Raw genomic sequence first — 105,205 nt, forward strand, 5'->3', positions numbered from 1 at the left:
ACGGGGAGGGACCACAGGTCGGTCTCGAAGCCGTTCGCGAAGCCAGCCTCAGCGAGAAGCTTCTTGGCGGCTTCCGGGTTGTACTCGTCGTCCTTGATGGACTTGTTGTACGACCACTGAGCGGGCGGGATCGGGTTGGTGGCCGGGACGCCCGAGTCGAGATAGATCGCCTGGACGAGGGCCTTCTTATTGATGGCCATGTTGAGCGCCTTGCGGACGCGCACGTCGTCGAAGGGCTTCTTCGTGGTGTTGTAGGCCAGGTAGCCGATGTTCAGGCCGGGCTGGTCCATGAGCGTGACGTTCGAGTCCTTCTTGATGGCCTCGAGGTCAGCCGGATTCGGATATGGCATCACATGGCACTCGCCCTTCTGGAGCTTGGCCCAGCGGACGGAAGCGTCAGGGGTGATGGCGAAAACGAGATCGTCGATCTTCGCCTTGCCGCCCCAATATTCGGGGAAGGCCTTGAAGCGGACGATGGCGTCCTTCTGGTAGTTGACCAGCGTGAAGGGGCCCGAGCCGATCGGATCTTGGTCGATCTTCTCTGGCGTGCCGGCCTTCAGCATGGCGTCGGCATATTCCTTCGACTGAACGCCAGCCCACTGCATGGCGAGGTTCGACAGGAACGGAGCTTCCGGCTGATTGAGCGTGATCTTGACGGTGTAGTCGTCAACCTTCTCGACCGACTTCAGCAGCTTGGGCATGCCCATATCGGTGAAGTAGGAGTGGTTCGGGCTCGTGACCTTGAAGTAAGGATTCTCTTCCTTCCACTGACGCTCGAACATGAACACGATGTCGTCGGCGTTCAGGTTGCGGGTCGGCTTGAAGTTCTTGTTGGAATGGAACTTCGCGTTCTTGCGGAGGTGGAAGGTGTAGACCGTGCCGTCAGCAGAGATGTCCCACTTCTCGGCAAGACCGGGGACAACCTTCGTGCCGCCGCGTTCGAAGTCGACGATGTTGTCGTAGATATGCTCGTTCACGTCGAACGAAGTGCCGGTGGTGTTGATGCCGGGATAGAAGTTCTCGGGGCTGCCTTCAGAGCAGTACACGAGGGTTTTGGCGGCCAGCGGGGCGGCGGCCAGGAAAGCCGGAACGCAGATGGCTGCGAAAAGGGCTGATTTCTTCATTTATCTAGGTCCTCTGAGACGGCCTACATGGCCGTTCTGTGACGAAGTTAAGGTGCGAAGCCCCGATAAAGTCAATCTGTCCCGGCAACCTTGGCTAATTTTTGCAAGAAATTTACCATTTTCTGTCGTTTCTGCGCGGTTTTTCAGAAACGCGGCCGTTTCAAGTTTTCGCGATTTTGCGGGATTCGGATGAGCGATGGCCAGCTTCATCCACAGCGGCGCGAAACGAAGTTTGGCGAATCCCAGCAGCGTCTTAAACTTTAGTCGAAGAATACGCGGGTTGCGTCGGTGCCGTTAGGGTCGGAGCGCTATTGGCGAACCGAGGTGGTGGCCTCGAGCACAGCGTTCAGGCCGACGCTGGCTTCGTCCGAATAGCCGGTGCGCTGAACGGCCCGGAAAACTTTCTCGGCATCATTGTAGCGACCAAGCTTATAATAGGACCAGCCGCGAATGAGCATCAGGTCGTTCTGCTCGGGAACGATCCGCGAGCGCTCGCTCAAGGCAAGCAGCGTCTCGACGTAACGTCCGTCGCGATAAGCGGCGAGGGCGCGCTGCGCGAGAATGGACGCGCCGAGTTCCACGCGGCGCTGACCATTCTGCGGAGTCTGGGCTGCAGCCACGGCCGCTTCCGACGTCATGTTCTTGCGCAGGTAAGCGAGAGACTTGCCGTAGGCCGCCTCTTCCCGCGTGCGTCCGCTGCCGAGGCGGATCGCCTGATCGAAGGCACCGACGGCCTCAAGGGGGCGGTTTGCCTCCATCAGGCACCAGCCGAGATTGAGCGCGGCATCGGGAGCAAGGCCCTCAGCGCTGCGGGTCATGATGCAGCTGCGTCGTCCGCTCGTGCGGGTTTCGACGGTTGTGGTGCGCATGGCAGGCGCTATCTGCATATCGCGCTGCTCGACAACCACGCGAGACGGCTCGTTGGAAACAGGAACCGAGCGCATTGTCTGAGCGGACGTCACACGCTGCTGCGCACCTCGGGTCGGCGTGGTCCCGGCGGCGAGATCGGCGATGCGCTCCGAGCGGTTGCGCCATTGCGTGACGATGGCGTTGAAGCCGGCGCGGTCGTTCAGGCGCTGGGTCGACAGGGCGAGGCCATAGGCGGAAGGCTCGTCATCGGCTTTCCAGGCGAGCGCCTGGCGGAACCAGTCCCGCGACGTGGCGAACTGGCTTGTATTGTACGAGTACCAGCCGAGCGCCTGAGCGCCATCTGCGAAGCGCTGGCTCGTGACTACAGGCACGATACGCGCGACGATGCGGGATTCCAGGCGCGGCGGCGGATCCTGCGACAGCAGGGCGGTCGCTATGTCGAGATAGACCTTCGTGTTTTCCGGCGCTTTGTCGCGCCAGTCATAGGCGAAGGTCTCGGCCTCCTGCAGGCGTTCGAGCGCGCGCAAGGACATGGCATAGCCTTCGGCGGCCTTGTTGCCGCCGTTGCGGTCGAGGGCGGTCTTGAACAATTCGAGAGCGCGCGCGGGATTGCCGTGGTGGAAATTGTACCAGCCGAGAACCAGGACGGGACCGGCATCGTTCGAGTTGCGCATGAGCCGCTCGACCACGGCAAGATCTTCTGCCGATGCAGTCATGGTGCTGTCGTTCGAAGCACGCTCCACGCGGCGGCGCGCAAGCTCTTCGCGGATGGAGTCGAAATTGTCGGGCTCATCACCGGTCTTGCGCTCGAACTGAAGCAGATCGGTCACCTGATTTTCCGGAAGAAGCGAGAGCGCCTTCTGCAAGGTCGCCAGACGCTCGCCCGGATTGGCGCAATTGGTGAGGAGATAAGTGTAGACGTCGCGCGTGCGGTTCGTCTGCTCCGTCTTGGCAAAAGCTTCGGCGACGCGCCAGAGCACGTCCACGTTCACGCAGGTCAGAAGGTTCGGGTTGTCGGTCGCCACCGAGAGAACGGTGCGCCACTGGCCGGAATCGGATGCATTGACGAGGCGGCGGCGCGCCTCCGTGCTCTCGAGAGCCGTTGTCAGTTCCGCTGGCGGCTTCCAGTTCGGATCGGAGGTCTGGCGTTCGGCGATGGCGGCGCGCACCTCCGCGATGCGGTCTTCCTTGTAGAGATTCCACAGGCGGTCGATCAGCGGATCGACGGGAACCGTCGGGCCTGACGAGAGCTGCGAGAGATCGCTTGGCGGCGTCCAATTGGGATAGAGTGCGCGCAGGCGGGCAATCTCTGCATTCACGCGGCGCGTATCGCCCTGGGAAGCGAAATAGCGAAGAGCGGATTCATCGACCTGGGGCTGCTGGCCGTTGGGAGGTGTGGCAGACGAAGGCGCAGCGGGAGGCTGGTTGGCGCCGGGCCCCACCTGCTGTGCGATTGCCGCGAAGCCCAGCACGAGGACCGCAATCGATATGGCGCTGCTAGCTAGACGCATTGCGGATGTTTTTCACCGAGCCAGGACTTCGTCATCAGATACAGGGTCGACGGATAATAGAGCTGCGGTTCGAACGTCTTCAGTGCTTCGGGAACGGGTGTTCCATCCAGCGTGCAGGCCAGGGCCGCAGAGATGATGGCATAGCCCTTGTCGTCCAGGCGCTCCCGGACCTGTCCGGTGACGACATTGACGACGGCAATTCCCTCGTTCTCGGCAGACCAGCGTACTTTAAGCGCGCGCAACCACTCCAAATCGGTCATTCCTGCCCTGAGAAGGTAAAGGGGTATCCTTAACGAGTTGTAACCAAATTCGGGGGGGAAGCCTTCGGCGGGCTTGGTCTGCATGCGGCTCTGGATCGAGATCCAGTCGGCGGGCAGGCGCACGCGGCTGGAGGTGGCCTGCTGGAGAAGGGTCACGCCCTCGCGCCAAACACGGTTCCACTCGTATTCCGGGGCGAGGCTCGCCAGAGCGGGAAAGGCCTCGAACACCCAGTAGGAGAGATTGATCACCGGGCCATCCGCGCGCTCGCCCGCGGCGAAGCCTTGGGCGCCGGGCAGGAGAAAGATCGCGCTTCCCTCGCGTCCGAGCGTGCTCTTGCCGATGGCCTTGGCAAGCTTGCGCGCAGCATCCGTGTAGCGCTGATCCTTCCAGGCCTCTCCCGCCTTCGCCAAGGCATAAGCGATGAGGATGTCGCCGTCCGTCGCGTTGTTGCGATCCGTGACATGGGGCTTGGCGGCCGGATCCCATTTCCACGAGACGAGACCGTCGTCGCGGATCAGGAGTTCCGTGAAGGTGAAGCTCCAGATCTTCTCGAAGGTGACGCGGTCGTCGGCGGCGAGCGACAGGAGAAGGCCGTAGCCCTGCCCCTCGCTGTGGCTGATGTTGCCGTTGGCGTTGTCGACCACGCGCCCGTTATCCTCGACGAAGCGGGAGCGATAGGCCTCCCAATCGGCGGCGGGAAGAGTGCCGATCACGGTCAGAGGCTGCACGGAGAGATTCTGAGCAAGAGACATGGGAGCGGCAGCCACGAGAAGTCCGGCGACAAGCCAGATCGTCGACACAACGCGCTGCATAACCATCCTCATGCAAAAGTCCTTATGCAAGAGTCCTAAGATGGACGGCCCAGGCGCTTCAGCAGCAGATAGGTTCCCGTTCCGAGGAACAGGCAGAACGCCACCAGCAGAAGAGCATATTGGAGGATATTGGCCGACATCCAGTTCGCGGCGACGAGGCGCAGATTGAACAGCGAGAAGGGCTGCGTCTGGACGAAGTCGTAATCCTGGATCGGCTCGACCTGCAGCCTGGACTCGCGCGGGTCGAGGGCAGCGGCGCGGCCCGATACGTTCGACCACAGGAGCGGGTCCGCCATGCGCGCCATTTCCTCGGCAAGGGCTTCTTCCGTGCGGGCCGTCACGAGCGTCCAGACTCCCGCTTCGGGGGTTCTGTTCTGCGCGATGAGAAGCGTGGAGCGTTGCGGAGGCTCGTAGGGAGTGTCGATGCGCTTCTTCAGCGAGAGGGAACCGACCGAGAGGCTGAACGTGTTCTCGACCCAATCCTGCAAGGCACCGAATGTCTGCTGGATCACGCCTTGCCGCCGGAACGATTCCGACCAGCGCCTGCGCACCTCGTCCGTGGAGGCGGTGCCGCTGAGATCCGTCGCATTCTGCTTCACATTCATGGTGAAGTCCGTGCTCGCGACCTGCTGCGACGGATTGGCCGGCTGAAGCGGGGTCGCGGGCCAGACCATGCGCAGATGCTCGGAAACCCTGACGCGATTCAGGAAGCCGGGCGGGATCTGCTCCACGGCGCCGATGAAGAGAACGGATTCATCCTCGGCTGACGCAGCGGTCGAGAAAGCCGCGCGCACGGGTCTTCCGACGCTGCGGGACATGCGGGCGAGGAGCGTGCCTGCTGCGGAGATGTTGAGCGGATCGGGCCGGCCCAGAACCACCGTCGCCGGCACATCGTCATCGTTCGGAAAATGCCCGGCGCTCAGCACACCGAGATCGGGCTCGCGCCCGATGCGCCCGAAATCCGGGAACTCGAGGCTGCTCGTATCGAACATCACGAAACGATTGGCCTCCGACAAGGTCTCGCCCGGCGCGCAGCGGTCATCCGCATCGGTGAGCAAGCCTACTTCGAGCGTGACGGTGTTGAGGCCCGATTTGAAGTTCTTCAGAGGCAGCCTGATCGTGTGGCGCTTCACGATATCGCCCTGCGCGGTGATGACGAGCTGCGTGCTGATCTTGCCGTTGACGAAGATGTCGAAGTGGCTTCCAGGCTTCACGGCGGATGTATAGGCGGCATCGATATAGAGTAGTGCCTCGCCGTATTCCGTGGCGTAGAAATCAGGCGGCAGGTTCAGGAGGAATTGGGTCTTCAGGCGGCGACCGGAAAATTCCTGCGTGGCGATGCCGAGATCCGCGAAGCGGAACGAGCGCTCGCCGAATGCCGTCGTTACTTCGGGCCAATGCCATGACGCCGTATCGACCACGCCGCTCTGCATATTGGCAGTGTTCACGGCCTGCGTGCCGATCAGGGCGATAGCGGCATCCAGATCATTCCAGCTTGGGCCTGTGACGACGAGGGTCGAGCCGACGGAGCCTGCCTCCTGCATCATCATGGTCAGGGGCTGGGACAAGGCGGAATCAGGCACGCCGGGCAACAGGCCGCGCAACTCGCCGGCAAGTCCCATCACCACCTTGATCGTTCCGGCAGAGGAGGGACCCGGATCCGACTCGACCACCTGGATCACAGGCCGCGCATAACGACCGCGCAGGGCAATCAGCTGCACGAGACGCAACAGACGATCGCGAATTTCCGGACGGTAGACCTTGGGCGCGACCACGCGGATCGTCGTTGCGCCTGTCGTATCGACGCCGATGGCGGGAAGGTCTTCGAGGCTGCGCAGGGTCTTGGTCGCGCCTTCGGCGAAAACGAGCTTGGTGGAGGCTGAATCCACATCCGTCCAGAGCTCGTAGGTGGCGTTGATGGTGCAATCCGTCCGGTGGCGCTGGAATGCTTCCATGCGGATGAAGTTCGATCCTGCACGCAATAGACCGGGGCGGATGGAGGCGTTCACACGCTTGATGTCTTCGGGCGACTGAATGGTCGTATCGATGACGGTTTCGCCGTTGATCACGATCCTCAGGCGCGACGCCTCGGGCATCACCACGACGGCGTTCTTGTAGCCGACGGAAATGGAAGCGCCGCTCGATGCTTCATCCTGCGTCAGATGAAACGTCCAGGAGCGTGAATCCGTCTCGCCTTCCAGCCGCACCGTCTCGAACGGCAGGATCGGGCGCTCGATGCGCAGGGCAGCAGGGCGAACCGGAGCGGACGTCACGACAGGTTTGGGCGCAGGGCGCGCCGGAGTACCGCCCGGCGTGCCGGGAGACATCTGGAACGGACTGGCGCTGTTTGTCGAAGGCGCGGCTTCCTGAGCGCTCGGCGCAGGTGCGGGTGTGGGGCGCGTGGCGGGAGATGGGCCGCGCAGATCGAAAGCAGTAGGTGGAGCATCCTGCCGTGCGGGAGGTTGTGCAGGCGTAGCGGCCGGCGGCGCGGACGGGCTGGTGCCCATGTTGAAGGGGGCAGGCTGCGCCGCCGCCATGCGCAGTCCCAGCATTTCGAAGGCGATGAGGAGGGGGAAGAGAACGGTTCTCACGGCGATCCCCTACTTTACGGCCGATGCGACATTGGGAACGGTCGGCTTCGACATGCCGATCCGCTGCAGGCCGAGGAAATAGGAAAGGCCACGTCCTGTTTGATAGAGGGAGACCATGAAGAACCAGAGCGTCCCGCGCAGCACGCCGATATCCTGATGGCGGCGCTTCTGGAATTTCGTCCACTGGTCCGCATCCGCGAAAACGAGATCGGCCACGAGGCTGTGATGTTCAGGGCTGTCGATCAGGAAGCGACAACCCAGCAGCAGGCCCTTGTCGTCCATGCCGACTTTGCGGATCTCCACCGGCATCTTCTGCATGGGCAGATCCGCATGAGGCATGAATTCCAGAATGCCCATCGCGCCTTTCTTAAGTTTGGCTTCGTTGGACGGCGATACGTGCAGGCGTGCGCCGCCGACCGAGATGTCGCGCATGGAGGCTTCGATGATGTCGTCGCCCATCACGAAGCGGCACGGACGGTCCATGCGGACGCGGTGGCTCAGGCGCCGAGAGGCGCGCTCGGATACGACGCCGAGGGCGCAGCCCGCGATAACCAGATTGAGCAGATTCCATGCACCTGTCACAAGGGTCAGGTCGGCCTTGTAGGGTTCGAGCCAGACTCGAATGCCCGTGGCGATGACACCGAGAAGCAGAATGCCGAAGATGATGAAATAGGGCGTGCCGAGTTCCGACACGCGGCTCTCGTGCATGGACCCGCCCTTGGAGGTGACCTTGAAGGTCGGCTTCTTCGGATTAGCGATGACCGACAGAATGGCGGGCAGAAGGTAGATCGTCTGAATGTACTCGTAGAGATCCGATATCCATGGCCAGCGGTAACGGCCATAGAGATAATTCTGCATCATGAAGTTCACCATCATGTAGGTGAACGTATAAGCGAGGAACTCGCCACCCGATGCGGTGAAGATCTAGAGCGAGAAGAAAAGATAGCAGAGCGGCGACAAAAGGAAGGCGAAGCGCGAGAACGGGAACAGCCAGAACAGCGTGCTCGACGTATAGGCAAAGCGTTGTGAGAGCTTGAGCCCGCGCTTGAGGGGCGGGAAGCTGAAGCGCATGATCTGCATCATGCCTTGCGCCCAGCGGGAGCGTTGGCCGATGAAGCTCGCGAATGTGTCCGGCTGCAGGCCTGCGATCAGCGGCCTGTCCACATACACGCTGCTCCAGCCGCGGGAGTGAAGCTCGAGCGCCGTTTCGCAATCCTCCGTGATGCTCAGGCCGCTGAAGCCATTGGTCTCCTGCAGGGCTTCACGGCGAAGAACGGCGGCGGAGCCGCAGAAGAAGGCCGCATCCCATTTGTCGAGACCGCGCTGGATGACGCCGTAGAACATCTCGTTCTCCGACGGCATGGTGTGGAACGTGCCCAGATTCCGCTCCAGCGGATCTGGATTGAGGAAGAAATGCGGCGTCTGGACGAGAAACAGGTTCTTGTCCTTGGTGAAGAAACCGACAGTCTCATCCAGGAAGCTGCGCGCCGGGGCGTGGTCCGCATCGAACACGGCCACGAGATCGCCGGTGGAATGCTCGAGGCCGTTATTGAGGTTGCCGGCCTTGGCATAGAGGTTCTGAGCGCGTGTGAGGTATCTGACACCAAGAGCCGCGCAGAGCTCCTGAAGCTCGGCGCGGCGTGCGCGGGCTGGTTCTGCGATTTGCGGATTGGGAGATCCGCATTTCTCGTCCGTTCCTCCATCGTCGAGCAACCAGACCGTGAACTTATCCTGCGGATAGGTCATCGCCTTCGCGGCGGCAAGCGTCGTGGCCAGAAGGCTTGTCTCCTCGTTGTAGCTCGGAACGAAGACATCGACGGTCGGAAGGTTTTGCGGATCGATCTGCGGCGACTTGCGTGAGGGCAGGGGGCTCGACACCACGAACAAGCTCAAGAACAGCATCATCACGCTGTACATCTCGGCAACGTAGAGCATGATCGCTGGAATAAAGTTTGCGACTTCCGTGATGGGCGGAATGGTGCTGGTGGTGCGCCAGAAGACGTAGCGCAGGACGATCGCCGTGCCGAGCGACAGCGCGATGACCCGCCAAGCCCCTTGGGCGCGGAAGAACTTCAGCACAATCATGCAGGCCACGACCACGAGGCCGGCCACGAGGTGGGTCTGAAGGCTGATGGGAAGGGCGACCAGCAGAACGACGAGCGTCGCTGCGACAGCCCACAAGGCTACGAGTGCACCCCTACGCATCGTCTAGTGTTCTCGGTCAAGTTTGTTATGCGCTAAAACTCACGCATATTCTAAGAACCGCTAAAGGTCTATCAAGTTGCATATAATATTGATGCTGCGACTGAGGGGTTTTTTGTCGCGCTAGTAAATATAATCTGATGTAATGTTATTTAATATCTGGAGAAAATCTTTTGATTTTACTGAGAAGTTGATGGTGGGGGCACCACGGGATACCCGGTTTCCGGCGAAGCGGCAGGTGCCTGCGGGGCGGGCGCAGCCGGTCGGGGCGACGACGGCAGGACGGTATCCTTATCGACCAAGCCGGAGGCCGGCGTGCTTTCCACCCTGATTCGACGCTCGCGCACGACACTCGTGCCGGCAGTGCCGTTCATGCCGAGCGGATAGATGGGGGCGTCGATGGCTCCAAGCTGGGCCGGAACGGGAGGCGGGGAACCATAGGGATTCCAGGATCCCGACATGTAATAGGCCGAGATGGTGAAGCCATACATGCTGCGCAGGAGCTGCTCCTGCGTGGCGGCGGCATCGCATAGGCGCAGGCGGACCGAGATCGTCCCCCCTGGCACGAAGACGGCCGGCTCGTTGGGCTCGATGCGCTGCCAGGCGTAAAGGCATACGTCTCCGCTGGCGGAGCGGCCGGTGGCGAAGCCGAAGGGGCCGTATTTATTCTGCACGTAGACGAGGGACGTCAGCATCTCGATACCGGGCAGACGCTCGTCCATCTCCTTCTGGAGCCGGTCCTGGGCCAGGGGCGGGAGGCTCAGAACGTCGTCGATCTCCGATTGCGGCGTGCTGCCCGTAGCGAGGCTCACATAAAAGGCGTTCTGGCCTGGGGTCAGGGAAGCCGTCGACAGGGCGATCTCCTGGGAGACGCCGTTCTGGAAGTTGCGCTGCAGGACCGCCACGATGGAGGGCCCACCGGGCGGCGGCACGATGATGGCCCGGGTGGCCGGAACCTCGTTCGCGAGCGTGGCGTAGCCCAGTTCGGAGCGGGTCGTGCAGGCGCTGGCCAGCAGGGGGAGGGCCAGAACCGCCGTCCGGGCGGCCTTCGACAGCTTTACCTTCGAAGCACGACGCGCTCCGGGCGCAGGGGCGCCGGAATCCGTGGAGTCGTGGAACAGGGAAAGCATCATGAACAGCGCGAACTCTGGCGGTCTGCAGGGCCGCCGGGATGCACAGGCCTGAGGGACTCATTCCCAAGCGGCTGACACATCCGGTGAATCTTTAACCAGACATGGCCAAACATAGTTAATGAAGCGTAAGCGATGGGCCGATTAGCGGATTATTGTCCCTGAAAGCGTGCGAGTTCTGCTTGACGGGCGACGCGCCGGGCATAAAAGCAAGATTGTGACCTTCGCCGCTGGCCTTCGACCTCCGACCTGAGTCGCCCCTCCAGACGTTTATCGCCCGACATCCTCGCCGGACGTTTTCTCAATCCCGCTGCATGAGAGGCGGGGCCAAGAAAGCCTTTTTCATGAGATCCGTTTTTCTGCGCAACGCGCTCGTCCTCGGCATGCTGTCCGCCATCGGACCTTTTGCCATCGACATGTACCTGCCGGCCTTCCCCGCGATTGCCCGCGAGCTTCAGGTCGATGTCAGCGCGGTGCAGATGAGCCTGATGAGCTTCTTCCTGGCAGTCGCCATCTGTCAGTTGGCTTATGGGCCGCTTGCGGACCGTTTCGGACGCAAGCCGCCGCTTTATTTCGGGCTTGGTCTGTTCACCCTGAGCAGCATCGGCTGCAGCTTCGCGCCCAATGTGGAGACGCTCATCGCGTTACGCTTCCTGCAAGGTGTGGGTTCGTGCGCGGCCATGGTGATTCCCCGGGCGATCATTCGCGACCTGCATACAGGCCATGAGGCCGCGCGCCTGATGGCGACCACCATGCTGGTGTTCAGCGTCTCGCCTATCCTCGCACCGCTTGCGGGCAGCATGCTTACTGCGTTCTACAGCTGGCGCATCATCTTCTGGGCCATCGCAGCCATCGGCCTTGGCGGCATGGCGGTGCTGTTCTTCCTGCTGCCGGAGACGCGGCCGGAGGAGGCTGGCAAGCGCGGCATCGGCCAAGCCTTCGCCACCTACAAGAACCTGCTCAAGGATCGCCGCTTCCTCGGCGTCAGCTTCACCGGCGGCTTCAGCCAGGCGAGCTTCTTCGCGTATCTTGCAGGTTCCTCCGTGATCTTCATCGAGCATTATGGATTGTCGCCGTCGCAATACAGCATGATCTTCGCCTCGAACGCGATTGCCTTCATCGGCAGCGCGCAATTCAACAGCACCCTCATGCGCCGCTTCGGCGCTGAGCGTCTGGTACGCACGGCCATTTCCGGCTTCGTCACGCTCGTGACCCTGCTGTTTGTTCTGACGCTTCTGGGTGTCGATAATGCCTATATTCTCTGGGGGCTTCTGTTCGTCTCGTTCGGATGCCTCGGCTTCGTCATTCCATCGACAGCGGTACTGGCGCTCGAAGAGCACGGGCCGATTGCGGGAACGGCCTCCGCGCTTATGGGCACGCTGCAGCTCAGCACGGGTGCGGTAATGATCGCGCTCACCAGCGCACTCTACAACGGAACGTCGTTGTCGATGGTCGGCTGCATCGCGTTCTGTGGCTGGGTGGCGTTCACCTTGAGCATGCGCGTGCTCAAGACGAAGCACGTTTATCCCTGACGGCTCTCGTCCAGAATCCAATCGCGGAAGGAGCGCACCAGCGGTGCTTCGGCCTTGTGTTCGGGATAGACGAGATAATAGGCGCCGACGCTCAGGACGCTTTGGGGAAAGAGAATTTCCAGGCGTCCCGAGGCAAGCTCGTCCGCGATCAGGAAATGCGGGATGAGGCCGACGCCGAGATCGGCGGCGGCAGCCTGCGCCACCATGGCGAATTGCTCGAAGCGCGGGCCGCGCATGGGGTTGCCGGCATCCACATTTACGATTGAGAACCATTCCGCCCAGGCCGTCGGGCGAGTGCTCTGCTGCAGCAGGGTGGCGCGGGTGAGATCTTCCGGCGCCTTGATCTTTTCACGCTTGTGATAGGCCGGGCTGCACACGGGCACGGCTTCTTCCCGGCGCAGCAGCTCGCAGATCGCGCCGGGCCAATGCGGCTCGCCGAAATGGATCGCCGCATCGAAGGGCTCTGCCGCAAAATCGAACGGCACGAGGCGAACGCCGAAATTCACCGTCGCATCCGGATGCTTGGTCATGAAGTGCGGAATGCGCGGAATGAGCCAGCGGGTGCCGAAGGTCGGCAGCGTCGCGAGGTTCAAGACCCCGCTGGTGCCTGAGAGCGCGATGGCCTGATGGGTGGCATCCGACAGCTCGGAGAGGGTGCCGCGGACCTGCGAGGCATAAAGACGGCCCACATCGGTCAGCACTACGCGCTGGCGGGAGCGGCTGAAGAGGGAGACGCCAAGCGAATCCTCGAGCTGCTGGATCTGCCGGGAGACCGCGCTCTGGGTGAGGTTCAGTTCCTCGGCGGCGCGGGAGACGCTGCCATGCCGGGCCGTGGCCTCGAATGCGAGAAGATTGCCGATATTGGGCAGAAAGCCGCGACGGAGCACCAGTTCATTCCGTTTTCGAATAACCTGCTGCGAAGATGTCGCTTTACTTCCGTGCTGTCCAGCGCGATTTTTCCGGCAAATTTCAAGAGGTTTACCCGGCGCTCCGGAGGGGTCTCCAGCGCCGTATCCAGAAGGAATGCTCATCATGGCCGGCGCAAAGCACGAACTCGCGAAGCTCAAGTGGGAGGACCCGCTCCTCCTCGACGATCTGCTCACCGACGACGAGCGCATGATCCGCGACACGGCCCGCGCCTATGCTCAGGACAAGCTCCTGCCGCGCGTGATCGACGCCTATCGCGAGGAGCGCACGGACCGCGAGATCTTCAACGAGATGGGCGAGCTCGGCCTTCTCGGCGTGACCTTGCCGGAGGATTACGGCTGCGCCGGCGCGTCCTACGTCGCCTATGGCCTTGTCGCCCGTGAGGTAGAGCGCGTCGATTCCGGCTACCGCTCCATGATGAGCGTGCAATCCTCGCTCGTCATGTATCCGATCTACGCCTATGGCTCCGAGGAGCAGCGTAAGAAGTATCTGCCCAAGCTGGCCTCGGGCGAATTCGTGGGTTGCTTCGGCCTCACCGAGCCGGATGCAGGTTCCGATCCCGCTGGCATGAAGACCCGCGCGCAGAAGATCGACGGGGGCTACCGCCTTACCGGTACGAAGATGTGGATTTCGAACTCCCCCATCGCCGATGTGTTCGTGGTGTGGGCGAAGTCGGAAGCGCATGACAACGAGATCCGCGGCTTCGTGCTGGACAAGGGCATGAAGGGCCTCTCCGCGCCGAAGATCGGCGGAAAGCTCTCCCTGCGTGCTTCCATCACCGGCGAGATCGTCATGGACGGCGTCGAGGTCGGTGAGGATGCGCTGCTGCCGAACGTGTCGGGCCTGAAGGGTCCGTTCGGCTGTCTCAACCGCGCGCGCTACGGCATCTCCTGGGGCGCGTTGGGTGCGGCGGAAGATTGCTGGCATCGCGCTCGCCAGTACACGCTCGACCGCAAGCAGTTCGACAGGCCGCTGGCAGCAACCCAGCTCGTGCAGAAGAAGCTTGCTGACATGATGACCGAGATCACGCTGGGCCTCCATGCTTCGCTCCGCGTCGGCCGCCTCTTCGATGAAGGCCGCATGGCGCCGGAGATGATCTCCCTCGTGAAGCGCAACAATTGCGGCAAGGCGCTCGACATCGCCCGCCAGGCTCGTGACATGCATGGCGGCAACGGTATCCAGGAAGAATACCACGTGATGCGCCACGCGCAGAACCTGGAGACGGTGAACACCTATGAGGGCACGCACGACGTGCACGCTCTCATCCTCGGTCGCGCACAGACGGGTCTGCAGGCTTTCTTCTAAGAAAGGACTTAGCGATGCCTCTTCGCATCACGCTCGCAGGAGCAACAGGTTGGGTCGGCAAGGCCCTGGTGGCTGCGATTGCAGCCGCCGACGATCTGGAACTGGCGGGCGCGGTGAGCCGCAGCGCTGCAGGTCAGGATGCAGGAGAGGCCGCAGGCCTCTCCCGTCTTGGCGTGACGATCAGCGCAACCCTTGAAGAGGCATTGAAAGCACCATCCGACGTGGTGATCGACTATACCAAGCCTAATGCGGTCAAGGCGCATGCCCTGACCGCACTCGCGCATGGCCGTCATGTGGTCGTCGGCACATCGGGTCTCTCGGCGGAAGAATACGCAGAGATCGATGCTGTCGCGCAGAAAGCCGGACGCGGTGTGCTCGCAGCCGGAAACTTCTCGATCACCGCGACGCTGCTGCGCCGCTTCGCGCTTGAAGCCGCGCGCTATGTGCCTGACGTGGAAGTGATCGATTACGCTTCCGCGAAGAAGCCCGACACGCCTTCCGGCACGGCGCGTGAACTCGCTGAGCTTCTGAGTGAAGTCCGCCAGCCTGCAACGTCGAAAGCCGTCGATGAGCTCACCGGCGTGCAGGAAACGCGCGGTGGCGCTCTCGGCGCGAAAGAGCCTGTGCAGGTTCATTCACTGCGCATGCCATCCTTCGTCCTCTCGTGTGAGGCCGTGTTCGGCGCGGACAACGAGCGGCTCGTCATCCGTCACGATGCCGGATCGTCCGCCGCGCCTTATGTGACCGGCACGCTGCTCGCCGCACGTCGCGTCTCGTCCTTCACCGGATTGAAGCGCGGCCTCGATGCCGTGATGGATTAAGAATGTGAAGCGAGTCGTAGTGCTTGCATCCTTGTCTCTGACGTTCAGCATCGGAATTGCCAAAGGTGCTGATCTCAAGGATGAAAAGGCTTTATCTGTGGGCCTGATCATTTCCCCGATCGGACCAGCAGGTTGGCAAGATGAGCAGTACCGATATACAGCCGCGATGTATGGTCCGGTCACTCATTCTAAGATCAAGGCCGTCTGTTGGCCCGATATGAGGGTTTGCCAAAGCTCAGCCTATGTTCTTTGCGACCTCGAAGATCCCGCCGTCGCTGAGACATTAAAGGGCTCGCAGGTCGAGACCTTGAAGCTGGATCAAGCCCCGCAATGCATACTGCAAGAAAACCTGTCTCGACTGGAAAAAGGCGAGGATTTCTTGCGAGGCTCAATCACCTATAGAAAAGGTGCGCGCCCTTGAAAGAGCAGCAAAATCGCCCCCTTAAGGGCCTGAAGGTTCTCGAACTCGCCCGCATTCTCGCCGGTCCCTGGGTCGGCCAGTTGCTTGCCGATCTCGGCGCCGATGTGGTGAAGGTGGAGCGTCCCGGTGCGGGTGACGACACGCGCGGCTGGGGTCCTCCCTTTGTGGAGGCAGCGGATGGCGGCGATCTCTCGGCGGCTTACTTTCATTCCTGCAATCGCGGCAAGCGTTCCATCGCGGTCGATTTCGAAAGCGAAGAGGGGCAGGCGCTCGTGCGCAAGCTCGCGTCACATGCGGATGTGGTGATCGAGAACTTCAAAGTCGGTGGCTTGAAGAAATACGGTCTCGATTACGAGAGCCTGAAAGCCGTCAATCCACGCCTCGTCTATTGCTCCATCACGGGCTTCGGTCAGAACGGACCTTATGCGGCGCGTGCAGGCTACGATTTCATGATCCAGGGCCTCGGCGGCATCATGGATCTCACCGGCGATCCTGAGGGTGAGCCGCAGAAGATCGGCGTGGCTTACGTCGATATTTTCACCGGAGTCTATTCGGTGGTCGGCATTCTGGCAGCCTTACGCCAGCGCGACGTGACGGGGGAGGGCACGCATCTCGACATGGCGTTGCTTGACGTGCAGACGAGCGTACTCGCCAACCAGGCGATGAACTATCTCGCCTCCGGCAAATCGCCACGCCGCATGGGCAACGCGCATCCCAACATCGTGCCCTATCAGGTGTTTCCGGTCGCAGACGGTCACGTCATCGTGGCGGTCGGCAATGACGGCCAATTTTCTCGCTTCGTCGCCGTTCTGGGCCAGCCCGAACTGGCGCAGGACGAGCGCTTTGCCACCAATGCGGGTCGTGTGCGCCATCGCACCGAACTCGTGCCGGTTCTGACGAAACTCACCCTGGAGACGACGCGCGAGGCATTGCTGTCGGCGCTCGAAAAGCAGGGTGTGCCGGCGGGCCCGATCAACACGGTCGAGGATGTGTTCGCCGATCCCCAGGTGATCGCGCGCGGCATGAGGCTCGATCTTCCGTCAGCGGTTGCGAAGGGCGGGACTATTCCGTCCGTGCGCTCGCCTATCGTCATGAACGGCGAGCCGATGGCGGCGTCGCGTCCCTCGCCGCGTTTGGGCGAGCATACGGACGAGGTTCTGAGCGATCCGTCCTGGATGGCTTAGAGCCTGGAGCGCAAAAGCGCTTCGATGCTTCAGGATGCGATGCCCTTCGTGAGCAGGCGGTTGATGAGCTGGACGATCCGCTCGCGATCCTGATCGGAGAAGGGGCTGAGGTTATGCATCTCGAGATTGCTGAGGCCTTCGACCGCGAGCCAGCCGAGAAGCGCGGCATCGAGATCATCGGAATTGGCTTTGAGACGATCCAACGTTTCAGCGATCACCGTGCGAACGGGGTCAAGAAGACGGGGATTCTCGGCAGTCGCGACCATCAACCCGGTCGCGACTTCCTGCATTTTTCCGCCGCAGCACATGTTAAGAAGAGTCTTGGTGGCGAGGCGCGCCTCCAGATTGGGGCCAGGCTCCATCTGGGCGCGCAAAGCCTCCCGGGATTCGGTCACCTGGTCGATCATGCGCTGGATCATGGCCTGAAGCAGCGCATCCTTGCTGGGAAAGTTGTAGAGGAGGCCGCCCTTGCTGAGGCCTGCCCTTTCGGCCACGGCATCGAGGGTCAGACGGCCAGCCCCGATTTCCGCAACAAGCTCCGCAGCCGCGTCGAGAATTTTCTCGCGGGAACTCTTGCGGCCTCGGGTGTTTTCCATGTTTGGCAACTCTTGCAACTAAACCGTCCAGTCGGTATATAAATGCTGCCGCGGCATTGGCGTCAAGGGCAAGTTGAGCTATTGCCGCACCCTCATCTTATGTCTGTAGCCCGCCCGGCGGGCCTGTAACTTCTGGAAGAAGCCCATGAAACGGCGCCTCGTAGTCGGTCTCGTCTTTACTCTTTCGATCCTGCTCTGTGCCGGGCTGATTTGGTTCAACTTCTTCCGGGACAAGATGATCAAGGACTTCTTCGCCAACATGCAGCCGCCGGCCCAGACGGTGTCCGCGGCCAAGGTTGAGGCGAAGACCTGGACCCCGAGCATCAGCGCCATCGGTACGGCCAAGGCCGCCAACGGCGTCGAGCTGGCCTTCGAGACTCCTGGCATCGTCAAGGAGATCAAGTTCAAGGCGAACCAGAAGATCCAGAAGGGCGATGTGCTCGTTCAGCTCGACGACACGGTCGAGCGCGCGGACATCCAGGATGTTCAAGCCAACGTCAAGACGGCGGAGAGTGCCTTCGAGCGCGCCAAGGCTTTGTCGAACCGCGGCTATGGCACGGAGGCCAATCTCGATCAGGCGAGTGCCTTGTTTGCCGCAGCACGCTCGCGCCTCGCGCGTCTGGAAGCCACCATTGAGCAGAAGGCTCTGAAGGCGCCGTTCTCCGGCGTGATCGGCATTCCGCGCGTCGATGTGGGCCAGTATCTGCAGCCCGGTTCCGTGATCGCGAGCTTCCAGGATCTCGATTCCATGAAGGTCGACTTCACGGTGCCCGAGCAGATGGCAGAGCAGGTCAAGCTCGATCAGGAAGTGCGCTTAGGCGTGAATGAGACCAATCTGCCCTTCAAGGGCCGCGTGATCGGCAAAGACCCCCGCGTCGATCCCAAGACCCGCCTCGTCTCCGTGCAGGCTCTCATCGAGGACAACAAGGACAGGGCGATCCTGCCGGGTCAGTTCCTCCATGTGGAAGTCGTTCTGCCGGAGCAGCCCAACGTCATCACCGTGCCACAGACGGCTGTCATCACCAGCCTGTACGGGGATTACGTCTACACGGTCGAGCAGGAAGAGCGGGCGGGCAATCAGGTCCAGGTCGCCAAGCAGGTCTTCGTGAAGACCGGCCGCCGCCGTGGTGGCGTGCTCGAAGTTCTCTCGGGCATCCAGCCGGGTCAGCAGGTCGTGGCTTCAGGGCAGAACAAGCTGCAGTCCGGCGCCACCGTCAAGATCGACAATACCATTGATGTGACGAAGCTCGACGCGACCAAGCTCGCGAACGGGCAATAGGCAAAAACGTCATGAGTTTCACAGAGCTTTTCATCCGCCGCCCCGTTCTGTCGATGGTGGTGAGTCTCCTGATCCTGCTGCTCGGTGCGCAGGGTCTGATGAACTTGCAGGTGCGTCAGTACCCGGAAGTCAAGGAGACCACGATCACGGTCACGACGGCTTATGTCGGCGCCAGCGCCGACCTGATCCAGGGCTTCATCAGCACGCCCATCGCCAAATCCGTCTCGAGCGCGGAAGGCGTGGATTACGTGACCACGCAGAGCCGTCAGGGCGTCAGCACGGTCTCCGTGCGCATGCGCCTGAACACCGACCCGAACGCCGCTCTCACCGAGGTGACCGCCAAGGTGCAGCAGATCCGCGCGCAGCTTCCGCAGGAGGCTGAGGATCCGGTGATCATGAAGGGCACGGGCCAGAGCTTCGCCCTCATGTACATCACCTTCGGCTCGACGGAGATGAATTCGGAACAGGTCTCGGAATTCCTGACCCGTGTCGTGCAGCCGCGTTTCGCGACGCTCGAAGGCGTCGGCAACGCCGAAATTCTCGGCGGGCGCGATTTCGCCATGCGCGTGTGGATCGACCCTGTGCGGCTCGCTTCGCGCGGCGTGACGGCGGGCGATGTGGTGCAGGCGATCAACGCCAACAACTTCCTCGCCGCTCCCGGCAAGACGAAGAACGAATACGTCGCCTACACGCTCGACATGCAGACCACGCTGCAGACGCCCGATACCTTCGGCGCGCTGCCGATCCGTTCCAACGGCGACCAGGTCGTGCGCCTGCGCGACGTGGCGGATGTGGAACTTGGCCCTAAGAGCACCGACACCATCGTCAGCTTCAACGGCAGCGAGGGCACCTTCATCGGCATCGTGCCGACGCCTTCCGCCAACCCGCTGACCGTTGCCGATGAAGTGACCCGCGCCATTGACTCGATCCGTCCGACCCTGCCCAAGGGCATGACGGTGGAGATCGTTTACGACGCCTCGAACTTCATCTCGGCATCGATCGAAGAGGTGTTCAAGACCATCGGCGAAGCAGCGCTCATCGTCGTGGTGGTGATCCTTCTGTTCCTCGGCTCCTTCCGTTCGGTGCTGATCCCGGTCGTCACGATTCCTCTCTCGCTGATCGGCGTGTGTTTCTTCCTTTACGCGCTGGGTTACTCGATCAACCTCCTGACCCTGCTCGCCATGGTGCTGGCCATCGGTCTCGTGGTCGACGACGCCATCGTGGTGCTGGAGAACATTCACCGGCATATCGAGGAAGGGCTCAAACCTGTCGAAGCGGCGATCGTGGGCATGAAGGAAATCTTCATCCCCATCGTTTCGATGACGATCACGCTCGCGGCTGTGTATGCGCCTATCGGCTTCACCCAAGGCCTGACGGGCTCGCTCTTCCGAGAGTTCGCCTTCACGCTAGCCGGCGCCGTCATCATCTCGGGCATCGTCGCCGTGACCCTCTCGCCGATGATGTCCTCGAAGCTCCTGAAGTCGCATGGCTCGCAGAGCCGTTTCGCCGCCTTCGTCGATCGCACCTTCACGCGGCTCGAGAACTGGTATGCGCGGCGCCTGAAGGGTTCGCTCGACTATCGCGCCGTCACTCTCGTGATCGTTGCGGTGCTGCTCGGCACCACGGTGTTCCTGTTCACGAAGACCAGCTCCGAGCTGGCGCCGGAAGAGGATCAGGGCGCTTATCTCGGCATCTTGAACGTGCCGAAATACGCAACCGCCGAATACACCCAGGCCTTCTCCAAGCAATTCACGAATGCGGCCGAGAAGATTCCTGAGATCGATGACAGCTTCCTGATCGTCGGCATCGACGGCGGTGGCGCAGGCTTCTTCGGCTTCAAGCTCAAGGAATGGAGCGAGCGCGACAAGAAAGGCGAGGCGACCAAGCAGGAAATTCAGAACTTGCTGAATCAGAACGCCGGCGTTCAGGCCTTCGCCTTCGCGCCTCCGTCCCTGCCCGGCGGCGGCGATGGCCTGCCGATCCAGTTCGTGCTGCGCACCATCGGCGATTCCTCTCAGGCCTATGAGGTCGCGGAACAGATTCGCAAGGAAGCGATGAAGTCCGGCAAGTTCATCGTGGTGCAGAACTCGATCTCCTACGAGACGCCGCGTGCCCGCATCGTGATCGATCGTGATCGTGCGGCGGCGCTGGGCGTTCAGGTCTCCGAGATCGGCAACACCCTGGGTGCCCTCGTCGGCGGTGCGTCGATCTCCAAGTTCGACCGCGACAACCGCAGCTATGACGTGGTGAGCCAAGTGCGCCAGCAGGATCGCCTCAATCCGGAGCGTCTGGCTGAGTATTATGTGCGCGCCTCGGACGGCTCGATGGTGCCGCTCTCCGCCCTCGTCAGCATCAAGACAGATGCGGCGCCGGCAGTGATCGAGCAGTTCAACCAGCTCAACTCGGCAACGGTTGGCGCATTACCTCTGCCTGGCGTCACCACCTCGGAAGGCCTGGCGACCCTGCGCGAGATCGCGCAAAGGGTCATGCCCCAGGGCTTTTATGAGGATTATGCCGGTCAGTCGCGCCTCGAGATCCAGGAGGGAAGCTCGATCTTCCTCGCCTTCGGTCTCGCGATCATCGTGATCTATCTGGTGCTGGCGGCGCAGTTCGAGAGCTTCCGCGATCCGTTCATCATCATGATGTCGGTGCCGCTCTCCATGTTCGGCGCCATGATCTTCCTCAATCTCGGCTTGGCTACGCTGAACATCTATACGCAGGTGGGTCTGATCACCCTGGTGGGTCTGATCACCAAGCACGGCATTCTCATGGTGGAGTTTGCCAACGAACTGAAGGAGAAGAACGGCGTCAGCAAGCGTGAGGCCATCCAGGAAGCCGCGCGCGTGCGTCTGCGTCCGATTCTCATGACCACGGCCGCCATGGTGCTCGGCGTCGCTCCGCTGCTCTATGCCAGCGGCGCGGGTGCGGCGGCTCGTTTCTCCATGGGTCTCGTGATCGCCTCGGGCATGTCCATCGGCACGATCTTCACCCTCTTCGTGGTGCCGATGTTCTACACCTACATCTCCAAGGAGACCGTGCGGGGCACGAAGGCGAGCCATGAGCCCGCCCACCGCCAAGCTCTCGCAGCGGAGTAAAAACGAAAAGGCCGGGTGAGGAACCCGGCCTTTTTCATGATGAAGTCAAAGAGAAAGGCGGAGGCGCTTAACGTCTCCGCCTTTTCTAATTTCCGGTGTCGGCTTTTTAAGCCTGGCGGGTCATCTCGCCTTCGACTTCCATGAAGGGCGAGATCGACCGGAAGCCGGCCTGTTCGGCGGCCTTGCGGACGGCTTCGGCCACTTCCGTGGAATGGACCTCGATGGTCTCGCCTGTCTTGGAATCCACGAACATGATCTTCATGGCGTTCACTTACGGCTGGCCATGGGAGACCACGTAGGAGTTCTGCGTGGCGAGGCGGTGAACGAGGCCTGCATCGCGCAGGAAGTCCAGAGCCCGGTAGATCGTGACCGGGGCGAGGCGCTTCTTGTCGCTGCTGAGACGGTCGACGAGATCATAGGCGCCGACCGGGCCGCCGCTCTGGACGAGCTCGCGGTAAACCCGCTCGCGGATCGGGGTCAGGCGCAGATTGTTCTGACGGCACAGATCATCGGCGCGACGGAGGAGATTCTCTTCTTCTTCTTTTCTGAGGGCTCGGGTATTCATGGTCCACGCTCCTGTTATTTCAGAACCTACATATTCATATAGGGTAAGCGTCTTGCAGACAATGTGTTATCGTTGCAATCAACTATTGCAATTACGCATATTACCCAACGGAAGCTGGCGATTTGGCAGACAGATTCCCTAAGAGTGCAGCTATTGCACCGTAGTAACGTTTCTAAAGTGGGAAGGTTCCAGCAGAAGAAGTCACTTCGAGCAGGCTTCGCAGAGACCCCGGATCTCTACGGTAACCTTCTTGGAGCAGAAGGCATTCTCGTCGCCCCATTGCAGGAGCCGCTCATTGATGCCCGGGTCGCTGAACTCTGTCACCAGGCCACAATTCTCGCAGATGGCGAAGGCCGCCATCTCGTGATGGTGGGGGTGCTTGCAGGCCACATAGGCATTGATGCTCTCGAGCCGGTGGGCCAAGCCTTTCTCGATCAGCTTGTCGAGGGAGCGATAGACCGTCGGGGGCGTCACAGCGCCCTTGGACCGCATCTTGTCGAGCACCTCATAGGCCGAGAGGGGATTCTGAGCAGCGGTCAGGATCCGGTGAACGCGCTTCTGCGTATCGTTCAGTTCCTCGAGGGCATGATGATGATGGTCGTGCGCGGCCATGACGGGGTCGGGTTTCCGGAGAGGGCTTGGTCAGCCCTATACGTCATGATTGCGGAGATGATTTCAAGGCGTGAGGCCAGGATCTGTGCGGATAGAGCATGGGCCGTGACGAAAAATCCGCTGCCTTCGGGCAAAGGCAACGGATCGTCAGCAGAAGGTCACAGGTCGACCCACGCGGCCTTTTCCTGCGAGGAGCGAACGGCGGCCTCGATGAAGCGCACGCCGCGCACCCCGTGCTCGACATTGGGCACCTGCAGGGAGAACGGGTTGGGCTCACGTCCCTCGATGCGGGCTGCAATCTGCTCGGCCACATCGGTATAGAGCTGGGCGAAACCTTCCAGATAGCCTTCCGGATGCCCGCCAGGAATGCGCGAGGCCGCGCGCGACACATCGTTGGCGCCATAGCCGTTGCGGCGGATGATCTGGGGCGGCTCTCCCAGCGGCGAGAAGAACAGCAGGTTCGGATTCTCCTGATGCCATTCGAGGCCAGCCTTCTCGCCATAGACGCGGATCTTGAGGCCGTTCTCGAGGCCCGCCGCCACTTGGCTGCACCAGAGCATGCCCTTCGCGCCGGAGGCAAAGCGCAGCATCATATGCGCATTGTCATCGAGCTTCCGACCCTGCACGAAGGTGTGCAGTTCGGCTGAGAGGGACGCGACCTCGTCTGCGACAATGAACTCGGCAAGGTTGAAGGCATGGGTCCCGATATCGCCGACGGCGCCTGCTGGGCCCGAGCGGGAAGGGTCTGTGCGCCACTCGGCCTGCTTGCTGCCGGTTTCCTCGACACGCGTGGCAAGCCAGTCCTGTGCGTATTCCACCTGCACGACGCGGATCGCGCCGAGATCGCCCGCCTGCACCATGGCGCGGGCCTGTCGCACGAGCGGATAGCCGGTGTAATTGTGGGTGACGGCGAAGATCAGTCCGGATTCGCGCGCAAGCTGCGCCAGCCTGTCGGCCTCCTGCCGCGTGGTGGTGAGCGGCTTGTCGCAGATCACATGGATGCCAGCCTTGAGAAAGGCTTCGGCGGCTGCCGCGTGCGCATGGTTCGGCGTGACAATGGAAACCGCATCGATACCGTCCTCGCGCGCCGCTTCGCGCTGCGCCATTTCCTGGAAGCTGCCGTAATTGCGGTCCTGTGGCAGGAGCAGGTCCTCACCCGACAGGCGCGCCCGCTCAGGGTCCGACGAGAGTGCGCCGGCCACCAACTCCCAACGGTCGTCGATGCGCGCGGCGATGCGATGCACGGCGCCGATGAAGGCGCCGCGTCCGCCGCCGACCATGCCGAGGCGAAGACGGCGGTTGAGCTTCTGGTCCCGTGATCCTGCGATGGTCATGATGCCGTCTCCCTTAAGAGATGCCGAGCAGGCGGCGGTTCGCCGCCTCGTCCGTTCCGCCAGCCGCGAAATCGTCGAAGGCCTTTTCCGTCACGCGGATGATGTGCGCCTTGATGAATTCAGCGCCTTCCCGCGCACCGTCTTCCGGATGCTTCAGGGCGCATTCCCATTCCAGCACGGCCCAGGAATCGTAATCGTACTGCGCGAGCTTGGAGAAGATGGCGTTGAAATCCACCTGTCCGTCGCCGAGGGAACGGAAGCGGCCCGCGCGGTTGATCCAGCTCTCGTAGCCGCCATAGACGCCGACACGACCCGACGGATTGAACTCCGCGTCCTTGGCATGGAACGCCTTGATGCGCTCGTGATAGAGATCGATGAAGGCGATGTAGTCGAGCTGCTGCAGCAGGAAGTGGCTCGGATCGTAATTGATGCAGGCGCGCTTGTGTCCGCCCACCGCATCCACGAAGCGCTCGAAGGTGGCACCGTCATGGATATCCTCGCCGGGATGGATCTCGTAAGCCACGTCGCAATCCGCATCTTCATAGGCATCGAGAATGGGCTTCCAGCGGCGTCCCAATTCCTCGAACGCAGTCTCGACGAGGCCTGCCGGACGCTGCGGCCACGGATACATGAAGGGCCAGGCGAGCGCGCCGGGGAAGGTGACGCTGGCTTTCAGACCCAAACGCTTCGAGGCTTTCGCCGCCATCATCATCTGGTCGACGGCCCAGGCTTGGCGCGCCTTCGGATTGCCGCGGACTTCGGGAGCGGCAAATCCGTCGAAGGCTTCGTCATAGGCAGGGTGTACGGCCACGAGCTGGCCCTGAAGATGCGTGGAGAGTTCGGTGATCTCCATGCCGTGCGAACGGACGATGCCTTGAATCTCATCGCAATAGGCCGCCGATTCCGCTGCCTTCTTCAAATCGATGAGGCGTGCGTCCCAGGTGGGAATCTGAACGCCCTTGTAGCCAAGAGAGGCGGCCCATCGGCAGATCGAATCGAGAGAATTGAACGGCGCTTCATCGCCTGCGAATTGCGCGAGGAAGAGGCCAGGGCCCTTCATGGTCTTCATGGGTGAACTCCCGAATGCGACTGCGAAAAAGAGACTGACAGGCAAGGGAAAGCCGCCCGCTCATGCGCCTGCGGCTTGCCGTTGCCTCGCCCCTCGGTGAGGAGGGGCGAGGGTTCGCGGCCGTTAGAACGGCGATTCAGGGAAGTAATGCTCCTTGGCGTTGTCCTTCGTGATCAGCTGAGCGTTGAGCACGTAGGTGCCGCGCATGGGGGCGTTGGTGTAGAAATGCGCTGCAGTGACGCCCATGGCGGTGGAGATCATCGACGGCGGGTAGGACACGTCGGCGGGGATCATCTTGTCGCCGTCCATGACCTTCTTGATCATGTCCTTCATGCCGGCGCCGCCGAGGACGAACTTGATGTCCTCGCGTTTGGCCTGGCGGATGGCTTCCATGACGCCGAGCGCCATGTCGTCGTCCGAGGCCCACACCGCGTCGATCTTCGGATGCTTAGACAGGAAGTCCTGCATCACCTTGAATGCGTCGTCACGGTTCCAGTTGGCATATTGCTTGTCGATGACCTTCACGCCCGAGCCTTCGAGAGCCTTCTCGAAGTTCGACACGCGCTCCTCGTCGATCACGGTGGGAATGCCGCGGAAGACGACGACATTGCCCTGCTTCAGGTTGTCGACGAAGTATTTGCCTGCGACGCGGCCGAATTCCGGATTGTTGCCGGCGACATAGATGTCCTGGATCGAGGGATCCTTCAGGCCACGGTCGACGACCGTGATGAAGGTACCGCGCTTCTTCACTTCGCGAGCCGGGTTCGTCAGCTCGTCCGAGTTGAAGGGCAGGACGACGAGGGCGTCGACCTTCTGCGCCATGAGATCGTCGAGGGCGTTCGCCTGAGCCGCGCCGTCGGGCGAGGTCTTCACGATCACCTTGAGACCCGGATAGCCCTTCTCGAGCTGCTTGGCGGTTTCCTGAGCGTGATAGACCACGCCGCCGGTCCAGCCGTGAGTGGCGGCAGGAATCGAGACGGCGATCGTCACGTTCTTCTGCTGCGCCACCGCGCTCGTCGCCACGCCTGTCATCAGGCCTGCGGCGAGAGCGAGTTTGAGTGCCGTTGCTTTCATTCGTTCCTCCCTGGAGGGTTTGGTTTCAAGCCCTTCGTCCTTAGTTCCGGAGACTTCGCCCCGGTGTCATCGCCCGCGGTGGACGGACCGCTGCACGAGCATGGCGATAATGATGATGGCACCTTGAACCGCGCCCACGAGGAATTCGGAGACGAAGTTCGACAGCACCATGATGTTGGCGACGAGTTCGAGGATCACCGCGCCGACGACGGTGCCCCAGATGCGGCCGACGCCGCCCCTGAGCGCCGTGCCGCCGATGACGACGGCGGTGATAGCCTGCAATTCCCACAAAAGGCCCGTGGTGGGCGTGGCGGAGCCGAGGCGCGGCACATAGACCAGCACCGCGATGCCGACGCAGATGCCCTGGATGATGTAGGTGAGCGTGCGCACGCGCCAGATCGGCACGCCGGAATAGCGCGCCACGTCCTCGTTGGAGCCGAGCGCCACCACATGACGGCCGAACGAAGTACGGTAGAGGATCAGCGCGCCGATGGCGGCGACCACGAGGAAGGCGATGATCGGCACGGGGATGCCGAAGACGCTGCCGAAATAGACCGGGCGATAGAGTTCGCGCAGCTCGAAATTGCGCATGGTGATGGTGCCGCCGGCAGCAAGCCACACCACGAGCGAGCGGAAGATGCCCATGGTGCCCAGCGTCACGATAAAGGGCTCTATTCGCCCGAAAGTAACGATGAGGCCGTTGCCCAAGCCGCATGCGGCGCTCAGGCCGATGGCCACCAGCATGCCGATGGCGAGCGTGCTCGCATCCGCGCCGCCGAGCGAGTTGAGGGTGAGGATCATCACGCCCGCGGTCAGCGCCGCCATGGATCCGACGGACAAGTCGAGGCCGCCGCCGGCGATCACGAAGGTCGCGCCCACCGCGATGATGGCGATGAAGGCCGAGCGTGTGACGACGTTGAGGATGTTCGAAGCCGTCAGGAAGTCGGGATTGATGAGCGCGCCGGCGATCGCCAGCACGACCAGTGCGATGAAGGGCGAGAGCGCCCGCATGTCGATCTTGAATTTGCGCTTCTCGGCGCCGGTGCGAAGCACGGTTTCGGTCATGCGTGGCCCGCGGCGATTTCCGCCGCCCTTTCTTCATGAACGCCAGTGGCGAGATAAACGATGGAATCCTCGGAGAGATCGGCTTGCCGGACTTCGCCGGCGACGCGCCCATTGCGCATCACCACGACCCGGTGGCACAGGCCGATCAGCTCCTGCATTTCGGACGAGATGACGACGACCGAGAGTCCGTTCTCGGCAAGCCCCGCGATGAAGCGGTAGATCTGTTCCTTGGTGCCGATGTCGACGCCGCGCGTCGGCTCGTCGATGATGATGATGCGCGGATCGAGCAGCATCATCTTGGCAAGCAGGAGTTTCTGCTGGTTGCCGCCGGAGAGTTGGCCCGCCAAAAGATCGCGGCTGCGGGTACGGATGTCGAAATCCTTGATCGCGCCATCGAGCGCTTTCTCCTCTGCGCCTGCGTCGATGAAGGAGGCGCGGGTGAACTTGTCGAGGGCGGCGAGAGAGAGATTGACGCGCAAGTTCTGCTGCAGCAGCAAGCCCTTGCCCTTACGGTCTTCGGAGAGATAGACGATGCCCGCCGCCATGGCCTCGCGCGCATCGCGGAAATGAACGCTCTCGCCCCTGAGGGCGATCTTTCCATGGCTGGGGCGAAGGCCCACAATGCCCTCGAAGAGTTCCGTTCGGCCTGCGCCGATCAAGCCGCCGAAGCCGAGGATCTCGCCACGCTTCAACTCGAACGAGGCGCTCTCCACATAGCCCGGCACCGCCATGTCGCTGACCGAGAGGATCACGTGATCGGATGCGGTGGCCGGTTTGTCGGGATAGAGCTTCGACATGTCGCGACCGACCATGAGGCGCGCCATTTCGAGCGGTTCGAGCCCTTCGATATCGCGAGTCGCGATGTGGCGTCCGTCGCGCAGAACCGTCACGCGGTCGGCGATAGCTTTCACCTCGTTGAGGCGATGGGAGATGTAGAGCACCGCCACGCCGTGCTCGCGCAGCTTGCGGATGATGGTGAAAAGGCTTTCCGCCTCGATGGGGGTCAGCACCGCCGTCGGCTCGTCAAAGGCGACGAGCGTGTGCGGCACAAGAAGGGCGCGGGCGATCTGTACGAGCTGGCGGTCGGCAATCGACAGGCGCCTCACTTCGATGTCCGGATCGATGTTCGTTCCGAGTTCCGCCAGGATGCCACGCGTGCGCTCGCGCATGGTTTTGTCGTCGACGAAGCCGAAACGCCTGATCTCGCGCCCGAGAAACAGGTTCTGCGCGACCGTCAGGTCTTCGGCGAGCAGGATTTCCTGGTGGACCAGAACGATGCCGTGATGCTCCGCATCCACCGGCCCTGAAAAGGTGATCGGCTGCCCTTTGAAGGACAGGCTGCCTTTCGTGGGCTGGAGGTGGCCGGAGAGAATGCGCATGAGGGTGGATTTGCCCGCGCCGTTCTCGCCGATGACCGCATGAACCTCTCCGGGGCGCAGATCGAGTGAAATGCCGCTCAGGACCTCGATGGGTCCGAACGACTTCGAGATGTTCTCTGCGCGAAGAATGGCATCCATGCGCGGCTCCGGGTAAGCATCACCGTTCGCTGTCACGGTTGCGACAGCGTTGATTCGAGCAGTTAAGGAAAAAGGCGATCAGCTGGATGAGGCGCGTGCTGACATTCGTTTCCTCCGGCTTTCATCTCGTCCTCTGGCGGGACGTCTTTCATCGAACTAGGGGCATTCCATTGTTTGGCAATGCCACCATGTAAACGATTACATGAAGACTTTACCGCAACGGCACGTTCTGTCAAACAGAACCAAGGTAGGGGAGGATCATGGACGAGAGCGGGGCCTTGGACAGGCCGGACGAGGATAATGGATCCGGCCATCGCGCGGTGCGCATTCAGGACGTGGCAAAGCTTGCTGATGTCTCCACCGCCACGGTGAGCCGTGCGCTGGCCTCGCCGGAGAAGGTGTCGCCGGAGGCGCGCGCCCGCGTGCTGGAGGCCATCGCCAAAACCGGCTACGTGCCCAATCTTGCCGCACGCTCGCTCCGCTCCCAGAAAACCTCGATGGTGCTGGTCGTCCTGCCGGATCTGTCGAACACCTTCTTCTCCAAAATCCTACGCGGCATCGAGGAGCGGCTCTTCGAGGCGGGCTACGGCATGATCATCAGCGATCTCGACGGCTCTCCCGAGAAGGAGGCGCATTTCGCGGCGTTTACCGCCGCAGGCCGCGTCGATGGGGCAATCCTTCTCAACGGCCACCTCTTCGGCCAGACCCGCGAAGGGGAAGGGACGCCCGCCAAGACCGGAATTCCGCTGGTGGCGCTCTGCGAAGCGATTCCCTCAGCCGATATTCCGCAGATCGAGATCGACAACCGCGCTGCTGCAAGCCGGATGACGCAGCATCTCGCATCCCTTGGCCATCGCAGCATCGCCTATGTGAGCGGGCCTGCGCACAACATTCTCGAGAAGGAACGCTTCATCGGATATCAGGATGGGCTGAAGGCTGCTGGGTTGCCTTTCGATCCAGCGCTGGTGCTGCCCGGTGACTACACCATCGAATCCGGTGTGATGGCGGGGCAAGATCTCGTGGGGCGTACGACGCGCCCGACGGCGGCTTTCTGCACCAGTGACGAGATGGCCATCGGGCTGATGCGCACGCTGCTGTCGGCAGGCTTGAGAGTTCCCGAAGATATTTCAGTGGCCGGTTTCGACGACATCGATTTCGCTGCGGTTGCAGAGCCCGCACTCACCACGATCCATCAGCCGCGTCGCGAACTGGGTCAGGCTGCGGCTTCCGTTCTTATCGATCTCCTGCAGGGGCATCCGTCGCCCAAGCGCATCCGGCTCGAAACGGAGATCATCGTTCGTGCCAGCGTCGCACCGCCTCAGAACATCGAGAAAGCGCCCGCGAAGAGCACGAGAACAAGGGCGATAAAGCCCACATAGGCATAGAGCGCCTTGCGCGAGTTCTGGTGGGCGTAGCTGTCCCTATCGTTACCGTTCTGCCAGCGAGCCACACCTTCTTGGTGCCGCGCGAGATCGACCTGTTCCCCGCTCAGCGAAACGCCGGCGGCTTCGTCATCCGTTCCGAGAGGCGACAGGCCGGGATCGAACACCTCGTTCTTGTCGCCGGTGCGCCCGCTATTGATGTCGCCCTTCAGCTGCGCGGAGGTCGAACCCGCATTCATGGGCGGGGCATCCATCGGCTTGATGGTGTGCGTCGGCGGAATGTCTCTGTGATTGGGGTTGTCTGAGCGGGTCGCCATCGAAACTCTCCCGGGATTCTTCGATTGAGGAAACCGCCGGGAATGCACGAGGTTCCTGGACGAGAGGTTGCCTCAGTTCCAACCCTTTGCGCAGACAAGAAAAAAGGCCGCTGTCACCAGCGGCCCGAAGTTTAGGGAGGAAACGCCCAAGAAGGGCAACAACATGGCGACGCCAATCGCCGTGTTGCACTGCAATAATTAGGAACTGCCCATCCCGTTCGCAAGATTAAAAGGTCAGCAAAGCTGCCCATTTTTTCGCCTCTTAAAAAGGCAGGGCCTGTAAGGAGAAATGGAGAGGCCCTAAGATCAACTGATCAAAATTGATGCAACATTGCTGCAAGGCTCATCATGCCCAAGCTGAACGCCGTCCTCGAAACAGCCCTTTACGTGGATGACCTCACCCGCGCGAGGGCCTTCTATGAGGGCGATCTCGGATTGCCCGTTCTGTTCGAGAACCCACGCATGTGCGCTTTCGATGTGGGAGGCCGGAGCGTGCTGCTGATCTTCCTGCGCGGAGGTTCCGCGCAGGACATGCCGACGCCCGGCGGGACGATTCCGGGCCATGACGGCAAGGGGCCGATCCATATGGGCTTCGCTATCAGACTTGAAGAGCTTGCCGCCTGGGAGGAGAGGCTGCGCGAGCGCAACATCCCCATCACGAGCAAGGTCACCTGGTCGCGCGGCGGCACGAGCCTCTACTTCCATGACCCTGACGGGCATGTTCTGGAGCTGGCAACGCCGGGACTTTGGGCGATCTATTGATCGCCCTCAGGTGATGACGCTGGGCTCATTGCGGCCCGTACGCTTTGCGATCTCCGCGATGGCATTTGCCGCCTCGATCACCGGAGCCAAAGCTTCCGCCGTGGGTAGGTTATGGCGGCTCGCATCCGGCTCGAACCGTTCGAGATAGACGCGCAAGGTCGCGCCTGACGTACCGGTGCCCGAAAGACGGAACACGGCGCGGGCATCTTCCTTGAACAGGATGCGGATGCCTTGCTTCGGCGTCACCGATTGGTCGACCGGATCGGTATAAGCAAAGTCGTCGCATTCCTGCACGGTCAGCCCGCCGAAACGCTGGCCCGGAAGGTTTGCGAGCTTCGCACGAAGGCTGTCCATCAGCTCGTTCGCGGGTGCAGTCTCGAGTTCCTCGTAATCGTGGCGCGTGTAGTAGTCACGCCCATACGTCGCCCAATGCTCGCGCACGATCTGGTCGGCGGGCTTCTTCGCCACGGCGAGAATATTGAGCCAGAGCAGCACCGCCCAGAGACCATCCTTCTCGCGGATGTGATTGGAGCCTGTGCCCGCGCTCTCCTCGCCGCAGATCGTGATGAGACCTGCATCGAGCAGGTTGGCGAAGAACTTCCAGCCTGTGGGCGTCTCGAAGCAATTGATGCCGAGCTTTTTTGCGACACGGTCCGCAGCGCGGCTCGTGGGCATGGAGCGTGCCACGCCCGACAGGCCCTTCGCATAACCGGGAGCGAGATGCGCATGGCTGGTGAGAATCGCAAGGCTGTCACTCGGCGTTACGAAAAGACCACGCGCCACAATCATATTGCGATCGCCGTCGCCGTCGGAGGCTGCGCCGAAATCGGGGGCGTCCGGCCCCATCATCAGCTCCATGAGGTCATGGGCGTGGACAGGATTCGGATCGGGATGATGGCCACCGAAATCGGGCTTCGGTTCAGCATTCACGACGGTACCCGGCGCTGCGCCGAGGCGGCCTTCAAGAATGGTTTTGGCATAAGGCCCGGTGATGGCGCTCAGCGCATCGAAGCGCATGCGAAAGCCCGAGCGGAAGAGTGCCGACACGGCATCGAAATCGATGAGCTGTTCCATCAGCTCCGCGTAATCGGCCACCGGATCGATCACTTCGACGATCGTGTCGCCGATCCTGGTCTCGCCGATGCGCGTGAGATCGATATCGGCACCCTCGACAATCTTGTATTCGGTGATGGCGCTGGCGCGCTTGAACACTGCTTCGGTGAAGGATTCAGGTGATGGGCCGCCATGGGACATGTTGAACTTGATGCCGAAATCGCCATCGGGCCCGCCGGGATTGTGGCTTGCCGAGAGCACGAGGCCGCCGATGGCCTTGTGCTTGCGGATCACGCAGGACGCGGCTGGTGTCGACAGCAGACCTTTCTGTCCCACGAGGATGCGCGAGAAGCCGTTGGCGGCGGCCATCTTCAGCGCGGTCTGCACCACCGCTTCATTGAAGTAGCGGCCGTCGCCGCCGATCACCAGTGTCGAACCCTTCGCGCCTTCCACATTGTCGAAGATCGCCTGGATGAAGTTCTCCACGTAGCGCGGCTGCTGGAAGACCTTCACCTTCTTGCGCAGGCCCGATGTGCCGGGGCGCTGGTCGGAGAACGGGGTTGTCGGAACGCGGGTGATCGCCATCGGTTATTGCCACTTTCTCGTATCGGCTCTGGGCGGCCTGTTCTTGCTCTTGGTGCGACCTGAAAAGGACCAAAGGCCAATTTAGGGCCGCATGGCTCAGATGCCACTGCCGAGATGAAGGTAAGATGAAGATCCTAGGCCTGGTATGAGGTCTTCTGCTCCTCCTGTCGGCATGGTTAAGGGTGGGCCTTCCCTTCGGGAGGCCTGACAATTTGCCCGAGGCAGGACCCTCGTCCCCGAGCGCGACCCGTGCCATAAGGCCGCCGCAACCGCTTTGGGCCTTGAGATTATGATTCGCGTCGAGAACGTCAGTAAACAAAACAGCCACCGCATCCTCTTCATCGAGGCCTCCGCGACCCTTCAGAGGGGCGAAAAGGTCGGCCTCGTGGGGCCGAACGGCGCCGGCAAGACGACGCTCTTCCGCATGATCACCAAGGAGGAGCAGCCGGACGAAGGCCAGATCTCCGTCGATCGCGGCGTGACCATCGGCTATTTCAGCCAGGATGTCGGCGAGATGGAAGGCCACAGCGCCGTGGCCGAGGTGATGAATGGCGCAGGCCCCGTGAGCGAGGTCGCTGCCGAGCTTAAAACACTCGAAGCGGCCATGGCGGATCCGGACCAGGCCGCGAATTTCGACGAGATCATCGCCCGTTACGGCGAGGTGCAGGCGCGCTACGAGGAACTCGACGGCTATTCCCTCGAGGGCCGCGCCCGCGAGGTGCTGGACGGCCTCGGCTTCAGCCAGGAGATGATGGACGGCGACGTGGGCGGCCTCTCGGGCGGCTGGAAGATGCGCGTGGCGCTCGGCCGCATCCTGCTCATGCGTCCCGATGCCATGCTGCTCGACGAGCCGAGCAACCATCTCGATCTCGAAAGCCTGATCTGGCTGGAGGAGTTCCTGAAAGGCTACGAGGGCGCGCTGCTCATGACCTCGCACGACCGCGCCTTCATGAACCGCATCGTCAACAAGATCATCGAGATCGATGGCGGCTCGCTCACCACCTACTCCGGCGATTACGAGTTCTACGAGCAGCAGCGCGCGCTCAACGAGAAGCAGCAGCAGGCACAGTTCGAGCGTCAGCAGGCGATGCTCGCCAAGGAAATCAAGTTCATCGAGCGTTTCAAGGCCCGTGCCTCGCACGCAGCCCAGGTGCAGAGCCGCGTGAAGAAGCTGGAGAAGATCGAGCGGGTGGAGCCGCCAAAGCGCCGCCAATCCGTGACTTTCGAGTTCCTGCCCGCGCCGCGCTCCGGCGATGACGTGATCAGCTTGAAGAACGTGCATAAGAGCTACGGCACCCGCACCATTTATGAAGGGCTCGACTTCGCCGTCAGCCGCAAGGAGCGCTGGTGCGTGATGGGCGTGAACGGCGCGGGCAAGTCCACGCTCCTGAAGCTCGTTGCAGGCACCACGGAGCCCAATCAGGGCACGGTGACCATCGGCGCTGGCGTGAAGATGGGCTATTTCGCCCAGCATGCCATGGAGGTGCTCGAAGGCGACCGCACGGTGTTCGAGTTCCTTGAGGATTCATTTCCGCAGGCCGGACAAGGCTCGCTGCGCACGCTCGCCGGTTGCTTCGGGTTTTCGGGCGACGACGCGGAAAAGAAGTGCCGTGTGCTCTCCGGCGGCGAGAAGGCGCGTCTGGTGATGGCGAAGATGCTCTACGATCCGCCGAACCTGCTGGTGCTCGACGAGCCGACGAACCATCTCGACATGGCCACAAAGGAAATGCTGATCGAGGCCTTGTCGAAATACGAAGGCACCATGCTCTTCGTCTCGCACGATCGTCACTTCCTGGCAGCGTTGTCCAACCGTGTTCTGGAACTGACGCCGGACGGTATCCATCAATATGGCGGCGGTTATACCGAATACGTGGCCCGCACCGGGCAGGAAGCGCCGGGTCTGCGACACTGATCTGAAAGGGCGCTGTGAGCGCCCTTTTTCTTGATCTCTGCTACGATCAAAAGGCTGTTCTCGTCAGGATCAGGATACTGCCGACAAGGATCAGTGCAAAGGCGGGCCAGTGCGTCCTTGGACTGAAGGCTCTGGTGCTTTGCCGCGGTTCAAGGCTCGCATCCGTATGAGATGAGCGATCCAGCCGCGCATCGCTCAATCGCCCTCCCCAGATCGCCAGCGCCGCGCCATAGATCACGCCGCAGATGATGAGCAGAGCGCCGATCCAGATCAGGAGAATGCTCGCATCCATGGCGCTCTCCATGCGCGAAAGTCAAAGGCCGGGGACGAAATAGGCGATGCGCGAGAAAAGCGTGTGGTCCGCCTCGAAGACCATGATCGCCACGAAAACGAGAACGGCGGCCATCGGAACGAGAATGGCATAGACGAGTGACAATCGCTCCCAGGCCATGTGCATGAAGATGGCGACGATCAGCCCCGCCTTCAGCATCATGAACAACAGGATCAGGGAATATCGCAGCGCGCCCTGAAGCTGGAAGTAATCGACCGCATAGGAGCAGGCGCTCAAGATGAAGAGCCAGGCCCAGACCACGAGATAGAGTTTGATGGGATGCTGCTGTCCCTCGGCGTGGGTGGATGAAGGTGCAGTTGTCTGCGCCATGAGAAGCCTCTTACCAGAGATAGAAGAATGCGAAGATGAAGACCCACACCAGATCGACGAAGTGCCAGTAGAGACCCATGATCTCCACGGCTTCGTAGCGCCCCTTCCGGCTAGTGAAAAAACCCTTCCGTTCATTGTCAAAATCGCCGCGCCAGACTTTTCTTGCCGTGATGATGAGAAAGATCACGCCGAAGGTCACGTGGGTGCCGTGAAAGCCGGTGATCATGAAGAAGGTCGAGCCGAATTGCGCTGCTCCCCAAGGATTGCTCCATGGTCGCACACCTTCATGGATCAACTTGGTCCACTCAAAAGCCTGCATGCCCACGAAGGTCGCGCCGAGCAAGGCGGTGAGAAGCATCAGGGCTGCGGTCTTCCTGCGGTCGCGGCGATAGGCGAAGTTCACGGCCATCGCCATGGTTCCGCTGCTGCTGATGAGCACGAAGGTCATGATGGCGATGAGGATCAGCGGGAGCGTCACGCCGCCGATGGTCAATGCGAAGACCTCGCTGGCATTGGGCCACGGCACTGTGGTCGACATTCGCGCCGTCATGTAGGCGATGAGGAAACTGCTGAACACGAAAGTGTCGCTGAGCAGGAAGATCCACATCATTGCCTTGCCCCAGGACACGTTCTTGAACGCACTCCGGTCGGAAGAGAAGTCGGCGGCGATGCTGCGCAGACCCGTATGATCTGAGGCGGTGGTCTCGATGCGTGAGAATGTTTGCTCCGTCATGCAAGTATTCCCTTCAACTCAGAATTTGCCGGCAGATGTCGATGACATTGCCGGCCCATCCGGCGAGGACACTCAGGAGAACAAGCCATACGAGCAGCATGAAGTGCCAATAGGTGGCGCAAAGCCCCACGCTGATCTGCAGGCGCTCCGGCGTCGTGCCGCGCCAGGCCCGCAGAATGGTTCTGCCCAGAGCGATCAGGCCACCGAGCAGATGCAAGCCATGAATGCCGGTCAGCACATAGAAGAAGGCGTTGGCGGAGTTCGAGGCGAGGAGATAGCCCTCCGCATTCAACTGCCGCCATGCGAGGAGTTGTCCCGACAGAAAGGCCAGGGCCGTCACGCCTGCCGCGAGAAGGCCGAGCTTCAGCGCGTCCTCTTCTCCTTCGCGCGCGGCCTTGCGCGCGCCTTGGAGCGCGACGCTGCTCAGGATCAGCATGCCCGTGTTGAGCCAGAGGATCGCCGGAAGCGGAACATCCCGCCAATCCGGTAACTGCATCCTCAATGCATAGGCGCTCAGAAAGAGCGCGAAGAGAGAGCCGACCACGGCAAGGAAGACGGCAAGGCCTGTTCTCGCGGCCGATGACGAGAGGTCGCTCTTCTCCGTGAAATCGACGGCGACGCCTTGCTCGAGCCATGGCTTCGACAACACGCCTTGCCGCGACAACCACCAGATCGCGACGATGAGAAGGCCGGTCAGGAAAACGAGGATGCTACCCATGGGACATTCCCGCTGAAGATTGTGTGCCCGGCTGGTTCTGTGGAATGTAATCTTCGGCGGCGCCAGGCACGCTGTAATCATAAGCCCAGCGATAGACGGTAGGGACTTCCTTGCCCCAATTGCCGTGCGGCGGCGGCGTCTCGGGCGTCTGCCATTCGAGCGTGGTCGCCCGCCACGGATTGCCTCCGGATGCCCTGCCGTGGCGCAGGCTCCAGAACAGGTTGAACACGAAGAGCAGTTGCACGGCACCGACGATCAGCGCCACGATGGTGATGAAGGCGTTTAGCGTATGGGCCGAGAGAGGAACGAAAGACATTTCTCCGATCTCATAATAGCGGCGCGGCACGCCCATGAGGCCGAGATAGTGCATGGGAAAGAAAATGAGATAAGCGCCGAGGAATGTGACCCAGAAATGGATTTTGCCGAGCGTGTCGTCCAGCATGCGTCCGGTGACTTTCGGATACCAGTGATAGATCGCGCCGAAGATCACGAGGATGGGCGCGACGCCCATCACCATGTGGAAATGGGCGACGACGAACATCGTGTCAGATAAAGGAACGTCGACAACCACATTGCCGAGGAAGAGGCCCGTGAGGCCGCCATTCAGGAAGGTGACGATGAAGGCGAGCGCGAACAGCATCGGCACGTTGAGATGGATGTCGCCGCGCCAGAGCGTCAGGACCCAGTTATAGACCTTGATCGCCGTGGGAATGGCGATGATGAGCGTGGTCGTGGCGAAGAAGAAGCCGAAATACGGGTTCATTCCGCTTACATACATATGGTGCGCCCAGACCACGAAGCTGAGCGCGCCGATGGCGAGAAGCGCCCAGACCATCATGCGATAGCCGAAGATGTTGCGCCGCGCATGGGTGCTGATGAGGTCGGAAACGATGCCGAAGGCGGGCAGGGCGACGATGTAAACCTCCGGATGGCCGAAGAACCAGAACAGGTGCTGGAAGAGCAGGGGACTGCCGCCGTTGCGGTCGAGAGTTTGACCCATCTCGACGATCGCCGGCATAAAGAAGCTGGTGCCCAGCGCCCTGTCGAACAGCATCATCACCGCGCCGACGAATAACGCCGGGAAAGCAAGAAGCGCCATGAAGCTCGCCGTGAAGATGCCCCAAACGGTGAGCGGCATGCGCATCAGCGTCATGCCGCGGGCGCGGCCCTGCAGCACCGTCACTACGTAGTTCAGGCCGCCCATGGTGAACCCGATGATGAAGACCATCAGCGAGACGAGCATCAGGATAATGCCCCAATCCTGCCCTCCCGGCGTGCCGGACAGGATGGCCTGCGGCGGATAGAGCGTCCATCCGGCGCCAGTGGGCCCGCCTGGTGCGAAGAAGCTCGCAACGAGGATCAGCACAGCCAGAAAATAGATCCAGAAGCTCAGCATGTTGACATAGGGAAACACCATGTCGCGCGCACCGACCATCAGCGGAATGAGATAATTGCCGAAGCCGCCGAGAAAGAGCGCGGTGAGCACGTAAACCACCATCATCATCCCGTGCATGGTGATGAACTGGTAATAGGCATTCGCATCGATGAAAGTGAAGACGCCCGGAAAGCCGAGCTGCAGGCGCATCAGCCACGACAGCACGAGGGCAATGAGGCCGACGGAGAGAGCAGTCAGGGAATATTGAATGGCAATGACCTTCGCATCCTGGCTGAAGACGTATTTCGTGATCCAGCTATGCGGATGATAGAGTTCGACATCCTCGACATCGGCTGCGGGTGCCGGTCCGACATGGCCGAGTGGGACATCAGTCATTGGGATCACTCCCTCACCGTTTCCTCTGCCCCGTGATGTGCCGTCTTTGACGGCTTGTTATTGAGCCGCAGGCGCGAGGCGCGCGAAGCTCCGCGACGCCTGACCTTCGAGCCATGCTTGATATTCGCTCTGTTCCTGCACGACGACACTTCCGCGCATCTGCGGATGGCCGACGCCGCAGAGTTCAGCGCACAGAATCTCGAAGGTGCCGGTTCTCGTGGGCGTGAACCAGATGTAGGAAACCTGGCCCGGCACGAGATCCATCTTGGCCCGCATCTCCGGCACGTAGAAATTATGGATGACGTCGACCGAGCGAAGCAGCGCTTTCACGGGCTTGTCCACGGGTAAGCGTAATTCGCCACCTTCGACGATCACGTCGTCCTGACCGTTCGGGTCTTCCTTGCTGATGCCGAGTGGATTGTCGGGGCTGACGAGGCGTGTGTCCGTAATGCCGAGCTTGCCGTCGGGGCCAGGCAGTCTGAAGCTCCATTGCCATTGCTGGCCGAGGATTTCGATGTCGGTAGCGTCCTGCGGAACAGTGATGAACTGCCGCCAGACGAACAATCCCGGCGCGAGCATGGCCGCCACACCGACGCCGGTCACGACAGTCAGCCACAATTCCAGGCGCTTGCTCTCAGGTTCGTAATGAGCCTGCCGCCCCGGCTGATGGCGAAAGCGATAGATGCAATAGGCCATGAAGAGAATGATTGCGACGAAGACCGCGCCAGTGATCCAGAAGGTGATGACGATCGTGGTGTCGATATAGCTCCAATTCGAGGCAATGGGCGTCCACCACCAGGGACTCAAAAGGTGGAAGACCACCGAGCCAAGGGCGATCACAACCAATATCAGCGCTACGGCCATCCCCGTTCACCCTTGTCCCGAGAGACTGCTGGCATGAAACAGAAGGCAACAAACTTCGCGGCTGAAGCAGGCTTCAGTCGACACGGCGCAAGGCCGCGATAAACAGCGCGTTTTTCAGGATGATCTTCACGACGATGAGGAAATGAAGCTCATCCGCGAACTTGTATCAAAATTATACCGAACAGCCGAGTTGGTCAATGATTCCGGAGAGTGCTTGAGGGCAAGCTGATCGTGGTTTCGGAACGTTCAAGCAAATTTGAGATCGCCTCTGCTTTTCGCTCGACGAATTGGGGGTATTTCTAATCCAACAGACCGCGCCTTGAAGTGCCTATCGGGAGGTGAAAATGGTGAAAGGTGCAATCGTATTGACGCTCTCCATGATCGTGACGGGCGCCCAGGCCCAAACGCGCCCTTCGACCCTGAGCATGCCCTGCCAGGCAAGCCGCCAGCTCGTACTGTCCAGAGGCGCCATCGTCTTGGGAACCGGTGGTTTTACCTATGACCGGTTCGTGCGCGACCAGTCGTTCTGCGACACGACGGAATTCGCTCAAGCGGCTTATGTGCCGAGCCCCGATGCTCCCCAGTGCTTCGTCGGCTATCGCTGCAAGCAGGGGCCGCGGGAGTGGTGGGACTAGCTCTCCCCATATTCATGGGCATGCCTGAGAGCGGCCGGTTGCGTGAAGCGTTCTCCACGAGCTATGTGGGCTCATGTTTACCCTGGAGCGCGCCGCATCCATCGAGAGTGTGGTCAAGAAGAGCCGCTTTGTCGCCATTGCCGGTCCGATCACGGGCGAGCTGGAGGCGAAGGCTTTCGTCGCCGAGCATTCGGATGCCACGGCCAACCACAATTGCTGGGCCTGGCGCATCGGCCAGAGCTATCGGTTCAATGACGATGGGGAGCCGAGCGGCACGGCGGGAAAGCCGATCCTCCAGGCCATCGACCGCTTGCAGCTCGACAATGTCGCGGTTCTCGTGACCCGCTGGTTCGGAGGCATTCTTCTCGGCAGCGGCGGTCTGGTCCGGGCCTATGGTGGAGCAGCTGCGGAGTGCCTGCGCGCGGCGCCTCTGGTGGAGATCATCGCCGTTCAGGAGGCGGTGATCACGGCGCTTTTTTCCGACCTTGCACTGGTTAAGGCGCGCTTGGCCGGGGCCGTGGGTGTTCGAATCGAAAGCGAGAGCTTTACCGAAACGGGGGCAGTCATCAAAGCGGCTCTTCCCGAGAAAGGGGCTTCGCAGATCCTTCGCATGATCACCGACGTCACGAGCGGCCGCGCAGATATTCGCCTTGTCGAGCAGAAGTGATGCAATAACGGTTCGATGTGATTGTGCCTCACTATCCTTCATGCCGTTTCTGCGGCATGAATGCTCGCTCATGCGCAGCCGCAGCAAATGGATAGGGTGCTAATGCTTCTCCCGTGGGTGAAATTGGCTATGGATGTGAACGGCCTGGCCATTGAATCCCAGATCGTCATCTGGACGCGGCTGACGCAGATTGCGCTTGGCCGGGGAACGGCTGCCGAGGCCGTGCTGATGGTCACGGAGAAGGTCGCCGCCTTGACAGAGGCCTCCCTCACGGTCGCAAGTGGAGGATCGGCCCACAAGGTCGTCAAAGGCTACCGCAAGCGTGTGCGGGCGAATGTGAAGCGCCTGAGACGCTAAGTACGCTCGGCTCAGATAGCCGGTCACAGAGCTCCCTATATTAGAGGAGGAATGCCTCCGACGCCTTGTTCAGGCGGTCTGCGCACCTATAAAACTAAGCTCAATCTCTGTCCGGGTCGATCGGCTTGATGGATCGGCTGGCCGGCTGAAACGGCAAGCCGGACGCTTTTCAAAAATTTCGAGGGGTATCAATGGCATTGGTCAAGACGTCCGAGCTTCCGGGCAAGGTCATGTCCCGTCCGGCGGGCGATGAGCCGGCCGCTGCCAATGAAATCCAAACTCAAGCCAGAGGGGTAGCCTCCCAAAGGCGGACGCGTGAGCGTGTCCGCGCACGGCAGCACAAGGCGGCTGAGCGGATCGGCGCTGCGACCGAAGAGCTGGCGAGCGGTGTGACCGAAGCCTCCACGGCCGCCGAGGAACTGCGGCGCTCCATGGAGCAGATCGCCAGCGGTGCCGAAGAGGCGGCGGGTGCCTCCCAGCAATCGCTCACGGCCATCGTAAGCCTGGGCGCTTCGTTCTCAGAGGCCCGAACCCATGCCGAGGCTGCGCGCGCCAAGACCGCCGACCTTCAGACTCTCCTCATCGAGACGGCAGCTCAGATCGATGCATCCGTTGCAGCAGTCGACGCCAATGCGGCACGCCAACGAACATTGGTCGATATCGTCTCGCTCCTGGAAAAACGCGCGGCCGAGATCGGCGAGATCATTCGCATGGTCGGCGATATTTCCGATCAGACCAATCTCCTCGCGCTGAATGCGGCCATCGAGGCGGCGCGCGCGGGAGAGAACGGGCGCGGCTTTGCGGTCGTTGCCGACGAAGTGCGCGCGCTTGCAGGCGCTTCCGAGAAAAGTGCGCAGGACATTCAGGAACTCGCCGAGAATATTGGAAACGAAGTGCGCTCGGTTGCGCAGCGGATCAAGCATATTGCCGAAACCGCATCGGGAGAGGCAGCCAACGGCCGGAGCGTGGTGACGGCACTGGACAAGATCAGAGCCGATATCGCCCGCCTGGCCGAGGGCAGCCAATCCATTCTCGTGGCTGCTGTCGAAGCCGAATCCGCCATCCGCGAGGCTCAACGCGGGGCGGAGCAGATCGCCAGCGCTGCCGAGGAGCAGGCCGCCGCTGCTGCGGAAGCACAGCGCGCTGTGCAGCAGCAGAGTGTGGCGCTCGATCAGAGCCAGCAGACGGCGCAGATGTTGGCAGCGCTCGCAGACGATTTGCAGTCCAGCACGGCAAGCATGTCCAATGCGGAGCAGGTGAGTTCGGGCGCGGAGCAATTATCCGCAGCCATTCAGGAACTCTCAGGCGCGGCAGGCGAGATCATGACCGCTGTCGATCAAATCGGCCGGGGCGCGCAGATGCAGGCGGCTGCTACCCAGCAGGCTAATGCGGCCATGCAGCAGATCGAGCAGGCAACGAGCATCTCTCGGGATGTCGCCAGCGCTGCGGTCGAGCGAATTGAATCGCTCGCGTCCGATCTGCGGGACAATCGCAGCGCCACCAGACGGCTGGCTGTCGGTGTCGAGGAAGGTCTGCGTGAAACCCGAGCGGTCGTAGAGCTCATGGGTGGGCTGGACGAGTCGAGCCGTCGCATCGAAAAGATCGTCGACGGTATCGCGCTCGTGGCGATTCAGACCAACATGCTCGCCGTCAGCGGCTCGATCGAAGCGGCGCGGACAGGAGATGCAGGGCGCGGTTTTGCGATCGTGTCCGGCGATATCCGCAGCCTCGCGCGCGATGCGTCCGAGAATGCCGATCGCATCAAGGATGTGGTGCGCCAGATCCGTGATCAGATCACCATCGTAAGGCGTGATCTGGAGCATAGCGCCGCCATTGCTGGGACTGAGATCGCGAAAAATACTCTGATGGCCGAGCGGCTCGGACTCGTGGAGGCCGATGTCGATGCCATTCGTCAAGGCAGTGCCTCCATCCTGTCGGGATCAGAGGCGATTGTTGAGTCCGTTCGCGAAGTCAGGCTCGGAACCCAGCAGATCGCCGTCGTAGCCGAACAAGCACAGCATGCTGCCGCGCAAGCCGCGACCGCTGCGCGCCAGCAGGCGCGAGGTGCCGAGGATCTGGCGGCGGCCATCGAGGAGATTGCTTCCCTGGCGGACGAATTGCAGATCGGGGAGTCGTAGGATCGTGACCGAAGCGGCCGTTTCGGACGTCGCGGAATCGTTTCTGACTATCGAGGTCGGAGGCGAGCGTTTCGCCTTGCCCGCATCACAGGTCGCCGAGGTCATCCGTCCCCCCGCCGTGACACGCGTGCCGCTCGGCCCGGCAAGCCTGCTCGGTGTAGCCAATCTGCGTGGGGCGGTGATGCCTGTGGTGTCATTGCAAAACCTGCTGGGGCGCCAGCAAACCCCATCCGCGACCTCGCGCGTCGTCGTGATAGACCGCGGCGCGCCCGTTGGTCTTGTCATCGACAGGGTCACATCACTCGGGACCTCGGTGAGCGATACGCAGAGTGACAGCGGGCAGATGCGTGCTCTCGATCTCGATGCGTTATTGGCGAAGGCTTTCGGAAGCCTCACGCGCCGGGCGCAGGGACGGCAGGTTGCCGCTCCCCGCATCGCTCGCGAGGAGGTGACGGAGCAGGACAAGGTCGCACTCGTCTGCTTCGAAGTGGCCAGCCAGGATTTCGCGCTGCCGCTGGCCTCGGTTCACGAGGTGGTGGCTCTTTCCGAAAATTTCATGATCGTGCCGCAGACGGAAAACGTCATGCTGGGCGTGATGTCGCTTCGCAGTGTGATGCTGCCGCTGATCTCCCTTCGCGCTCTGCTCGGCTTGCGTGCCGCAAGCCGCGATGGTGGCCGGGCGCGGGTCGTGGTGGCGCGGATCGGCGAGCAGCTTGTCGGTCTTGCGGTCGATGCCATGAAGGAGATTCTGCGCATTCCTTCCACCATGATCGGTCCCGTACCGGCGATCCTCACCCGGGGAAATGCGGAGACGCAGATCCAGGGGATCTGCCAGCTCGAAGGCGGGCAGCGCTTGGTCTCAGTTTTGTCAACGGACCATCTGTTTCGCGATCAGGCTCTCATCGAGCAGATTTCATCCCGAACCGAGACGAGCGAAGACATGGGCGCAACTGACCTATCCTCCCATGGTGATGAGCAATTCATCGTTTTTCAGTTGGGCGGCGAGGAATACGGTCTGCCCATCGAAGCCGTCGATGAGGTCATACGCGTGCCGGATACGCTGACGCGGGTTCCCAAGGCTCCCGTCTTCATCGAGGGCGTCATGAATCTGCGCGGCCGCGTCGTTCCGGTCATCGATCAGCGACAGCGGTTCAAGGTCGAAGGACAGGGGGAGAGGCGGCGGGAGCGCATCGTGGTGGTCAGGATCGATCATCTGCAAGCAGGCTTCATCGTCGATGCCGTGTCGGAAGTCCTCAAGATCCCTCAGGATCAACTTCGCCCCACACCGGATCTGGCTGCGGAAGGAAGCCAGGTCATCGACCGGATCGCGAATATCGAGGTCGAAGGAAGAATGATCCTCCTCATCAATCCGCGCGACTTGCTGGACCGGGCGGAGAAGGATCTGCTCGCTGCGATGAGCGAGAACCAGCCGGAGCGACCCTCTTCGTGATCCGGCTGCTGATCGTCGACGATTCCCCTTTGATGCGACGCCTTCTCGGCGCTGTCTTCACGGCGGAAGGAGATTTCGAGATCGCTTTCGCGCGCAACGGCGTGGAAGCGCTGGAGCAACTGCGCACTTTCAAGCCGGATGTGATCACGCTTGATGTAAACATGCCGGAAATGGACGGCCTGGCCTGTCTCGACCGCATCATGTTGGAAAATCCGTGTCCCGTGGTGATGGTGTCGTCCCTCACTGAGGCGGGCGCGGGTGTTACGCTTGAGGCCATCGAGCTTGGGGCTGTCGATTTCATCACGAAGCCAGACCGTGCGGTTTCCCTTGAAATGGAAACGCTTGCTCCGCAGCTTATCGAGAAAGTCCGCGCCGCATCGCAAGCGCGCCTACCCAGCAGCCTCAGGCTCGCCGAACGAGTGCGGTTGCGCAGCGGTCTGGAACAGCGTGCGCCAGTCATGACGACGCGACGACGCATGCCGATATCAACCGGACGCCGTCAGATCAAAGCAGCTTCCGCGAATGGTCTCGTCCTGATCGGCGCATCGACGGGAGGCCCGCCTGCTCTGGATGCCCTGCTGTCCCGGTTGCCATCCGATTTTCCATGGCCGGTTCTGGTGGCGCAGCACATGCCGGGTTCGTTCACTGGCCCACTGGCGCGCCGACTCGACAAATTGTGCGCTCTCACGGTCACAGAAACGACCTTTCCGATGCCGCTTTCTCCCGGCTACGTCTATATCGGCAAGGGCGATGCGGACATCATCGTCAGCATGCGTCCTGACGGGCCTGTGGTCATGGCTGCGCCGTCACTGCCGGAGCATCGCTGGCATCCGAGCGTCGACCGCATGGTCGACAGCGCCATGCAGCATTTTGCGCCTGCGCGGCTTGTCGGCGTGCTGATGACGGGAATGGGCAGCGATGGCGCGGAGGCGATGACGCGTCTGAAGGAGCAGGGCGGACGCACGATTGCCGAGTCTGAGGAAAGCGCCGTCGTGTGGGGCATGCCCGGCGAACTCGTCCGCCGCAGCGGCGCCGAGATGGTTGCGCCGCTGGAGCAGATCGCGGATCGCATCATGGATATGGTGGAGCGGTCATGAGCAAGGCCCATGTGCTCAGCGCCGACGACATCCGCCGTCTTTGTGCATTTCTCTACACGCGCACTGGCATGATCTTCGGCGAAAGCAAGCGGTACTATATCGAGCGGCGCATCGCCGACCGCATGTTCGCGACCGGGACCCGCACCTTTCCGGCCTATTTCGCGCATATCGAAGCCGACGCGAGCGAAGTCGAGCACCTGATCAACATCTTCACGGTCAATGAAACCTATTTCTACCGCGAAGAGCATCAGCTGCACTGTCTCAGCCGCTCCCTTCTGCCGAACATTGTTAAGGACAGACGGCCTGGAGATCTCGTCCGCATCTGGTCGGTGCCGTGCTCGACGGGAGAAGAGCCTTATTCCATCGCCATCTGGCTCCTGGAAAACTGGCCGCTGGTGGATGCCTATCACATCGAAATCGTGGGCTCCGATATCGATACTCAGGTTCTCATGGCAGCTCAGGCCGGAGACTACGATGAGCGCGCCGTGTCACGCCTGCCGCGCGATGTCGTGGAGCGATACTTCGATCCGCTTCGCGATGGGCACCGCACGTTGATCCAGGACCTGCGGGAGTCGGTGCGCTTCACCGCAGCCAATATCGTCGATGCGGAATCCGTTGCGGCGCAGGGCGGTTTCGACATCATTTTCTGCCGCAACGTCCTGATCTATTTCGACGACGCGTCGCGCCTTCTCGCCGCGAACAATCTCTACGATGCTTTGCATCCAGGGGGGTACATCTGCCTCGGTCATACCGAGTCGATGGCGCGCATCTCGAAGCGTTTCGAGCTGTGCCGCTTCGAGGACGCAATCGTCTATCGGCGTCCGGAGGATGAGCGTCGTGGATGATCTTCTCCAACATTTCATCGTCGAAGCACGCGAGCTGACACAGCAGGCCACGGATGACCTCCTGGCGCTGGAGCGCGATCCCGATCAGGCCGCGTCGATGGACAGCGCCTTTCGGGCCGTTCACACCCTCAAGGGATCTGTGGGCCTGTTCGACTTCGCGCCCATGGGGCTCGCTCTCCATGCTGCCGAGGATCTTCTTGGGGCTCTCAAGGAAAGACGGGTCAGAACTGACAACATCGTCATCGATACCCTCCTCGAATGCATCGGCCAGACGGAACGCTGGGTCGGCGCCATCGAAAGGATGGGACAACTTCCGCCGGATGCTGCGGAGGAGGGCTACCGTCTGGCGCGTGTTCTGCGCGAGCAAGCTGACGACGGATCATCCGCGACAAGCCAGACAGACCCACAGGTCGATCTGTCCTGGGCTGAGGAATTGGTCCAGAGTATCGATCCGGCAGTTGTGAAGGGCTCTGCGAAACATCTTGTGGCTATTCGATATACGCCGCGCGCCGATTGCTTTTTTGCTGGCGACGATCCGGTCGCGCTGCTCCGCGCGGTTCCGGATCTTATGGCTGTCCACCTCTTTAATCGCGATCCATGGCCGCCTGCGACAGAGATCGATCCGTTCGCCTGCAATCTCAAGATCGAGGCGATCTCGGGTGCCGGCCTCGATGCGGTGAAAGCGGTCTTCCGCTTCGTGCCGGATCAGGTGGCGATTCATGAAATTGCGCAAAGTTCAGGACGTTCCGCTCATGTGGCAGCGGCTAATCATGGCGAGCACCGTGGAGGCGATGCTGTCGGCGGACCACGGATGCTGCGCGTTGATGCCACGCGGATCGATCGTATGGCCGATCTCGTAGGCGAGATGGTTGTGGCCAAGAATGCTTTGGCGCATTTGGCAGGCCAAGCCAAGGATGGGATGGACGCGAAATCCCTGTCACAGGGTCTGCTCGCGAGCCAGGCTGCCATTGATCGTCTCGTGGTGGAGATGCACAGGGCCGTGATGGATGTTCGCATGATGCCCATGCGGGATCTCTTCCGACGCTTTCCGCGCGCGGTGCGCGATATCGCCGGTCAGTTGGGAAAGAGTGTCGACCTTTCCATCGAGGGGGAGGAGGTCGAAGCGGATAAGGCAGTCGTGGAGGGGCTGTTCGAGCCCCTGCTGCATGTGCTGCGCAATGCCATCGATCATGGCGCCGAACCGGAGCAGGCACGGCTGAATTCCGGCAAGCCGTCACGGACCCGGATTTTGCTTCGAGCGCAGCGAGAGGGCGAGCGCGTGGTGGTCGACGTGCAGGATGATGGACGCGGAATCGATGCGACTGCTGTCAGACGCGTAGCACGCGAGCGTGCACTCATGCCGGAGGATGAGCTCGCGCGAATGAGCGATGCCGATGCCGTCGAGCTCATCTTCGCTCCAGGCTTCTCCACAGCCTCCGCGGTCACCGATCTGTCGGGCCGAGGCGTCGGCATGGATGCGGTCCGCAGCGCAGTCGAGAAATTGGGCGGGCAGGCCAGTGTACACACTCTCACGGGTCAGGGTACGACCATCCGTCTGTCCCTGCCGCTCACTCTTGTCATGGCGCGGGTAATGGCCGTCAGAATCGGCGGCGAGCTTTACGGCATTCCCCTCGATGGAGTGGTGGAAACGGCTTTCATTCCTGCCGCGCGAGTCATTCCCGTCCGGGATGCGGAAGCCTTCGTCCTGCGCGATCGGACGTTACCGCTGGTAAGACTCGCCGATTTGCTGGAGATCCCACGGCCGCTGGAATTGTCTCAACAAGGACTGAAGGTCGTCATCATGGCAGTGGGCGACGATCTCGTCGGAATCGCGGTCGATGGCTTTGCCGAGAGGATGGATGTTCTGATGCGGCCCATGTCCGGAATCCTGGCCGGGATGCCCGGCGTCATGGGCACCACATTGCTCGGCGATGGCAGCGTCCTCATGATTCTCGATATTCCGGAGCTGATCGGATGAGCGTGCGCCTGGAAGGTCCTATCATCATTTTGGAGGGGGTATGCCGGGTCGAAGACGCGGAGCCCCTGCTGCGTTGGCTCCAGGCGGATCCGGGCCGCACCGTCGACCTGTCGGGCGCCGACCATCTTCATGCTTCCGTTCTGCAGGTTTTGATGGCCTTGCGGCCCGCCTTGAAGGGGAGCCCCAGGGACCCGTTCATCCGTGACTGGGTCGTCTCGGCCCTGGCCGATCCCCGCTTGATCGGCATGGCTCCCCAGAGGGCCTGATGGTTGTCATTCTTCCAACTTACTCTAGAAGAAAAAGTATCGCTTTTCCCCACCATATCGTTCCGGTCGTTCCGGGCAGCCTGGATTCTGACGGAGTACCTAAGTGACGATAACCGTTCTGATCGTCGATGACAGCAAGCTGGCTCGTATTGTCGCGGCTAAGGCCCTCGCGGCGCTCCAGCCGGAATGGGAGAAGGTGGAAGCCGGCAATGCGGAGGAGGCGCTCAGCAACCTGACCGCGCGCAAGATCGACGTCGCCATGATCGACTTCAACATGCCCGACAAGGATGGCCTTCAGCTTGCCGCCGAGATCCGGGAGAGCCATCCGACGATGCCGATTGCCGTGATCACGGCCAATATCCAGGACGAGGTGATCGCACGCGCCCGCGAGGTCAACGCCACCTTCGTCAGCAAGCCCCTGACGGAGGAGGGACTGCGAGGTTTCATCTCGGGAGCTGCCCTGCGCCTGAGGACAGGTGGCGCGTGACGATCATGGCTGGAGATATCGCCCTTTCCGAACTCGAACGGGACGCTCTAACGGAGCTCGTGAATATCGGCGTCAGCCGGGCTGCATCGAGCTTGCGCAAGATGATCGGTGAGGAAGTTCTTCTCTCCGTTCCGTCCATCGAGATCATGGCCCCGCACAACGCCGCCCGCTTGATCGGCGAACGTGAGACCGATGAACTCGTCGCCATCCAGCAGCAATTCGAAGGCGCGTTTTCCGGACGCGCTCTGCTCATTTTTCCCCGCGTCACCAGCATCGACCTCGTTCGCGCCATTATGGGCGCGGATGTTCCCCCCGATCAGATCGAGGAGATGGAGCAGGAGGCTTTGGCTGAGACGGGCAACGTGATCCTGAACGGCTGCCTCGCGACCATGGCGAACATGCTGAAGCGTTCGCTTAACATCTCCCTGCCGGAGGTGGTCAGGGGCGATGGGGGCCGTTTATTCACGCTCACGCCGACGCCTACGGATGACGGCCTTGTGCTCTTTTTGTACATCAATTTCTCGGTGCGCAACAAAGACATCCGAGGCTACATCGCCATGCTCATGGATCTGCCTTCGCTTGCCGCTTTAAGAGAGCTCATTGCAGGTTTTATCGACAGGGTGATCGGAGACGAGGCTTAGAGATGGCTTCCGAAACCGTCGTCACAAAGGTGGTTCTGCTGGTATGATGGCCGGTGCTCTTCCCCATGAGACGGTCGACATGACGATCCAGGCCGCGCTGGAGGAACTGCGACGCATCGCAGGCCCCATCTTTTCGGCTCTGGAGCGCTCGGGCCTGTCGATGCTGGCAACGAATCCGCGGCTGCCCGACAATCCGATCGTCTTCGTGAACGAAGCGTTCTGCCGCACGACGGGTTATTCAGCCGAGGAAGCCGTCGGCCGCAATTGCCGTTTCCTGCAAGCGCCCGAGGTCGCCGAAGAATCGCTTCGGCAGATCCGCGAGGCTGTGAGGGATGGGCGTGCGGTATCAGCAGAGCTTTTGAACAGGCGAAAGGATGGAAGCCGCTTTTGGAACCATATCTTCATCACGCCCGTCAGCAGTGCGACTGGTGAACTGCTCTTCTTCCTTGCGACCCAGGTCGACGCCACGCAGACGCACCATGCCGAGCAGGTGCAGGAGGCACTCAAGGAAAGCCAGAGGGAGCTCGATCAGACCAACGAGCGCCTGCGGCAGACTCTGACTGTTGCCGGAACCGGCGGAGCCTGGGATTGGGACATTCCTCTCCAGCGGTTCACGGCGGATGCTCGCTTTGCCGCGCTCCATGGCCTCAACTCGATGGAAGTCGCGAAAGGCTTGCCGGCCGAGGCCTTCTTCAAGGCCATCCACCCGGAGGATCGCGCAAAGGTTCGCCTTGCTGTCGCAGGTATCCTCAATGGAGCGGAAATCTTCTCGAAAGAGTATCGGCTTCTGTCTTCCGATGGCACCGTACGCTGGGTCCACGCCCGTGGACGGGGTCATTTCGCTGTCGACGACAAACCAATCCGTTTTACCGGCGTGGTTCTCGATATCACGGAGCAGAAGCATATCGAGGAGCGTCTGCGGATCGCCCAGAGCGCGGGTGGCGTCGGAACGTTCGAATATATCGATGGCTTCGCAACGTTGAGCGTTTCGGAAGAATTCTGTCGCCTGCTCGGACTTCATCCGACCAATGCTTTGCCAATCCGCACCATCAACGCGCTGACTCTCGCAGGCGATCCCCCTCTCGTCGAGGAGAGCGCGGCTTCGGAAGGTGCGTCCTATGCCGAATGCCGGATTCATCGGGCGGACAATAAGGAGCTGCGCTGGCTCGCACGCAGAGGCGAGTACGTCCGCGATACGGAAACGGCGGGCCTGCGCTTCATCGGCGTCATTTATGACATCACGGCTGCGAAACAGTCCGAGGAAAGACTGCGCGAGCTCAATGAACGGCTCGAGAGCCGCGTCGTCGAGCGGACCGCCGAACTTGCGGAAAGCGAGCGGCGTTTCCGGGCAATCTTCAACACCACGTTCCAGCTTGTGGCGCTTGGCACGCTGGACGGCACGATTTTGGTCGTCAACAACGCTGCTGTGAAGGCCGCGGGAGGCGCGCTGGATCACGTTGCCGGCATGAAGATGTGGGATGCTCCGTGGTGGCGGCATTCTCTCTTCGAAATTCAAAGAGTGCAGGAAGGAGTCGCGCGCGTCGCTGCCGGCGAATCCGTCCGCTATGAATCGGAGCTCGTGCTGCCGGGCGGAAACCGCACCTTCGATTTCTCCATGAAGCCCGTTCTGGACGAGGCGGGAAAACCTATCTTCCTCGTGGCGGAAGGGCATGACATCACCGATCTCAAGCAGGCCGAGGCCGCCCTGCGGCAGGCGCAGAAGATGGAGGCCGTGGGCCAGCTCACGGGTGGCATCGCGCATGACTTCAACAATCTTCTGACCGGCATCGTCGGCTCGCTCGATCTTCTGAAGACGCGCATGGCGCAAGGCCGCGTCGAGCATCTCGAACGTTATCTGAACGCGGCGACATCATCGGCGAACCGGGCTGCCGCCCTTACGCACCGGCTGCTGGCTTTTGCGCGGCGCCAGCCGCTCGATCCGAGACCCGTCGATACCAATCAACTGATCACGTCGATGGAGGATCTCCTCCGGCGTACGCTCTCCGAGGCCATCGAGCTGGAGATCACCACATCGGACGATCTGCCATTGACCTTGTGCGATCCCAACCAGCTCGAGAGCGCCATCCTCAATCTGGCGATCAATGCCCGCGACGCCATGCCTGAAGGTGGCAAGCTCGTGATCGAGACAGGGATCTCGCATCTCGACAGCGCCTACGCAGCGGGGCAGCGGGATCTCATGCCCGGCCATTACGTGACGATCAGCGTCTCCGACACCGGAACCGGCATGCCGGCGGATGTTCTGGCGCAGGTTTTCAATCCCTTCTTCACGACCAAGCCCATCGGCGAGGGAACGGGCCTCGGCCTTTCCATGGTCTATGGTTTCACCAAGCAGTCGGAAGGGCATGTCCGCATCGACAGTCAGGTCGGCAAGGGAACGACGGTCAGGCTGTATCTGCCGGCTTATGAGGGCGAGCTAACGGAAGCCATTGCCGTGGAGGGCCTCAGCGAAGCGCATCGGGCGGGGGAGGGTGAAACCGTTCTCGTGGTGGAGGACGAACCCGTCGTCCGCTCGCTGATCTTGGAAGTTCTCGCCGATCTAGGCTACCAGGCTCTCGCCGCCGTGGACGGCCCGTCCGGCCTCAAGGTTCTCGAGTCGAAACAGCGCGTCGACCTGCTCGTGACGGATGTCGGGCTGCCGGGATTGAACGGCCGCCAGCTCGCCGATCATGCGCGGCTGATCAGACCCGATCTCAAGGTGCTCTTCATCACCGGCTATGCCGAACAGGCAGCCATGGCCACCGGCTTCCTGGCGCCTGGCATGCAGATGATCACGAAGCCCTTCGCCATTGATGATCTGGCTGTTCGGATCCGCGAGATCATCGAGCGGGATTGACCGGGTTCTTGATGCGATAAACCACATGGCGAACCAGGGGATGGTTCTGCGGAAACAGGAAGTGATCGAAGTCGTCTGCGGGGTCTCGAATCATGCCGATCTTGTCCATCACGCGCCGTGAGGCCTCGTTGGCGACGGTCGTGTATGCGACGACCTCCGGGACGTTCAGGCGCTCGAACGCATCGTCGATCGCCGCTCGTGCCGCTTCCGGTGCATAGCCTCGCCCCCAGAATTTCTTGTCGATGCGCCATCCGATCTCGATGGCCGGTGCAAAGTGCAATTGCGGCCGCGTCGGCCAGCATCCCACGAAACCGATGAACGCCGCCTCGTCCGGCACCTCGATTGCCCAGGGGCCGATGCCCGCGCTCTTCGTGAAATCCGTCAGGCGGTGAACAAGATCGTCGCTCTCCTCCGGTGTCGGGCATTTCGGAAAATAGCGCGCGACTTCCGGGTCCGTGTTGATCGCACGAAAGGCTTCCATGTCACCGTCGCGCCAGCGGCGCAGAATGAGGCGCTTGGTTCGAAGACTGTCGGGCTGCGGCGTCATGGTGGTCCTTCATTCGATCTTGGTTGAAGAAAATCCCGGCGCTTATGAGGCTCAGGCGGCCGTTGTCTCTTGTCCTTCGTGCGGATCGACGAAGGGATTTTCAACGAAAGGCCAGAGTGGGCGCGTGATATTCTTGTAAGGCAGCTTTCGCACGTCCCGCACCAATGCCCCCTCCGCGTCGAGGTAAAGCACCTCCTTCGCGATGGGTGCATAAGCTGCATAGAAATGCTGCGTCGATTTCAGCAGGATGATTTTCTTGGCGAGAACGTCGATGCCGAGCTGAGTGAAGACATCCGGGCCATAAACTTGCGTCCGAACGGTGTTGAGCACGATGTCGATCCCGCCCTCGGCCTCGACGCGTACGGCTTGGCCCACATGCGCCCGCAGGCCGTCCAGGCCCGTCTGCCAGAGATCGGATTGGCAGTCGCGGACGGTGACGCGCAGATCGATGGGATCGCCGGACATGGGGCCGCATTTGCCGCCAAAGCGGAGATCGAGCACGCTTCCAGGGCCGGCCTCCATGCAGATTCTGACGGCTCCGATATCCCAATAGCATCCGGCCGCCACATCGGTGATCCCGCGTTCCAGAATCCGTCGCAGCGCGAAGGTGCTGTCGCTGGGCGCGCCGCCACCTGCATTGTCGGCGGTATCGGCGAGCACATAGGGGCCACCTTCACCGGCCAGCACTCGGTCGAGGGCGCCATCGACGCTGCAATACTCTTCTCCAATGCGGTTGCGCATATCCCAGACCGCTCGGCCCAGTTCCTGCGCAATGTTTCGGGCAAGCGCAGGGTCGCCATCCGTGACCGCGAGCGTCTTCGCGCCGATCCGGGCCGTGTCGCCGTAAGGAAATCCATGCGCGAAGGAGGCGGAGAGCACACCGGGACGCTGCTCCATTTCGAGCATTTTCCGCACGAGCTGCCGAACAGGCGGCTGGCTCGTGCGCCAGAAACCCAACATCCGGCAATCGTGGAGCGCCATGGTGGGCCGGAGAAGACCGCGCTTGGTGTCGCGGCAGATGCCGTAAAGCTCCTCGGCCCGCTCGGCGACGTCCGTGTGCGGATACTCCTTGAATAAAACGATTGCGTCGGCAAACGCGAGCAGGTGTTCCGACAGATGGCAATGAAGGTCGATCTCGGCACCGATCACCGCCTCGGGGCCGGCCACTTCCCTGACACGTTTCAGAATATCGCTTTCGCAATCGTCATAGCCGTCCGCCATCATGGCCCCGTGGAGGAACAGCAAAACGAGGTCTACCGGACCGGCTTTCTTCAAATCGCGAAGAATCTCGTCGCGCAGATCCTCATAGACCTTTCGAACCGTGGGGCCGCCCGGCTGTGCGAAGGCGATGAGGCTTTGGACCACCTCGTGGCCATCGGCCTCTCCAAGGGACTGCCATGTCTTGTTGGCGATATTGATGAAGGTCTCTGGCTCATTCCGCAGGTCGCCGCGAAAGAGGGCCGTTTCCTCGAACGCTCGCAACCCGGTGGGCAGCGGGGAGAAGGAGTTGGTTTCCGTTCCCAGGGTCGCAACGAAGATCTTCATGCCAAGCTGTCCTTGCCACCGGTATTCCCAATCTGACACTAATTTTCCGATTGGCAACTTTTTTCTTGTTAGAGAAGAAAATTGGTGCCAGCATGAATGTGAAAGGAATTTCGCGTGTCAGAGCAGAAGCCCAAGCTTAGTGAAATCCTGCGCTCCCTGCGCCGCCAAAGAGGCTGGACGCTGCAACAGGTGAGCGAGCGGTGCGGACTGCCTGTCTCCACTCTCTCCAAGGTCGAGAACGATCAGCTCACCTTGAGCTACGACAAGCTCATGACATTGGCCGATGGTCTCGAGGTGGACGTCGCCGAGCTGTTCTCACAGCCGGCGCGCGACTCGGCACAGCTCACGGCCGGTCGTCCCACCGGCCGGCGGAGCCTGACGATGCCGGGGGAGGGCAGGGCCTTCGAGAGCGACAATTACGTCGATCACTATCTTTGCGCCGATCTGCGCTCGAAGCTGATGACGCCTGCGATCTCACGCATCAAGGCGCGCAGCATCGAGGAGTTCGGTCCTCTGGTCCGTCACCAGAGCGAAGAATTCGTCTATGTGATCTCGGGCACCGTGGAGGTTCATACGGAATTCTATGAGCCTTTCGTGATGCCTGAAGGAGCCTCCGTTTATCTCGATAGCACGATGGGTCACGCCTACGTCTCGGTGGGAGATGAGGACGCGTGGGTTCTGGTCGTGGTCTGCAACACGCATCCGGGTGCGCCTGAGGGACGCCCTGAACCCGCAGCGCCTGCTCTTGAGGAGATATCTTCGTGACCTCTCTATCTTCCGTATCAGACACCGAGGCGCCGCTGAGCGAAGCCGAGGAGTGGGAGATCCGCTGCGATCTTGCGGCGACCTTCCGCATCTTCGCGCGCAACGCCTGGAATGAGCAGATCGGCAATCATCATAGTATGATGCTGCCCGGAACGACGCAGTTCCTCATCAATCCGCGCGGTATGCTTTATCGGGAGATTCGCGCGAGCGACCTGATTGTTTGCGATCTGGCGGGCAACAAGGTGCGTGGCAAGGGAGAAGTGCGGCGCATTGCGTTCAATATTCACGCGGAGATCCACAAGCTGCATCCGCAGGCGGCCTGCGTGCTTCATGTCCATCCGCCCTATCTCACGGCCTTCTCCCTGATAAAGGGCGGGCGCTTCGCGCTGGCGCATCAGAACAATCTCTTCCTGAATCCCCGCACCGCCTATGACGACGGCCACCACGGCATCCAGTTCGGTCCCAGTGAGGGGCAGCGCATTGCCGAAGCGCTCGGCGACAAGAGCATTCTCATCATGGCGGGCCACGGCGTCACGATCGTCGGACCGCGCATCAGCGACGCTTTCGACGAGCTCTACATGGCCGAGCGCACCTGCATGTATCAGATGCTCGCCATGCAGACGGGCCAACCGCTGCTCCAGCAGGACAGCAGCATGCAGCTGAACTGGCCCGGCGCTTTCGGTGACTACCTCGACTCGCGGATGCATCTCGACGCCTGGCGCCGTGTTCTCGACCGCGAGGAACCAGACTACGCGACCTAAAAAGGCCGTAGGGGCAAGAAGGGCCGCAGGGGCAAACCTGGGCTCATTACAAAAAACGAGAGAGCTCCAACCCGACCGCCAAGAGTCGGGCTTCCAACAAAAGGCGAGCCAGAAACAACAATGTCAGAGGGACGACATGAGCAAGCGATTGGATTTCGGCTTTTCTCGGCGGGCAATCGCCGCCGCAACGATAGGGATAGGGCTCGGCATTGCAGGACCAGGCCTGGCCGCAGATGAGACCACACTCAAGGCGGTGATGTTCACCGACCTTGCGATCACGGATCCTACCTTCACGGCATCGACCATCACGAGCAATTTCGGCTTCATGGTCTATGACACGCTCTTCGCCCTCGACAGCAAGGGCGAGCCGAAGCCGCAGATGGTCGACAAGTTCGAGAAGAGCGCCGACGGCCTCACATGGACCTTCACCTTGCGCGACGGTCTCAAATGGCATGATGGAACGCCTGTCACCGCCGATGATGCCGTCGCTTCGATCAAGCGCTGGGCCAAGGTCGACTCGCTAGGCAAGGCCCTCATGGGTGCCACGACCAGCTTCGAGCCGGTCGATCAGAAGACGTTCAAGCTCGTCTTGAGCAAGCCGTTCCCGCTCGTTCTCGAAGCCTTCGCCAAGACCTCGGCTTATACGCCCTTCATCTATCAGAAATCTTTCGCCGAGACCGCGCCTTCGCAGGCGAAGACCAAGGTCGTCGGATCAGGCCCCTTCATCTTCCTCGATGAGGAATGGCGACCGGGCAACAAGGTCGTGTTCCGCAAGAACCCGAATTACGTGCCGCGTTCCGATCCGCAGGACGGTCTCGCGGGCGCCAAGGTTCCGAAGGTCGACAAGGTCGAGTGGATCACGATCTCCGATCCGAACACGGCCATCGCGGCCCTTCAGAACGGGGAGATTCATTATCTCGACAACCCGCTGATGGATCTCGTGCCGATGCTCGAGAAGGATCCCGATCTGAAGGTGCTGCGCATCGATCCGATGGGCCAGAGCGGCATGATCCGCCCCAACCACATGCAGAAGCCCTTCAGCGATCCGAAGGCTCGCCTCGGCCTTGCGAAGCTCGTCGATCAGGCGATGCTCGGCGCGGCAGGCGGCGTTCCGCAGAACTACTTCACCGCGTGCTATTCGTTCCTCGGTTGCGGCACCCCGCTCTCGACGGAACGCGGTGCGGACGGCTTCAAGAAGCAGAACGTGGCCGAGGCCAAGGAGCTTTTTGCGAGCGCCGGATACAAGGGCGAGAAGATCGTCGTACTGCAGCCCACCGACGTTCCGGTTCTGAGCAATCCGACCGAGGCCTTGGTTCAGGCCATGCGTTCAGCCGGGCTCAATGTCGAAGCGCAGGCCATGGATTGGGGCACTCTGACGTCCCGCCGCACCAACAAGGGGCCGGTTGGGGAGGGTGGCTGGAGCCTGTTCCTCACCACGGGCTTCACGAGCGGTTTCGGCTCGCCGCTGACCCATACCTATCTGCAATCTTCCTGCGAGGTGGGAACGGCAGCAGGTTGGCCGTGCGACAAGGAGCTGCAGGGCATCATCGATCAGTTCCAGACGGCAGCCACGCGCGATGAGCAGAAGCAGCTGGCCGACAAGCTGAACGAGGTCGCCTACAAGGTCCTGCCTTACGTACCCTATGGCCAGATGCCTGTGCTTGCTGCCTATCGCAATGAGCTCAAGGGTGTTCAGGCATCCGGGATCGGCGTCTTCTACGGCATTTCCATCGCCAAAGAGTAAGTCGTCTCACGTGACAGGGAGGGTTTTTGCTCTCCCTGTCACCTAAAGGGTCAGGATGCTTCCATGTTCGGCTATGTCGTCACACGCATTCTGTCGGCCGTACCCGTCATGGCCGTCGTGGCAACGATCGTCTTCCTCCTGCTCCATCTGACGCCGGGAGATCCCGCGACGATTATTGCAGGCGAGCAGGCGACGGCCGCCGAGATCGAACGGATCCGCACCTCTCTCGGTCTCGACCGGCCATTGCTGCAGCAATTCGTGGGCTGGCTTCTTCGAATTCTCAGCGGCGATCTCGGCACTTCGATTTATTCAGGCAAGCCCGTCACGGAGCTGATCCTGCAGCGCCTGGAGCCGACCGTGTCGCTCGCGCTCCTGACATTGTCGATCGCCATCGTCATTGCCGTGCCGACAGGCGTGATCGCGGCGTGGAAGGAAGGAACCTGGGTCGATTGGACCCTGATGTTCCTCGCCATCGTGTTCTTCTCGATGCCGATCTTCATCACCGGCTACATCCTTATCTACAATTTCTCCGTCCAATGGCGGATGCTGCCGGTTCAGGGCTATCGCAGTCTCTCGGACGGAATCGGGCCTTTTCTCTCCCACATGATCCTGCCGGCGATCAGCCTCGGTCTGGTCTATGCTTCTCTCCTTGCGCGCATGAGCCGGTCCGCCATGCTGGAAGTCCTGCATCAGGACTACATCCGCACGGCGCGCGCCAAAGGGCTCGGCACGAGCAAGGTGCTTTTTCTCCATGCCTTGAAGAATGCAGCCGTGCCGATCATCACGACCATCGGCATCGGCCTGATCTTGCTCATCAGCGGCGTGGTGGTGGTCGAGAGCGTCTTTGCCATTCCCGGCATCGGGCGTTTGACCGTCGACGCCATCCTGCGGCGTGACTATCCCATCATTCAAGGCGTCATTCTGTTCTTCTCGTTCGTCTACGTGATCATCAATCTTCTCATCGATCTCACGTATCGCCTTGTCGACCCGCGGATCAAATATTGATCCCGGCCAATGCATCTTCATGAGGTCCGGACGGAGGCGATAGGATGAGCAGCACAAGGATCATGATCTCGAGCGATCCGGTTCCGGCGCAGGCATCGGCCGCCGCATCACGGGGCAGGAAGATCGCGCGCTGGATGCTGCGCAATCCCCGCATCGCCTTCGGTGCGGCGCTGTTCGGAATCATCCTCCTGCTGACGCTCCTGGCTCCTCTTCTATCGCCCTATGACCCGTTGCAGATGAATCCCATGAACCGGCTGAAGCCGCCCTCAAGCGAGCATCTTCTCGGAACAGACGCCCTCGGCCGCGACGTGTTCACGAGAACCCTCTATGGCGGAAGGGCATCGCTGATGGTTGGCTTCAGCGTGGCGATTGCAGCCACGTTCATCGGTCTTTGTATTGGCCTAGTGAGTGGCTATTTCCGTGCGGTGGACAATGTCCTCATGCTTGTCATGAGCGGATTGATGTCGATTCCCGGAATCCTTCTTGCCATTGCCATGACGACGCTCTCGAAAGCGAGCGTCACGACGGTCATTCTCGCCATCGTGGTCCCTGAGGTGCCACGCACGGCCCGCCTCGTCAGGTCGATCGTTCTCACGATCCGGGAGCAACCCTATGTGGATGCCGCCATCGTCACCGGATCGTCGGTTCCGCGCATCCTGTTTCGCCACATCCTGCCGAACACGGCTGCGCCGCTCACGGTGCAGGCAACCTTCATCTGCGCCTCGGCTATCATCGTTGAGGCCTATTTGAGCTTCCTGGGCGCAGGCACGCCGCCGGAAGTGCCGAGTTGGGGCAACCTCATCGCGGAAGCGCGCAATTTCATTCGCCTGGCCTTCTGGATCCTGCTCTATCCCGGTCTTCTGCTCGGTCTCACCGTGCTTTCGGTCAATCTTCTCGGAGACGGTCTGCGGGATCTCCTCGATCCGCGCCTCGCCCGCCAGATGAAAGCGCGCTCATGATTCCGTCATCTCCAACATTACCGTTGTCGGAGCCGGATACCGTTCTCGAGGTGCGGGACCTTCAAGTCCAGTTCGAAACCATCGATGGCGTTGCGCCGGTGCTCGAAGGTTTGTCCTACAAGCTCCATGCAGGAGAAACGCTCGCCATCGTCGGCGAGAGCGGGTGCGGAAAGACGATTGGCGCTCTATCGCTTCTCCGTCTCGCGCCAAGTCCGCCGGCGCGGATCACCGGCGGCGCGATCCTCTTAAATGGACGCGATATCCTGACGCTGCCTGAAGAGGACATGCGGGGCATCCGCGGCAATGACATCGCGATGATTTTCCAGGAGCCGATGACGGCCCTGAATCCTGTTCTGACCATCGGCCATCAGATTGTCGAACCGCTCATGCTGCACAAGCGTCTCAGCCGCGCCGCCGCGTGGGAGCGCGCGGTCGAGATGCTGCGGTTGGTAGAAATCCCGGAGCCCGAGCGGCGCGTAAAGGAATATCCGCACCAGCTCTCCGGCGGTATGCGGCAGCGGGCGATGATCGCCATGGCTCTGGCCTGCGGGCCGAAGGTTCTTGTGGCGGACGAGCCGACGACGGCGCTCGACGTAACCATCCAAGCGCAGATTCTGGCGCTGATGGCCGATCTCAAGCGCCGCATCGGAACCGCCATCCTCTTGATCACGCATGATCTCGCCGTTGTCGCTCAAACTGCCGACCGCGTCGTTGTCATGTATGCCGGTCGTGTGGTGGAGGACGCCTCCGTCTTCGAGCTTTTCGAAAACCCGCGTCATCCCTATACGCGGGGCCTGCTGGCTTCCATCCCGAAGCTTTCCGATGGGAATGAGCGTCAGAAGCTGGAAGGCATTCCAGGATCCGTTCCGCCCGTAGGGGCCCGGCCGCCGGGATGCACGTTCGCACCCCGATGCACACTGGCAATCGATGCATGCCGTCAATCGGTTCCTGCGCTCGATTCTGTCAGCCCGACCCACAAGGTCGCGTGCTGGGCGGTCATGGATAAGACATCCAAGAAAGAATTGGAGCGGGCCATTGTCTGAACTCTCATCGTCGCCGCCACTCCTTCAGGTCGATGACCTGATCGTGCGATACCCTGTGAAGAAGGGGCTTCTTCAACCGCGCAAGCATGTACATGCGGTCAACGGCGTATCCTTCACGGTTCGACGCGGGGAGACGCTTGCGCTCGTCGGCGAAAGTGGATGCGGGAAGACCACGGTCGGTCGTTCCATCATGCGCCTCGTGCGCCCCAGCTCCGGCGCGATCCGTGTCGATGGCATCGATGTCGCTTCTCTCTCGCGAAGGCAGCTCAAGCCGTATCGCCGCAAGATCCAGATGGTCTTTCAGGACCCCTATGCCTCATTGAATCCGCGTATGACGGCAGGTGAGATCATCGGTGAACCTCTCGGCAATTTCGGCATCGCCCATGGTGCAGACCGCGAGAGTCGGATCATGAGCCTTCTCGAACGTGTGGGGCTGGGCCGGTCCCATTTTCATCGCTATCCGCATGAGTTCTCAGGCGGGCAGCGGCAGCGTCTCGGCATCGCGCGTGCCCTGGCTGTCGAGCCGTCTCTCATCGTCGGCGACGAGCCGCTTTCCGCACTCGATGTGTCCGTGCAGGCTCAGATCGTCAATCTTCTGGACCACCTGCAGCAGGAATTCGGGCTCTCTTACCTGTTCATTGCTCACGATCTCGCGGTCGTGCAGCAGATCAGCCACCGCGTCGCCGTGATGTATCTCGGGCGCATCGTTGAGATCGGCGAGACGGCGGATATTTTCCGCGCTCCAATCCATCCTTATACGCAGGCGCTTCTCGCTGCCGTCCCACTGCCCGATCCGAGGAAGAGACGGACCATTGAGCCTCTACGCGGCGAGGTTCCAAGCCCGATTTCGCCTCCCTCGGGATGCGCCTTCCATCCCAGGTGCCCTCTTGCCGAAGATCGATGCCGGCGCGAGGTTCCGCGCGCTCAGGAGTTCCAAGCCGGACATTTCGCAGCATGCCACGTAATGGCGCGTAATAACCAATATGCAGCTTTGCAGCCCGTCACAGCATAGTGAGGGGCTACCCGCCTTTTCGATCCTATAAGAAGTATACAATATTCTCGGTGACTGATTGTGAATATTCTCGATGACAACGCACGTGCGCTAAAACCTGCTGGCGGTGTTCTGGATCAGGTGCGTGCCGGTGAGCCGACGGTTTGGTTCAATCCCTCTCTGCCCCAGGCATCAAGCGCTTTTGCGAAGATCGATCTTCCCGTGATGGGCGTCGAAGAGGCTGTCAGTCGCTGGCGTCGTTTCGCTCCGCTATTGGCATGCCTCTTTCCGGATGCTCACGGAACAGAGGGGCGCATCGACTCGCCGCTGTTGCCTCTGTCGCCCGACCTAGCCATACGCATCACGGATGGCCTGTCGAAGACCGCTTTCGTCAAGGCGGATCACGCTCTGCCGCTGACCGGCACCATCAAGGCGCGCGGCGGTGTCTATGAGGTTCTCGTCTATGCGGAAGAATTGGCGCTGCGAACGGGCCTGATCGGCAACAAAGCAAGTTACGACATTCTGGCAACCGAGACGGCAAGGTCTCTATTCGCGCAACATACGATCCTGGTCGGCAGTACGGGCAATCTCGGTTTCAGCGTCGGCGTGATCGGACGGGCTCTCGGCTTCAATGTCGAGGTTCACATGTCGAGCGATGCAAAAGAATGGAAGAAAGCGCGCCTGCGCAATCTCGGCGTCCGCGTGGTCGAGCACGAGGCCGACTATTCCGTTGCTGTCGCCGGAGCCCGCGACTCGGCCTCGAAGCGAGGCTCCTGTCATTTCGTCGACGACGAGAATTCACGTCTGCTGTTCTTCGGCTATTCGGCGGCAGCGCTGGATCTCGCAGCGCAGATCAAGACATCGGGCACCGAGGTCTCTGAACAGAATCCGATCGCCGTTTTCCTTCCATGCGGGGTAGGGGGCGCTCCCGGTGGAGTAGCGTTTGGGTTGAAATCGATCTTCGGCGACGCCGTTCAATGCGTTTTCGTCGAGCCTGTCGCTTCCCCCTGCATGCTGGTGCAGCTCGCTGCAGGAACCGGCCGTCCTGTCAGCGTCTACGATTTCGGCCTCGACAACAAAACAGCAGCCGATGGACTTGCCGTGCCCCAAGCTTCCATGCTGGTCGCTGAAGCCATGCAGCATCTGGTGAATGCTGTGGTGACAGTCTCCGACGACAGCCTGTTCTCCTGGGTTGGGACCTTGTTCGACGAGGCGGGTATGAAGCTGGAGCCTTCCGCCGCCTCGGGATTTGCGGCCCTCGCCCGCTATCTCAAAGGGTTGCGAATGCAGGGAGGCCGGCTTCCTTCTGCGTGCATCGTTTGGACGACAGGCGGCTCTCAACTTCCTGCGGAAGAGTTCGAGAAGGTATTGGCGCAGGCCAGGGTCCTTTAAGTCGAGACGCAATTCTCGTGCTCAGGAGAAGCAGTCTACAGGCGAAAGGTACGAATTTTCAGGAGGTTGGATAATGGCGGAGAGGGGGAGATTCGAACTCCCGATACGGTTGCCCGTATGCCGCATTTCGAGTGCGGTGCATTCAACCACTCTGCCACCTCTCCGGGTCGCGAAGGCCCTCAGGCCCGCTGGTTGAGGCGGGGTGGATATCACGGGCTTGGCGGGTCTTCAAGCACCTCCGGCATGTTTTTGCGGGGTTTTTGCAGGGTTCTTGATTGACAAAACACCGGGGAGCCCGTAGGTAAGCCTCCTCTATGAGCGGGCACGAGTGTCTGCTCGTATTCATGCGGCTGCGCCAAGCGGCCGTGAAACGAAGCCGGAAACTGCCAAAAAGCCAAGCCTGCGGGTCTTTTCCCGTTGAGATTTGGGTTTGAACACGAGGATCAAGATGTTCGCAGTGATCAAGACCGGCGGCAAGCAGTATCGCGTTGCCGCCAACGACGTCATCACCGTCGCCACGCTCGCAGGCGAGCCGGGCACCGCCGTTACCTTCGACCAGGTTCTCATGGTCACCAACGACGGCACGACCCAGGTTGGCGCCCCCCTCATCGAGGGCGTGACTGTGGCAGGCGAAGTGGTGGAACACACCCGCGGCGAGAAGGTCATCTCCTTCAAGAAGCGCCGTCGCCAGAATTCGCGCCGCAAGCGCGGGCATCGCCAGGACTATACCGTTGTGCGGATCACCGAGATCCTCGCCGGTGGCGCGAAGCCCAAGAAGGCTGCGGCCAAGAAGACCACCAAGGCTGCGGCTGACGAAGCTGCGCCGGCCAGCGCTGAATAAGCGTCGGCACCTGAAACAGAACACGGGAGTACACACCCATGGCTCATAAAAAAGCAGGCGGTTCGTCTCGCAACGGTCGCGACTCCGAAGGCCGTCGCCTCGGCGTCAAGAAGTTCGGTGACCAGCAGGTTGTCGCCGGCAACATCATTATTCGTCAGCGCGGCACGAAATGGCATGCCGGCGCCAATGTCGGCATGGGCAAAGACCACACCCTCTTTGCCACGGCCAATGGCCGAGTCCGATTCCTGACGCGTCAAGGCCGAGCATTCGTATCGGTCGTACCGGCCCAAGAGGCAGCAGAATAAACGGCGAGAGCAAAACGAAGGAGCTCCCGCCGGCATCACACCGACCCGGCGGATCAAAAGCTCCAAGTTAGGCCCCAAAGGCCAAGCTCAGATCCAAGAACCGACAGGGGAGGTGGGATGTCCACCTCCCCTTCGTGTTTTCCGGGCCAACGAAGCCCAATTCGGATCGGAGCAAGACCATGTTTCCCGACCTCACCCGTGACGATGTGTTCCGTCTCGAGACCCGCCGCCTGTGGCTGCGTTGGCCTCGCCTTGCGGATGCTCAAGCCGTCGTACGCCTTGCCGGTGAGAAAGCTGTCGCGGACATGACGGCTCGAATTCCGCATCCATACTCTCCAGATCAAGCGGAGCGGTTCATCTTCCAGGCGAGACGCTCCAACGCGGATGGCGAGAGCCTGCAGCTGGCGATTACGCCGAAGGGCAAGCCCAACAGCCTCATCGGCATGGTGGGCATCGGCCCGGACCCTGACACGGGCAAGCCCAATCTCGGCTATTGGCTCGGCACGCCCCATTGGGGCCAGGGCTATGGCACGGAAGCGGCCCGCGCCTTGATCGATGCCTTCTTCGCCTATGGCGAGGGGGACGAGATCACCGCCTGCGCCCGGGTGATCAACCCGAGTTCCCGGCGCGTGCTGGAGAAGTGCGGCTTCGCCTATCAGGGCGCCGGACTCTCGGAGCTGCCCGCCCGGTGCGGTCTTTATCCCGTCGACCATTTCCGCCTCGACCGGCGGACTTGGGAGAGCCTGAAGACCTGGAGCCATACGGGCTTCATCCCCGAGCCTGCCTCCGTCGAGGTCGAGATGGATCGCTCTCTCTCGCTCGCGAGCTAGAGCAAAGATCGTTAATCCTGAGGCGCTCCCGTAAAACCATTCGGGGGCGCTTCTCTTTTGTACGCGTTGCCGACAACCATGTTGTCCCGTAAAGGATACGGGTTATGAAATTTCTCGACCAAGCCAAGATCTATATTCGTTCCGGCAACGGAGGCGGTGGCGCCATCTCGTTCCGCCGTGAAAAGTTCATCGAGTTCGGCGGGCCGGACGGCGGCGATGGCGGCCGTGGCGGCGACGTGTGGGCCGAATGCGTGGAGGGGCTGAACACCCTCATCGACTACCGCTACCAGCAGCATTTCAAGGCCAAGACCGGCGGTCACGGCATGGGCAAGAACCGCGCGGGCGCCAAGGGCGCCGACATGGTGCTCAAAGTCCCGGCCGGCACCGAGATTCTGGAGGAGGACGGCGAGACCGTCATCGCCGACATGACCCATGTGGGCCAGCGGGTGCTGCTTGCCAAGGGCGGCAATGGCGGCTTCGGCAATGCCTATTTCACCACCTCCACCAACCGCGCTCCGCGCCGGGCCAATCCCGGCCAGGAGGGCGTGGAGATGACGATCATCCTGCGCCTGAAGCTGATCGCGGATGCGGGCCTCGTCGGGTTGCCCAATGCGGGCAAGTCCACGTTCCTCGCCACCGTCACCTCGGCGAAGCCCAAGATTGCGGATTATCCCTTCACCACGCTGCATCCCGGCCTCGGCGTTGTCCGCGCCTATAGCCGCGAGTTCGTGCTGGCCGACATTCCCGGTCTCATCGAAGGTGCATCGGAAGGCGTCGGCCTCGGCGATAAATTCCTGAGCCACGTGGAGCGCTGCCGCGTGCTGCTCCATCTTGTCGAAGGCACGAGCGAGGATGCGGGCGAGGCCTATAAGACCGTGCGTCACGAGATCGAGGCCTATGGCCACGGCCTTGCCGACAAGCCCGAGATTGTTGCCCTCTCGAAGGCGGATGCGCTCGATGAGGAAACGCTCAAGGAGCAGCTGAAGAAGCTGAAGAAGGCCTGCAAGCGCACGCCTCTCGTCATCTCCTCCGCATCGGGCCAGGGCGTGCAGGAGGTTCTGCAATCCCTGCTCACCGTGATCGACGAAGCCAAGGCCGAGGAAACGGAAAGTGCCGCGCCCCAGGAAGAGTGGCATCCGTGAGCCCGCAGGTCAGCCAGTTCCGCCGCGTCGTTCTGAAAGTCGGCTCCGCGCTGCTCGTTGACCGCGCGCGCGGGCGGCTGAACCATGCATGGCTTGCGGCACTTGCTGAGGACATTGCCGATCTTCACGCCAAAGGCGCGGATGTTCTCGTGGTGTCGTCCGGCGCGATTGCCATGGGCCGCACGGTGCTCGGGCTTCCCTCCGGTCCTTTGAAGCTGGAAGAGAGTCAGGCCGCAGCAGCCGTCGGCCAGATCGCGCTTGCGCGCACCTGGTCGGAGGTTCTGGCGCATCACGGCATCACGGCGGGTCAAATTCTCGTGACGCTCTCCGACACGGAAGAGCGCCGCCGCTATCTCAATGCGCGTGCGACTACGTTGAAGCTTCTCGAGATGCGCGCCGTGCCCGTCATCAACGAGAACGACACGGTCGCGACATCCGAAATCCGCTACGGCGACAATGACAGGCTGGCCGCGCGCGTCGCCACCATGATCGGCGCGGATCTTCTGGTGCTGTTCTCCGATATCGATGGGCTCTACACCGCGCCGCCGGCCTCCGATCCGAGTGCCGAGCATATTCCGGTGGTCGAGCGCATTACGCCCGCCATCGAGGCGATGGCGGGAGGTGCGGCCTCCGAACTCTCGCGCGGTGGCATGCGCACGAAGATCGAAGCCGGCAAGATCGCAACCGCCGGCGGTACGCATATGATCATCGCCGATGGACGGACGAAGAACCCATTGAAGCGCGTCGCCGATGGGGGGCGCTGCACCTGGTTCCTCACGCCCTCCAATCCCGCGACCGCGCGCAAAACGTGGATCGCTGGTGCGCTTGAGCCGCGCGGCACGCTCGTCGTCGATGAAGGCGCGGCGCGCGCGCTTCAAGGTGGCGCGAGCCTGCTGCCGGTCGGCGTGCGGCGCATCGAAGGCACGTTCCATCGCGGCGATGCGGTAACGATCCGCGACGAGAGCCGCGTTCTCGGGCGCGGCCTCGTGGCCTATGATGCGGAGGAAGCCACCCGCATCATCGGTCGCCCAAGCCGCGAGATCGAAACCATCCTCGGCTATCCTGGGCGAACCGAAATGGTTCACCGGGACGACATGGCGTTGGATACCGGAACGGCGAATTCCTGAGAGAAGAGCATGGACACTCTCAAGCTGATCGACAGCGGCGACACGACGGAATTGATGCAGCGCATGGGGCGTGATGCGCGTCAGGCCGCGCGCAGGATCGCGCTGGCTTCCACCGAGCAGAAGGATGCAGCCTTGCGTGCCATGGCGGCGAGCATTCGCGCAAAGGCGTCCGCCATTCTCGCTGCCAATGCCGAGGATGTCGCCGAGGCCAAGTCTAATGGACAGACCTCAGCCTTCATCGATCGCCTCCTGCTCAATCCGCAGCGTCTCGAAGCCATCGCTGCGGCGGTGGAGAGCGTGGCCGAATTGCCTGACCCTGTCGGGCGCGTGCTGGCGCGATTCGAACGTCCCAATGGCTTGAAGATCGAGCGTGTGGCGACGCCGCTCGGCGTGATTGGCGTGATTTTTGAGAGCCGTCCGAATGTCACGGCGGATGCAGGCGCGCTCTGCCTCAAGGCCGGCAATGCCGCCATCCTGCGCACGGGCTCCGACAGTTTCCGCACCTCGATGGTGATCGCGGAGGCGATGGGCGAGGGGTTGGAGAAGGCGGACTTGCCCGCCTATGCCATCCGTCTCGTGCCGACACGCGACCGCGCGGCGGTGGGCGCGATGCTCTCAGGTCTCAACGGCAATATCGACGTCATCGTGCCGCGCGGTGGCAAAAGCCTCGTGGCGCGCGTGCAGGACGAGGCGCGCGTGCCCGTCTTCGCGCATCTTGAAGGCCTCAATCATGTCTACGTGCATGAGAAGGCCGATCTGGAGATGGCGAAAAACATCGTGCTGAACGCCAAGATGCGCCGCACCGGCGTCTGCGGCTCGGCGGAGACGCTGCTCGTGGATCGCGCCTGCGCCGCCACGCATCTGAAGCCGCTGGTCGCGATGCTGCTCGATGCGGGATGTGCTGTGCGCGGCGATGCCGCGACGCAAGCTGCCGATCCACGCGTGACGCCTGCGACGGAAGAGGATTGGCGCACGGAATATCTCGACGCCATCATCGCCGTGCGCATCGTCGATGGTCTCGGTGAGGCTATCACGCATATCGAGACTTACGGCTCTCATCACACCGATTCCATCGTGACGAACGACGATGCTGCGGCGCAGCGCTTCCTCGCCGAAGTCGATTCCGCCATCGTGCTGCACAATGCCTCGACGCAATTCGCCGATGGCGGTGAGTTCGGCTTCGGCGCGGAGATCGGCATCGCGACAGGCCGCATGCATGCGCGCGGCCCCGTGGGCGTCGAGCAGCTGACCTCGTTCAAGTACCGCATCCACGGTTCGGGCCAGACGCGTCCGTGAATTCTCCTCCCTCCCGCTTCCGCATCATGCCCTCACGCCTCGTGCGCCTGCCGATGGCCCAACCCGGCATGCGCATCGGGCTCTACGGCGGCTCGTTCAATCCGGCCCATGCGGGGCATCGGCATGCGAGCCTCATGGCGATGAAGCGCTTGGGCCTCGACCGGATCTGGTGGATCGTCACCCCCGGCAATCCGCTCAAGGATACGGGCGAACTCGCCTCGACCGAGATGCGCGTCGCGCAGGCGAAGGAAATCGCGGACGATCCGCGCATCGACGTGACCGCTTTTGAGGGCGAGATCGGCGCGCGCTACACCATCGATACGCTCGCCTATCTCAAGCGGCGTTTTCCGGGCGTGCGCTTCGTCTGGGTGATGGGGGCGGACAATCTGGCGGGCTTCCATCGCTGGCGCGGCTGGCGGCGCATCGCGCGGATGATGCCGATGGCCGTGATCGACCGTCCGGGCTGGACCCTGAAGGCCATGAGTGCCCGCGGTGCCGTGGCGCTCTCCCGCTGGCGCATCGACGAGGGCAGGGCGCCGGCGCTGGCCGGGCTCAAGGCCCCCGCCTGGGTATTCCTGCACGGACCGCGCTCACATCTTTCCTCCACCTTATTGCGGCAGCTTGGCAGAACTTCTCCTTCCGGAGGACGTTGAAAAAGTGGGGCGTTCGATCTTATGTTAAGGATCGGCGCCTACCCTTAGGCGCTGCTTAGAAAGGGCTTGAACCTGAACCGACTGAACTCTGTCGAAGCGGATACGAACACGCTTCCCCCTCTCTCCGGAGCGACTGCTCCGCAGGATGAGGATATCCGGGCCGTCGCCCTGGCATCTCTCGAGGATATGAAGGCCGAAAACACGGTCGAGATCGACCTGACCGGCAAGACCTCGCTTGCAGACACCATGATCGTCACATCGGGCCGCTCCAACCGTCACGTGGGCGCGCTTGCCGACCGCCTTGTCAAAGACTTGAAGGACAAGGGCTTCGGCACGCCGCGCGTGGAGGGTCTGCCTGCCTGCGATTGGGTGCTGATCGATGCCGGCGACATTCTCGTCCACATTTTCCGTCCTGAGGTGCGTGGCTTCTACAACCTCGAGAAGATGTGGGGCGCCGATCGTCCTCAGGATCGCGCTGCGAGCTGAATAAAGGCCTGAAACGTTGCGACTGAGCTTACTGGCCGTGGGCCGTCTGAAGAGCGGCCCCGAACGGGAGCTGGTCGAGCGATACAGGCAAAGGGTCGAAGGCATGGGCCGGGCCTTGGGTCTGGCAGGCCTCGATATTGCCGAGCTGCCGGAGAGCCGTGCGCGCCGGGATGACGACCGCCGCGCGGAAGAGGCGACTGCGCTTCTCGAGAAGGCCGGGCCCTCGGTGTTGATCGTCTTCGATGAGCGCGGCAAGAGCCCCTCCAGCGAGGCCTTTGCCGAGCGAATCAGGCAATGGCGCGACGAGGGCCGCTCCGGCGTGGCCTGCGTCATCGGCGGGCCCGATGGGCTCGATCCCAAGATTCGCCAGCGCGCTGAGCTGGTGGTTTCCTTCGGTGCGCTCACAATGCCGCACCAGATCGTCCGGGCGCTCGTGGCCGAGCAGCTGTATAGAGCGCTGACAATCATTGCCGGGCACCCTTATCATCGCGCCGGTCACGATGATTCCTGACGAATGATCCATTTTCGCTTTCTCCCCTGCAGGACCTTGGGTCTTGCCGCATGGCTGGCTGTCTCTGCCCTGGGCCCCGTCTGGGCCCAGCAGGCGCCCGCGCCTGCGGGCGGCGCTGCTCAGGCCGCTCCGGAAACAGCGGATGAGAAGCAGAAGCGCCAGAACGACCTCAAGGTTCTGGAAGACGCGATGAACGCCAATGCCGAGGCCCAGAAGCGCCTCCAGGCGGAAATCGATGAGATCAAGAACGACCGGGTGAAGCTCAATGCCAACCTGATCGACACCGCTGGCCGGGTGCGCAGCACGGAAGACCGGATTCGCGGTCTGGAGCAGCGCCTTCAGACCCTGAGCGCCTCGGAAACGGCGATCCGCCGCTCTCTGGACAGCCGCCGGGATGTGATCGTCGAGGTGTTCGCCTCCCTCCAGCGCATGGGCCGCCGCCCGCCGCCCGCCGTTCTGGTGCGGCCGGAGGATATGCTGGAGGCGGTGCGGGCGTCCATCATTCTGGGAGCGGTTTTGCCTGAACTCCGGACCGAGGCGGAAATTCTGGCCTCCGACCTTGCCGAGCTGGTGCGCCTCAAGGAGGCCATCGCCACTGACCGGTCCACCCTCAATGCCGAACTCGGAGCCCTGAACACCGAGCAGCAGAGGCTCTCCGCCCTCATGGCGGCCCGCCAGAGCCGCATGACCGAGGTGGAGCGCAATATCGGGGCCGAGCGGGACAAGGCCGCCGAGCTGGCTCGCCAAGCCGGGACTCTCAAAGAGTTGATAGACCGCATGGAGGCGGAAATCTCGGGCGCCCAGAAGGCTGCCGACGAGGCCCGCAAGGCGGCAGAGGCCCAGGAAAAGGAAGCGAAGGAGCGCTTTGCCCAGGCCGCCTTCCGAGATCCGGCTCGTCTGGCGCCGAAAATTCCTTTCTCGGAGGCCAAGGGCCTGCTGCCCAGGCCCGTCAGCGGCGATGTGGCCCTGGATTTCGGGGCCGCCGACGGCTATGGCGGAACGACGCGCGGCATTTCGATCACGACCCGTCCCAAGGCGGCTGTTGTATCACCGGCGGACGGCTGGGTGGCCTTCGCGGGGCCCTTCCGATCTTATGGTCGACTCTTGATCATCAATGCCGGCGGTGGATATTATGTCCTTCTGGCCGGCATGGACCAAATCAACGTCGACGTCGGGCAATTCGTGCTCGCTGGCGAACCGGTTGCGACCATGGGAGAAGCTCCTCTCATGAGTTTGACCGGATCTGCCATAGAAAAGAACAACCCCGTCCTCTATGTTGAATTCAGGAAAGACGGCGGTTCGATCGACCCAGGTCCCTGGTGGGCGAAATCGCAAAGCGAAAAGGTTCGCGGATAATGCGCAAACTCTCCCTATTGATTCTCGGTGTGGCTATCGGCGCAGGCAGCGCGACCATGGTGTCGCAGACGAGCCTGCTGTCCGCTGGCGCTGTTGCAGCGTCCGCCGATACGTACCGGCAGCTGAGCCTTTTCGGAGACGTCTTCGAGAAGGTCCGCACGGATTATGTTGAAAAGCCGGAAGAATCGAAGCTGATCGAATCGGCGATCAACGGCATGTTGACCTCGCTCGATCCGCATTCGAGCTACATGGATCCCAAGAGCTTCCGCGACATGCAGGTGCAGACCCGCGGCGAGTTCGGCGGCCTCGGCATCGAGGTCACCATGGAAGACGGCCTCGTGAAGGTGGTCACCCCCATCGACGAGACGCCGGCCTCCCGTGCCGGCATCATGGCCAATGACGTCATCACGGCGATCGACAACGAGCCTGTTCAGGGCCTCAACCTGAACCAGGCCGTCGAAAAGATGCGCGGTCCGGTCAATTCCTCCGTGACGCTGAAGATCCAGCGCAAGGAAGCGAAAGACCCGATCGAGGTGAAGCTCACCCGCGAAACCATCAAGGTCCGCCCGGTGCGTGCCCGCGTCGAAGGCGATATCGGCGTGCTGCGCGTGACCCAGTTCAACGAGCAGACCTACGAGAACCTGCGCTCCGGCATCGACAAGGTCACCCAGGAGATCGGCGCGGACAAGGTGGCGGGCTTCGTCATCGACCTGCGCAACAATCCTGGCGGCCTGCTCGATCAGGCGATCATGGTTTCCGACGCCTTCCTCGACCGTGGCGAGATCGTCTCGACCCGCAGCCGCAATGCCGAGGACACCCAGCGCTTCACCGCCAAGGCGGGCGATCTGACGAAGGGCAAGCCCCTCGTGGTGCTCGTGAACGGCGGTTCGGCTTCGGCGTCCGAAATCGTGGCCGGCGCCCTGCAGGACCACAAGCGCGCGACGGTGCTCGGCACCCGCTCGTTCGGCAAGGGCTCCGTGCAGACCATCATTCCGCTCGGCGGCAACGGCGCGGTGCGCCTCACCACGGCGCGCTACTACACGCCGTCCGGCCGTTCGATCCAGGCCAAGGGCATCGATCCGGATGTCGAGGTGCTGCAGGACATTCCGGAGGAGCTGAAAGGTCGCGATGAGACCAAGGGCGAAGCCGGCCTGCGTGGTCACCTGCAGAACGGCGGTGAGAAGGAAGAGCGCGGCGGTTCTTCTGCCTATGTTCCGCCGGATGCGTCCAAGGACAAGCAGCTCATCGCCGCCTATGATCTGCTCCACGGTGTGCGCAAGGGCGCTGCCAACACCACAGCACCTGCGACTCCGAACTAAGACTCGGGCGCCACTCAAAAAATGCAAAGCCTGGCGGCTGCAACCGCCAGGCTTTTTTCATTCAGGCTTTGACAACCGCACCGAATGGCTTGTGCTGGCCTGCTTGAGGCGGCACTCTTGCAAACGACCTCTGGAACAATCGGCACGAGCCGGCGATGACTGAATGACCGGCAACTGAGGGGCAAGGCAAGGGAGTGACGGCCTGATGAGAAACGCCAAGAGCCCGCAGAACAGGAAGGACTTGCCTTATCGTTCCTGCGTCGGTGTGATGCTGCTCAACCGAGAAGGCCAGGTGTTCATCGGGCGTCGCCATTCCGAGGCCGATCACGTTGCCGATGGTTATGCCTGGCAAATGCCTCAAGGTGGGATCGACCCGGGAGAGGATCCTTATCAGGCGGCCTTGCGTGAGTTGTACGAGGAAACCAGCGTGCGCTCCGTAAGCCTGCTTGCGGAAGCACCCGATTGGTATTCCTACGATCTCCCGTCCATGGTCGCCGGTCGCGCCTGGCGCGGGCGCTATCGCGGGCAGACGCAGAAGTGGTTCGCTTTCCGCTTCGAGGGTGATGAGAGCGAGATCAACATCACGCGGCCGGGAGGCGGGCATCACAAGCCCGAATTCGACGAGTGGCGTTGGGAGAACATGCAGCGCTTGCCGGAGCTGATCATTCCCTTCAAGCGTGGCGTCTACGAGAACGTCGTTGCAGCCTTCGGTCATCTTTCGCCGCAGGAAACGAAAGCCTGACGGCATCAGCATCATTGTGAGTGCGTTTATCGAGCGTGGGTGATCCCGCACCCTGCTCATTTTGGATCATGCTTCATGCGGAGCATGCAGCGCATCGGAACACTCCCCGACAGGACCCGTTGACAGGGTCATCGAGGGGCAAAGGTCCGCCCTTCGACAATTGGAGGGTTCTTTATGCGTGTAGCTTTGTTGACGACCGTTGCCGTGGCAGCCTTGTCCTTGAGCGTAGCAGCAATCGCCCAGACCAGTGGCGGATCCGGTGGTAGTTCAGGTGGAACGTCGGGCAGCAGCTCGGGCAGCGTTTCCGGTGGCGCCTCGGGCGGTACGTCTGGAGGGACCTCCGGTACATCCTCGGGAACGTCGGGCAGCACATCGGGCACAGGCTCGGGCGGCACGTCCGGTGGAACCTCTTCCGGCACGTCAGGTGGAACGTCGGGTAGCGCTTCAGGTAGCACTTCAGGCGGTGCTTCCGGCGGAACGTCCGGCTCGACATCGGGCGGCGCCGCTTCCGGTGGTTCAGCTTCCGGCACGACGAGCGGATCGTCGAATACGACAGGTGGGGCTGCGAGCACGACGGGCAGTACGTCGAGTTCTACCAACATCAGTGTCACCAGTGAGCAGCGCACCGAAATCACACGCGCTTTCAGCAGCGTGAATGTGCAGCCGATGAATGACGTGACTTTCTCGGTGAGCGTCGGCACGGTGGTGCCGGAAACGGTGATCACGCGGCTGAATGCATGTCCGAGCGAGGTGGTGCGAATTCTCCATGGCCTGCCGGAATGCCGCTATGTGATCGTTCGCGATCAGGTGGTGATCGTGGAGCCGAAGACGCGCAAGATCGTGACGGTCATCGAACGTCGCGGTTGATATCCTGAAACAGCAAAGCGCCCGTGGCGAGAAAGGTCACGGGCGCTTTCATTGTGATTTGAACTCAAGCCGCGTGCGGGAAATCGGTCTTCTGCTTTTTGCCGTCCTGGCGCGGCAGCATGGCGATGGCGGCGCGTGCATAGCGGCGGAACTCTTCCTTCAGGATTTCCGGCTCCGCTTCCCACAGCATTGCGTCATCCTCGGCTTCGTAGAGCGCACGAGCGACGAATTCGACTTCCTGATCCATGATAATGCCCCTTATGAGGTGTTTGGTCTTTACGGTTTGAAAGCTAGGCAGTGCCGTTTGACGAACGCACTTTGCGTAAAAAGTTCCCGATTTGGCAAAGGTTCAAAAGGGGTAGCTCAACTGTCCTAGACCGTTCGAGCAAAGCTTATTCTGCCCCGAAAAGCGGATTTTGATGCAACTTTCAACCAGAAGATCTCCGCGTAACGCATGCTGATATTCGTATTCGCAACCGATAGGTTGTAAAATCTTGAAAACACCATCCAACGGGATGTAAGCCCAAAGACTATTTCGATCCTTTGCCGGTCAATCGAAGTCCCGCTACCCTGAAAGGACGGCGAATTTCGAAAGCAAGGCGACGAGCGGAATGAGCACGAGCCTGTTCAACCACTTCCAATCGAGAGGGCTTGAGAAGCGCTCGAGAATGGTCAGGGATGCGCTTGCAGAACTTTTCGAAGTCTATCTGACCAACAAGCTGGAGAGGACGCTTGTCATATCGGCATTCGTCCTGGTTGGTTTTTTTATTGCGTTGCATGGCGTCGCTATTTCTCTGCAGTTTTTTGGAAACGAGCAGGACTTTTTGAATTTGCGGCAGTTTCGCCTCGACGAGGATTGGGGCTATGCCGAGATCTACAATTACTTGCTGACAAGCGCGTGCGTCACACTTCTCCTGCGCGCCTTCCTTGTGAGCGGCCAGCGTGTTTACCTGGGATGGGCTATCGTGTTCGCGTTTGTCGTTCTCGATGATGCGTTGATGATCCATGAGTGGGTTGGAGATCATCTCGCTTCAGTCGCTCCGACCCTGCCTGGACTACGTGCCGAAGATACCGGGGAGTTGATCGGCTGGGGCGCCGCCAGCGAGGTGCTTCTGCTTCCTCTGGTCTGGGGGCCGAGAGGAAGCACGCAGGACGCCATTGGGTTCGGCACTGTGTTCGCCATCATTTTCGTATTGCTTTGTTTTTGTGCGATGGGCGTCGACATGCTCCATGTCGTCGTCGGCGCCAAATCCCGCTTTGCGAGCGCTTTGCTTGGGATTGTCGAGGATGGTGGCGAAATGCTGACGCTGGCTCTGGCGTTCGCGTGCTCTCTGCTGCTTCACCGCCGCTCGATATTCATGGGGCGGCAAAGCCATGGCATATCGGCTCACGGGCCTTCATGAGCGCCACGCAGAGCGGCCCAAGAATAGTGGAAGTAATAGCAAAGCTAGGCTGAGTTTGGTGCTCTTTGCCGGATCGCACCAACACTCCTTGGAGGCTCGATTTTGCCTTGAGCACCTCCGCATCCCCGCCGTAGGGACAAGAACACCGGCAGTGTCCAATGACATGGGGTTTTATGCAGTACCGCTCTGCGGCAATTGTGCAAAACAACCTGTAAATTCGAATTACGCACTCCTACTTGCAACGGTGTCCAGTGTCTCCTAAAAGTAGCCCAAAATAAACAAAACCGAGCAGCTGCAACTAACCTTGGGCGAATGATGCATTTTCGGGGCGATATTCAGGCACTGCGCGGCTGGGCAGTCGCGCTTGTTGTGGTTGAGCATGCAAAGATCGGCTTACTCCCTCAAGGATATCTTGGCGTCGATGTCTTCTTCGTCATCTCCGGATTCCTGATCACGGGAATTTTGGCCCGTTCGATCGAGGCCGGTACTTTCAACTTCAAGGATTTCTATTTCAGGCGCGCCCGCCGGATCTTGCCGGCAGCTTATGTCACCATTGTTCTCACAGCGCTTGCCGCAATCTGGTTCCTCACGTCGGTTGAGATCAATGACTTCAAGGCTCAAGTTCTCGGAGCCGTCACTTTCTCGATCAACTTCGTTCTGTGGAGCCAGACAGATTACTTTGCAGTTGAGGCCGATCTGAAGCCCCTGCTTCACATGTGGTCCCTTGCCATCGAGGAGCAGTATTACATTCTTCTCCCGGCTTTGATGATGCTGACCCCCGTTCGCTACTGGCGGGCGATGATGGGGAGCCTGTTCGTCGTGAGCTTGGCACTATGCATCGTATGGGCACGATATGACGCCACCGGTGCGTTCTACATGCTGCCTACCCGGGCGTGGGAACTCGCAATAGGCTCCTTGGGAGCCATCTATGTGAAGCAGGCTCAGAAATACGCTCCTGTCTGGCGCGTGCTTTATTGGCCTGCGCTGGCGACATTGATTGTGCTCCCGGCGATTTCCGTTGATCTGCCCCATCCCGGTGTGCCCGCAATTGCAGTCTGTCTCGCGACTCTTGTGATCCTTCTGGCAAGGAACGAGAGCCTAGCGGCCACGCTTCCGGGGAGGGCATTGGCGAAGGTGGGAGACATTTCTTACTCTCTCTACCTCGTTCACTGGCCGATTATGGTTTTTACATTCGCGGCCTATCTGGGCGAGCCACCCTTGAGTGTTCGTGTGGCGGTGATTGCCCTTTCCGGCTTGTGCGCCGTCCTCATGTATCTTCTGATCGAAACACCAGCTCGCACGGCCTTTCAAAAACCGTCATGGCCATTCGCCACGGCGACATTGACGGCATCGGTTTTCACGGTGCTCGTTTCGGTCGGAGCGTCGGCTTACGCCCGATCAGAGATCGATTTCAGCAAGGTGCGTGCGGCCAATCACGGGTTGAACAAGGCTTGTGATTATTCAGGAAAACCGTTCAAACCCAAAGAAGAGTGTCAAACATCCCGCGAACCTAAAATTCTTGTGTGGGGTGACTCCTTCGCGATGCATCTCGTCCCAGGGATTGTCTCGGAAACCAAGCAGGGTTTGGTACAGGCATCATTCAGCACTTGTGCGGCGCTTCTGGGCCTCTCAAGGAAGCGGAACGATATTGCAAATCCAGAGCGGTGGGCTCGCAGCTGCATATCATTCAACCAGGAGGTGCTGAAATATCTTGAAGCAACACCATCGATCGAAACGGTTGTGCTCGGCAATCAGTGGCGCCCGATTGTGAACGATTCAATGCAGATCTTGAGTATGGGGGAAAAGAGCAAGTTGGTTGCCCACAAGGCGGGGATTGATCTCGCGGTTGAGAGCTTTGGGAAGACAGTCGCTGCCATCAAGCAACTGGGAAAAAAGGTCGTCGTCTTCGGCCCGCCACCGAGCTATGGCGTCGATTTCAGCGTGTGCGTGGAGAGAATGATGACGAACAAGGTCATTCTCGGATCAAGCGACTGTCGCCTAGATCGCCGTAAGGCGTTTGAAGTCGATGCGAATGTCAACACGTTCTTGGATCGGATTGCCAGGGGCCATTCCGTCATTGTCGTGCGGATGGCGGATGTCCTGTGCACGGAGGACAAATGCGAAACCATCTTGGACGGAATTTCGGTCTATAGTGACTCAGTTCACCTATCCCATGCAGGTTCGATTGCCGTGATGAAGCGCCTGCATATCAACAGCAGTCTCTAGCGTGGCAAAAGCTGGATAAGGCGCTTTGCGCAAGCCATCAGGAGGCTGCGGCTTTAGCGATATTGGTGCCCCTGGCCGGGATCGAACCAGCACTCCTTGCGGAACTCGATTTTGAGTCGAGCGCGTCTACCAATTCCGCCACAGGGGCAAGGACCTGCGCAGTACCATGAGGGGGGAAGCCGGGTCAATCAGTCAGATGTGAAGCTGGACCTTAAGGCTGCCTCTCGCCATTCGGGCCTTCTTGTGCTCAAAGAGCGCCCATAGCCCTGTTTCTAGCGGCGGGATCTCATGCTCAGACGCCTTTACGACTGGACCCTTTCCCTGGCGGCCAGGCCTTCGGCTCCTTATGCCCTGGCGGCCGTATCCTTCGCGGAGAGCTCGTTTTTCCCCGTGCCGCCGGATGTGATGCTGGTTCCGATGATGCTGGCGCGGCCTGATCGGGCTTGGTCCTATGCGCTGATCTGCACGGTCTCTTCCGTACTGGGCGGCATCCTGGGCTATGTGATCGGCCTGGCGCTCTACGATTCCATCGGCGCCTGGCTCTTCCAGCTCTACGGTCTCACGGAGGGCGCGGAATCCTTCCGGCACGCTTATGCCGATTACGGCCATTGGGTGATCCTGCTGAAGGGCCTGACCCCCATTCCCTACAAGCTCGTGACGATCACCTCCGGCTTTGCGGGCTATCATCTGGGCTGGTTCATCCTGCTCTCGATCCTGACGCGCGGCGCCCGCTTCTATGTCATCGCGCTGCTGATGAGCCGGTTCGGACCGAAGATCAAATCGATCATCGACAACAATTTCAACGTGGTGGCGGCGGTGTGTATCGCAGCCTTCGTCGGCGGCTTCGTGGCCTTCCGCTATCTCTTCTGACGGGAGCCGATCATGAGCATTCGTCTCACCATGCGCCAAGCCGCTCTCGCCGTCGTGCTGGGAGCTGCCGCCACGATCGGCGGCGCGCTCGTCTTCGAGCATGTGCTCGGCTACGTTCCGTGCAAGCTGTGCCTGATCCAGCGCAATCCCTATTACATCGCCATGCCCCTGGGCCTCGTGGCGGCTTTCCTGCCGCCGCATTGGACGCGGGCGGGCTTGTGGCTGCTGGCCCTTGTCTTCCTCGTCAGTGCGGGGCTCGGCGCCTATCATTCCGGTGTCGAATGGGGGTTCTTTGCGGGGCCGAGCGATTGCGGCGGCGGCTCGGGCGCAGGCGCGGGCAATGTGGGCGATTTCCTCAACCAGCTCCAGAATACGCGCGTGGTGAGCTGCAGCGAGGCCGCGTGGCGTTTCCTGGGATTGTCGCTTGCCGGCTGGAACGTGCTGATCTCGCTCGGCTTGGCGGCTTTCGCGGCCATGAGTGCGGCGGGCAAAGGCTTTGGAAAGTGATGCTGAGGTGCGGCCGTATGAACGGCTCGCAGAGAGTCCGTCTCGGAGTGTTCATCGCCGCGCTGCTTGGCATGGGCACGAACGCTCTCGCACAACATAACGGTGATGCGAGTCGGAGAACGGCCCATCAATCGATCTACGGACCTGACGGCATCTATGCCAAAATCCCTGCGCGGGATGATCACGGGCGCGATCAACTCGCGATGTTCCGGGCCTGGAACCCCGACCCGGTGGGAAACCACGAGGCCAATCTCCGGGCCCTCCACCCGTTGCTGGCCCGCGTGGTGCAAAAGGCGCAGGCCGATAATCCAGGTCTGCTCTTCGTGATCGGCTCAGGGTTGCGCGATGGTGGCCTGCAGCGCAAGGCGGTCGCCTGGGGATGGTCGAGAAACAATGCGGGCCCCCACACGCTCGGTCTCGCCGTCGACTTATGGCCGCTCGATGCGCAGGGCCATGTTGTCTTTGATCCGTCAGCGCAGACCCGGATTGCCGACGCAGTGAAGCGTGCCGCCAGGGAGCTTGGTGTGCCGATCCTCTGGGGTGGCCATTTCAAAGGTTTCAAGGATACGGATCGCTCGCATTTCGAGCTCAGGCGCCCATAGCGGAGGGCCAGCCTCACCGCCCGCATTTGCGAGCGGATTGCGTGTCAGGAAAAGCCTTAAGGCTCCAGCTCGCTGTCCCAGTAGAGATAATCCATCCAGCTTTCGTGCAGGTAATTCGGCGGGAAAAGCCGTCCGTTCGAATGCAGGTCGTGGACGGTGGGGGCGAAGGGATGCTGGCGAGGGAACATCTCGACCTCGCGGGGCATCTTGTCGCCTTTTCTGAGATTGCAGGGGGCGCAGGCGGCGACGACGTTTTCCCAGGTGGTCTGTCCGCCCTTGGAGCGGGGAATGACGTGGTCGAAGGTAAGGTCCTCGCGGGTGCCGCAATATTGGCAGCTGAAACGGTCGCGCAGGAAGACGTTGAAGCGGGTGAAGGCTGGGTGCCGCGAGGGCTGAACGTAGGTCTTGAGGGAGATGACCGAGGGGAGGCGGACTTCGAAGCTCGGACTTCGCACGACCTTGTCGTATTCGGAGACGATGTTGACCCGGTCCAGGAACACCGCCTTGATCGCATCCTGCCAACACCAGATGGACAAAGGGTAGTAACTCAACGGCCGGTAATCGGCATTGAGGACTAAGGCCGGGCAGGCCTCGGGCCGCACAACAGGTTGGACGTGTATCGTCACACCACCTCCTCTTACAGAAGAGTAATCCCGTCTGATTAGACTATAGGCATCGTGACGCTGTTGTGAAGCTCACGCACGGGACGTTTGTGACGCACCTCTCCTGTTTCCGGTGCAAAACCGGCGGAGATCAGGCGTTTTTAGCGGGTCGGAACCGGATGCTCGCCGCGATAATCGTAGAAGCCGCGCTTGGTCTTGCGGCCGAGCCAGCCGGCCTCGACGTATTTCACGAGGAGCGGGCAGGGGCGGTATTTCGAATCGGCCAAGCCTTCATAGAGCACCTGCATGATCGACAGGCAGGTATCGAGGCCGATGAAATCGGCGAGCTGCAGCGGGCCCATCGGGTGGTTCGCGCCAAGGCGCATGGCCGTGTCGATGGCCTCCACGGAGCCCACGCCCTCGTAGAGGGTGTAGATCGCCTCGTTGATCATCGGCAGCAGGATGCGGTTGACAATGAAGGCCGGGAAGTCCTCCGACACGGTGGAGGTCTTGCCGAGCTTGGCGATGAATTCCTTGGAGGATTCGTAAGTCGGGTCGTCGGTGGCGATGCCGCGGATCAGCTCCACGAGCTGCATCACCGGCACCGGGTTCATGAAGTGGATGCCGATGAACTTTTCCGGACGGTCGGTGGCGGCGGCGAGGCGCGTGATGGAGATCGAGGATGTGTTCGTCGCGATCATCGTCTCGGGACGCAGCGAGGCGCAAAGATTGGTGAAGATCTTGCGCTTCACCTCCTCGTTCTCGGTCGCGGCCTCGATCACGATGTCGCAGACCGAGAGATCGTCGTAGCCCCGGGCGGGCTTGATGCGCTCGAGAGCCGCCTGCCGGTCGGAATCCGTAACCGCGCCCTTGGAGACCTGGCGGGCCATGTTGCCGTTGATGGTGGCGAGCCCCGCATTGATGCGGTCATCCGAGAGATCGTGGAGCCGGACGTTGAAGCCTGCGAGCGAACAGACATGAGCGATGCCGCTGCCCATCTGTCCCGCGCCGATCACGCCAACCGTTTTGATCTCAATGCCCATCTGACTTCGCCTGCATCCATGCTTTGAGCATCCGGGCGAGCGTTCCCGCCCGGATGCGATGTTCGAACCCTATTCCTGGACCGATTAGCCGGCCTTGGTCAACTCATCCTTCAGTTCAGGCAGGATTGTGAAGAGGTCGCCGACGAGACCGTAATCGGCCACCTGGAAGATCGGGGCCTCCTCGTCCTTGTTGATCGCCACGATCACCTTGGAATCCTTCATGCCGGCGAGGTGCTGGATCGCGCCGGAGATGCCCACCGCGATGTAGAGATCGGGGGCCACCACCTTGCCGGTCTGGCCGACCTGCCAGTCGTTCGGCGCATAGCCGGCATCCACCGCCGCGCGCGAGGCGCCCATGGCCGCGCCGAGCTTGTCGGCGATCGGCTCGATATACTGCTTGAAGTTGTCTGCCGACCCGAGCGAACGCCCGCCCGAGATGATGATCTTGGCCGAGGTCAGCTCCGGACGATCACTTTTCGCGATCTCCTCGCCCTTGAAGCTCGACACGCCAGGGTCGGCGGCGGCGTTCACGCTCTCGATGGCGGCCGAACCACCTTCATCGGCTGCCGGGAAGGCGGCGGTGCGCACCGTGATCACCTTCTTGGCATCGGTCGCCTGCACGGTCTGGATGGCGTTGCCGGCATAGATCGGACGCTCGAACGTGTCGGGCGAGACGACCTTGGTGATGTCGGAGACCTGCATCACGTCGAGCAGGGCCGCGACACGCGGCATGATGTTCTTGCCGTTCGAGGTCGAGGGCGCGATGAGCGCGTCGTACGAACCTGCCAGCGACACGATGAGGGCGGCAGTGGGCTCGGCCAGCATATGCTCGTAAGCGGCGCCATCGGCCAGCAGCACCTTCTCCACGCCCTCCAACTTGGCGGCGGCATCCGCCGCGCCCTTGGCGTTGGAGCCTGCCACCAGCACGTGCACGGGCGCGCCGAGCGCTTGTGCCGCGGAGAGGGCCTTGTGGGTGGCGTCCTTCAGGTGAGCGTTGTCGTGCTCGGCAATCAGCAATGTGGTCATTGTCTTATTCTCCTTAGAGCACGCCGGCTTCAACTTTAAGCTTCTGGACCAGTTCGGCCACGGAGCCGACCTTCACGCCCGCCTTGCGGCCGCCGGGCTCTGCGGTCTTCAGCACCTTCAGGCGCGGAGCCACATCGACGCCGAGGGTCTCAGGCGAGGTCTCATCGAGAGGCTTCTTCTTGGCCTTCATGATGTTCGGGAGCGACGCATAGCGCGGCTCGTTGAGGCGCAGGTCCGTGGTGACGATGGCGGGCAGCTTGAGGCCCACTGTCTGCAGGCCGCCATCGACCTCGCGGGTCACGTCGACCGAGCCCTCGCCCACATTGACCTTGAAGGCGAAGGTGCCCTGCGGCCAGCCCAGCAGGGCTGCGAGCATCTGGCCGGTCTGGTTGGAATCGTCGTCGATGGCCTGCTTGCCCATGATCACGAGATCGGGCTTCTCCTGCTCGATCACGCCCTTCAGGATCTTGGCGACGGCGAGCGGCTCCACGGTGGCGTCGGTCTTGACCAGGATGCCGCGGTCGGCGCCCATGGCGAGCGCGGTGCGGATGGTCTCACCCGCCTGCTGCGGGCCGATGGAGACGGCGACGATCTCGGTGGCCTTGCCCTGTTCTTTCAGGCGCACGGCCTCCTCGACGGCGATTTCGTCGAAGGGGTTCATCGACATCTTCACGTTGGCGAGCTCGACGCCCGATCCGTCACCTTTGACGCGGATCTTGACGTTGTAGTCAACAACCCGCTTCACGCACACCAGAAGCTTCATTCGTCTGTCCTCAATTGAAGGTCAGGTCCGGATATGGCCCATGCGGGGCTCTCCGGACAGATAGGAAAAAGGCTGAGCGGGACCGTAGCTTTAAGCCCTCGAAAGTCAACGCGACGACTGCAGTTCCTGCGTCGCTGCGGCGCGGGCGAGAACCGGATCGTAGCGATGCCTCATGATGGGGATGAGAATAGCGCCGGCGATGAACCCGCCAAGATGGGCGAACCAGCCCACCCCCTCGTCCGAGCCGAAGAAGGCTGAGATGAACTGCACGGCGAACCAGAAGCCGATGGCCCAATAGGCGGGCAGGCGCAGCGGGATTCCGCCGAGGAACAGGGCCCAGATCCGCACGCGCGGATAGAGGATAACATAAGCCGCCACCACGCCCGACACGCCGCCGGAAGCGCCGATGAGCGGGCGCTGCGGAGCAGGCAGGATGAAGCTCTCCGGCATGCTCACCCCCACCATCGAGAAGGAGGCGACCGCATGAACGAAGCTGGCGACGATGCCGCAGATCAGGAAGAAGGCGAGGAAACGCAGGTGCCCCATGGCGTCTTCCACGTTGTCGCCGAAGACCCACAGGAACAGCATGTTGCCGATCAGGTGAAACCAGGACCCGTGCAGGAAGATGTTGGTCGCAAGAGTCATCCACACCGGCACGAAGGGATAGCCTGGAGGCAGAGTCTCGAAGCCGAAGAGAACCGCGGGAATAAGCCCGAGGCCTCCCACCATCTCGTCAGCGGAAAACGGCCCATAGAGGAAGACGAGATGGATGACGACGCAGGCCACGATCAGGGACCGCGCCACGACCGGCGTCTTCATGTGCTGGAGGGGAACGCCGTCATGAAGCGGTAGAAACATGGCCCGCTCCTTCAGGGCGATTTTCGGAGGGACGGATCCGTCTTTAGCGGTTCTGGCCAGGAACCCAGAGAACGTCCAAAGCGCCCTTGTCGTTGATGTAGCGCGAGGCGACGAAAAGGAAATCGGACAGCCGGTTGAGGTATTTCACGACCGCGTCGGACACTGTCTCGTCCGGGTTCTGGATCAGTTCGACCACGTTACGCTCGGCCCGGCGGCATACGGTGCGGGCCAGATGCAGGGCGGCTGCGGCGGGCGTGCCACCCGGCAGGACGAAGGAGCGCAAAGGCGCGAGATCGGCATTCAGCTCGTCGATTTCCCGTTCGAGGCGGTCAACCTGACCTTGCGAGATGCGCAGCGGCTCATAGGGCAGCGGCTTGTCCGTCTCGACGGTGGCGAGATCGGCGCCGAGGTCGAAGAGATCGTTCTGGATGCGGCCGAGCATCGCGTCGATGGGCAGATCCGCCGTATGCAGGCGAACCAAGCCGATGCAGGCATTGGTCTCGTCGACCGTACCGAAGGCTTCGATGCGCAGGTCGTGCTTCGGGCGACGTCCGCCGGCGGCCAGCGCGGTGGTGCCATTGTCGCCGGTGCGGGTGTAGATGCGATTGAGAACGACCATAAAAAGGCTCGGGGTCTGGAGTATTCGTTAGAACGAATACCCAACCCGTGCGCCGACATTCGTCAAGCCCCGATTCTCGGAGCAGGCATCGCCATTGGAGAGATGCTCGACAGTGGCCATCACGCTCCAATTGGCGGAGAGGCGCACGCCCACGGAGCCGGATTCACGAAACAGCGGCGAGCAGCCCAGCGACTGGCGATCCGAGAAGGCATCGGTGACCTTGTCCTTGCCGTTGTGGAACGCGCCGCCGATGCTGCCTTCCACGAACACGTTGGGCGTGACGTCGAAGGTCCAGGTCAGGCCGGTATAGGCGAAGCTGGTCCGGTCATCGAAGTTCAGGCTGCCGCCGAGATGGGGGCGGGGGATGAAGTAGCTCGTGAACAGGTCGGACGCGGTGAAGGGCTTCGCGAGAAGGATTTCGCCGGTGAGATTGGCCGATCCGCCATTGCCTTCGGGACCCCAGGGATCCTGAGCGGAGAAACCCATGCGGAATTCGGAGAGAAGGCTGGTCGAGGATTGCTTTCGGGCGTCGGCAGCAAAGAGGCCCGTCGATCCCATAACAAGGATCATGAGGCTCAAGCCAAAGGCTTTGCTGACGCGCATTCGAGGGAATCCATCGTTAAAGATTTAGTGCCAACAGGCTAAGCCCGTTATGGCTAATGATCTCTTAATACAGACCGTGGCGAAAAAGTGTCAATACCGGGAAAGCTAGACCGCTTTCCACCAGATCACGGCCATGATGATGACAATGGCCACAAACTGAAGCAGGACACGCAATCTCATGAGTTGCTGCGACCGGTTGGCGCTGCCGCCGCGCAGCATGTTGAAAAGGCCGAGAAGCAGGACGAGAGCCACGGCCAAAACCGCAACCGGCACAATGATATCGGCAAAGCTGGTCATCGTGATTCCATGGGCGGAGCCGGGGGTTCGGGGGATCGAACCCGGCAGGGGAGAGAGGCGGCTCGCCGGTGAAGCGCCTCCCTCTTAACCATAAACCTAGTTTCTGCGAAGCAGGCGCTCGAAATAATCGAGTTCTTCCTGTGGCCGCGTCGGATCGCCGAGCTTGCGCCTCAGCTCCTCCAGGATGCGCTGAGCCCGCTGGGACGGGGATTCATTGACGCTGGGGATGCCGTCGCGGGAATTGTCCGTGTAGCCCCGGTTGCGGTCCGGGCGGCCCAACGGATCGTTGTTGTTCTGGCCCGCACGTCCTTGTCCCTGCGGCTCGCCCTGGCCGGGCTGATCGCCGGCCTGCTGGTTGCCGTCCTGGCCCTGCTGCATCTGTTGCATCTGCTGCGCCATGCCCTGCATGCCACGGCGTAAGTTTTCGAGGGCGCGTCCCTGCGCATCCACGGCCGGGCCATCCTGGCCTTGCCCGAGAGCGCCTTCGGCGTCGCGCATGGCCTGCTCGGCCTCGCCGAAGCCCTGCTCGCCCTGCATGCCCATGCCTTCCATGCGCCGCTGCAGTTCCTGAAGCCGCTCGCGCAGGGCCTGCTGCCTTTGCCGGAGGCCCAAGGGGTCCATCTGATCGGAGGTGCCGTTCTGGCCTTCTTCTGTACCGTCGCCCTGCTCGCCTTGTTGACCCTGCTGGCTCTGCTGACCTTGTTGTCCTTGCTGCCGCTGGCCCTGCCTTTGTCCCTGGCGCTGTCCGTTATTGCGGTCGCCCTGCTGCATGCGCCGGTTCTGGCCATCCCGGAACGTTTGATCACGCAGGTCCTGCTGCTCGCGCGTCATGTCCTCGAGGTCGCGCATGGCCTGGTTCATTTCGCGTCCGAGAGGATCGCTCATGCGGCTGTTGGGCTGCGCGGTCTGCAGGTTCTCGAGAATGTTGCGCAGCTGTTCTAGAAGGCGCTGGGCCTCGGCCATGTCGCCGCGGCGCATGGCGTCTTCCATCTGCTGCAGCATGCGGTTGAGATCGTCCTGCGTGATCGTCCGGTCGGGCGAGCGCTGGTTCTGGTTCTCGGCCTGCTGGCGGTTCTGCTGCATCCGCTGCGCGAATTCGCGCAGGAACTTGTCCATCGCCTGCCGCAATTCCTCTGTGAGGCGGCGGATCTCGTCGTCGGGCGCGCCCCGCTCCATGGCCTCCTTCAGGCGCTCCTGCGCGGCGCGCAATTGCTGCTCGGCATCGGAGAGGTTGCCGTCCTCGATCTGCAGCGCCATGGACCACAGCCAATCGGCCACATCGGTGAGAGCCTCGTCATTCTTCGCAATGCGCAGGCGCTCGGCGGCCGCGCGCAGGCCCATGAATACGCCCCATTGCGGAGTGAATTCCTCCGGCTCGATCAGCAGGGCGTCGAGAGCTGTCTGCACGCGCTTCTTATCGTCGGGCGCGAGCACGAGATTGCGTCGCTGCTCCACGAGGGCCTTCGCCAGCGGATTGACGAAGGGGCGCTGCGGCAGGGTGAAGGTAATCGTTTCGCTCGTGGCTTCCTGGCCGGCCTCGTCCTTCGCCTTGAGCTTGATCGTTACTGGCGCGCCGGCCCAGGGATGGTTCGTCAGGTCGACAGGAGAGCGAGTGTCCGGCGCGTTCTCCTCATGGCTCGGAAGCGTGAGCGTGAGCGAGGGAGCGGGCACCAGGGAACGCCCCTTGCTGCCGTCCGCCTTCTCGACCTGACCTTCGAGCGCGGTGATGCCGTAATCGTCCTTGCCCTTGTAGACGAGGCTGAAGGTGCCGCGTGCATTGATCTCCGGCGGTCCGGTGAAGGCGATCTCGGGCATCCGGTCGGGAATGGCCTCGATGGAGAGCGTGACGCTGTGGGCGAAGCCCGTGCTGATGGTGAGCTCGGTGCTGCCATCCAGGGTATAGCGCTCCTCCCGCAGGTCGGCGCGCTGGTTGCCTTTCGGCGGCAGGGCGATGAGGCCCTTGCCGGCCGTGATCTCGGCCTTGCCATCGCCGGCCACGCGAATGACGAGGGTCGAGCGGATCGGCGCGCGCAGGGATTGGCCCTTGGCGAGATCGATCATCAGCGGCGGCATGCGGGTGTAAAGCGGCGGATCGATCCAGCCGTCGATGCGGAACGAGGGCGCCGAGGCGGATGCCTCCCGCCATTCGAAAGCCGCCTTGAGGCGCGAGCCGATTTCAGGCCCTGCCACGAAGGCGCTGGTGACGAGGGCGAGGATGCCTGCCGCACGCAAGGCATAGCGGTCGCGCCGGGGCATGTCGGGCTGGGGCAGAGCGACCCGCATTCTGCCGATGGCCTCCTCCGCGCGTTTGCGGTGCAGGGTCCAGAGGGCGCGCGTACCCGGATCAGCCGATCCGAGCGCCAGGGTATCGTCGAGCACCCGGGCGGGGCCATGATTCAGGCCGGTGTCGCGGTCGAGCCTGTCGAGAGCGCGTGTGCGGCTCGGCATGCGCAGCCGTATCAGGGGCCAGAGGGAGAGAAGAAGGGTTGCCGTGAACAGGCCGAGCCCGATCATGCGCCACATGCGCGAGACATCGAGCCAGAGGCCGAACCAGGAGAACGTCAGGAAGGCGAGGATGATGGCGAGCGGCAGCCACAGGCGGGGCCAGGCGTCCTCCCACCAGAGCGACCAGCGCGCATGCGAGATCAGGCGCCCGAACCTCTTGCTCAGGTTGCTCTGCGCAGGCGACGGGTTCGGGCCTTCGCTCATGCAATCGGTCTCCGCGGCACGGATATGTGCTCAAACCCCCTTCGAGAAGCTAGCACGGTGACCCGAGATGACCAGCCGCGAAATCGGCACAAAGCGCCGCAAGGAGGCTTTCCGGCCTCACATCCTCGTCAGTGCAGAGACAACCGCCGAGCGCGGTCCCGGTTCGCGGGATCGCGTCAGGCGAGCCAGCCGGGAATTTTATCCAGGCCAATCAGGTCCTCGTAAGAGGGGCGCGGACGCACCACGGCGCTGTCCGCGCCGCGCACCAGAACTTCCGGCACGAGCAGGCGCGTGTTGTAGGTGTTGGCCTGAACCGCGCCATAGGCGCCCGCCGTCATGATGGCGATGAGGTCGCCCGGCTTCACGGCGGGCATGTCGCGCGAGAGCGCGAGATAATCGCCCGTCTCGCAGACGGGGCCGACCACATCGGCGATGATGTGCGGCGTATTCGGTGAAGGTTCGACAACGGGCTTGATGTTGTGGAAGGCTTCGTAGAGCGTCGGACGAATGAGATCGTTCATCGCCGCATCGACGATCACGAAGGTGCGGCCTGCGCCTTCCTTCACATAGATGACCTTGGCGATCAGAACGCCCGCATTGCCGGCGATCAGGCGTCCCATCTCGAACACGAGCTTGAGGCCGAGCGGTTTCGTGTGACGCTTGATGATCTGCGCATAGGCCTGCGGATCGGGCGGCGGCGCGTTGTCGTCGCGATAGGGCACGCCGAGCCCGCCGCCGAGATCGATGTGATGGAGCTTATGTCCGTCCGCCATCAGGTCGCGCGCGAGTTCGGCAAGCAGCGCGGTGGCGTTGTCGAAAGGCGCGAGATCCGTGATCTGGCTGCCGATATGCATGTCGACGCCGGTGATCTCGATGCCTTTGAGTGCAGTAGCGCGCGCATAAACCTCGCGGGCGCGGGAAATCGGAATGCCGAACTTGTTCTCGGACTTGCCGGTCGAAATCTTCTGGTGCGTCTTGGCGTCCACATCGGGATTGATGCGGATCGAGATCGGCGCGCGACGGCCCTTGGAAAGCGCGACTTCGGAAAGCGCTTCTAGCTCGGGCTCGGATTCCACGTTGAAGCAGAGAATGCCGCTGTCGAGGGCGAAGGCCATTTCGGCCTTCGTCTTGCCGACGCCGGAGAACACCACGCGCTCGCCGGGCGTGCCCGCCGCCAATGCGCGGCGCAGCTCGCCCTCCGAGACGATGTCCATGCCCGCACCCAGGCGCGCCAACGTCGTGAGCACGGCCTGGTTCGAATTCGCCTTCATGGCGTAACAGACGAGAGCATCGGTATCCGCGAAGGCTTCGGAGAAGACGCGGTAATGCCGCTCGAGGGTTGCCGAGGAATAGCAATAGAACGGGGTTCCGACCTCATCGGCGAGGCGGCGCAGGCTGACATCCTCCGCATGGAGGACGCCGTCACGATAGGCGAAATGGTGCATCGGGCAGCCTTACAGCAGCGGGTCGAGGATGAAGGGATCCTTCGGGATCGTATAACCGCGTTTGGGGCCTGAGCGGGGCGTGCCGACGGGCGAGGGCAGGGTGGCCTGATCGGCCGCATCCTGCTGCTGCACCTGCCGAGGGGCGGACGCATCCGGCGGCGCCTCAGGCGCGCCACGACGGCCGCAGGCCGAAAGGCCGAGGACAATGAGGCCGGCCACGAGGGCCGCGCGGGAAAGAGAAACGCAGGTCGACATCAACAAGCTCCGAAACGTGGCCGCACCATAACGGGAAGCGTTTGGCAATGCGAGAGGCAAGGTGAGGGGCAAGGTGAGGGGGATGGCGTCTATCCCAAGCCTTCCTCGACGCCACGGCATCGTGATGGAGGATTCCCCTCGCAAGGACTTGAGGCTTGGCCGGAAAAGAGCCACATCGAGGCCATGTCGAATGGATCAGACGTCCCGAAAACCCGCAGCCGCCTCTGGATAGCCGGCCTTGCAGCCCTCGGTATCCTGGGCGCAGGGGCCGCCTGGTACGGCCTTTCGCAGGAAGGCACGAATGTCGCCCAGGCCGGCGAATGCCGCGCCTCGACGGCTGTCACCGAACGACTCAAGCCGCTTGCGAAGGGCGAGTTGGCAGCGGTCGGCGTCAGCAGCGCGCCCAAGACGCCCCCGGCGATCGCCTTTGCGGATGCAGGCGGGCAGACGAAGAGCCTTGCCGATTTCAAGGGCAAGACGATCCTCGTCAATCTCTGGGCCACCTGGTGCGTGCCCTGCCGCCAGGAGATGCCGGCCCTCGATAAGCTCCAGACGGAGTTTGGTGGCAGCGATTTCGAGGTGGTTGCCATCAACGTGGATACCCGCAATCCCGACAAGCCGAAGGCCTGGTTGCAGGAGAACGGCATCAGGAATCTGGCCTATTACGCCGATCCTGCGGGCAAGCTGCTCCAGGTGCTGCAGAAGTCAGGCCATGTGGTCGGCCTGCCGACGACCTTCGTCGTCGATGCGTCAGGCTGCGAGATCGCACTTCTGAAAGGCCCAGCGGAATGGGCCTCGCCCGATGCGCTCGCCTTCATGCGGACGGCCCTGGGGCGCTCTTAAGACTGGAACGCGCCGTCCCCGTCGGCTTGAGCGAACTCGCCCGAGAAAGCCGGCTTCGAGAGCCGCCACGGGCGGTCCATGGCCTCGCGCGCCTCGCCTTTCTGGAGCAGGCGCGGCGTGCCGTCGGCCAGGATCTCCTCAATCACCAGAAAGCCGAAGGCCTGGAGGATGAGGCTCGCCGTCTTGGTGGGCGTGTCCTCCGCCCGCACGGCGATGGAGCCTGCCGCATAGACGCGCTCCAGGATGGTCTTGGGATTATGCGCCGCAGCCGCACGCGGCTTGAAGGCGACGACATTCGTCTCCGTCTCGAACATGATTAGCCCCCGTCTCGAGCCGCCGCATTCTGTTGTTGTCACGGCAGCTCTTGGAAAGAACGAGGGCTATTGTGCCGGAAACGGGGCCATTGAAGGAATGCGACATAAGACGGCTATCCATTCGGGCAGGGCTTGGCCGTTTCACGCAACAAAAAAGCGGGGCAAAAGCCCCGCCTTGATGTGGTTGCCTGCAAAGCCTGCTTTAAGCGCTCTGCTGAACCTGGATGCCCTTGTCGGTGAAGAGCTGCTGCAGCTCGCCGGCCTGGAACATCTCGCGGGTGATGTCGCAGCCGCCGATGAACTCGCCCTTCACGTAGAGCTGGGGAATGGTCGGCCAGTTGGAATAATCCTTGATGCCCTGGCGGATGGTCTCGTCCTCGAGGACGTTCACGCCCTTATAGGCAACGCCGAGATAGTTGAGGATCTGGACCACCTGGCCCGAAAACCCGCACATGGGGAATTGCGGCGTGCCCTTCATGAACAGCACGACGTCGTTGGACTTCACTTCGTTGTCGATGATCTGGTTGGCGTCAGCCATGGATGTCTCCTGTTCCGCGGCGGTCAAGGCGCCGGGTTCATCTCTCAATTGTCGGGTGCAACCGTCGTCAATGCAAGGGCGTGGAGCACGCCGCCCATGCGGCCCTGGAGCGCTGCATAGACCATCTGGTGTTGCTGGACCCGTGACTTGCCCTTGAAGGCCGAGGACGTGACGGTGGCGGCGTAATGGTCGCCGTCGCCCGCCAGATCCTTGATTTCCACGACCGCGTCGGGGAGGGCAGCCTTGATCATGCTCTCGATATCGCGTGCATCCATTGGCATGGATCAAACTCCTTACGACTTGCCGGTCATGTATTCGGGCAGCCATGCCTCGTGAGCGCTCTTCAGCTGCTTCACGGATATGGCCTGCTTGCCCGGCAGGATCAATGAATCGCCGCCTGTGACGCCCAGCGTCACCGCCGGGATGCCTTGAGCGCCTGCCGCGTACAAAATGTCGGCGGCCGCATCCTCATCGGCGGCGATGACATAGCGCGCCTGATCTTCGCCGAAGAGGAAGGCGTGGAGCGGCATGTTTTCCGGCACGGCGGTGATCTCGGCGCCGATGCCGCCGGCCATGGCCATCTCGGCGAGCGAGAGCGCGATGCCGCCGTCGGAGCAATCGTGAACCGTCTTCACCTGGCCGGAGCGGATGAGCTGGCGGATGAAATCGCCGTTACGCTTCTCGGTCACGAGATCGACCGGCGGCGGAGCGCCTTCCTCACGGCCGCAGACGTCGCGCAGATAGATCGACTGGCCGAGCCAGCCCGCCGTCGCGCCGATGAGGATGATCGCCTGACCCTCGGCCTTGAAGGCGACGGAAGCATTCACCGTCACGTCGTCGAGCACGCCCACGCCGCCGATGGCGGGAGTAGGCAGAATGCCCTGGCCGTTGGTCTCGTTGTAGAGCGAGACGTTGCCGGACACGACGGGGAAGTCGAGCACCTTGCAGGCCTCGCCGATGCCTTTCAGGCAGCCGACGAACTGGCCCATGGATTCAGGGCGCTCGGGGCTTGCGAAGTTGAGGTTGTCGGTGATCGCGAGCGGCAAACCACCGACGGCGGTGATGTTGCGCCAGGCTTCCGCCACCGCCTGCTTGCCGCCCTCGAAGGGATCGGCCTCGCAATAGCGCGGCGTCACGTCGGTGGTGAGCGCAAGACCCTTCGGTCCGTCCTCGACGCGCACGATGGCAGCATCGCCGCCGGGCGTCTGCACGGTGTTGCCGAGGATCAGGTGATCGTACTGCTCCCACACCCAGCGCTTCGAGCACTGGTCCGGCGAGCCGACGAGCTTGAGAAGCGCCTCAGCTTCCGACATCGGAGCCTTCACGCTCTCGGGCGTGATGACAGGACGCTTCGGGCTTTCCACCCACGGACGATCATAGAGCGGAGCCTCGTCGCCGAGTTCCTTGATCGGAAGATCGGCCTTCACCTCGCCCTCGTGCTTGATGACGAAGCGCAGGGTGTCGGTGGTCTTGCCGATCACCGCGAAGTCGAGGCCCCATTTGTGGAAGATGGCCTCGGCCTCTTTCTCCATGCCGGGCTTGAGCACCATGAGCATGCGCTCCTGGCTTTCCGACAGCATCATCTCGTAGGCGGTCATGCCTTCTTCGCGGCAAGGCACCTTGTCGAGATCGAGTTCGACACCGAGATTGCCCTTCGCGCCCATCTCCACGGCGGAGCTGGTGAGGCCGGCGGCGCCCATGTCCTGAATCGCGATCACCGCGCCGGACTTCATGAGTTCGAGGCAGGCTTCCAGCAGCAGCTTCTCGGCGAAGGGATCGCCGACCTGCACGGTGGGACGCTTCTCTTCTGAGGCATCGTCGAATTCGGCGGAAGCCATGGTCGCGCCGTGAATGCCGTCGCGTCCGGTTTTGGAGCCGAGATAGACGATCGGATTGCCGACGCCGGTCGCCTTCGCGTACCAAATCTCATCCGTGCGCGCGAGGCCGACAGCCATCGCGTTGACGAGGATGTTGCCGTTGTAGCGCTTGTCGAATCCGACAGAGCCGCCGACGGTGGGAACGCCGAACGAATTGCCGTAGCCGCCAATGCCCGCGACAACGCCCGACACGAGGTGCGGAGTCTTGGGATGATCTGGCTCGCCGAAGCGCAGGAAGTTGAGCGCCGCAATCGGACGCGCGCCCATGGTGAATACGTCGCGCAGAATTCCGCCGACACCCGTCGCCGCACCCTGATAGGGCTCGATGAAGGACGGATGGTTGTGGCTTTCCATCTTGAAGATGCAGGCGAGTCCATCGCCGATATCGATCACGCCCGCGTTCTCGCCGGGACCCTGGATGACCCACGGCGCCTTCGTCGGCAGACCGCGCAGATGAATGCGCGAGGATTTGTACGAGCAATGCTCGTTCCACATGGCGGAGACGATGCCGAGCTCGGTGATCGTCGGCTCGCGGCCGATCAGCTTCACGAAGCGCTCGTATTCATCGGGTTTAAGCCCGTGCTCCTTGACCAGCTCCGGGGTGATGGCGACGTCGTTGCGGATCATCAGGGTCTCGCTTCTTTCACCCTCTTCAGAAACCGAAGAGGAACAGAACAATCGGATGTCCTCATCCTGAGGAGCCGCGGAGCGGCGTCTCGAAGGAGGGTCCAGTGCGCGCTGGAAACGCCCTCGTCCTTCGAGACGCTGCGCTCCTCAGGATGAGGGCTGCGGGGCGTCTCGTCCCCGCGAAAGTCAGGCCGCTTTACCGAAACTAGACACGAGGCTCTCGAACAGGCCGCGCCCATCGGTGCCGCCTACGAGGTCTTCGATCAGGTTTTCCGGATGAGGCATCATGCCGAGCACGTTGAGCTTGTCGGAATAGATGCCGGCAATCGAGTTCATGGAGCCGTTGCGATTGGCGTCAGCCGTCACGTTGCCATGTGCATCGGAATAGCGGAAAGCGACGAGGCCGTCGCCTTCGAGACGCTTCAGCGTCTCCGCATCCGCCGTGTAGTTGCCCTCGCCATGCGCGACGCAAACATCGATGGCCTGGCCCTTGGCGTAGTTCTTCGTGAAGGCGGTGTCGTTGCGCTCCACTTTCAGGAACTGGCGATGGCAGATGAACTTGAGGTTCGCGTTGCGCATCAGGATGCCGGGCAGAAGGCCAGCCTCGCAGAGAATCTGGAAGCCGTTGCAGACGCCGAGAACGAGACCGCCGCGTGCCGCATGAGCGCGGACCGCATCCATCACGGTGGCGCGTCCGGCAATCGCGCCGCAGCGCAGATAATCGCCGTAGGAGAAGCCGCCGGGAAGCACCACGAGGTCGGTGCCCTTCGGTAGCTCGGTCTCAGCGTGCCAGACCTTCTGCGCGTCTGAGCCTGCGAGTTTGAGAGCCCGCACCATATCGCCTTCGCGATTGGAGCCGGGGAAGACGATGACGGCGGATTTCATGGGTTCAAGCCTCAGACGATCTCGACGCGGTAATTCTCGATGACGGTGTTTGCGAGGAGCTTCTCGCAGGCCGCCTTGAGCTGGGCTTCAGCTTGCGTCTTGTCGGCGGTGCCGAGCTCGATATCGAAGACCTTGCCCTGGCGGACGCCATCAATGCCCTCGACGCCGAGGGATTTCAGGGCCCCTTCGATGGCCTTGCCTTGGGGGTCGAGAACGCCGTTCTTCAGGGTGACGGTGACGCGAGCTTTCATGGGAGGCCTCGAGGTTTCAAGATTTGCCCCACGCCATAAAGGGAAAGCCCTCAAGAGACAACGGCTTCAGGAGCCTAATTCACGGGCAGCAGCCTCGCGGACGCTTCGCTGCACCACCTCGGGGGAGAGGCCGACGGCCAGAACTACCTCCAGATCTTCGCCCGACCGCCTGCCGATGGCAGCGCCGTAAGCCGGGGGCTTCTCGCTGTCCATGGGGCTCAGGGTGATCAGGAAGCCCGGATAGGGAGCATCCTTCAGGCGCTCGACAGCCACATGGGTCCGCACCGGCTTCTTGCGGTCGACCGGGGAGCGCAGGCCGCGGGCGAGGCGCTCCGGATCCTTGAGCAGGCTTTCCGTGATCTGTGCGTCCTTCCCCTTCAGGCGGATGACGCTGACGGCAAGGCCGGGATTGCAGGAGGGCGGAGCGCAGAAGGAGAGGGCGATGGGCTCGGCCCGATCCTCGGCAAGCCATTTCCGGAGAGGCAGCGCATCCCAGGAGGCATCGGTCTGCAGGCCCGCGACCGTGCGGGGAATGTAGTCGCAACCCGTCAGGCTGAGGGCTAGAAGCAGGAGAACGGAGCGGGAGAGCAGGCGAAGCGGCATGGCTTTCTTTTAGCGTCAAATCTGGGGCGAGGTCGATGGGATTGCTGTTGCCTCCGAGAACACAATCGCCGCTGTGGGTCGTCCGGCTCAAAAACCAATGATGACGCAGGACAAATGGCGTCCTCCCGGGGCTGCGGAGCAGAACCCGGGATCGCATGCAGGATGTGGCGCTGGTTTCCCCTCTCCCGAGTGGGAGAGGGGCAGGGGTGAGGGAATGCCATATCCGGAAAGGGCATGCCCTCACCCGCCGCGCTGACGCGCGTCGACCTCTCCCGCCCGGGAGAGGTATTCCAGCGCCATATCCTGCTCACGATCCCGGCTTGGCTCACGCCGTCCCGGATGACGCCGTGTGTGATATGTTCATCTTTTGTTCTTGACTTTGGTCCTAACCTTGGCTATATGTGGTGTGTCCTGGCTCGATGAGGGGCGCGCTCGCGAGGCGTCGTGATCGATGGAGCCGGGAACGGTCCTGGGTCGGTCTCGCAAGCCGGGCCGGGAGGCCCATCGTTGCAAGACACGATGTCCGCCTAAAAGAACCGTGCGCGAGGGGCCGTCAGGTTCTTCTCCCTCTCACAAGCGAACCGGACGGCCTCTCGCGTCTCCCTCACCCCAGACCCTCGGGCGACCCACGCCGCGAGGTCACTCCCCCATGCTCTTTGACATCTCACGGCCCTGCCGCTCTTCCAGGGACGGCTGCCGCCGAAACAAAAAGCCCGGCGCTGAGGCCGGGCTTTCGCAAGAGATGCTGCTGTTCTTACTGAACGAGGCGCGGGCCGCCGGTAATGACGTTCTCATTCTCGGACAGGATGCCGAGGCGGCGGGCGACCTCCGTATAGGCCTCCAGCAGCCCGCCCATATCCTGGCGGAACCGGTCCTTGTCGAGCTTGTCCTTGGACTTGATGTCCCACAGGCGGCACGAGTCGGGCGAAATCTCGTCGGCCACGACGATACGCATCATCTCGCCTTCCCAGAGGCGGCCCGTCTCCAGCTTGAAGTCCACGAGGCGGATGCCGACGCCGAGGAAGAGGCCGGACAGGAAGTCGTTGACGCGGATGGCCAGCGCCATGATGTCGTCGATCTCCTGGGGCGAGGCCCAGCCGAAGGCGGTGATGTGCTCTTCCGAGACGATCGGATCGCCCAGTTCGTTGTTCTTGTAATAGAATTCGATGATCGAGCGGGGCAGGGGCGTGCCCTCTTCCAACCCAAGCCGCTTGGCGAGGGAGCCCGCTGCGACATTGCGCACCTTCACCACCAGCGGAACGATCTCCACCTCGCGAATCAGCTGCTCGCGCATGTTCAGGCGGCGGATGAAGTGGGTGGGGATGCCGATATCGTTCAGATTCTGGAAGAGGTACTCGGAAATCCGGTTGTTCAGTACGCCCTTGCCGTCGATCACTTCATGCTTCTTGGCATTGAAGGCGGTCGCATCATCCTTGAAGTGCTGGATGAGCGTTCCGGGTTCGGGGCCCTCATAGAGGACCTTCGCCTTGCCCTCATAGACGCGACGGCGACGATTCATAGGCGTGTACCGTGGTTTGAGAAAATCCATAATATGCCGTGGGCTCCTGGCTAGACATGTGCAGATCCGCGGCTGCGTGGCGCGGCTTTAAACCGGCGCTCCGCCTGAGGGCAACCTATCCGATCAAGGGGAGGAGCACAACGCGGGGGAATGGGCTGCGACCCTGCAAAGGGGTGGAGCGAGCTTTCCTAGAAATGGGGAGCGTCTGGCGCTGGCGCGAGTGCGCCCTTATATCGCATGAGAGTCCAAGCTTAAGGAGAATGACATAATGACCGGATTCGATGACCGTAGGGACGTTTTCGAGAAGCAGTTCGCCCATGACCAGGACCTGCGCTTCAAGGCCACGGCACGTCGCAACAAGCTGTTCGGCCTCTGGGTTGCCAGCCGCCTGGGCAAGACCGGCGATGAGGCCGAAGCCTATGCCAAGAGCGTCGTTCTCGCGGATTTCGAGGAAGCCGGCGATGCGGATATCCTGCGCAAGGTCGTCAAAGATCTCGATGATGCTGGCCAGTCGGCCGGAGAAGCCGAGCTTCGGGCCAAGCTCGCCGATCTGACCGAGCGCGCGATCCAGGAGGTTAAGGAGGGCCGGTAACGGCCCTTTTTCTTGGCCGTTGATACAAGCCTTCAAGGAAAGAGTTCCATGCTGACCAATCCCTCCTTCCCCGAACTCCTCAAGGCCGGCACGCCCCTGCTTACGGCCTGGTGCGGCATCCCGGATCCCTCGGTTCCGGCCCTGCTCGCCCGGGAGGAGTTCGATGCGGTGGCGATGGACATGCAGCATGGATCCATCGATTTCGCCGCCGCTCTCCAGGCGGTGCCGCTGATCGCGGCGGCGGGAAAGCCTGCCCTGGTGCGGATTCCGGTGGGCGAGTTCTCCACCGCCTCGCGGTTTCTCGATGCCGGCATTTCCGGCGTGATCGCGCCCATGATCAACACTATCGAGGATGCGCGTCTTTTTGCTTCCTTCATGAAGTTCCCGCCCGTGGGCCAGCGCAGCTGGGGCGCCTATGGGGCCATTTCCCTGTCCGGACTGGAGCCGTCGGAATACCTGCGCCGAGCCAATGACCTGACGGTTTCCTTCGCCATGGTGGAGACCCGGGAGGCGCTCGCCATCATCGACGACATTCTGGAGGTCCCCGGCATCGACGGCGTCTTCGTCGGCCCGGCCGATCTCTCCATCGCCCTCTCGGACGGCAGGGGCGTCGACCCGATGAGCGCCGAGGTCGAGAAGGCGCTCGACCACGTGCTCGCCCGGGTGCGGGCGGCCGACAAGATCGCTGCCATCTTCGCTCCGTCGGGCGCGCGGGCAGGGGAACTCGCCCGCAAGGGCTTCAACATGGTCTCCATCGGCAGCGACAGCAGCATGCTGCGGGCCGGAGCCCAGGCCTCCCTAGCCGCTGCCCAACAGGGTTGACCTCTCATCAGGTAACGGGGCTGCCCTCCCGCGCCTTGGCCACCCGGTAATAGGCCCAGAGCACCTTGGCGGCCACGCCCCGCCAGGGCCGCCACTGCTCCGCAAGAGCGGTCAGAGCTTTCGCATCCGGGCGTTTGTCCAGGTCGTAGGCGATCCGGGCAGCCTCCTGCACCGCGAGATCCCCGCCCGGAAAGGCGTCGGGATGGCCCAGGCAGAAGAGCAAATAGATATCCGCCGTCCAGGGGCCGATGCCCTTCACCCGCGTCAGAAGATTATGCGCCTCGTCGGCGGGAAGCTCGTGCAATTGGTCGAGCGGAAGTCGCCCTTCCACGATCTCGGTGGCGGTCACACGGATCGTCCTGACCTTCATGGCCGAGAGGCCCGCCGCCCGCAGCTCCTCATCGGAGAGGCTCAGGAAACGTTCAGCCGTCGGCGGTTCGAGGATCGCTCTGACCCGTCCCCAGATCGCTGCGGCGCTCGCCGTCGACACCTGTTGGCCGGTGATGATCCAGGCCAGACCCTCGAAGCCCGGCGGGCGCTTGCGCAATTGCGGCACGACACCCTCGGCGGCCAGCCGCGCCATCACAGGGTCGGCCTTGGCGAGCGCCTTCAGGCCCCTCTTGAGAACCGCGTCCGTTTCGAGGAGGGTGGCCATCGATTCCGTTCCTGTTTCTAAAAGGCCGTCCGTGACGAAGCCCGTATTCCGATTTGCTCCCAGCCCCAACGGACGGCTTCATCTGGGCCATGCCTATTCGGCCCTGCTCAACGATGCGCTCGCCCGCCGGTACGATGGCCGCTTCCTGCTGCGCATCGAGGACATCGATATCACACGCTGCCGCCCGGAATACGAGAGGGCGATTGTCGAGGATCTCGAATGGCTCGGCTTGGATTGGGAAAAGCCAGTGCGCCGGCAGTCGGAGCATTTCGCGGATTATCACGCAGCCTTTCAGAATCTGAAGGGCAGGGGTCTCGTCTATCCGTGTTTCTGCTCTCGCAAGGAGATTGCCGACAATGTTCGTTTTCTCGAAACACATTACATGGAGAGCAATGAATCCTGGCGCATCGATCCCGATGGCGCTCATCTCTATCCAGGCACATGCAAAAGCCTTTTGCCGAGGGACGCCGAATTAAGAATCGAAGCGGGTGAGCCGCATACATGGCGCATCGACATGCAAGCAGTGCAAAAGCTGCTTCCCGGACCGCATCGTTTCACACGGTTCACTCTCGACGGTGAAGAACAGATCGTTGAGGCCGATCCCTGGCGCTGGGGCGATGCGGTGATCCTGCGCAAGGACGTGCCGACGAGCTATCATCTCTCCGTCGTGGTGGACGATGCGTTGCAGGGCGTCACGCATGTGGTGCGCGGGCAGGATCTTGAGGCCGCCACCGATCTGCACGTGCTCTTGCAGAAGCTCCTCGGTCTTCCGACGCCGCTTTATCATCACCACGGCCTGATCCTCGATCCGGGCGGCGACAAGCTCGCGAAAAGCCGGAAATCCGAAGCGCTGCATGAATTGCGTGAGCGCGGCATCACGGCTGCCGAGGTCAGGCAGCGTCTCGGCTTTCAGCCCACGCCCAGCACATAAAGCCAGAGCACCGTAGTGCCGAGCGCGAGCGCCGTCGAGAGCGTCACCGCGCTTGATGCCAGGGCGACGCCCTCGTTGTAGCGCTCGGCGAAGAGATAGGCGTTGATGCCGGAGGGGCACGAGGCGAAGAGCACCGCAACGCCCGCCCAGACCGGCGGCATTTCGAACACGTAGGTCGCCAGCAGCAGCACAACAAGCGGATGCACCACGAGCTTGAGAGCAGAAATCACCGTCGGCAGTTTCCAACCCATCTTCATGCCGTAGCGACGCAGCGCGATGCCCATGGAGATCAGTGCGCAGGGAACCGCTGCGCTCGCGATCAGGTCCACGATCTGCCACAGCGGCTCGGGAATGACGGGAGCGACGGGGCGCAAGGCAGAGCCCGCGAGAATGCCGATGACGATCGGGTGCGTCGCCAACCGGCGGAGGATCACGAGCGGCGATGCCTGCCGGCCTTCCGCCAGAACCGTGGCGAGCGTCATGGTGACGGGCAGGTGCACCGCGAGCAGCAGAAACAGCGGCGCCGCGCCCTCGTCGCCATAGGCCTTGAGGATCATGGGCACGCCCACGAAGACGGTGTTGGCCTGTCCTGCCGAGAAACCGGCCACGACGCTCGACACGCCTTTGATGCCGAAGAATCGTTTGCCGATCGTGGTGGCGAGCACCCACACCACGGCCACGCCCACGAAATAGGAAATCCAGTAGCCCCAGGGCTGCACCTCCGGGATCTCGGCTTTCACGAGAGTGCGGAAAATCAGGCAGGGTACGGAGAGGGTGAAGACGAATTCCGACAGGCCTTCGCCCATGCGCTCCGAGACGAAGCCCGTACGGCGCGCGAGATAACCAATCCCGATCAGGCCGAAGACCGGGAAGACGATCAGAACCAAGTCAAGCATGAGTATCAGCGCAGATCGGCGCGTTGCGAAAGGCTGGCCGTCGAGCCGGCCTGATTCAGCAGGGTGTCGACCTGCTCACGCTGGCGCTTGAATTCCGCGAGGCTGCGGCCGTCGAGCTCGCGGCCCTGCGGCAGGCGGATCTTCAGCGGGTCGACAAAGCTGCCGTTGATCAGCACTTCATAGTGAAGGTGAGGGCCGGTCGAGAGACCCGTGCTGCCGAGATAGCCAATCACCTGACCCTGACGCACCCGGAGGCCGGGCGCCATGTTCTTGGCGAAGCCCGACATGTGGGAATAGGTCGTGACGTAGCCGTTGGCGTGCTGGATTTCGATGTGGCGTCCGTAGCCCGACTTCCAGTCCGCGATGCGAATGGTGCCGTTGCCTGCCGCCAGGATCGGCGTGCCGACCCGGTTCGACCAGTCGATGCCCGTATGCGGACGCGTATAGCCGAGGATGGGGTGGAAGCGCGAGCCGAAGCCGGAGCGCAGGATGCCGTCCGAGATGGGCTTGCGGAGGAGGAATTTCTTGAGGGAGCGGCCGGTTTCATCGAAATAATCGATGCTGCCGTCCTCGCCCTGGAAGCGATAGACTCGACGCGCCTCACCGCCCACGGTCAGGGAGGCGTAGAGCACTTCCGGGGTGTCGTCATCGTCGTCCGAGCCGAAGAAAACCTCGAAATTGTCGCCCTGCGCCACGCGGCGCTGGAAATCCACGTCATAGCCGAAGATGCGGACCAGTTCTTCCACCGTTTCCGGCGGCAGATCGTTCTTGAGGGCCGTCTCGTAGAGGCTCTCATAGAGGCGCACGCCGTTGCCGCCTTCCTCTTCTTCCTCCGGCGAATCGGCGGTCTGCTGGGCGTCGGAAGAATCCTGAGGCGGCGTCACGGAGACGAAGACGCCCCGATCGTTCGTGGCGGCGATGCCTTCGACGCCCCTTTCGCCGAAAGCGATCACGCGCACGATCTGGCGGGGGTCGCCCAGGCGGGGACCGGGTGCGATGAGGAGGCGCAGGCGCTGGCCTTCACCCATGGCGGCCACTTTGATCCGTGCGGCCAAGGCGGAGGAAATGGCAGCAATCTGCTCCGGGGTCGCCCCGTAGCTGCGCAAGGCCGTCTCGAGGGTTTCACCCTTTCTGAGCACCACGTCCCGCTCTTCCATGAGAGGTGCGGCCGTCTTCTCGATCTTCGGCAGTTCGGTGACATTCTCCGGCATCACCCGCACCTCGATGGTGCTGAAGGCCGTATCGACGACGCGAGCATAGCCGAGCGCATCGCCCAGGCCATCGGGCTGGCGCAGGGTGCGCGACAGCATCTGCTGTGCCGGGATCGGCACGGAAGCGCGCCGTCCGGTTTCTCCGGCGACGCGGCGCTCCTCTTCCAGCATCGCCATCACGTCGTTGTCCGTCAGGGACGGGGCGCTGGCTTCGATGACCATGGAGGCGAGATCACGACGCATGACAGAAACGTCCGCATCGGCGATTTCGGGCGGCTGATCGATCTTCTCCTGCGTGGCATCCTCGGCAAAGAGGCGCATGGGATTGAACGCGGGAATATCGGTGGCGTAGGTGCCGGTGGTCATGGACAGATTGGTGGCGACCCGCACGAACTGGCGGACCTTGATCGCCTCGCGGTCCCCGTTGCGGATCGTCATCGCGGCCTTGAAGCTTTGCTTTGCGGAGGCCGTCATCTCCGTCTTGTTCAGGCGGTCGGCCTTTCTGGCGACGTTCGTGGTCTTATCGTCATCCTGGCTCGCTCGGGGAGAGGTGCTCAAGGCTGCCCATTCAGGAGGCTGAACGGAGGTGGTGGCTCCTTCGATCGCAACATGGATCGAAGCGCCGACCAGAACCGCGCCAGTCAGGCCCGTGAGGATGCTGGCGCCGAGCCAGCGCAGATTGATCTCTCGCTTGTCCACCTCAGGCGCCGCCGCGCCGTTGGCGCTCAGGGCAGGCTCATGGCTGAGTTCGACACCAGACGGCAGGCGCAGGACTTCCCGGCGGGAAGCCTTGGTCAGGCCGTGGTCTGGAGGAACGTGGCTCATGGCAGGTGATACGGCAATCGTGAGAACAAGGTGACAGGATTAAGTGCTGAAGTCGCTCTAGCACAAGAGCCAGCCTGGGCACAGGCTTAACAAGAGGGCCTTGCCGAAAGGCCGCATTCCCAATGCGGAAGCGCCGTCGGGAACGCTGCTTCAACCGTCACTGTGTCTGGAGTGAGGCAGGCGAGCCTAAAAGCTGTGTCCAGAACAGGCCGTCAAAAAACTTTCACAACCGTGTTGACAGTCTCAAGAGGCCGGGCTTATAAACCGCCCATCGACGCCGCCGCTGATTGTGGGCGGCGCCAAAACCTCCTCAGTAACGGGCGCGCTGCCCGACGCAAGTCGGGATGCGAGGCATGTTCTGGTGAGGGTTGATCCGGTTCTGGAAAGAACGGGGTTGACAAAGAAAGCGAGTGACCTTAAATCAGGTTCATCGCGGCGCTGCCAGAAATTGGTGGCTCCGATGTTTCCCTGACAGGCTGGCGGCTCAAGCCGGGTAAAACCGGAGTGAGGCGCTGTTGTCTTCGGAAACTGCATCTTCGGATGTTTGCTCTTTGACAAGTGAAGAAAGAAAGAGAAGCGTAGGCGGCGGTGTCCTTGCGGATCATCCTGTTGGATGGTCGAGAAGACATTGACCGGATCTATGCTTTGGTGAGTACACCGCTTCGATCGCAAGATTGGAGTGAGATGGACT

The 105,205-nt window shown here is 61.8% G+C and carries 101 protein-coding genes, 2 tRNA genes and 2 pseudogenes (1 of these 105 running past the window's edge); 52 read left to right on the plus strand and 53 right to left on the minus strand.

Annotated elements, in window-relative coordinates:
* The 6 genes and pseudogenes from MJ639_RS06730 to bcsN all read right to left on the minus strand — a co-directional run.
* A protein-coding gene (locus MJ639_RS06730; RefSeq protein ID WP_243369533.1) for an ABC transporter substrate-binding protein crosses the window boundary here: on the minus strand, positions 1 to 1,124 show its 5' portion. Its footprint begins 478 nt before the window's first position; the window shows 1,124 of its 1,602 coding nt (coding positions 1–1,124); it begins with the start codon at positions 1,122 to 1,124; the stop codon falls past the left edge of the window.
* A gap of 308 nt (positions 1,125 to 1,432) precedes the next feature.
* A complete protein-coding gene (locus tag MJ639_RS06735) occupies positions 1,433 to 3,505 on the minus strand; it encodes a tetratricopeptide repeat protein (RefSeq protein ID WP_243369535.1) in 2,073 nt (690 codons plus the stop codon).
* A complete protein-coding gene (locus MJ639_RS06740) occupies positions 3,496 to 4,578 on the minus strand; it encodes a family 8 glycosyl hydrolase (RefSeq protein WP_243369537.1) in 1,083 nt (360 codons plus the stop codon). Before MJ639_RS06740 ends, MJ639_RS06735 begins: the two co-directional genes overlap by 10 nt.
* 35 nt (positions 4,579 to 4,613) lie before the next feature.
* Positions 4,614 to 7,169 (minus strand): cellulose biosynthesis cyclic di-GMP-binding regulatory protein BcsB, encoded by a 2,556-nt coding sequence (locus MJ639_RS06745; RefSeq protein WP_243369539.1) that lies wholly within the window; start codon positions 7,167 to 7,169, stop codon positions 4,614 to 4,616.
* A gap of 9 nt (positions 7,170 to 7,178) precedes the next feature.
* Positions 7,179 to 9,374: pseudogene (gene bcsA, locus MJ639_RS06750) on the minus strand (UDP-forming cellulose synthase catalytic subunit).
* 176 nt (positions 9,375 to 9,550) lie between these two features.
* Positions 9,551 to 10,504, minus strand: a complete 954-nt coding sequence (gene bcsN, locus MJ639_RS06755) for a cellulose biosynthesis protein BcsN (protein ID WP_243369541.1) — start codon at positions 10,502 to 10,504, stop codon at positions 9,551 to 9,553.
* 341 nt (positions 10,505 to 10,845) lie between these two features.
* Between bcsN and MJ639_RS06760 the strand changes: the two genes are divergently transcribed.
* Positions 10,846 to 12,033: a multidrug effflux MFS transporter gene (locus MJ639_RS06760; protein WP_243369543.1), complete on the plus strand. Its 1,188-nt coding sequence runs from the start codon at positions 10,846 to 10,848 to the stop codon at positions 12,031 to 12,033.
* Here MJ639_RS06760 and MJ639_RS06765 read toward each other — a convergent pair.
* The gene (locus tag MJ639_RS06765; protein WP_243369545.1) at positions 12,024 to 12,920 is read right to left on the minus strand and encodes a LysR family transcriptional regulator; all 897 of its coding nucleotides are present in this window, start codon (positions 12,918 to 12,920) and stop codon (positions 12,024 to 12,026) included. The genes MJ639_RS06760 and MJ639_RS06765 overlap by 10 nt on opposite strands.
* 145 nt (positions 12,921 to 13,065) lie before the next feature.
* Here MJ639_RS06765 and MJ639_RS06770 point away from each other — a divergent pair, with 145 nt between their 5' ends.
* Genes MJ639_RS06770 through MJ639_RS06785 form a run of 4 tightly spaced genes read left to right on the plus strand, consistent with a single transcriptional unit; the run spans position 13,066 to position 16,691 of the window.
* Positions 13,066 to 14,265 (plus strand): acyl-CoA dehydrogenase, encoded by a 1,200-nt coding sequence (locus MJ639_RS06770; RefSeq protein WP_243369547.1) that lies wholly within the window; start codon positions 13,066 to 13,068, stop codon positions 14,263 to 14,265.
* 14 nt (positions 14,266 to 14,279) lie between these two features.
* Entirely contained in the window at positions 14,280 to 15,086 is an 807-nt protein-coding gene (dapB, locus tag MJ639_RS06775; RefSeq protein WP_243369549.1) for a 4-hydroxy-tetrahydrodipicolinate reductase, read from the plus strand.
* Between the two features lie 4 nt (positions 15,087 to 15,090).
* Positions 15,091 to 15,507: a hypothetical protein gene (locus tag MJ639_RS06780; protein ID WP_243369551.1), complete on the plus strand. Its 417-nt coding sequence runs from the start codon at positions 15,091 to 15,093 to the stop codon at positions 15,505 to 15,507.
* On the plus strand, positions 15,504 to 16,691 hold the full coding sequence (locus MJ639_RS06785) for a CaiB/BaiF CoA transferase family protein (protein ID WP_243369553.1): 1,188 nt from the start codon (positions 15,504 to 15,506) through the stop codon (positions 16,689 to 16,691). The genes MJ639_RS06780 and MJ639_RS06785 overlap by 4 nt, the downstream gene beginning before the upstream one ends.
* 29 nt (positions 16,692 to 16,720) lie before the next feature.
* On the opposite strand, the gene MJ639_RS06790 is transcribed toward MJ639_RS06785, so the two are convergent.
* Positions 16,721 to 17,287, minus strand: a complete 567-nt coding sequence (locus MJ639_RS06790) for a TetR/AcrR family transcriptional regulator (RefSeq protein ID WP_243369555.1) — start codon at positions 17,285 to 17,287, stop codon at positions 16,721 to 16,723.
* 145 nt (positions 17,288 to 17,432) lie between these two features.
* Between MJ639_RS06790 and MJ639_RS06795 the strand changes: the two genes are divergently transcribed.
* Together MJ639_RS06795 and MJ639_RS06800 are read left to right on the plus strand one after the other, a co-directional pair.
* Positions 17,433 to 18,566, plus strand: coding sequence for an efflux RND transporter periplasmic adaptor subunit (locus MJ639_RS06795; protein ID WP_243369558.1), 1,134 nt, complete (start codon positions 17,433 to 17,435; stop codon positions 18,564 to 18,566).
* Between the two features lie 11 nt (positions 18,567 to 18,577).
* The gene (locus tag MJ639_RS06800; protein WP_243369560.1) at positions 18,578 to 21,661 is read left to right on the plus strand and encodes an efflux RND transporter permease subunit; all 3,084 of its coding nucleotides are present in this window, start codon (positions 18,578 to 18,580) and stop codon (positions 21,659 to 21,661) included.
* A 106-nt stretch (positions 21,662 to 21,767) separates the two neighbouring features.
* On the opposite strand, the gene MJ639_RS06805 is transcribed toward MJ639_RS06800, so the two are convergent.
* From MJ639_RS06805 to MJ639_RS17905, 9 genes and pseudogenes are all read right to left on the minus strand, one after another.
* A complete protein-coding gene (locus tag MJ639_RS06805; protein ID WP_243369562.1) occupies positions 21,768 to 21,923 on the minus strand; it encodes a hypothetical protein in 156 nt (51 codons plus the stop codon).
* A gap of 9 nt (positions 21,924 to 21,932) precedes the next feature.
* Positions 21,933 to 22,226, minus strand: a complete 294-nt coding sequence (locus MJ639_RS06810) for a transcriptional repressor (RefSeq protein ID WP_243369564.1) — start codon at positions 22,224 to 22,226, stop codon at positions 21,933 to 21,935.
* A 201-nt stretch (positions 22,227 to 22,427) separates the two neighbouring features.
* A complete protein-coding gene (locus tag MJ639_RS06815) occupies positions 22,428 to 22,838 on the minus strand; it encodes a Fur family transcriptional regulator (RefSeq protein ID WP_243369566.1) in 411 nt (136 codons plus the stop codon).
* Positions 22,839 to 22,996: 158 nt separating this feature from the next.
* Positions 22,997 to 24,172: a Gfo/Idh/MocA family protein gene (locus MJ639_RS06820; RefSeq protein ID WP_243369568.1), complete on the minus strand. Its 1,176-nt coding sequence runs from the start codon at positions 24,170 to 24,172 to the stop codon at positions 22,997 to 22,999.
* Positions 24,173 to 24,185: 13 nt separating this feature from the next.
* On the minus strand, positions 24,186 to 25,241 hold the full coding sequence (locus tag MJ639_RS06825) for a sugar phosphate isomerase/epimerase family protein (RefSeq protein ID WP_243369570.1): 1,056 nt from the start codon (positions 25,239 to 25,241) through the stop codon (positions 24,186 to 24,188).
* A 123-nt stretch (positions 25,242 to 25,364) separates the two neighbouring features.
* Positions 25,365 to 26,315 carry an ABC transporter substrate-binding protein gene (locus MJ639_RS06830; RefSeq protein WP_243369572.1) on the minus strand — a complete coding sequence of 317 codons (951 nt, stop codon included), beginning with the start codon at positions 26,313 to 26,315 and terminating at the stop codon, positions 25,365 to 25,367.
* A 66-nt stretch (positions 26,316 to 26,381) separates the two neighbouring features.
* Positions 26,382 to 27,380 carry an ABC transporter permease gene (locus MJ639_RS06835; protein ID WP_243369574.1) on the minus strand — a complete coding sequence of 333 codons (999 nt, stop codon included), beginning with the start codon at positions 27,378 to 27,380 and terminating at the stop codon, positions 26,382 to 26,384.
* Positions 27,377 to 28,204 (minus strand): ATP-binding cassette domain-containing protein, encoded by an 828-nt coding sequence (locus MJ639_RS17900; RefSeq protein ID WP_423790762.1) that lies wholly within the window; start codon positions 28,202 to 28,204, stop codon positions 27,377 to 27,379. The genes MJ639_RS06835 and MJ639_RS17900 overlap by 4 nt, the downstream gene beginning before the upstream one ends.
* A 198-nt stretch (positions 28,205 to 28,402) precedes the next feature.
* Positions 28,403 to 28,828, minus strand: a pseudogene (locus MJ639_RS17905) (ATP-binding cassette domain-containing protein); the annotation flags it as partial.
* 329 nt (positions 28,829 to 29,157) lie between these two features.
* On the opposite strand from MJ639_RS17905, the gene MJ639_RS06845 reads away from it, so the two are divergent.
* Entirely contained in the window at positions 29,158 to 30,276 is a 1,119-nt protein-coding gene (locus tag MJ639_RS06845) for a LacI family DNA-binding transcriptional regulator (RefSeq protein ID WP_243369578.1), read from the plus strand.
* Here MJ639_RS06845 and MJ639_RS06850 read toward each other — a convergent pair.
* Complete coding sequence (locus tag MJ639_RS06850) at positions 30,216 to 30,596, minus strand: hypothetical protein (protein ID WP_243369580.1); 381 nt, start codon at positions 30,594 to 30,596, stop codon at positions 30,216 to 30,218. The genes MJ639_RS06845 and MJ639_RS06850 overlap by 61 nt on opposite strands.
* A 348-nt stretch (positions 30,597 to 30,944) precedes the next feature.
* On the opposite strand from MJ639_RS06850, the gene MJ639_RS06855 reads away from it, so the two are divergent.
* The gene (locus MJ639_RS06855; RefSeq protein ID WP_243369582.1) at positions 30,945 to 31,358 is read left to right on the plus strand and encodes a VOC family protein; all 414 of its coding nucleotides are present in this window, start codon (positions 30,945 to 30,947) and stop codon (positions 31,356 to 31,358) included.
* Between the two features lie 6 nt (positions 31,359 to 31,364).
* On the opposite strand, the gene MJ639_RS06860 is transcribed toward MJ639_RS06855, so the two are convergent.
* Entirely contained in the window at positions 31,365 to 32,996 is a 1,632-nt protein-coding gene (locus tag MJ639_RS06860; protein WP_243369584.1) for an alpha-D-glucose phosphate-specific phosphoglucomutase, read from the minus strand.
* Positions 32,997 to 33,285: 289 nt separating this feature from the next.
* Here MJ639_RS06860 and MJ639_RS06865 point away from each other — a divergent pair, with 289 nt between their 5' ends.
* A complete protein-coding gene (locus MJ639_RS06865) occupies positions 33,286 to 34,908 on the plus strand; it encodes an ABC-F family ATP-binding cassette domain-containing protein (protein WP_243369586.1) in 1,623 nt (540 codons plus the stop codon).
* 46 nt (positions 34,909 to 34,954) lie between these two features.
* Here MJ639_RS06865 and MJ639_RS06870 read toward each other — a convergent pair whose 3' ends face one another.
* Genes MJ639_RS06870 through MJ639_RS06895 form a run of 6 tightly spaced genes read right to left on the minus strand, consistent with a single transcriptional unit; the run spans position 34,955 to position 39,655 of the window.
* Positions 34,955 to 35,200 (minus strand): hypothetical protein, encoded by a 246-nt coding sequence (locus MJ639_RS06870; RefSeq protein WP_243369588.1) that lies wholly within the window; start codon positions 35,198 to 35,200, stop codon positions 34,955 to 34,957.
* A 21-nt stretch (positions 35,201 to 35,221) separates the two neighbouring features.
* Positions 35,222 to 35,569 (minus strand): cytochrome C oxidase subunit IV family protein, encoded by a 348-nt coding sequence (locus tag MJ639_RS06875; protein ID WP_243369590.1) that lies wholly within the window; start codon positions 35,567 to 35,569, stop codon positions 35,222 to 35,224.
* A 10-nt stretch (positions 35,570 to 35,579) separates the two neighbouring features.
* Positions 35,580 to 36,302: a heme-copper oxidase subunit III family protein gene (locus tag MJ639_RS06880; protein ID WP_243369592.1), complete on the minus strand. Its 723-nt coding sequence runs from the start codon at positions 36,300 to 36,302 to the stop codon at positions 35,580 to 35,582.
* Between the two features lie 13 nt (positions 36,303 to 36,315).
* Positions 36,316 to 37,020 (minus strand): cytochrome c oxidase subunit 3, encoded by a 705-nt coding sequence (locus MJ639_RS06885; protein WP_243369594.1) that lies wholly within the window; start codon positions 37,018 to 37,020, stop codon positions 36,316 to 36,318.
* Positions 37,013 to 38,791 carry a cytochrome c oxidase subunit I gene (ctaD, locus tag MJ639_RS06890; protein WP_243369596.1) on the minus strand — a complete coding sequence of 593 codons (1,779 nt, stop codon included), beginning with the start codon at positions 38,789 to 38,791 and terminating at the stop codon, positions 37,013 to 37,015. The genes MJ639_RS06885 and ctaD overlap by 8 nt, the downstream gene beginning before the upstream one ends.
* A 57-nt stretch (positions 38,792 to 38,848) precedes the next feature.
* Positions 38,849 to 39,655 (minus strand): cytochrome c oxidase subunit II, encoded by an 807-nt coding sequence (locus tag MJ639_RS06895; protein WP_243369598.1) that lies wholly within the window; start codon positions 39,653 to 39,655, stop codon positions 38,849 to 38,851.
* A 344-nt stretch (positions 39,656 to 39,999) separates the two neighbouring features.
* Here MJ639_RS06895 and MJ639_RS06900 point away from each other — a divergent pair, with 344 nt between their 5' ends.
* From MJ639_RS06900 to MJ639_RS06955, 12 genes are all read left to right on the plus strand, one after another.
* Positions 40,000 to 40,290 (plus strand): hypothetical protein, encoded by a 291-nt coding sequence (locus tag MJ639_RS06900; protein WP_243369600.1) that lies wholly within the window; start codon positions 40,000 to 40,002, stop codon positions 40,288 to 40,290.
* 73 nt (positions 40,291 to 40,363) lie between these two features.
* Positions 40,364 to 40,957 (plus strand): IMPACT family protein, encoded by a 594-nt coding sequence (locus tag MJ639_RS06905; RefSeq protein WP_243369602.1) that lies wholly within the window; start codon positions 40,364 to 40,366, stop codon positions 40,955 to 40,957.
* 129 nt (positions 40,958 to 41,086) lie between these two features.
* Positions 41,087 to 41,314: a hypothetical protein gene (locus MJ639_RS06910; RefSeq protein ID WP_243369603.1), complete on the plus strand. Its 228-nt coding sequence runs from the start codon at positions 41,087 to 41,089 to the stop codon at positions 41,312 to 41,314.
* 191 nt (positions 41,315 to 41,505) lie between these two features.
* Positions 41,506 to 43,452 (plus strand): methyl-accepting chemotaxis protein, encoded by a 1,947-nt coding sequence (locus tag MJ639_RS06915; protein WP_243369605.1) that lies wholly within the window; start codon positions 41,506 to 41,508, stop codon positions 43,450 to 43,452.
* Positions 43,453 to 43,456: 4 nt separating this feature from the next.
* Positions 43,457 to 44,902 carry a chemotaxis protein CheW gene (locus MJ639_RS06920; RefSeq protein ID WP_243369607.1) on the plus strand — a complete coding sequence of 482 codons (1,446 nt, stop codon included), beginning with the start codon at positions 43,457 to 43,459 and terminating at the stop codon, positions 44,900 to 44,902.
* Entirely contained in the window at positions 44,899 to 45,999 is a 1,101-nt protein-coding gene (cheB, locus tag MJ639_RS06925) for a chemotaxis-specific protein-glutamate methyltransferase CheB (protein WP_243369609.1), read from the plus strand. Before MJ639_RS06920 ends, cheB begins: the two co-directional genes overlap by 4 nt.
* The gene (locus MJ639_RS06930) at positions 45,996 to 46,844 is read left to right on the plus strand and encodes a CheR family methyltransferase (protein ID WP_243369611.1); all 849 of its coding nucleotides are present in this window, start codon (positions 45,996 to 45,998) and stop codon (positions 46,842 to 46,844) included. The genes cheB and MJ639_RS06930 overlap by 4 nt, the downstream gene beginning before the upstream one ends.
* Complete coding sequence (locus tag MJ639_RS06935) at positions 46,837 to 48,822, plus strand: chemotaxis protein CheA (RefSeq protein WP_243369613.1); 1,986 nt, start codon at positions 46,837 to 46,839, stop codon at positions 48,820 to 48,822. Before MJ639_RS06930 ends, MJ639_RS06935 begins: the two co-directional genes overlap by 8 nt.
* Complete coding sequence (locus MJ639_RS06940) at positions 48,819 to 49,088, plus strand: hypothetical protein (protein ID WP_243369615.1); 270 nt, start codon at positions 48,819 to 48,821, stop codon at positions 49,086 to 49,088. The genes MJ639_RS06935 and MJ639_RS06940 overlap by 4 nt, the downstream gene beginning before the upstream one ends.
* 103 nt (positions 49,089 to 49,191) lie before the next feature.
* A complete protein-coding gene (locus tag MJ639_RS06945) occupies positions 49,192 to 49,575 on the plus strand; it encodes a response regulator transcription factor (protein WP_243369617.1) in 384 nt (127 codons plus the stop codon).
* A gap of 5 nt (positions 49,576 to 49,580) precedes the next feature.
* Positions 49,581 to 50,216 carry a chemotaxis protein CheX gene (locus tag MJ639_RS06950; protein ID WP_243369751.1) on the plus strand — a complete coding sequence of 212 codons (636 nt, stop codon included), beginning with the start codon at positions 49,581 to 49,583 and terminating at the stop codon, positions 50,214 to 50,216.
* Positions 50,217 to 50,259: 43 nt separating this feature from the next.
* Positions 50,260 to 53,070, plus strand: a complete 2,811-nt coding sequence (locus MJ639_RS06955) for a PAS domain S-box protein (protein WP_243369619.1) — start codon at positions 50,260 to 50,262, stop codon at positions 53,068 to 53,070.
* Here the strand turns inward: MJ639_RS06955 and MJ639_RS06960 are convergent.
* Complete coding sequence (locus MJ639_RS06960; protein ID WP_243369621.1) at positions 53,054 to 53,617, minus strand: GNAT family N-acetyltransferase; 564 nt, start codon at positions 53,615 to 53,617, stop codon at positions 53,054 to 53,056. The two genes, MJ639_RS06955 and MJ639_RS06960, sit on opposite strands and share 17 nt — an antisense overlap.
* A 51-nt stretch (positions 53,618 to 53,668) precedes the next feature.
* Positions 53,669 to 55,162, minus strand: coding sequence for a M81 family metallopeptidase (locus MJ639_RS06965; protein ID WP_243369623.1), 1,494 nt, complete (start codon positions 55,160 to 55,162; stop codon positions 53,669 to 53,671).
* Positions 55,163 to 55,276: 114 nt separating this feature from the next.
* On the opposite strand from MJ639_RS06965, the gene MJ639_RS06970 reads away from it, so the two are divergent.
* The 8 genes from MJ639_RS06970 to MJ639_RS07005 all read left to right on the plus strand — a co-directional run bounded on the left by MJ639_RS06970 (position 55,277) and on the right by MJ639_RS07005 (position 63,822).
* Entirely contained in the window at positions 55,277 to 55,927 is a 651-nt protein-coding gene (locus MJ639_RS06970) for a helix-turn-helix domain-containing protein (protein WP_243369625.1), read from the plus strand.
* Positions 55,924 to 56,688, plus strand: coding sequence for a class II aldolase/adducin family protein (locus MJ639_RS06975; protein WP_243369627.1), 765 nt, complete (start codon positions 55,924 to 55,926; stop codon positions 56,686 to 56,688). Before MJ639_RS06970 ends, MJ639_RS06975 begins: the two co-directional genes overlap by 4 nt.
* A 136-nt stretch (positions 56,689 to 56,824) precedes the next feature.
* Positions 56,825 to 58,432 (plus strand): ABC transporter substrate-binding protein, encoded by a 1,608-nt coding sequence (locus tag MJ639_RS06980; protein WP_243369629.1) that lies wholly within the window; start codon positions 56,825 to 56,827, stop codon positions 58,430 to 58,432.
* 63 nt (positions 58,433 to 58,495) lie between these two features.
* Positions 58,496 to 59,437: an ABC transporter permease gene (locus MJ639_RS06985; protein WP_243369631.1), complete on the plus strand. Its 942-nt coding sequence runs from the start codon at positions 58,496 to 58,498 to the stop codon at positions 59,435 to 59,437.
* A gap of 44 nt (positions 59,438 to 59,481) precedes the next feature.
* A complete protein-coding gene (locus MJ639_RS06990; protein WP_243369633.1) occupies positions 59,482 to 60,396 on the plus strand; it encodes an ABC transporter permease in 915 nt (304 codons plus the stop codon).
* A complete protein-coding gene (locus tag MJ639_RS06995) occupies positions 60,393 to 61,439 on the plus strand; it encodes an ABC transporter ATP-binding protein (protein WP_243369635.1) in 1,047 nt (348 codons plus the stop codon). Before MJ639_RS06990 ends, MJ639_RS06995 begins: the two co-directional genes overlap by 4 nt.
* Positions 61,432 to 62,451, plus strand: coding sequence for an ABC transporter ATP-binding protein (locus tag MJ639_RS07000; RefSeq protein WP_243369637.1), 1,020 nt, complete (start codon positions 61,432 to 61,434; stop codon positions 62,449 to 62,451). Before MJ639_RS06995 ends, MJ639_RS07000 begins: the two co-directional genes overlap by 8 nt.
* A gap of 60 nt (positions 62,452 to 62,511) precedes the next feature.
* Positions 62,512 to 63,822, plus strand: coding sequence for a D-serine ammonia-lyase (locus MJ639_RS07005; protein WP_243369639.1), 1,311 nt, complete (start codon positions 62,512 to 62,514; stop codon positions 63,820 to 63,822).
* A 74-nt stretch (positions 63,823 to 63,896) separates the two neighbouring features.
* Here the strand turns inward: MJ639_RS07005 and MJ639_RS07010 are convergent.
* Positions 63,897 to 63,986: transfer RNA gene (locus MJ639_RS07010), tRNA-Ser, on the minus strand.
* A gap of 284 nt (positions 63,987 to 64,270) precedes the next feature.
* Here MJ639_RS07010 and rplU point away from each other — a divergent pair.
* From rplU to MJ639_RS07075, 13 genes are all read left to right on the plus strand, one after another.
* On the plus strand, positions 64,271 to 64,663 hold the full coding sequence (rplU, locus tag MJ639_RS07015; protein WP_239351406.1) for a 50S ribosomal protein L21: 393 nt from the start codon (positions 64,271 to 64,273) through the stop codon (positions 64,661 to 64,663).
* A 38-nt stretch (positions 64,664 to 64,701) separates the two neighbouring features.
* Positions 64,702 to 64,968: a 50S ribosomal protein L27 gene (gene rpmA, locus MJ639_RS07020; RefSeq protein ID WP_009763277.1), complete on the plus strand. Its 267-nt coding sequence runs from the start codon at positions 64,702 to 64,704 to the stop codon at positions 64,966 to 64,968.
* Between the two features lie 179 nt (positions 64,969 to 65,147).
* Positions 65,148 to 65,798, plus strand: coding sequence for a GNAT family N-acetyltransferase (locus tag MJ639_RS07025; RefSeq protein WP_243369641.1), 651 nt, complete (start codon positions 65,148 to 65,150; stop codon positions 65,796 to 65,798).
* A 104-nt stretch (positions 65,799 to 65,902) separates the two neighbouring features.
* The gene (gene obgE / locus MJ639_RS07030) at positions 65,903 to 66,940 is read left to right on the plus strand and encodes a GTPase ObgE (protein WP_243369643.1); all 1,038 of its coding nucleotides are present in this window, start codon (positions 65,903 to 65,905) and stop codon (positions 66,938 to 66,940) included.
* A complete protein-coding gene (gene proB, locus MJ639_RS07035; protein ID WP_243369646.1) occupies positions 66,937 to 68,067 on the plus strand; it encodes a glutamate 5-kinase in 1,131 nt (376 codons plus the stop codon). The genes obgE and proB overlap by 4 nt, the downstream gene beginning before the upstream one ends.
* Positions 68,068 to 68,076: 9 nt before the next feature.
* Positions 68,077 to 69,363, plus strand: coding sequence for a glutamate-5-semialdehyde dehydrogenase (locus MJ639_RS07040; RefSeq protein ID WP_243369648.1), 1,287 nt, complete (start codon positions 68,077 to 68,079; stop codon positions 69,361 to 69,363).
* 26 nt (positions 69,364 to 69,389) lie between these two features.
* On the plus strand, positions 69,390 to 70,016 hold the full coding sequence (locus tag MJ639_RS07045) for a nicotinate-nucleotide adenylyltransferase (protein WP_279306559.1): 627 nt from the start codon (positions 69,390 to 69,392) through the stop codon (positions 70,014 to 70,016).
* Between the two features lie 153 nt (positions 70,017 to 70,169).
* Positions 70,170 to 70,502 (plus strand): ribosome silencing factor, encoded by a 333-nt coding sequence (gene rsfS, locus MJ639_RS07050; RefSeq protein WP_243369754.1) that lies wholly within the window; start codon positions 70,170 to 70,172, stop codon positions 70,500 to 70,502.
* Positions 70,503 to 70,518: 16 nt separating this feature from the next.
* Positions 70,519 to 71,013, plus strand: coding sequence for a 23S rRNA (pseudouridine(1915)-N(3))-methyltransferase RlmH (rlmH, locus tag MJ639_RS07055; protein WP_243369650.1), 495 nt, complete (start codon positions 70,519 to 70,521; stop codon positions 71,011 to 71,013).
* A gap of 3 nt (positions 71,014 to 71,016) precedes the next feature.
* Positions 71,017 to 72,369, plus strand: a complete 1,353-nt coding sequence (locus MJ639_RS07060; protein WP_243369653.1) for a murein hydrolase activator EnvC family protein — start codon at positions 71,017 to 71,019, stop codon at positions 72,367 to 72,369.
* The gene (locus MJ639_RS07065) at positions 72,369 to 73,688 is read left to right on the plus strand and encodes a S41 family peptidase (RefSeq protein WP_243369655.1); all 1,320 of its coding nucleotides are present in this window, start codon (positions 72,369 to 72,371) and stop codon (positions 73,686 to 73,688) included. Before MJ639_RS07060 ends, MJ639_RS07065 begins: the two co-directional genes overlap by 1 nt.
* A 205-nt stretch (positions 73,689 to 73,893) precedes the next feature.
* Positions 73,894 to 74,430 (plus strand): RNA pyrophosphohydrolase, encoded by a 537-nt coding sequence (locus tag MJ639_RS07070; protein WP_243369657.1) that lies wholly within the window; start codon positions 73,894 to 73,896, stop codon positions 74,428 to 74,430.
* A 174-nt stretch (positions 74,431 to 74,604) separates the two neighbouring features.
* A complete protein-coding gene (locus MJ639_RS07075; RefSeq protein WP_243369659.1) occupies positions 74,605 to 75,297 on the plus strand; it encodes a DUF1236 domain-containing protein in 693 nt (230 codons plus the stop codon).
* 64 nt (positions 75,298 to 75,361) lie between these two features.
* On the opposite strand, the gene MJ639_RS07080 is transcribed toward MJ639_RS07075, so the two are convergent.
* Positions 75,362 to 75,544, minus strand: a complete 183-nt coding sequence (locus MJ639_RS07080; RefSeq protein WP_243369660.1) for a hypothetical protein — start codon at positions 75,542 to 75,544, stop codon at positions 75,362 to 75,364.
* A gap of 364 nt (positions 75,545 to 75,908) precedes the next feature.
* On the opposite strand from MJ639_RS07080, the gene MJ639_RS07085 reads away from it, so the two are divergent.
* Together MJ639_RS07085 and MJ639_RS07090 are read left to right on the plus strand one after the other, a co-directional pair.
* Positions 75,909 to 76,700 carry a hypothetical protein gene (locus tag MJ639_RS07085; protein ID WP_243369662.1) on the plus strand — a complete coding sequence of 264 codons (792 nt, stop codon included), beginning with the start codon at positions 75,909 to 75,911 and terminating at the stop codon, positions 76,698 to 76,700.
* Positions 76,701 to 77,012: 312 nt separating this feature from the next.
* The gene (locus MJ639_RS07090) at positions 77,013 to 78,926 is read left to right on the plus strand and encodes an acyltransferase family protein (protein ID WP_243369664.1); all 1,914 of its coding nucleotides are present in this window, start codon (positions 77,013 to 77,015) and stop codon (positions 78,924 to 78,926) included.
* A gap of 63 nt (positions 78,927 to 78,989) precedes the next feature.
* Here the strand turns inward: MJ639_RS07090 and MJ639_RS07095 are convergent.
* Positions 78,990 to 79,074: transfer RNA gene (locus MJ639_RS07095), tRNA-Leu, on the minus strand.
* A gap of 140 nt (positions 79,075 to 79,214) precedes the next feature.
* Between MJ639_RS07095 and MJ639_RS07100 the strand changes: the two genes are divergently transcribed.
* From MJ639_RS07100 to MJ639_RS07110, 3 genes are read left to right on the plus strand one after another with little or no spacing between them, the layout of a single operon-like run.
* Positions 79,215 to 79,796, plus strand: coding sequence for a YqaA family protein (locus tag MJ639_RS07100; RefSeq protein ID WP_243369666.1), 582 nt, complete (start codon positions 79,215 to 79,217; stop codon positions 79,794 to 79,796).
* Positions 79,797 to 79,808: 12 nt separating this feature from the next.
* The gene (locus tag MJ639_RS07105; protein ID WP_243369668.1) at positions 79,809 to 80,303 is read left to right on the plus strand and encodes a disulfide bond formation protein B; all 495 of its coding nucleotides are present in this window, start codon (positions 79,809 to 79,811) and stop codon (positions 80,301 to 80,303) included.
* Positions 80,304 to 80,320: 17 nt separating this feature from the next.
* Complete coding sequence (locus MJ639_RS07110) at positions 80,321 to 80,905, plus strand: M15 family metallopeptidase (RefSeq protein ID WP_243369670.1); 585 nt, start codon at positions 80,321 to 80,323, stop codon at positions 80,903 to 80,905.
* 56 nt (positions 80,906 to 80,961) lie between these two features.
* Here MJ639_RS07110 and MJ639_RS07115 read toward each other — a convergent pair whose 3' ends face one another.
* The 11 genes from MJ639_RS07115 to MJ639_RS07165 all read right to left on the minus strand — a co-directional run bounded on the left by MJ639_RS07115 (position 80,962) and on the right by MJ639_RS07165 (position 91,125).
* Positions 80,962 to 81,531, minus strand: coding sequence for an HNH endonuclease (locus tag MJ639_RS07115; protein ID WP_243369672.1), 570 nt, complete (start codon positions 81,529 to 81,531; stop codon positions 80,962 to 80,964).
* A gap of 137 nt (positions 81,532 to 81,668) precedes the next feature.
* Positions 81,669 to 82,550 (minus strand): 3-hydroxybutyryl-CoA dehydrogenase, encoded by an 882-nt coding sequence (locus tag MJ639_RS07120; RefSeq protein ID WP_243369674.1) that lies wholly within the window; start codon positions 82,548 to 82,550, stop codon positions 81,669 to 81,671.
* 84 nt (positions 82,551 to 82,634) lie between these two features.
* Entirely contained in the window at positions 82,635 to 83,576 is a 942-nt protein-coding gene (locus MJ639_RS07125) for an electron transfer flavoprotein subunit alpha/FixB family protein (RefSeq protein WP_243369676.1), read from the minus strand.
* Positions 83,577 to 83,589: 13 nt separating this feature from the next.
* Positions 83,590 to 84,339, minus strand: a complete 750-nt coding sequence (locus MJ639_RS07130) for an electron transfer flavoprotein subunit beta/FixA family protein (RefSeq protein WP_243369678.1) — start codon at positions 84,337 to 84,339, stop codon at positions 83,590 to 83,592.
* Positions 84,340 to 84,444: 105 nt separating this feature from the next.
* Positions 84,445 to 85,197 (minus strand): rhomboid family intramembrane serine protease, encoded by a 753-nt coding sequence (locus tag MJ639_RS07135; protein ID WP_243369680.1) that lies wholly within the window; start codon positions 85,195 to 85,197, stop codon positions 84,445 to 84,447.
* Positions 85,198 to 85,240: 43 nt separating this feature from the next.
* Positions 85,241 to 85,816, minus strand: coding sequence for a cob(I)yrinic acid a,c-diamide adenosyltransferase (locus MJ639_RS07140; protein WP_243369682.1), 576 nt, complete (start codon positions 85,814 to 85,816; stop codon positions 85,241 to 85,243).
* A gap of 27 nt (positions 85,817 to 85,843) precedes the next feature.
* Complete coding sequence (locus tag MJ639_RS07145; protein ID WP_243369684.1) at positions 85,844 to 86,419, minus strand: acyloxyacyl hydrolase; 576 nt, start codon at positions 86,417 to 86,419, stop codon at positions 85,844 to 85,846.
* 105 nt (positions 86,420 to 86,524) lie between these two features.
* Positions 86,525 to 86,716 (minus strand): twin transmembrane helix small protein, encoded by a 192-nt coding sequence (locus MJ639_RS07150; RefSeq protein WP_243369686.1) that lies wholly within the window; start codon positions 86,714 to 86,716, stop codon positions 86,525 to 86,527.
* A 96-nt stretch (positions 86,717 to 86,812) separates the two neighbouring features.
* A complete protein-coding gene (locus MJ639_RS07155) occupies positions 86,813 to 89,425 on the minus strand; it encodes a TIGR02302 family protein (RefSeq protein ID WP_243369688.1) in 2,613 nt (870 codons plus the stop codon).
* Positions 89,426 to 89,601: 176 nt separating this feature from the next.
* A complete protein-coding gene (gene lysA, locus MJ639_RS07160) occupies positions 89,602 to 90,870 on the minus strand; it encodes a diaminopimelate decarboxylase (protein ID WP_243369690.1) in 1,269 nt (422 codons plus the stop codon).
* 9 nt (positions 90,871 to 90,879) lie between these two features.
* Entirely contained in the window at positions 90,880 to 91,125 is a 246-nt protein-coding gene (locus tag MJ639_RS07165; protein WP_243369692.1) for a lipoprotein, read from the minus strand.
* A 183-nt stretch (positions 91,126 to 91,308) separates the two neighbouring features.
* Between MJ639_RS07165 and tlpA the strand changes: the two genes are divergently transcribed.
* Entirely contained in the window at positions 91,309 to 91,968 is a 660-nt protein-coding gene (gene tlpA / locus MJ639_RS07170) for a thiol:disulfide interchange protein TlpA (protein ID WP_243369694.1), read from the plus strand.
* Here tlpA and MJ639_RS07175 read toward each other — a convergent pair.
* The 8 genes from MJ639_RS07175 to purC form a co-directional block, all read right to left on the minus strand.
* Positions 91,965 to 92,282, minus strand: a complete 318-nt coding sequence (locus tag MJ639_RS07175; RefSeq protein ID WP_243369696.1) for a hypothetical protein — start codon at positions 92,280 to 92,282, stop codon at positions 91,965 to 91,967. The two genes, tlpA and MJ639_RS07175, sit on opposite strands and share 4 nt — an antisense overlap.
* 202 nt (positions 92,283 to 92,484) lie before the next feature.
* Positions 92,485 to 92,820: a Grx4 family monothiol glutaredoxin gene (gene grxD, locus MJ639_RS07180; RefSeq protein WP_243369697.1), complete on the minus strand. Its 336-nt coding sequence runs from the start codon at positions 92,818 to 92,820 to the stop codon at positions 92,485 to 92,487.
* 44 nt (positions 92,821 to 92,864) lie between these two features.
* Positions 92,865 to 93,101, minus strand: a complete 237-nt coding sequence (locus MJ639_RS07185; RefSeq protein ID WP_091133430.1) for a BolA family protein — start codon at positions 93,099 to 93,101, stop codon at positions 92,865 to 92,867.
* Positions 93,102 to 93,113: 12 nt separating this feature from the next.
* Positions 93,114 to 95,324 carry a phosphoribosylformylglycinamidine synthase subunit PurL gene (gene purL, locus MJ639_RS07190; protein ID WP_243369699.1) on the minus strand — a complete coding sequence of 737 codons (2,211 nt, stop codon included), beginning with the start codon at positions 95,322 to 95,324 and terminating at the stop codon, positions 93,114 to 93,116.
* Between the two features lie 186 nt (positions 95,325 to 95,510).
* Entirely contained in the window at positions 95,511 to 96,209 is a 699-nt protein-coding gene (gene purQ, locus MJ639_RS07195; RefSeq protein WP_243369700.1) for a phosphoribosylformylglycinamidine synthase subunit PurQ, read from the minus strand.
* Between the two features lie 11 nt (positions 96,210 to 96,220).
* On the minus strand, positions 96,221 to 96,460 hold the full coding sequence (gene purS, locus MJ639_RS07200; protein ID WP_243369701.1) for a phosphoribosylformylglycinamidine synthase subunit PurS: 240 nt from the start codon (positions 96,458 to 96,460) through the stop codon (positions 96,221 to 96,223).
* A gap of 66 nt (positions 96,461 to 96,526) precedes the next feature.
* Positions 96,527 to 97,063, minus strand: coding sequence for a hypothetical protein (locus MJ639_RS07205; RefSeq protein ID WP_243369703.1), 537 nt, complete (start codon positions 97,061 to 97,063; stop codon positions 96,527 to 96,529).
* A 754-nt stretch (positions 97,064 to 97,817) separates the two neighbouring features.
* Entirely contained in the window at positions 97,818 to 98,612 is a 795-nt protein-coding gene (purC, locus tag MJ639_RS07210; protein WP_243369705.1) for a phosphoribosylaminoimidazolesuccinocarboxamide synthase, read from the minus strand.
* Positions 98,613 to 98,850: 238 nt separating this feature from the next.
* On the opposite strand from purC, the gene MJ639_RS07215 reads away from it, so the two are divergent.
* Together MJ639_RS07215 and MJ639_RS07220 are read left to right on the plus strand one after the other, a co-directional pair.
* Positions 98,851 to 99,174 (plus strand): DUF1476 domain-containing protein, encoded by a 324-nt coding sequence (locus MJ639_RS07215; protein WP_243369707.1) that lies wholly within the window; start codon positions 98,851 to 98,853, stop codon positions 99,172 to 99,174.
* A gap of 48 nt (positions 99,175 to 99,222) precedes the next feature.
* On the plus strand, positions 99,223 to 99,996 hold the full coding sequence (locus MJ639_RS07220; RefSeq protein WP_243369709.1) for an HpcH/HpaI aldolase family protein: 774 nt from the start codon (positions 99,223 to 99,225) through the stop codon (positions 99,994 to 99,996).
* 7 nt (positions 99,997 to 100,003) lie between these two features.
* Here MJ639_RS07220 and MJ639_RS07225 read toward each other — a convergent pair whose 3' ends face one another.
* A complete protein-coding gene (locus tag MJ639_RS07225; protein ID WP_243369710.1) occupies positions 100,004 to 100,651 on the minus strand; it encodes a DNA-3-methyladenine glycosylase family protein in 648 nt (215 codons plus the stop codon).
* Between the two features lie 31 nt (positions 100,652 to 100,682).
* Here MJ639_RS07225 and gluQRS point away from each other — a divergent pair, with 31 nt between their 5' ends.
* Positions 100,683 to 101,582, plus strand: a complete 900-nt coding sequence (gluQRS, locus tag MJ639_RS07230) for a tRNA glutamyl-Q(34) synthetase GluQRS (protein WP_243369711.1) — start codon at positions 100,683 to 100,685, stop codon at positions 101,580 to 101,582.
* Here gluQRS and MJ639_RS07235 read toward each other — a convergent pair.
* From MJ639_RS07235 to MJ639_RS07245, 3 genes are all read right to left on the minus strand, one after another.
* Positions 101,561 to 102,478, minus strand: a complete 918-nt coding sequence (locus MJ639_RS07235) for an AEC family transporter (RefSeq protein ID WP_243369712.1) — start codon at positions 102,476 to 102,478, stop codon at positions 101,561 to 101,563. The two genes, gluQRS and MJ639_RS07235, sit on opposite strands and share 22 nt — an antisense overlap.
* 5 nt (positions 102,479 to 102,483) lie before the next feature.
* Positions 102,484 to 104,514 carry a M23 family metallopeptidase gene (locus MJ639_RS07240; protein WP_243369714.1) on the minus strand — a complete coding sequence of 677 codons (2,031 nt, stop codon included), beginning with the start codon at positions 104,512 to 104,514 and terminating at the stop codon, positions 102,484 to 102,486.
* Positions 104,515 to 104,757: 243 nt separating this feature from the next.
* On the minus strand, positions 104,758 to 105,205 hold a 448-nt coding region (locus MJ639_RS07245), incomplete at its 5' end, for a hypothetical protein (protein ID WP_243369715.1).

This window comes from Microvirga solisilvae (assembly GCF_022808595.1).
GTDB classification, from domain to species: domain Bacteria; phylum Pseudomonadota; class Alphaproteobacteria; order Rhizobiales; family Beijerinckiaceae; genus Microvirga; species Microvirga solisilvae.

Bases quoted from the DNA above. Each gene is read 5' to 3' on its own strand.
- MJ639_RS06735 (WP_243369535.1), bottom strand. From the start codon at position 3,505: ATGCGTCTAGCTAGCAGCGCCATATCGATTGCGGTCCTCGTGCTGGGC.
- MJ639_RS06740 (WP_243369537.1), bottom strand. From the start codon at position 4,578: ATGCAGCGCGTTGTGTCGACGATCTGGCTTGTCGCCGGACTTCTCGTG.
- bcsN (WP_243369541.1), bottom strand. From the start codon at position 10,504: ATGATGCTTTCCCTGTTCCACGACTCCACGGATTCCGGCGCCCCTGCG.
- MJ639_RS06760 (WP_243369543.1), top strand. From the start codon at position 10,846: ATGAGATCCGTTTTTCTGCGCAACGCGCTCGTCCTCGGCATGCTGTCC.
- MJ639_RS06770 (WP_243369547.1), top strand. From the start codon at position 13,066: ATGGCCGGCGCAAAGCACGAACTCGCGAAGCTCAAGTGGGAGGACCCG.
- dapB (WP_243369549.1), top strand. From the start codon at position 14,280: ATGCCTCTTCGCATCACGCTCGCAGGAGCAACAGGTTGGGTCGGCAAG.
- MJ639_RS06790 (WP_243369555.1), bottom strand. From the start codon at position 17,287: ATGGAAAACACCCGAGGCCGCAAGAGTTCCCGCGAGAAAATTCTCGAC.
- MJ639_RS06795 (WP_243369558.1), top strand. From the start codon at position 17,433: ATGAAACGGCGCCTCGTAGTCGGTCTCGTCTTTACTCTTTCGATCCTG.
- MJ639_RS06800 (WP_243369560.1), top strand. From the start codon at position 18,578: ATGAGTTTCACAGAGCTTTTCATCCGCCGCCCCGTTCTGTCGATGGTG.
- MJ639_RS06805 (WP_243369562.1), bottom strand. From the start codon at position 21,923: ATGAAGATCATGTTCGTGGATTCCAAGACAGGCGAGACCATCGAGGTC.
- MJ639_RS06810 (WP_243369564.1), bottom strand. From the start codon at position 22,226: ATGAATACCCGAGCCCTCAGAAAAGAAGAAGAAGAGAATCTCCTCCGT.
- MJ639_RS06815 (WP_243369566.1), bottom strand. From the start codon at position 22,838: ATGGCCGCGCACGACCATCATCATCATGCCCTCGAGGAACTGAACGAT.
- MJ639_RS06820 (WP_243369568.1), bottom strand. From the start codon at position 24,172: ATGACCATCGCAGGATCACGGGACCAGAAGCTCAACCGCCGTCTTCGC.
- MJ639_RS06825 (WP_243369570.1), bottom strand. From the start codon at position 25,241: ATGAAGACCATGAAGGGCCCTGGCCTCTTCCTCGCGCAATTCGCAGGC.
- MJ639_RS06830 (WP_243369572.1), bottom strand. From the start codon at position 26,315: ATGAAAGCAACGGCACTCAAACTCGCTCTCGCCGCAGGCCTGATGACA.
- MJ639_RS06835 (WP_243369574.1), bottom strand. From the start codon at position 27,380: ATGACCGAAACCGTGCTTCGCACCGGCGCCGAGAAGCGCAAATTCAAG.
- MJ639_RS17900 (WP_423790762.1), bottom strand. From the start codon at position 28,204: ATGGCGCGCCTCATGGTCGGTCGCGACATGTCGAAGCTCTATCCCGAC.
- MJ639_RS06845 (WP_243369578.1), top strand. From the start codon at position 29,158: ATGGACGAGAGCGGGGCCTTGGACAGGCCGGACGAGGATAATGGATCC.
- MJ639_RS06850 (WP_243369580.1), bottom strand. From the start codon at position 30,596: ATGGCGACCCGCTCAGACAACCCCAATCACAGAGACATTCCGCCGACG.
- MJ639_RS06855 (WP_243369582.1), top strand. From the start codon at position 30,945: ATGCCCAAGCTGAACGCCGTCCTCGAAACAGCCCTTTACGTGGATGAC.
- MJ639_RS06860 (WP_243369584.1), bottom strand. From the start codon at position 32,996: ATGGCGATCACCCGCGTTCCGACAACCCCGTTCTCCGACCAGCGCCCC.
- MJ639_RS06865 (WP_243369586.1), top strand. From the start codon at position 33,286: ATGATTCGCGTCGAGAACGTCAGTAAACAAAACAGCCACCGCATCCTC.
- MJ639_RS06870 (WP_243369588.1), bottom strand. From the start codon at position 35,200: ATGGATGCGAGCATTCTCCTGATCTGGATCGGCGCTCTGCTCATCATC.
- MJ639_RS06875 (WP_243369590.1), bottom strand. From the start codon at position 35,569: ATGGCGCAGACAACTGCACCTTCATCCACCCACGCCGAGGGACAGCAG.
- MJ639_RS06880 (WP_243369592.1), bottom strand. From the start codon at position 36,302: ATGACGGAGCAAACATTCTCACGCATCGAGACCACCGCCTCAGATCAT.
- MJ639_RS06885 (WP_243369594.1), bottom strand. From the start codon at position 37,020: ATGGGTAGCATCCTCGTTTTCCTGACCGGCCTTCTCATCGTCGCGATC.
- ctaD (WP_243369596.1), bottom strand. From the start codon at position 38,791: ATGACTGATGTCCCACTCGGCCATGTCGGACCGGCACCCGCAGCCGAT.
- MJ639_RS06895 (WP_243369598.1), bottom strand. From the start codon at position 39,655: ATGGCCGTAGCGCTGATATTGGTTGTGATCGCCCTTGGCTCGGTGGTC.
- MJ639_RS06900 (WP_243369600.1), top strand. From the start codon at position 40,000: ATGGTGAAAGGTGCAATCGTATTGACGCTCTCCATGATCGTGACGGGC.
- MJ639_RS06905 (WP_243369602.1), top strand. From the start codon at position 40,364: ATGTTTACCCTGGAGCGCGCCGCATCCATCGAGAGTGTGGTCAAGAAG.
- MJ639_RS06910 (WP_243369603.1), top strand. From the start codon at position 41,087: ATGGATGTGAACGGCCTGGCCATTGAATCCCAGATCGTCATCTGGACG.
- MJ639_RS06915 (WP_243369605.1), top strand. From the start codon at position 41,506: ATGGCATTGGTCAAGACGTCCGAGCTTCCGGGCAAGGTCATGTCCCGT.
- MJ639_RS06930 (WP_243369611.1), top strand. From the start codon at position 45,996: ATGAGCAAGGCCCATGTGCTCAGCGCCGACGACATCCGCCGTCTTTGT.
- MJ639_RS06940 (WP_243369615.1), top strand. From the start codon at position 48,819: ATGAGCGTGCGCCTGGAAGGTCCTATCATCATTTTGGAGGGGGTATGC.
- MJ639_RS06950 (WP_243369751.1), top strand. From the start codon at position 49,581: ATGGCTGGAGATATCGCCCTTTCCGAACTCGAACGGGACGCTCTAACG.
- MJ639_RS06955 (WP_243369619.1), top strand. From the start codon at position 50,260: ATGATGGCCGGTGCTCTTCCCCATGAGACGGTCGACATGACGATCCAG.
- MJ639_RS06960 (WP_243369621.1), bottom strand. From the start codon at position 53,617: ATGACGCCGCAGCCCGACAGTCTTCGAACCAAGCGCCTCATTCTGCGC.
- MJ639_RS06965 (WP_243369623.1), bottom strand. From the start codon at position 55,162: ATGAAGATCTTCGTTGCGACCCTGGGAACGGAAACCAACTCCTTCTCC.
- MJ639_RS06980 (WP_243369629.1), top strand. From the start codon at position 56,825: ATGAGCAAGCGATTGGATTTCGGCTTTTCTCGGCGGGCAATCGCCGCC.
- MJ639_RS06985 (WP_243369631.1), top strand. From the start codon at position 58,496: ATGTTCGGCTATGTCGTCACACGCATTCTGTCGGCCGTACCCGTCATG.
- MJ639_RS06990 (WP_243369633.1), top strand. From the start codon at position 59,482: ATGAGCAGCACAAGGATCATGATCTCGAGCGATCCGGTTCCGGCGCAG.
- MJ639_RS06995 (WP_243369635.1), top strand. From the start codon at position 60,393: ATGATTCCGTCATCTCCAACATTACCGTTGTCGGAGCCGGATACCGTT.
- rplU (WP_239351406.1), top strand. From the start codon at position 64,271: ATGTTCGCAGTGATCAAGACCGGCGGCAAGCAGTATCGCGTTGCCGCC.
- rpmA (WP_009763277.1), top strand. From the start codon at position 64,702: ATGGCTCATAAAAAAGCAGGCGGTTCGTCTCGCAACGGTCGCGACTCC.
- MJ639_RS07025 (WP_243369641.1), top strand. From the start codon at position 65,148: ATGTTTCCCGACCTCACCCGTGACGATGTGTTCCGTCTCGAGACCCGC.
- obgE (WP_243369643.1), top strand. From the start codon at position 65,903: ATGAAATTTCTCGACCAAGCCAAGATCTATATTCGTTCCGGCAACGGA.
- MJ639_RS07040 (WP_243369648.1), top strand. From the start codon at position 68,077: ATGGACACTCTCAAGCTGATCGACAGCGGCGACACGACGGAATTGATG.
- MJ639_RS07045 (WP_279306559.1), top strand. From the start codon at position 69,390: ATGCCCTCACGCCTCGTGCGCCTGCCGATGGCCCAACCCGGCATGCGC.
- MJ639_RS07060 (WP_243369653.1), top strand. From the start codon at position 71,017: ATGATCCATTTTCGCTTTCTCCCCTGCAGGACCTTGGGTCTTGCCGCA.
- MJ639_RS07065 (WP_243369655.1), top strand. From the start codon at position 72,369: ATGCGCAAACTCTCCCTATTGATTCTCGGTGTGGCTATCGGCGCAGGC.
- MJ639_RS07070 (WP_243369657.1), top strand. From the start codon at position 73,894: ATGAGAAACGCCAAGAGCCCGCAGAACAGGAAGGACTTGCCTTATCGT.
- MJ639_RS07075 (WP_243369659.1), top strand. From the start codon at position 74,605: ATGCGTGTAGCTTTGTTGACGACCGTTGCCGTGGCAGCCTTGTCCTTG.
- MJ639_RS07080 (WP_243369660.1), bottom strand. From the start codon at position 75,544: ATGGATCAGGAAGTCGAATTCGTCGCTCGTGCGCTCTACGAAGCCGAG.
- MJ639_RS07085 (WP_243369662.1), top strand. From the start codon at position 75,909: ATGAGCACGAGCCTGTTCAACCACTTCCAATCGAGAGGGCTTGAGAAG.
- MJ639_RS07090 (WP_243369664.1), top strand. From the start codon at position 77,013: ATGATGCATTTTCGGGGCGATATTCAGGCACTGCGCGGCTGGGCAGTC.
- MJ639_RS07100 (WP_243369666.1), top strand. From the start codon at position 79,215: ATGCTCAGACGCCTTTACGACTGGACCCTTTCCCTGGCGGCCAGGCCT.
- MJ639_RS07105 (WP_243369668.1), top strand. From the start codon at position 79,809: ATGAGCATTCGTCTCACCATGCGCCAAGCCGCTCTCGCCGTCGTGCTG.
- MJ639_RS07110 (WP_243369670.1), top strand. From the start codon at position 80,321: ATGAACGGCTCGCAGAGAGTCCGTCTCGGAGTGTTCATCGCCGCGCTG.
- MJ639_RS07120 (WP_243369674.1), bottom strand. From the start codon at position 82,550: ATGGGCATTGAGATCAAAACGGTTGGCGTGATCGGCGCGGGACAGATG.
- MJ639_RS07125 (WP_243369676.1), bottom strand. From the start codon at position 83,576: ATGACCACATTGCTGATTGCCGAGCACGACAACGCTCACCTGAAGGAC.
- MJ639_RS07130 (WP_243369678.1), bottom strand. From the start codon at position 84,339: ATGAAGCTTCTGGTGTGCGTGAAGCGGGTTGTTGACTACAACGTCAAG.
- MJ639_RS07135 (WP_243369680.1), bottom strand. From the start codon at position 85,197: ATGTTTCTACCGCTTCATGACGGCGTTCCCCTCCAGCACATGAAGACG.
- MJ639_RS07140 (WP_243369682.1), bottom strand. From the start codon at position 85,816: ATGGTCGTTCTCAATCGCATCTACACCCGCACCGGCGACAATGGCACC.
- MJ639_RS07145 (WP_243369684.1), bottom strand. From the start codon at position 86,419: ATGCGCGTCAGCAAAGCCTTTGGCTTGAGCCTCATGATCCTTGTTATG.
- MJ639_RS07150 (WP_243369686.1), bottom strand. From the start codon at position 86,716: ATGACCAGCTTTGCCGATATCATTGTGCCGGTTGCGGTTTTGGCCGTG.
- MJ639_RS07155 (WP_243369688.1), bottom strand. From the start codon at position 89,425: ATGAGCGAAGGCCCGAACCCGTCGCCTGCGCAGAGCAACCTGAGCAAG.
- lysA (WP_243369690.1), bottom strand. From the start codon at position 90,870: ATGCACCATTTCGCCTATCGTGACGGCGTCCTCCATGCGGAGGATGTC.
- MJ639_RS07165 (WP_243369692.1), bottom strand. From the start codon at position 91,125: ATGTCGACCTGCGTTTCTCTTTCCCGCGCGGCCCTCGTGGCCGGCCTC.
- tlpA (WP_243369694.1), top strand. From the start codon at position 91,309: ATGTCGAATGGATCAGACGTCCCGAAAACCCGCAGCCGCCTCTGGATA.
- MJ639_RS07175 (WP_243369696.1), bottom strand. From the start codon at position 92,282: ATGTTCGAGACGGAGACGAATGTCGTCGCCTTCAAGCCGCGTGCGGCT.
- grxD (WP_243369697.1), bottom strand. From the start codon at position 92,820: ATGGCTGACGCCAACCAGATCATCGACAACGAAGTGAAGTCCAACGAC.
- MJ639_RS07185 (WP_091133430.1), bottom strand. From the start codon at position 93,101: ATGCCAATGGATGCACGCGATATCGAGAGCATGATCAAGGCTGCCCTC.
- purL (WP_243369699.1), bottom strand. From the start codon at position 95,324: ATGATCCGCAACGACGTCGCCATCACCCCGGAGCTGGTCAAGGAGCAC.
- purQ (WP_243369700.1), bottom strand. From the start codon at position 96,209: ATGAAATCCGCCGTCATCGTCTTCCCCGGCTCCAATCGCGAAGGCGAT.
- purS (WP_243369701.1), bottom strand. From the start codon at position 96,460: ATGAAAGCTCGCGTCACCGTCACCCTGAAGAACGGCGTTCTCGACCCC.
- MJ639_RS07205 (WP_243369703.1), bottom strand. From the start codon at position 97,063: ATGCCGCTTCGCCTGCTCTCCCGCTCCGTTCTCCTGCTTCTAGCCCTC.
- purC (WP_243369705.1), bottom strand. From the start codon at position 98,612: ATGGATTTTCTCAAACCACGGTACACGCCTATGAATCGTCGCCGTCGC.
- MJ639_RS07215 (WP_243369707.1), top strand. From the start codon at position 98,851: ATGACCGGATTCGATGACCGTAGGGACGTTTTCGAGAAGCAGTTCGCC.
- MJ639_RS07220 (WP_243369709.1), top strand. From the start codon at position 99,223: ATGCTGACCAATCCCTCCTTCCCCGAACTCCTCAAGGCCGGCACGCCC.
- MJ639_RS07225 (WP_243369710.1), bottom strand. From the start codon at position 100,651: ATGGCCACCCTCCTCGAAACGGACGCGGTTCTCAAGAGGGGCCTGAAG.
- MJ639_RS07235 (WP_243369712.1), bottom strand. From the start codon at position 102,478: ATGCTTGACTTGGTTCTGATCGTCTTCCCGGTCTTCGGCCTGATCGGG.
- MJ639_RS07240 (WP_243369714.1), bottom strand. From the start codon at position 104,514: ATGAGCCACGTTCCTCCAGACCACGGCCTGACCAAGGCTTCCCGCCGG.